Origin of the sequence: Corynebacterium qintianiae (assembly GCF_011038645.2) — a bacterium.
Taxonomy (GTDB): Bacteria; Actinomycetota; Actinomycetes; order Mycobacteriales; family Mycobacteriaceae; genus Corynebacterium; species Corynebacterium qintianiae.
Map to the genome: position 1 here is coordinate 1,246,935 of NZ_CP064955.1, position 113,419 is coordinate 1,360,353.

Annotated in this window: 107 protein-coding genes and 6 pseudogenes (2 of these 113 only partly in view); 52 read left to right on the forward strand and 61 right to left on the reverse strand. The window is 64.4% G+C overall.

Annotated elements, in window-relative coordinates; genetic code table 11:
- Both G7Y29_RS06170 and msrB read left to right on the forward strand, forming a co-directional pair.
- Positions 1-100, forward strand: partial view of a glycosyltransferase family 87 protein gene (locus G7Y29_RS06170; protein WP_165003869.1) — the 3' end only. It extends 1,127 nt beyond the left edge of the window; the window shows 100 of its 1,227 coding nt (coding positions 1,128-1,227); its start codon lies off the left edge, out of view; the stop codon is at positions 98-100.
- Complete coding sequence (gene msrB / locus G7Y29_RS06175) at positions 69-488, forward strand: peptide-methionine (R)-S-oxide reductase MsrB (protein ID WP_165003867.1); 420 nt, start codon at positions 69-71, stop codon at positions 486-488. Before G7Y29_RS06170 ends, msrB begins: the two co-directional genes overlap by 32 nt.
- Before the next feature lie 3 nt (positions 489-491).
- On the opposite strand, the gene hemQ is transcribed toward msrB, so the two are convergent.
- Entirely contained in the window at positions 492-1,199 is a 708-nt protein-coding gene (hemQ, locus tag G7Y29_RS06180; protein WP_165003865.1) for a hydrogen peroxide-dependent heme synthase, read from the reverse strand.
- A 127-nt stretch (positions 1,200-1,326) separates the two neighbouring features.
- On the opposite strand from hemQ, the gene G7Y29_RS06185 reads away from it, so the two are divergent.
- Positions 1,327-1,950: a DUF3000 domain-containing protein gene (locus G7Y29_RS06185; RefSeq protein ID WP_196820117.1), complete on the forward strand. Its 624-nt coding sequence runs from the start codon at positions 1,327-1,329 to the stop codon at positions 1,948-1,950.
- Positions 1,950-3,110 carry an HRDC domain-containing protein gene (locus tag G7Y29_RS06190; protein WP_165003861.1) on the forward strand — a complete coding sequence of 387 codons (1,161 nt, stop codon included), beginning with the start codon at positions 1,950-1,952 and terminating at the stop codon, positions 3,108-3,110. The genes G7Y29_RS06185 and G7Y29_RS06190 overlap by 1 nt, the downstream gene beginning before the upstream one ends.
- Positions 3,111-3,134: 24 nt before the next feature.
- Here the strand turns inward: G7Y29_RS06190 and dxs are convergent, their stop codons facing one another.
- The 4 genes from dxs to dut form a co-directional block, all read right to left on the reverse strand.
- Positions 3,135-5,051, reverse strand: coding sequence for a 1-deoxy-D-xylulose-5-phosphate synthase (gene dxs, locus G7Y29_RS06195; RefSeq protein WP_165003843.1), 1,917 nt, complete (start codon positions 5,049-5,051; stop codon positions 3,135-3,137).
- Positions 5,052-5,119: 68 nt separating this feature from the next.
- Positions 5,120-6,385 carry a class I SAM-dependent RNA methyltransferase gene (locus tag G7Y29_RS06200; protein ID WP_283248416.1) on the reverse strand — a complete coding sequence of 422 codons (1,266 nt, stop codon included), beginning with the start codon at positions 6,383-6,385 and terminating at the stop codon, positions 5,120-5,122.
- A complete protein-coding gene (locus G7Y29_RS06205) occupies positions 6,363-7,286 on the reverse strand; it encodes a DUF3710 domain-containing protein (protein WP_165003840.1) in 924 nt (307 codons plus the stop codon). The genes G7Y29_RS06200 and G7Y29_RS06205 overlap by 23 nt, the downstream gene beginning before the upstream one ends.
- Before the next feature lie 50 nt (positions 7,287-7,336).
- Positions 7,337-7,810, reverse strand: coding sequence for a dUTP diphosphatase (dut, locus tag G7Y29_RS06210; RefSeq protein ID WP_165003838.1), 474 nt, complete (start codon positions 7,808-7,810; stop codon positions 7,337-7,339).
- 61 nt (positions 7,811-7,871) lie between these two features.
- Between dut and G7Y29_RS06215 the strand changes: the two genes are divergently transcribed.
- Positions 7,872-8,366: a DUF3093 domain-containing protein gene (locus G7Y29_RS06215; RefSeq protein ID WP_165003837.1), complete on the forward strand. Its 495-nt coding sequence runs from the start codon at positions 7,872-7,874 to the stop codon at positions 8,364-8,366.
- Here the strand turns inward: G7Y29_RS06215 and G7Y29_RS06220 are convergent, their stop codons facing one another.
- From G7Y29_RS06220 to G7Y29_RS06225, 3 genes are all read right to left on the reverse strand, one after another.
- Complete coding sequence (locus G7Y29_RS06220; protein WP_165003835.1) at positions 8,367-8,657, reverse strand: DUF4193 domain-containing protein; 291 nt, start codon at positions 8,655-8,657, stop codon at positions 8,367-8,369. It lies immediately after the preceding gene.
- 127 nt (positions 8,658-8,784) lie between these two features.
- Positions 8,785-8,946: a hypothetical protein gene (locus G7Y29_RS10975; RefSeq protein ID WP_346727123.1), complete on the reverse strand. Its 162-nt coding sequence runs from the start codon at positions 8,944-8,946 to the stop codon at positions 8,785-8,787.
- A 9-nt stretch (positions 8,947-8,955) separates the two neighbouring features.
- Complete coding sequence (locus tag G7Y29_RS06225) at positions 8,956-9,654, reverse strand: inositol monophosphatase family protein (RefSeq protein WP_346727124.1); 699 nt, start codon at positions 9,652-9,654, stop codon at positions 8,956-8,958.
- A 55-nt stretch (positions 9,655-9,709) separates the two neighbouring features.
- Here G7Y29_RS06225 and ppgK point away from each other — a divergent pair, with 55 nt between their 5' ends.
- Complete coding sequence (gene ppgK / locus G7Y29_RS06230) at positions 9,710-10,477, forward strand: polyphosphate--glucose phosphotransferase (protein ID WP_165003833.1); 768 nt, start codon at positions 9,710-9,712, stop codon at positions 10,475-10,477.
- Positions 10,478-10,638: 161 nt separating this feature from the next.
- Positions 10,639-12,132, forward strand: a complete 1,494-nt coding sequence (locus G7Y29_RS06235) for an RNA polymerase sigma factor (RefSeq protein ID WP_165003831.1) — start codon at positions 10,639-10,641, stop codon at positions 12,130-12,132.
- A gap of 65 nt (positions 12,133-12,197) precedes the next feature.
- Here G7Y29_RS06235 and G7Y29_RS06240 read toward each other — a convergent pair whose 3' ends face one another.
- The 3 genes from G7Y29_RS06240 to G7Y29_RS06250 are packed head-to-tail and all read right to left on the reverse strand — an operon-like array spanning position 12,198 to position 14,838.
- The gene (locus G7Y29_RS06240; RefSeq protein WP_165003828.1) at positions 12,198-12,821 is read right to left on the reverse strand and encodes a DUF4190 domain-containing protein; all 624 of its coding nucleotides are present in this window, start codon (positions 12,819-12,821) and stop codon (positions 12,198-12,200) included.
- Between the two features lie 11 nt (positions 12,822-12,832).
- The gene (locus G7Y29_RS06245) at positions 12,833-14,524 is read right to left on the reverse strand and encodes a DEAD/DEAH box helicase (RefSeq protein WP_249399842.1); all 1,692 of its coding nucleotides are present in this window, start codon (positions 14,522-14,524) and stop codon (positions 12,833-12,835) included.
- A gap of 59 nt (positions 14,525-14,583) precedes the next feature.
- Entirely contained in the window at positions 14,584-14,838 is a 255-nt protein-coding gene (locus tag G7Y29_RS06250) for a DUF3039 domain-containing protein (protein ID WP_165004253.1), read from the reverse strand.
- Positions 14,839-14,900: 62 nt separating this feature from the next.
- Between G7Y29_RS06250 and G7Y29_RS06255 the strand changes: the two genes are divergently transcribed.
- The 6 genes from G7Y29_RS06255 (at position 14,901) to galE (ending at position 20,325) form a co-directional block, all read left to right on the forward strand.
- Positions 14,901-15,371, forward strand: a complete 471-nt coding sequence (locus G7Y29_RS06255) for a DUF3099 domain-containing protein (RefSeq protein ID WP_165003824.1) — start codon at positions 14,901-14,903, stop codon at positions 15,369-15,371.
- On the forward strand, positions 15,361-16,911 hold the full coding sequence (locus G7Y29_RS06260; protein ID WP_165003822.1) for a DUF7782 domain-containing protein: 1,551 nt from the start codon (positions 15,361-15,363) through the stop codon (positions 16,909-16,911). The genes G7Y29_RS06255 and G7Y29_RS06260 overlap by 11 nt, the downstream gene beginning before the upstream one ends.
- Positions 16,911-17,345 carry a D-aminoacyl-tRNA deacylase gene (gene dtd, locus G7Y29_RS06265; RefSeq protein ID WP_165003820.1) on the forward strand — a complete coding sequence of 145 codons (435 nt, stop codon included), beginning with the start codon at positions 16,911-16,913 and terminating at the stop codon, positions 17,343-17,345. The genes G7Y29_RS06260 and dtd overlap by 1 nt, the downstream gene beginning before the upstream one ends.
- A gap of 134 nt (positions 17,346-17,479) precedes the next feature.
- On the forward strand, positions 17,480-18,475 hold the full coding sequence (locus G7Y29_RS06270) for a sigma-70 family RNA polymerase sigma factor (protein WP_165003818.1): 996 nt from the start codon (positions 17,480-17,482) through the stop codon (positions 18,473-18,475).
- Positions 18,476-18,623: 148 nt separating this feature from the next.
- The gene (locus G7Y29_RS06275; protein ID WP_165003816.1) at positions 18,624-19,325 is read left to right on the forward strand and encodes a metal-dependent transcriptional regulator; all 702 of its coding nucleotides are present in this window, start codon (positions 18,624-18,626) and stop codon (positions 19,323-19,325) included.
- Between the two features lie 10 nt (positions 19,326-19,335).
- Entirely contained in the window at positions 19,336-20,325 is a 990-nt protein-coding gene (gene galE / locus G7Y29_RS06280) for a UDP-glucose 4-epimerase GalE (RefSeq protein ID WP_165003814.1), read from the forward strand.
- 12 nt (positions 20,326-20,337) lie between these two features.
- On the opposite strand, the gene G7Y29_RS06285 is transcribed toward galE, so the two are convergent.
- The gene (locus G7Y29_RS06285) at positions 20,338-21,426 is read right to left on the reverse strand and encodes a DUF4192 domain-containing protein (protein WP_165003812.1); all 1,089 of its coding nucleotides are present in this window, start codon (positions 21,424-21,426) and stop codon (positions 20,338-20,340) included.
- Positions 21,427-21,677: 251 nt separating this feature from the next.
- Here G7Y29_RS06285 and G7Y29_RS06290 point away from each other — a divergent pair, with 251 nt between their 5' ends.
- The 4 genes from G7Y29_RS06290 to hrpA all read left to right on the forward strand — a co-directional run bounded on the left by G7Y29_RS06290 (position 21,678) and on the right by hrpA (position 30,280).
- Positions 21,678-22,757, forward strand: a complete 1,080-nt coding sequence (locus G7Y29_RS06290; protein ID WP_165003810.1) for a PAC2 family protein — start codon at positions 21,678-21,680, stop codon at positions 22,755-22,757.
- 65 nt (positions 22,758-22,822) lie between these two features.
- Positions 22,823-25,363 (forward strand): DEAD/DEAH box helicase, encoded by a 2,541-nt coding sequence (locus G7Y29_RS06295; protein WP_196820206.1) that lies wholly within the window; start codon positions 22,823-22,825, stop codon positions 25,361-25,363.
- A 45-nt stretch (positions 25,364-25,408) separates the two neighbouring features.
- Positions 25,409-26,365 carry a hydrogen peroxide-inducible genes activator gene (locus G7Y29_RS06300; RefSeq protein ID WP_165003806.1) on the forward strand — a complete coding sequence of 319 codons (957 nt, stop codon included), beginning with the start codon at positions 25,409-25,411 and terminating at the stop codon, positions 26,363-26,365.
- 15 nt (positions 26,366-26,380) lie between these two features.
- On the forward strand, positions 26,381-30,280 hold the full coding sequence (gene hrpA, locus G7Y29_RS06305) for an ATP-dependent RNA helicase HrpA (RefSeq protein ID WP_165003805.1): 3,900 nt from the start codon (positions 26,381-26,383) through the stop codon (positions 30,278-30,280).
- Positions 30,281-30,310: 30 nt separating this feature from the next.
- On the opposite strand, the gene nrdR is transcribed toward hrpA, so the two are convergent.
- A complete protein-coding gene (gene nrdR, locus G7Y29_RS06310) occupies positions 30,311-30,769 on the reverse strand; it encodes a transcriptional regulator NrdR (RefSeq protein ID WP_165003804.1) in 459 nt (152 codons plus the stop codon).
- Between the two features lie 35 nt (positions 30,770-30,804).
- On the reverse strand, positions 30,805-31,173 hold the full coding sequence (locus tag G7Y29_RS06315) for a hypothetical protein (RefSeq protein WP_165003802.1): 369 nt from the start codon (positions 31,171-31,173) through the stop codon (positions 30,805-30,807).
- A 220-nt stretch (positions 31,174-31,393) separates the two neighbouring features.
- Between G7Y29_RS06315 and lexA the strand changes: the two genes are divergently transcribed.
- From lexA to G7Y29_RS06340, 5 genes are all read left to right on the forward strand, one after another.
- The gene (lexA, locus tag G7Y29_RS06320; RefSeq protein WP_165003800.1) at positions 31,394-32,083 is read left to right on the forward strand and encodes a transcriptional repressor LexA; all 690 of its coding nucleotides are present in this window, start codon (positions 31,394-31,396) and stop codon (positions 32,081-32,083) included.
- Positions 32,084-32,216: 133 nt separating this feature from the next.
- Positions 32,217-33,002: a DeoR/GlpR family DNA-binding transcription regulator gene (locus G7Y29_RS06325; RefSeq protein ID WP_165003798.1), complete on the forward strand. Its 786-nt coding sequence runs from the start codon at positions 32,217-32,219 to the stop codon at positions 33,000-33,002.
- An 84-nt stretch (positions 33,003-33,086) separates the two neighbouring features.
- Positions 33,087-34,076 carry a 1-phosphofructokinase family hexose kinase gene (locus tag G7Y29_RS06330; RefSeq protein ID WP_165003796.1) on the forward strand — a complete coding sequence of 330 codons (990 nt, stop codon included), beginning with the start codon at positions 33,087-33,089 and terminating at the stop codon, positions 34,074-34,076.
- Positions 34,073-36,094 carry a PTS fructose transporter subunit IIABC gene (locus G7Y29_RS06335; protein ID WP_165003794.1) on the forward strand — a complete coding sequence of 674 codons (2,022 nt, stop codon included), beginning with the start codon at positions 34,073-34,075 and terminating at the stop codon, positions 36,092-36,094. Before G7Y29_RS06330 ends, G7Y29_RS06335 begins: the two co-directional genes overlap by 4 nt.
- Positions 36,095-36,126: 32 nt before the next feature.
- Complete coding sequence (locus tag G7Y29_RS06340) at positions 36,127-36,396, forward strand: HPr family phosphocarrier protein (protein WP_165003792.1); 270 nt, start codon at positions 36,127-36,129, stop codon at positions 36,394-36,396.
- Between the two features lie 6 nt (positions 36,397-36,402).
- Here the strand turns inward: G7Y29_RS06340 and G7Y29_RS06345 are convergent, their stop codons facing one another.
- Positions 36,403-37,689: a uracil-xanthine permease family protein gene (locus G7Y29_RS06345; RefSeq protein WP_249399710.1), complete on the reverse strand. Its 1,287-nt coding sequence runs from the start codon at positions 37,687-37,689 to the stop codon at positions 36,403-36,405.
- Positions 37,690-37,712: 23 nt separating this feature from the next.
- On the reverse strand, positions 37,713-39,215 hold the full coding sequence (gene hflX / locus G7Y29_RS06350; protein WP_165003790.1) for a GTPase HflX: 1,503 nt from the start codon (positions 39,213-39,215) through the stop codon (positions 37,713-37,715).
- A gap of 230 nt (positions 39,216-39,445) precedes the next feature.
- Here hflX and G7Y29_RS06355 point away from each other — a divergent pair, with 230 nt between their 5' ends.
- Both G7Y29_RS06355 and G7Y29_RS06360 read left to right on the forward strand, forming a co-directional pair.
- Entirely contained in the window at positions 39,446-40,192 is a 747-nt protein-coding gene (locus G7Y29_RS06355) for a hypothetical protein (protein WP_196820119.1), read from the forward strand.
- A 22-nt stretch (positions 40,193-40,214) separates the two neighbouring features.
- On the forward strand, positions 40,215-40,730 hold the full coding sequence (locus G7Y29_RS06360) for a hypothetical protein (RefSeq protein ID WP_144318174.1): 516 nt from the start codon (positions 40,215-40,217) through the stop codon (positions 40,728-40,730).
- 2 nt (positions 40,731-40,732) lie between these two features.
- Here G7Y29_RS06360 and dapF read toward each other — a convergent pair whose 3' ends face one another.
- The 5 genes from dapF to G7Y29_RS06385 form a co-directional block, all read right to left on the reverse strand.
- Positions 40,733-41,533, reverse strand: coding sequence for a diaminopimelate epimerase (gene dapF, locus G7Y29_RS06365; RefSeq protein ID WP_165003787.1), 801 nt, complete (start codon positions 41,531-41,533; stop codon positions 40,733-40,735).
- Positions 41,530-42,429, reverse strand: a complete 900-nt coding sequence (miaA, locus tag G7Y29_RS06370; protein WP_165004244.1) for a tRNA (adenosine(37)-N6)-dimethylallyltransferase MiaA — start codon at positions 42,427-42,429, stop codon at positions 41,530-41,532. Before miaA ends, dapF begins: the two co-directional genes overlap by 4 nt.
- Positions 42,430-42,451: 22 nt before the next feature.
- The gene (locus tag G7Y29_RS06375) at positions 42,452-42,685 is read right to left on the reverse strand and encodes a hypothetical protein (protein ID WP_165003785.1); all 234 of its coding nucleotides are present in this window, start codon (positions 42,683-42,685) and stop codon (positions 42,452-42,454) included.
- A 13-nt stretch (positions 42,686-42,698) separates the two neighbouring features.
- Positions 42,699-43,223: a hypothetical protein gene (locus G7Y29_RS06380; protein ID WP_165003784.1), complete on the reverse strand. Its 525-nt coding sequence runs from the start codon at positions 43,221-43,223 to the stop codon at positions 42,699-42,701.
- A 274-nt stretch (positions 43,224-43,497) separates the two neighbouring features.
- On the reverse strand, positions 43,498-44,076 hold the full coding sequence (locus tag G7Y29_RS06385) for a hypothetical protein (protein ID WP_165003782.1): 579 nt from the start codon (positions 44,074-44,076) through the stop codon (positions 43,498-43,500).
- 143 nt (positions 44,077-44,219) lie between these two features.
- On the opposite strand from G7Y29_RS06385, the gene G7Y29_RS06390 reads away from it, so the two are divergent.
- Both G7Y29_RS06390 and G7Y29_RS06395 read left to right on the forward strand, forming a co-directional pair.
- Positions 44,220-45,566, forward strand: coding sequence for a DUF349 domain-containing protein (locus G7Y29_RS06390; RefSeq protein WP_165003780.1), 1,347 nt, complete (start codon positions 44,220-44,222; stop codon positions 45,564-45,566).
- Positions 45,566-46,624 (forward strand): GNAT family N-acetyltransferase, encoded by a 1,059-nt coding sequence (locus tag G7Y29_RS06395; RefSeq protein WP_165003778.1) that lies wholly within the window; start codon positions 45,566-45,568, stop codon positions 46,622-46,624. Before G7Y29_RS06390 ends, G7Y29_RS06395 begins: the two co-directional genes overlap by 1 nt.
- A gap of 133 nt (positions 46,625-46,757) precedes the next feature.
- On the opposite strand, the gene G7Y29_RS06400 is transcribed toward G7Y29_RS06395, so the two are convergent.
- Positions 46,758-48,161 carry a pentapeptide repeat-containing protein gene (locus G7Y29_RS06400; RefSeq protein WP_165003776.1) on the reverse strand — a complete coding sequence of 468 codons (1,404 nt, stop codon included), beginning with the start codon at positions 48,159-48,161 and terminating at the stop codon, positions 46,758-46,760.
- 233 nt (positions 48,162-48,394) lie between these two features.
- Here G7Y29_RS06400 and G7Y29_RS06405 point away from each other — a divergent pair, with 233 nt between their 5' ends.
- Entirely contained in the window at positions 48,395-53,350 is a 4,956-nt protein-coding gene (locus G7Y29_RS06405) for a DEAD/DEAH box helicase (protein ID WP_165003774.1), read from the forward strand.
- 144 nt (positions 53,351-53,494) lie between these two features.
- On the opposite strand, the gene G7Y29_RS10840 is transcribed toward G7Y29_RS06405, so the two are convergent.
- The 3 genes and pseudogenes from G7Y29_RS10840 to G7Y29_RS06415 form a co-directional block, all read right to left on the reverse strand.
- Complete coding sequence (locus tag G7Y29_RS10840; RefSeq protein ID WP_249399858.1) at positions 53,495-53,908, reverse strand: LLM class flavin-dependent oxidoreductase; 414 nt, start codon at positions 53,906-53,908, stop codon at positions 53,495-53,497.
- 74 nt (positions 53,909-53,982) lie between these two features.
- A pseudogene (locus G7Y29_RS10845) lies at positions 53,983-54,423 on the reverse strand (LLM class flavin-dependent oxidoreductase); the annotation flags it as partial.
- Between the two features lie 79 nt (positions 54,424-54,502).
- Entirely contained in the window at positions 54,503-55,282 is a 780-nt protein-coding gene (locus G7Y29_RS06415; protein ID WP_196820120.1) for a DUF6308 family protein, read from the reverse strand.
- A 128-nt stretch (positions 55,283-55,410) separates the two neighbouring features.
- Here G7Y29_RS06415 and G7Y29_RS06420 point away from each other — a divergent pair, with 128 nt between their 5' ends.
- The 3 genes from G7Y29_RS06420 to G7Y29_RS06425 are packed head-to-tail and all read left to right on the forward strand — an operon-like array spanning position 55,411 to position 57,083.
- Positions 55,411-55,830 carry a hypothetical protein gene (locus tag G7Y29_RS06420; RefSeq protein WP_196820121.1) on the forward strand — a complete coding sequence of 140 codons (420 nt, stop codon included), beginning with the start codon at positions 55,411-55,413 and terminating at the stop codon, positions 55,828-55,830.
- A gap of 45 nt (positions 55,831-55,875) precedes the next feature.
- Positions 55,876-56,271, forward strand: coding sequence for a cation:proton antiporter domain-containing protein (locus G7Y29_RS10940; protein ID WP_283248417.1), 396 nt, complete (start codon positions 55,876-55,878; stop codon positions 56,269-56,271).
- Complete coding sequence (locus G7Y29_RS06425) at positions 56,220-57,083, forward strand: cation:proton antiporter (RefSeq protein WP_283248418.1); 864 nt, start codon at positions 56,220-56,222, stop codon at positions 57,081-57,083. The genes G7Y29_RS10940 and G7Y29_RS06425 overlap by 52 nt, the downstream gene beginning before the upstream one ends.
- On the opposite strand, the gene G7Y29_RS10850 is transcribed toward G7Y29_RS06425, so the two are convergent.
- The 3 genes and pseudogenes from G7Y29_RS10850 to G7Y29_RS06435 form a co-directional block, all read right to left on the reverse strand.
- The gene (locus tag G7Y29_RS10850) at positions 57,080-57,226 is read right to left on the reverse strand and encodes a hypothetical protein (RefSeq protein ID WP_249399711.1); all 147 of its coding nucleotides are present in this window, start codon (positions 57,224-57,226) and stop codon (positions 57,080-57,082) included. The genes G7Y29_RS06425 and G7Y29_RS10850 overlap by 4 nt on opposite strands.
- 6 nt (positions 57,227-57,232) lie before the next feature.
- Positions 57,233-57,334, reverse strand: a pseudogene (locus tag G7Y29_RS11025) (hypothetical protein); the annotation flags it as partial.
- A gap of 119 nt (positions 57,335-57,453) precedes the next feature.
- Positions 57,454-58,678, reverse strand: a pseudogene (locus G7Y29_RS06435) (IS3 family transposase); the annotation flags it as partial.
- 607 nt (positions 58,679-59,285) lie between these two features.
- On the opposite strand from G7Y29_RS06435, the gene G7Y29_RS06440 reads away from it, so the two are divergent.
- The gene (locus G7Y29_RS06440; protein WP_165005151.1) at positions 59,286-62,045 is read left to right on the forward strand and encodes a cation-translocating P-type ATPase; all 2,760 of its coding nucleotides are present in this window, start codon (positions 59,286-59,288) and stop codon (positions 62,043-62,045) included.
- A 111-nt stretch (positions 62,046-62,156) separates the two neighbouring features.
- Positions 62,157-63,137: pseudogene (locus G7Y29_RS10855) on the forward strand (IS3 family transposase); the annotation flags it as partial.
- 30 nt (positions 63,138-63,167) lie between these two features.
- Here G7Y29_RS10855 and G7Y29_RS06455 read toward each other — a convergent pair.
- A protein-coding gene (locus tag G7Y29_RS06455; protein ID WP_196820124.1) for an IS3 family transposase occupies positions 63,168-64,393 on the reverse strand; the annotation gives its coding sequence in 2 pieces (ribosomal slippage) (positions 63,168-64,114 and positions 64,114-64,393; 1,227 coding nt in all).
- Between the two features lie 50 nt (positions 64,394-64,443).
- On the opposite strand from G7Y29_RS06455, the pseudogene G7Y29_RS06460 reads away from it, so the two are divergent.
- From G7Y29_RS06460 to G7Y29_RS06495, 9 genes and pseudogenes are all read left to right on the forward strand, one after another.
- A pseudogene (locus tag G7Y29_RS06460) lies at positions 64,444-64,716 on the forward strand (integrase core domain-containing protein); the annotation flags it as partial.
- Between the two features lie 51 nt (positions 64,717-64,767).
- Positions 64,768-65,070 (forward strand): sortase, encoded by a 303-nt coding sequence (locus tag G7Y29_RS06465; protein ID WP_249399712.1) that lies wholly within the window; start codon positions 64,768-64,770, stop codon positions 65,068-65,070.
- 682 nt (positions 65,071-65,752) lie between these two features.
- A complete protein-coding gene (locus G7Y29_RS06470; RefSeq protein ID WP_165005147.1) occupies positions 65,753-67,117 on the forward strand; it encodes a glycosyltransferase family 2 protein in 1,365 nt (454 codons plus the stop codon).
- 134 nt (positions 67,118-67,251) lie between these two features.
- Positions 67,252-67,770, forward strand: a complete 519-nt coding sequence (locus tag G7Y29_RS06475; protein ID WP_165005146.1) for a calcium-binding protein — start codon at positions 67,252-67,254, stop codon at positions 67,768-67,770.
- Positions 67,767-69,521, forward strand: a complete 1,755-nt coding sequence (locus G7Y29_RS06480; protein WP_165005144.1) for a polysaccharide deacetylase family protein — start codon at positions 67,767-67,769, stop codon at positions 69,519-69,521. The genes G7Y29_RS06475 and G7Y29_RS06480 overlap by 4 nt, the downstream gene beginning before the upstream one ends.
- 208 nt (positions 69,522-69,729) lie before the next feature.
- Positions 69,730-70,023 carry a transposase gene (locus G7Y29_RS11010; RefSeq protein ID WP_430393272.1) on the forward strand — a complete coding sequence of 98 codons (294 nt, stop codon included), beginning with the start codon at positions 69,730-69,732 and terminating at the stop codon, positions 70,021-70,023.
- Positions 70,024-70,047: 24 nt separating this feature from the next.
- A pseudogene (locus tag G7Y29_RS06485) lies at positions 70,048-70,715 on the forward strand (DDE-type integrase/transposase/recombinase); the annotation flags it as partial.
- 123 nt (positions 70,716-70,838) lie between these two features.
- Positions 70,839-71,078, forward strand: coding sequence for a hypothetical protein (locus G7Y29_RS06490; RefSeq protein ID WP_196820126.1), 240 nt, complete (start codon positions 70,839-70,841; stop codon positions 71,076-71,078).
- Between the two features lie 45 nt (positions 71,079-71,123).
- A complete protein-coding gene (locus G7Y29_RS06495; protein ID WP_196820127.1) occupies positions 71,124-72,332 on the forward strand; it encodes a cation:proton antiporter in 1,209 nt (402 codons plus the stop codon).
- On the opposite strand, the gene G7Y29_RS10860 is transcribed toward G7Y29_RS06495, so the two are convergent.
- The 5 genes from G7Y29_RS10860 to miaB all read right to left on the reverse strand — a co-directional run bounded on the left by G7Y29_RS10860 (position 72,329) and on the right by miaB (position 75,986).
- Positions 72,329-73,069: a type II toxin-antitoxin system HipA family toxin gene (locus tag G7Y29_RS10860; protein ID WP_249399713.1), complete on the reverse strand. Its 741-nt coding sequence runs from the start codon at positions 73,067-73,069 to the stop codon at positions 72,329-72,331. The two genes, G7Y29_RS06495 and G7Y29_RS10860, sit on opposite strands and share 4 nt — an antisense overlap.
- 20 nt (positions 73,070-73,089) lie before the next feature.
- Entirely contained in the window at positions 73,090-73,497 is a 408-nt protein-coding gene (locus tag G7Y29_RS11015) for a HipA N-terminal domain-containing protein (RefSeq protein WP_430393273.1), read from the reverse strand.
- Positions 73,494-73,709, reverse strand: a complete 216-nt coding sequence (locus G7Y29_RS06505) for a helix-turn-helix domain-containing protein (RefSeq protein WP_165002496.1) — start codon at positions 73,707-73,709, stop codon at positions 73,494-73,496. The genes G7Y29_RS11015 and G7Y29_RS06505 overlap by 4 nt, the downstream gene beginning before the upstream one ends.
- A 101-nt stretch (positions 73,710-73,810) precedes the next feature.
- Entirely contained in the window at positions 73,811-74,434 is a 624-nt protein-coding gene (locus G7Y29_RS06510; protein ID WP_165002497.1) for an Rv2732c family membrane protein, read from the reverse strand.
- A 34-nt stretch (positions 74,435-74,468) separates the two neighbouring features.
- Positions 74,469-75,986: a tRNA (N6-isopentenyl adenosine(37)-C2)-methylthiotransferase MiaB gene (miaB, locus tag G7Y29_RS06515; RefSeq protein WP_165002498.1), complete on the reverse strand. Its 1,518-nt coding sequence runs from the start codon at positions 75,984-75,986 to the stop codon at positions 74,469-74,471.
- 156 nt (positions 75,987-76,142) lie between these two features.
- Between miaB and gluA the strand changes: the two genes are divergently transcribed.
- From gluA to G7Y29_RS06535, 4 genes are read left to right on the forward strand one after another with little or no spacing between them, the layout of a single operon-like run.
- Positions 76,143-76,871 carry a glutamate ABC transporter ATP-binding protein GluA gene (gene gluA, locus G7Y29_RS06520; RefSeq protein ID WP_165002768.1) on the forward strand — a complete coding sequence of 243 codons (729 nt, stop codon included), beginning with the start codon at positions 76,143-76,145 and terminating at the stop codon, positions 76,869-76,871.
- Between the two features lie 19 nt (positions 76,872-76,890).
- Positions 76,891-77,763: a glutamate ABC transporter substrate-binding protein gene (locus G7Y29_RS06525; protein ID WP_165002499.1), complete on the forward strand. Its 873-nt coding sequence runs from the start codon at positions 76,891-76,893 to the stop codon at positions 77,761-77,763.
- A 30-nt stretch (positions 77,764-77,793) separates the two neighbouring features.
- Positions 77,794-78,480, forward strand: coding sequence for a glutamate ABC transporter permease GluC (gene gluC, locus G7Y29_RS06530; protein ID WP_165002500.1), 687 nt, complete (start codon positions 77,794-77,796; stop codon positions 78,478-78,480).
- Positions 78,481-79,413 carry an amino acid ABC transporter permease gene (locus G7Y29_RS06535; protein ID WP_165002501.1) on the forward strand — a complete coding sequence of 311 codons (933 nt, stop codon included), beginning with the start codon at positions 78,481-78,483 and terminating at the stop codon, positions 79,411-79,413. It begins immediately after the preceding gene.
- 46 nt (positions 79,414-79,459) lie between these two features.
- On the opposite strand, the gene recX is transcribed toward G7Y29_RS06535, so the two are convergent.
- From recX to G7Y29_RS06550, 3 genes are all read right to left on the reverse strand, one after another.
- Positions 79,460-80,068: a recombination regulator RecX gene (gene recX, locus G7Y29_RS06540; protein WP_165002502.1), complete on the reverse strand. Its 609-nt coding sequence runs from the start codon at positions 80,066-80,068 to the stop codon at positions 79,460-79,462.
- A 6-nt stretch (positions 80,069-80,074) separates the two neighbouring features.
- Entirely contained in the window at positions 80,075-81,229 is a 1,155-nt protein-coding gene (recA, locus tag G7Y29_RS06545; RefSeq protein ID WP_165002503.1) for a recombinase RecA, read from the reverse strand.
- 171 nt (positions 81,230-81,400) lie between these two features.
- On the reverse strand, positions 81,401-81,616 hold the full coding sequence (locus G7Y29_RS06550; RefSeq protein ID WP_165002504.1) for a DUF3046 domain-containing protein: 216 nt from the start codon (positions 81,614-81,616) through the stop codon (positions 81,401-81,403).
- A 77-nt stretch (positions 81,617-81,693) separates the two neighbouring features.
- On the opposite strand from G7Y29_RS06550, the gene G7Y29_RS06555 reads away from it, so the two are divergent.
- Genes G7Y29_RS06555 through G7Y29_RS06565 form a run of 3 tightly spaced genes read left to right on the forward strand, consistent with a single transcriptional unit; the run spans position 81,694 to position 83,585 of the window.
- Positions 81,694-82,281, forward strand: coding sequence for a biotin transporter BioY (locus G7Y29_RS06555; protein WP_165002505.1), 588 nt, complete (start codon positions 81,694-81,696; stop codon positions 82,279-82,281).
- A 3-nt stretch (positions 82,282-82,284) separates the two neighbouring features.
- On the forward strand, positions 82,285-82,974 hold the full coding sequence (locus tag G7Y29_RS06560; protein WP_165002506.1) for an energy-coupling factor ABC transporter ATP-binding protein: 690 nt from the start codon (positions 82,285-82,287) through the stop codon (positions 82,972-82,974).
- Positions 82,971-83,585, forward strand: a complete 615-nt coding sequence (locus G7Y29_RS06565; protein ID WP_196820129.1) for an energy-coupling factor transporter transmembrane component T family protein — start codon at positions 82,971-82,973, stop codon at positions 83,583-83,585. Before G7Y29_RS06560 ends, G7Y29_RS06565 begins: the two co-directional genes overlap by 4 nt.
- Before the next feature lie 6 nt (positions 83,586-83,591).
- Here the strand turns inward: G7Y29_RS06565 and G7Y29_RS06570 are convergent, their stop codons facing one another.
- The 11 genes from G7Y29_RS06570 to dapB form a co-directional block, all read right to left on the reverse strand.
- A complete protein-coding gene (locus G7Y29_RS06570) occupies positions 83,592-84,449 on the reverse strand; it encodes a PspA/IM30 family protein (protein ID WP_165002507.1) in 858 nt (285 codons plus the stop codon).
- Between the two features lie 85 nt (positions 84,450-84,534).
- Positions 84,535-84,903: a helix-turn-helix domain-containing protein gene (locus G7Y29_RS06575; protein WP_165002508.1), complete on the reverse strand. Its 369-nt coding sequence runs from the start codon at positions 84,901-84,903 to the stop codon at positions 84,535-84,537.
- A gap of 23 nt (positions 84,904-84,926) precedes the next feature.
- Positions 84,927-85,478 carry a CinA family protein gene (locus tag G7Y29_RS06580; RefSeq protein WP_165002509.1) on the reverse strand — a complete coding sequence of 184 codons (552 nt, stop codon included), beginning with the start codon at positions 85,476-85,478 and terminating at the stop codon, positions 84,927-84,929.
- Positions 85,471-86,013 carry a CDP-diacylglycerol--glycerol-3-phosphate 3-phosphatidyltransferase gene (gene pgsA, locus G7Y29_RS06585; protein WP_165002510.1) on the reverse strand — a complete coding sequence of 181 codons (543 nt, stop codon included), beginning with the start codon at positions 86,011-86,013 and terminating at the stop codon, positions 85,471-85,473. The genes G7Y29_RS06580 and pgsA overlap by 8 nt, the downstream gene beginning before the upstream one ends.
- A 14-nt stretch (positions 86,014-86,027) precedes the next feature.
- On the reverse strand, positions 86,028-87,200 hold the full coding sequence (locus G7Y29_RS06590) for a TerC family protein (RefSeq protein ID WP_165002772.1): 1,173 nt from the start codon (positions 87,198-87,200) through the stop codon (positions 86,028-86,030).
- 183 nt (positions 87,201-87,383) lie between these two features.
- The gene (locus G7Y29_RS06595) at positions 87,384-90,425 is read right to left on the reverse strand and encodes a DNA translocase FtsK (protein ID WP_165002511.1); all 3,042 of its coding nucleotides are present in this window, start codon (positions 90,423-90,425) and stop codon (positions 87,384-87,386) included.
- 84 nt (positions 90,426-90,509) lie between these two features.
- The gene (locus G7Y29_RS06600) at positions 90,510-91,136 is read right to left on the reverse strand and encodes a TIGR03085 family metal-binding protein (RefSeq protein WP_249399714.1); all 627 of its coding nucleotides are present in this window, start codon (positions 91,134-91,136) and stop codon (positions 90,510-90,512) included.
- A 67-nt stretch (positions 91,137-91,203) separates the two neighbouring features.
- A complete protein-coding gene (locus tag G7Y29_RS06605) occupies positions 91,204-93,306 on the reverse strand; it encodes a ribonuclease J (protein ID WP_165002513.1) in 2,103 nt (700 codons plus the stop codon).
- A gap of 2 nt (positions 93,307-93,308) precedes the next feature.
- Entirely contained in the window at positions 93,309-94,217 is a 909-nt protein-coding gene (gene dapA / locus G7Y29_RS06610) for a 4-hydroxy-tetrahydrodipicolinate synthase (protein ID WP_165002514.1), read from the reverse strand.
- Positions 94,218-94,275: 58 nt separating this feature from the next.
- On the reverse strand, positions 94,276-95,028 hold the full coding sequence (gene thyX, locus G7Y29_RS06615; protein WP_165002515.1) for an FAD-dependent thymidylate synthase: 753 nt from the start codon (positions 95,026-95,028) through the stop codon (positions 94,276-94,278).
- A complete protein-coding gene (gene dapB, locus G7Y29_RS06620) occupies positions 95,029-95,775 on the reverse strand; it encodes a 4-hydroxy-tetrahydrodipicolinate reductase (RefSeq protein ID WP_165002516.1) in 747 nt (248 codons plus the stop codon).
- Between the two features lie 138 nt (positions 95,776-95,913).
- On the opposite strand from dapB, the gene G7Y29_RS06625 reads away from it, so the two are divergent.
- The gene (locus G7Y29_RS06625; RefSeq protein ID WP_165002517.1) at positions 95,914-96,573 is read left to right on the forward strand and encodes an AMIN-like domain-containing (lipo)protein; all 660 of its coding nucleotides are present in this window, start codon (positions 95,914-95,916) and stop codon (positions 96,571-96,573) included.
- 71 nt (positions 96,574-96,644) lie between these two features.
- Here the strand turns inward: G7Y29_RS06625 and G7Y29_RS06630 are convergent, their stop codons facing one another.
- From G7Y29_RS06630 to G7Y29_RS06645, 4 genes are all read right to left on the reverse strand, one after another.
- Positions 96,645-98,909: a polyribonucleotide nucleotidyltransferase gene (locus tag G7Y29_RS06630; protein WP_165002518.1), complete on the reverse strand. Its 2,265-nt coding sequence runs from the start codon at positions 98,907-98,909 to the stop codon at positions 96,645-96,647.
- Between the two features lie 197 nt (positions 98,910-99,106).
- Positions 99,107-99,376, reverse strand: coding sequence for a 30S ribosomal protein S15 (gene rpsO, locus G7Y29_RS06635; RefSeq protein ID WP_165002519.1), 270 nt, complete (start codon positions 99,374-99,376; stop codon positions 99,107-99,109).
- A 131-nt stretch (positions 99,377-99,507) separates the two neighbouring features.
- The gene (locus G7Y29_RS06640) at positions 99,508-100,470 is read right to left on the reverse strand and encodes a nucleoside hydrolase (protein ID WP_165002520.1); all 963 of its coding nucleotides are present in this window, start codon (positions 100,468-100,470) and stop codon (positions 99,508-99,510) included.
- 3 nt (positions 100,471-100,473) lie between these two features.
- Positions 100,474-101,457 carry a bifunctional riboflavin kinase/FAD synthetase gene (locus tag G7Y29_RS06645; RefSeq protein ID WP_165002521.1) on the reverse strand — a complete coding sequence of 328 codons (984 nt, stop codon included), beginning with the start codon at positions 101,455-101,457 and terminating at the stop codon, positions 100,474-100,476.
- Positions 101,458-101,487: 30 nt separating this feature from the next.
- On the opposite strand from G7Y29_RS06645, the gene truB reads away from it, so the two are divergent.
- Entirely contained in the window at positions 101,488-102,390 is a 903-nt protein-coding gene (gene truB / locus G7Y29_RS06650) for a tRNA pseudouridine(55) synthase TruB (RefSeq protein WP_165002522.1), read from the forward strand.
- 2 nt (positions 102,391-102,392) lie between these two features.
- Here the strand turns inward: truB and G7Y29_RS06655 are convergent, their stop codons facing one another.
- The 9 genes from G7Y29_RS06655 to rimP all read right to left on the reverse strand — a co-directional run bounded on the left by G7Y29_RS06655 (position 102,393) and on the right by rimP (position 111,798).
- Positions 102,393-103,049 carry a 4'-phosphopantetheinyl transferase family protein gene (locus tag G7Y29_RS06655; protein ID WP_165002523.1) on the reverse strand — a complete coding sequence of 219 codons (657 nt, stop codon included), beginning with the start codon at positions 103,047-103,049 and terminating at the stop codon, positions 102,393-102,395.
- Positions 103,049-103,867: a metallophosphoesterase family protein gene (locus G7Y29_RS06660; protein WP_165002524.1), complete on the reverse strand. Its 819-nt coding sequence runs from the start codon at positions 103,865-103,867 to the stop codon at positions 103,049-103,051. The genes G7Y29_RS06655 and G7Y29_RS06660 overlap by 1 nt, the downstream gene beginning before the upstream one ends.
- Positions 103,868-103,878: 11 nt before the next feature.
- Complete coding sequence (locus G7Y29_RS06665; protein ID WP_165002525.1) at positions 103,879-105,195, reverse strand: MATE family efflux transporter; 1,317 nt, start codon at positions 105,193-105,195, stop codon at positions 103,879-103,881.
- The gene (locus tag G7Y29_RS06670; RefSeq protein ID WP_165002526.1) at positions 105,195-106,160 is read right to left on the reverse strand and encodes a DHH family phosphoesterase; all 966 of its coding nucleotides are present in this window, start codon (positions 106,158-106,160) and stop codon (positions 105,195-105,197) included. The genes G7Y29_RS06665 and G7Y29_RS06670 overlap by 1 nt, the downstream gene beginning before the upstream one ends.
- A gap of 4 nt (positions 106,161-106,164) precedes the next feature.
- Positions 106,165-106,599: a 30S ribosome-binding factor RbfA gene (rbfA, locus tag G7Y29_RS06675; protein ID WP_165002527.1), complete on the reverse strand. Its 435-nt coding sequence runs from the start codon at positions 106,597-106,599 to the stop codon at positions 106,165-106,167.
- Between the two features lie 111 nt (positions 106,600-106,710).
- On the reverse strand, positions 106,711-109,644 hold the full coding sequence (gene infB / locus G7Y29_RS06680; RefSeq protein WP_165002528.1) for a translation initiation factor IF-2: 2,934 nt from the start codon (positions 109,642-109,644) through the stop codon (positions 106,711-106,713).
- A gap of 105 nt (positions 109,645-109,749) precedes the next feature.
- Positions 109,750-110,082, reverse strand: a complete 333-nt coding sequence (locus G7Y29_RS06685; RefSeq protein WP_165002529.1) for a YlxR family protein — start codon at positions 110,080-110,082, stop codon at positions 109,750-109,752.
- Positions 110,083-110,223: 141 nt separating this feature from the next.
- Complete coding sequence (nusA, locus tag G7Y29_RS06690) at positions 110,224-111,249, reverse strand: transcription termination factor NusA (RefSeq protein WP_165002530.1); 1,026 nt, start codon at positions 111,247-111,249, stop codon at positions 110,224-110,226.
- Between the two features lie 12 nt (positions 111,250-111,261).
- Positions 111,262-111,798: a ribosome maturation factor RimP gene (rimP, locus tag G7Y29_RS06695; protein ID WP_165002531.1), complete on the reverse strand. Its 537-nt coding sequence runs from the start codon at positions 111,796-111,798 to the stop codon at positions 111,262-111,264.
- 31 nt (positions 111,799-111,829) lie between these two features.
- Here rimP and G7Y29_RS06700 point away from each other — a divergent pair, with 31 nt between their 5' ends.
- Together G7Y29_RS06700 and G7Y29_RS06705 are read left to right on the forward strand one after the other, a co-directional pair.
- A complete protein-coding gene (locus tag G7Y29_RS06700) occupies positions 111,830-112,642 on the forward strand; it encodes a hypothetical protein (RefSeq protein ID WP_165002494.1) in 813 nt (270 codons plus the stop codon).
- A gap of 21 nt (positions 112,643-112,663) precedes the next feature.
- Positions 112,664-113,419, forward strand: partial view of an MMPL family transporter gene (locus tag G7Y29_RS06705; protein WP_165002532.1) — the start only. 1,164 nt of this gene lie beyond the right edge of the window; only the first 756 of its 1,920 coding nucleotides appear in the window; the start codon lies at positions 112,664-112,666; its stop codon lies off the right edge, out of view.

Below are 113,419 nucleotides of genomic sequence, written 5' to 3' on the forward strand. Positions count from 1 at the left end.
GACGGTGTTCATCGTCTCTATCGCGGCATGGGTAGTGTCGGTGTCAACGATTCGGAAGGAAACATCACATGTCCCAGGAGAACTACCTCAACTGGACTGAGGAGAAGTGGCGCGAGAAGCTTAGCCCCGAGGAGTACTTTGTCCTGCGCGAGGCGGGTACGGAGCGCCCCGGCGTCGGCGAGTACACGGACACCAAGACCGAGGGCGTCTACAGCTGCCGCGCGTGCGGCGCGGAGCTGTTCCGCTCCACGGAGAAATTCGAGTCCCACTGCGGGTGGCCGTCCTTCTTCAGTCCCCTCGCCGGCGACACCATCATCGAGCGCGAGGACCGCAGCATGGGAATGACCCGCACCGAGGTGCTCTGTGCCAACTGCGAGTCCCACCTCGGCCACGTATTCGCGGGCGAGGGCTACAACACCCCGACCGACCTGCGCTACTGCATCAATTCGATCTCGCTGACGCTGGAGGAAAAGCCGGTCGAGGGCTAGCTTCTACGGCAGGATGCGCACGACCTCGCCGATGTCCGCCACGCGCCGCCCCGTCTGGAACGGCAGCTCTTCACGCACGTGGAGGCGCGCCTCGGTGTAGCGCATCTTGTGCATAAGGTCCTCGATACGAGCAAGATCGTCCGCCTCGAAGGCGAGCATCCACTCGTAGTCGCCCAGGGCGAACGCGGCGACGGTGTTCGCGCGCACATCACCGTGGTTCATGGCCGCACGGCCGTGCTCGGCGAGGATCCGGCGGCGCTGCTCCGGCTCGAGGATGTACCAATCGTAGGAACGCACGAACGGGTAGACGGTGATCCAGTCACGCGGCTCCTCCCCCATGATGAACGCGGGCAGATGCGCCCGGTTGAACTCGGCCGGGCGGTGCAGGCCGTTGCCGATCCACCCCAGCTCCAGCACTTGGCCCAGGGTGGTGGTGCGGCGGAAATCCGCCAGCGCCTTCTGAATCTGCTCGAACTGCTCAGCGTGCCACCAAATCATGAGATCCGCCTCTGGGCGGGTACCGGTGACGTCGTAAATGCCACGCACCGTTACCTCGCCGGCGCGGTCGAGCTCCGCGAAGAATGCCTTGGCCTGGGCGATGACGTCGTCACGCTCGCTGCCCAACGCCCCGGGAATCGCCCGGAAGGTCACCCACTGGCTGTATCGCTGGATCTTGTTTAGGGCCTCGAAGTCGGCCTGCTGATCGGACATGCTGCGTTCCTTTCCTGCCCTCCGCGAGGGCGCATCAACCTAAAGTCGTAGGCCAGTCTACCCGCGCCCCGGACACCACGGCGCGCCTCCCCCGTTCGCGCGGGCGCGAGATTAGCGTAAAGCCGTGATGAATTCCGAGACCTCCTCTCAGACCCCCGCACCGCAGGCTGGCGCCGGCGAGAACGCGTCGTCGCCTGCGGAATTCACGGCGGCCGTTGAGTCCATGCACGCGGCGAAGTTGCGCCCGGAGATAACTCTCGGCACCATCCGTCCGCCGCAGCGCCCGGCTCCCTACAGCCACGCCGTCGGCTTGGAGGTCACGCGCGGCGAGTCCGACACTGTGCCCATCGATTCCGAGGGCGATGCGTTCGGCCGCCTCATCCTGCTGCACTCCCCCGACGCCGAGGAGGCCTGGGAGGGTTCGATGCGCCTGGTCGCCTACATCCAGGCGGACATGGACGACGCGGTGGCGTCCGATCCCCTGCTTCCCGACGTGGCGTGGCAGTGGCTCAACGAGTCGCTCGCCGACACCGGCGCGGGTTACACCAACCTCGGCGGCACGGTGACCTCCACAGCGTCGGTGCGTTTCGGCGAGATCGGCGGCCCGCCGCGCGCCTACCAGCTGGAGATGCGCGCCTCCTGGACCGCGGAGGGCATTGAACTGTCCCACCATGTTGAGGCCTTTGCCAAGGTCCTCGCGCACGTCGCCGGCCTGCCGCCGGAGGGCGTCGCCCAGCTCGGCTCCCGCTAGTGCGCTTTTCGCTTGTCGACGACCCCACCACGTTCCACTCCGCCGCCACCGCGCTGGCTGCTGGGTGTGGGCCTTTCGCCGTCGACACCGAACGAGCCTCGTCGTTCCGGTACGATGACCGCGCCTTTCTCGTGCAGGTCCACCGCCGCGGGGCTGGCACGTTCCTGATCGCCCCAGAGGGACACCGCGACGCGGTGCGCTCTACCTTCGCACCCGTGCTCAACGGCGCCGACTGGATCCTCCACGCCGCGGGTGAGGACCTGCCCAGCCTCGCCGCGCTCGGGCTGTACCCCGGTACCGTGTTCGACACTGAGTTGGCGGCCCGCCTCGCCGGTTTCGAGCGCCCGAACCTGGCCGCGATGGTCCACGAGTTCACCGGTGTCACCCTGGACAAGGGCCACGGCCGCGAGGACTGGTCCGCCACACCGCTGCCCGGTGAGTGGCAGGAGTACGCTGCCCTCGACGTCGTTCACCTTAACGATCTAGCAGAGGGCCTCACCGAACTACTCGACGCCGCAGGCAAACTCGATGCCGCAGCCCAGGAGTTCACTCACCTGCTTTCCCTTCCGCCCACGCCGGTGAAATCCTGGCGCGACCTCAAAGGCTTATCGACGGTCCCCTCCGGCCTCGGGCTCGAAATCGCCCGGACGTTGTGGGAGTACCGCGATACCCGGGCGCGGCGGACCGATACGTCGCCTCACGCGCTGCTGAGTTCGAAAGTGCTCGTCGAGATCGCGCGGTCCCAACCACGCACTCCCGCCGAACTCGCTCGGGTGCGCGGGTTTCCGGCGCGTCGCCGGGGTGCGGTCGACAAGTGGTTCGACGTGTTGTCGCAGGCCTATCACGTGTCTCCCACCCGGTGGCCCGCCGCCGCCGCCGAGCGCGACGACAACCCGCCGAGCAAATCCGCGTGGCAGCGCCACCACCCGCAGTCATGGGAGCGTTTCGTCGCCGCGCGCGAGGCGCTGGCAGAGCTCGCTGGCTCCCTGTCGATTGCTTCTGAAGTACTGCTGCAGCCGGCGCTGTTGCGCAAGGTTGTGTGGGAGGGTGTACCGGGTGACACGGACAGCGTTGCGCGTGAGCTCCTGCGCGCAGGGGCGCGGCCGTGGCAGGTCGACGCGGTGTCACCCGTCACCGCGCAGGCGCTGCGCGGAAAATAGCTGCGCAGAAAACAGCCGCCCGGACTAGTCGCGCAGGCTCTCCGCCCACTCACGCAGCTGCGCCTCGCCCGATGCCGGATCGAGCCCGTACTCGCGCAGGATCTCCGTGCGGGAGCCGTGCAGCGGGAAGACGTCAGGAAACGCCAGCTGGCGCAGCGGGGTGTCTACCTCGGCCGACGCGAGGGCTTCAGCGAGCGCGGATCCGACGCCGCCGCGCACGATGCCGTCCTCGTACACGACCACCATGTCGCTTCCGGCAGCCATGGCGATAAGCACCGGGTCGATCGGAATCACCCAGCGCGGGTCGACGACGGTGACACGCAGGCCGTCTCCCGCCACGTTTTCGGCCATGACGACGGCGTTCTCCGCGAAGCTCCCCACAGCCACGAGCAGGATCTCAAGCTCGTCATCCGCCGCCTCACCCGCCGGGCGGAACAGAATGTCGGTCCCGCCAGGGAGGCGTTCCACAGCGTCAACATCGGTGCCAATATCGCCCTTGGGAAACCGCACGACGGTCGGGCCGGTCCCGTGGGCGATTGCCTCGTTGAATTCCTCGCGCAGGCGCGCCGGGTCGCGCGGCGCGGCGATGCGGATGCCGGGCACGATCGAGGCGATGGCAAGGTCCCACACACCGTTGTGGCTGGCGCCGTCGGAGCCGGTGACTCCGGAGCGGTCGAGCACGAGGGTAACGGGCTGGCTGAGAAGACCGGCGTCCATGAGCAGCTGGTCAAAGGCTCTGTTGAGAAAGGTCGCGTAGATCGCCACCACGGGGTGGAGCCCGCCGAGGGCCATGCCGGCGGCGGATGTCACCGCGTGCTGCTCGGCGATGCCGACGTCGAAGAAGCGCTCCGGGAATTGCTCGGCGAACGGGGTCAGACCCGTTGGCCCAGCCATCGCCGCGGTGATCGCGACAATGTCGGAGCGCTGGTGCGCCGCCTTAAGCAGCTCCTCCGAGAACACCGAGGTCCAGCCCGGAACGGAGGCGGTGAGCGCCTCTCCCGTGATGGGGTCGATGACGCCGGTGGAGTGCATCTGGTCGGCGACGTGGTTAACAGCCGGGGCGAAGCCGTGGCCCTTCTCGGTGACGACGTGGACAATGATGGGGCCGTCGTGGCTGCGCGCGTAGGAGAACGCCTGCAGCAGCGCCTTCAGATCGTGGCCCTCGACCGGGCCGATGTACTTCATGCCCAGCTCGGGAAACATCTCGGACGGCACGACCTGGTACTTCACGCCCTCCTTGATGGCGCGCAGTGCCTCGAAGGTGCGCTCGCCGACCCAACCCATGGATTTCAGTGTCTTCTTGCCCGTCTCCATGACCTCGTCGTAGGAGCGCTGCATGCGGATTTGCGCGAGCTGGTCGCGCAACCGCGTGAGGTTGCGGGCGAAACCGCCGATGGTCGGCGAGTAGGAGCGGCCGTTGTCGTTGACCACGATGACCACGTTGCGCTCGCCCGCGGCGATGTTGTTCAACGCCTCCCAACACATGCCGCCGGTCAACGCGCCGTCCCCGACAACCGCGACGACACGGTCTTCACCGGCGCCCGCGAGCTCTTTAGCCTTGGCCAGGCCGTCCGCGTAGGACAGCGCCGCAGAAGCGTGAGACGACTCGGTCCAGTCGTGCTCGGATTCGCTGCGGCTGGTGTAACCGGAGAGCCCGCCCTTCTTGCGCAGGGTGTCGAACTGGCTGGCCCGGCCGGTCAGCACCTTATGCACGTAGGACTGGTGTGACGTGTCGAAAATGAGGGGTTCGCGGGGGGACTCGAAGACGTGGTGCAGCGCGATGGTCAGCTCGACTACACCCAGGTTCGGCCCCAAATGGCCGCCGGTGGCGGAGACCTTGTCGATCAGGAGCTGGCGGACCTCATCGGAGAGCTCCCCGAGCTCGTCGAGACTCAGCGACTTGACGTCATCCGGCGAAGTGATCGCGTCCAGAAGGTTCACGGTGAACTATCGCTCCTTTTGCCCTAATTGCGCGGCCGACGCGCCTGCATTCCCACGAAGTTTACACTTCACGCACCGGGCGCAGTAGTCGCGGTGTCGCCGAGGTCAGCGCGGGGCATGAGAAGCGCAATGATTTCGAAGTGGTGCGTGTTGGGGAAGGCGTCGATAAGCGTCATGCGGGCGAGGCCGAACCCGCGCTCGCCCCAGTAGCCGAGGTCGCGCGCAAAGGTGGCCGGGTCGCAGCCGACGTGGATGACGCGCTCGGGTGCGGTGTCCGCGATCATGCCGACGACTCCGGAACCGGCCCCTGAGCGCGGCGGGTCCAGCACGACCAGACCCGGTGCGGCAAGCCCGCCCGCTTTCTCCACGGTTGAGTTGTGCACGGACAGGTTGAAACCCTCCAGGGTGTCCTGCGCAGCCCGGGTCGCCGAGGGCGAATAGTCCACGGAGTCGATCCGCTCCGCCCCGCCGAGCGCGGCGTCGATCGCGGGCACGAACGCGCCGACCCCGCCGTAGAGGTCCCATCCGGTACGTCGCGCGTAGTCGCCCGCGCCCCAGGATTCGATAATACCCGCATACGATGCGGGAGCGGCGGCGTGCGCCTGCCAGAAAGCGGTCGCCGGGAAGCGGAACTGATGCTTATCGACGTCCTGGGTAACGTTTCCGGTGCCCTCCAGGACACGGTCCACCTTTTCCACGCGGCGGCCGCGCTGCGCGCGCGTTGATTCGACCACATGGCGCTGCCCGTCGCTGTCGAGCACCGCGATCACCTCCGCACCCGGCGTGAAGGTGCGAGCGCCGGGCCCGACGATGCCGTCGAGGAGCCCGGGTGCGGCCTGAGTGCAGGTGGCCTCGGTGACCAGCTCAGTCGACCGGGCTCGACGCAGCCCGGCCCGCCCGGAGGCGTCGACGCCGAGGCGTACGCGGGTGCGCCACCCCGTGGTCGGCTCGAGCTGGACCGCGGAGGTGTCCACGTCGCTCATGCGGGTGCGCCGCGCTAGCGCACCCAGCTGGCCGGCGAGCACCTCGCGCTTGAAGCCGAGCTGCGCATCCGGGCTGATATGCGAGTAGTCGCAGCATCCTGCCCCCAGGGCGGCAGCGGGGCATGCGGGGGGGACGCGGTCGGCGGAAGCGTCGATCACACTCACCAGCTCGGCTCTCGCCCACCGCTTCTTTACCTTGCGCAGGCTCGCGCGAACCCTGTCTCCGGGGATGGCGCCGGCGACGAAGACGACGCGGCCGTCCTCCATACGCGCGATTCCCTCACCGCCGTGCGCCATGGCGGTGATGTCCAGGTCGACCACGGGAGCGTCAGTTTCCGTTATTGCGCTCACCCTCGACCTTGTTGATGTCCATGATCTTCTTCATGGCCTCGCTCAGGGCGGTCGGCGTGCCCGTGGCGGGCGGCTGCTGCGCCTGCCCCTGCTGGACGGCACGCGCCTGCACGGCCTGCTGGACTTGCTGCGCAAGCTGCTGCGGCAGGACGACAGGCAGTGAATTACCGGCGAGGATGGGGTCGTTGCCGCGGTAGACGAAGCTGCGGGCGACGAGCTCGCGCCCGAGTGTTGCCATCTCGTCCTCTTTGCCGCTCGGGGACGCGAGGGTGACGCGGTAAAGCCAGCGCGGGCCTTCCACGCCGATGATGCGGATGATTCCGTTGGTGCCGGTGCCCACGATCTCGCGGCCCCACGGGCCGGTCTCAAACCCGACCGGCATGCCTTCGGAGCGCATGCCCTCGGCAATCTCCTCGGAGGACTCCTCCCACATGCCGCCGGTGCGCGGCGCGGCGAATGCCACCGGGGTCGCCCGGCCGTGGCGGGTGACAATGTGGACCATCTTTGGGCCTGCCTCGCCCATCTCTACCTGCACCTGGCTGTCGGTGGGCAGTGGAACCTTCATTGACCCGAGGTTGAGGGTGACGTTGGAGAAGTCGGTGAAATCGAACTCGTCGATGTCGACGTTGTCTCCGTCGAAGGGGCCAGTGCTGCCGTTGACCGCGTCGTGGGCAATGCTCACGGGGCCGGCCTCGGGTGCGTCACTAATCTCCGTCGTCGCGGCCGCCACCGCGGTGTCGGCGTCCTCAACGGCGACGGTCGCGTCCGCGTCGGCTCGCAGAGCTGCCTCACCGCGGCTGTCGGCCGCCGAGGGCTCCGCAGAACGCGCGCCGGCCGGTTCAGCCGGTGCAGCGGGTTCTCCAGGTTTCGTGTTCTTCTTGCCAAAAGGCCACATGGCCATAATGTTCACCTTCCTTTTGTACGCCCACGACTGTAGCGCTATGCGGGCGGTTAGTGCGTTCCGGTGGACCCGTGGCCGCCTGCACCGCGCTCGGTATCGTCGAGCTCGAAGACTTCCACAAAATCCACCAGCTCCACCTTCTGCACGACAAGCTGGGCGATACGCATCCCGCGCGTGATCTCAATCGGCGTGGTCCGGTCGGTGTTGAGCAGGCACACTTTGATCTCGCCTCGGTAGTCGGCGTCGATGGTGCCGGGGGTGTTCACGATGCTCAGCCCCTGCTTTGCGGCCAGGCCCGACCGCGGATGGATGAGGCCCACCGTTCCGGGCGGAAGCGCAATGGCAACCCCGGTGCCCACCAGGGCCCTCTCCCCTGGCTGGAGGACAACGTCCTCAGTGGACGTCAGATCCGCGCCCGCGTCGGTGGGGTGCGCCCGCACCGGCAGGGGCACGTCCGGGTCCAGTCGTTTGATGCGCAGTGGCGGGGCGTCGATACGCTCTGTGCTCTCGTCACACTTATTCACTGGACCCACACTACGGCAGCGCAATACCGCCACTGCGGGAACCTAAACTAAAGTTGCATGCGTGACTGACTCTAGGAACGCTCTGGCAACCACGGTTCTCTACCGCGAGCGGCAGTGGGCGCCGTGGTACATGTGGGTGGCTGGCGCGGCGTTGTCGCTGCTGCTCGCTGCGCAGTTCGCGCTGAATCGCAACATCTTCTGGTTCGTCATCCCGCTGCTCGTCACCGGCGCGATTGTGGTTTGGTTCCTCTTCTGGATGTCGCGGACCATCATCCAGGTCGAGCAGGATGCGACAGGCACCCGCTGGCTGTCAGTCGAAGGGGCAAATCTACCGGATACGGTGGTCAGCCGGTCGATGGTTGTACCCGAGTCGGCGCGCCGCAACGCTCTGGGCAGGCAGCTCGACCCAGCGGCGTTTCTGGTCTCCCGCAGCTGGGTCAAAGAGCACGCACTGCTAGTACTCGATGATCCGGAGGACCCGACCCCCTATTGGCTCATCGCGTCGAAGAGCCCCGACGAGCTGATCCGCACCTTTCTGCCTGGCCAGGCGGGTTAACTACTCGCAGTCGAGGCAGATGGCGGTGTCGCCGTCCTCGTAGGCGAGGCGGTTCTTCTTCTGCACGAGGAAGCACGAACCGCAGGTGAACTCGTCCTCCTGGCGCGGAACCACGGTGACGTTGAGTTCCTCGCCGGAAAGGTCCTGGGCGGGCAGCTCGAAGGAATCCACGATTTCACCCTCGTCGTCCATGCTGCTGCCGGCGACTTCCGCGGCCTTGAGACCCTCGAGTGAGTCGGCTTCAATCTCGTCGTCCACGCGGCGGCGTGGCGCGTCATAATCAGTAGCCATCGTCGGCTCTCCTTTTGGTGCTTTTCCTGCGTCTCGGGCACCGATTCCGAGATGAAGAATAGGTGGCCAACTTGTTCACTTTGAGCGGAATACTAAAGCACGAAAGTCACCCTGTCATCTTTGCAGGTCACAGCCCCACATTAGGATCGTTGCACGTGTTCTTGTGCAGTGGCGCGTCCGCCCCCGCGCGACGCAGCAGGGCGCTGAAGTCTGCCCACACGCCGGGGGCCGCCGCCGCGGTGAGCCCTCCCTCGGCTCCGTCGGCGCGCAGGCCGTGGTGGCGGACCACAGCGCCGGACTAAGAAGCGATGAGAGTCCCGGCTGCGTAGTCCCACGGGTGCGTGCCGTGCTCGTAGTAGGCATCGACCCGTCCAGCGGCGACCGCACACAGGTCGAGGGCAGCTGATCCGGCGCGGCGGATGTCGCGGACCGCGGGTAGGACCGAGGTGAGGATGTTGGCCTGGTCCGCCCGCCACTCGGAGGAGTACGAGAAACCGGTGGCCACGAGGCAACGTGCGACTTCTGTCACCGCCGAAGCGCGCAGACGCGTGGTTTCCGTACCGAGGGTCAGCGTCGCGCCCTGGCCGGCGGCTGCAGTGAATAATTCACCCGTTGCCGGGTTGCACACTGCCCCCGCCGCCAGCTCGCCATCGACCACCACGCCGATGGAGACGGCGTAGTGCGGCACGCCGTAAAGGAAGTTGACGGTGCCGTCGATCGGGTCGATGATCCACTCGACCCCCGTCGTCGAGGCAGTGTCGGTGCCCTCTTCCCCGAGGATCCCGTCGCCCGGGCGTCGATTAGCTATCTCGCCCACAATCAGCTCCTCACTGGCCTTGTCTACAACGGTGACAGGATCGACGTCGGAACTCTTCGTACCCGAGGCGGTGAGCTCCCCCGCGGCGGCGAGGTTGGCGCGCTGGCGCTTCACCAGCTCGGCCGCGCGGGTCGCAATGTCGGCGCACAAGCAACGCAGTTCGTTCACATCAACAGCCATGCCCTCATCTTGCACCGCCGAGCCGGGCACCGCGACCTTTTGTATGCTTGCCCGCATGACTAACCACGCGCGCACCTCCTGCGCCCTCGGCATTGACGTTGGCGGCTCCGGAATCAAAGGCGCCGTGGTGGATCTGAGCACCGGTGAATTCGTCGGCGGGCAAATTACTATCGAAACCCCGCAGCCCGCCACCCCGGAAGCGGTCGCGGACACTATCGCCGAGATCGCCCGCCGCGCGCAGTGGACGGGCCCCGTCGGTGTGGCGCTGCCCAGCGTGATCAAAGGCCAGGTGGCGCTGACCGCCGCCAACGTCGATCCCGCATGGGTGGGCACCAACGCCCACGAGGTGCTCGCGCGCCGCCTGGACACCAGCGAGATCTCCGTGCTCAACGACGCCGACGCGGCCGGCCTCGCGGAAGTCGCCTTCGGCGGCGCGCAGATCCGCGACGGCGCGGTGATCTTTCTGACGTTCGGCACCGGAATCGGCTCCGCCTTCTTTATCGACGGCCGGCTCTTCCCCAACACCGAACTCGGCCACATGACCGTGGGCTGCGCCGAGGCGGAGCACCAGGCGTCGTCGGCGGTGAAGGACCGCGAGCAGCTGAGCTTCGAGCAGTGGGCCGGACGCGTCGACACCGTGGTGCGCGAGTTCGACCGCCTTTTTAACCCCGCACTGTTTGTTGTCGGCGGCGGCATCTCGGAGGACGCGGACAGCTGGGTGCCCCTTCTCACAGTGGAGACCCCGGTGGTCGCCGCGAAGCTGCGCAACCGCGCCGGAATTGTCGGCGCCGCTATGGCCGCCGCGGAGCACCTCAACCCCTAAAAGGGTTGCATCACCGACCGCGTGGCGCGGCCGACGCGCCGCGACGTGCGAGTAGCGTAGGCCGGGATATAGGCAGTAAGTAGGCGGTTGTTAGACTTGCCGTTCCTGAAATTGCAGCCCAGTTTGCGTACTGTGGGTTGTCTAAGAAAGCGGAACCCACTATGAGTTTGAGTGAAAGGGCGTACGTGGCAGCCAGCGAGACTTCCGGAAACGAGAGCGTGAGTAGCGTCGAAACCGTCGCCGGGAACGATTCGGGCGAGGCATCAGCCGCCGCGCCTACTACGCCTGCCCGTAAGGCAACTAAGCGGACAGCGAAGAAGACGGCCAAAAAGACAGCTAAGAAGGCTGTGAAGAAGACCGCCAAGAAGACTGTGAAAAAGGCGGTCAAGAAGCCGACGGCTAAGAAGGCCACTGCCGCCCACCCCGGCGGCACAAACGGCGACGATGAGGACGAGCTCCCCGGTGTCGTCACCGACGACACTGCTATCGACGATGCCGTTACCGCCGACGACGAAGACTTCGACCCGTTAGTTGGCGAGGACGACGAAGAGTTCGTCAGCGGTGCCGATGATGTCGATGATGTCGATGAAGTAGAAGCCGTAGAGGGTGTCGAGGACGACGTCGCAGAAGAAGAGGACGCCGAGGAGGCCTCCTCCGTCTGGGACATCGAAGAATCGGCCGCCCTGCGCCAGGCGCGCAAGGATGCGCAGCTCACCGCCTCGGCCGACTCCGTGCGCGCCTACCTGAAGCAAATCGGCAAGGTCGCGCTTCTCGACGCCGAGCTCGAGGTCTCCCTGGCCAAGCGCATCGAGGCCGGGCTTTACGCCCAGCACCGCTTGGACGAGATGGAGCGGGCCGCCGCCGAGGGGGACAAGGATGCCAAGCTCACGCCGGCCGTCAAACGCGACCTGCGCGCCGTGGCCCGCGACGGCCGCAAGGCGAAGAACCACCTGCTCGAGGCTAACTTGCGCCTCGTGGTCTCCTTGGCCAAGCGCTACACAGGCCGCGGTATGGCCTTCCTCGACCTGATCCAGGAAGGTAACCTCGGCCTCATCCGCGCAGTGGAGAAGTTCGACTATTCCAAGGGTTACAAGTTCTCCACCTACGCCACGTGGTGGATCCGCCAGGCGATCACCCGCGCCATGGCTGACCAAGCCCGCACTATCCGTATCCCGGTGCACATGGTGGAGGTCATCAATAAGCTCGGCCGCATTCAGCGCGAGCTGCTGCAGGACCTCGGCCGCGAGCCGACGCCGCAGGAGCTGGCGAAGGAGATGGACATCACCGAGGAGAAGGTCCTCGAGATCCAGCAGTACGCGCGTGAGCCGATCTCGCTCGACCAGACGATTGGCGACGAGGGCGACAGCCAGCTCGGCGACTTCATTGAGGACTCCGAGGCCGTCGTCGCGGTTGACGCTGTCTCCTTCACCCTGCTCCAGGACCAGCTGCAGGACGTGCTGCATACCCTGTCCGAGCGCGAGGCTGGCGTGGTCAAGCTCCGCTTCGGGCTTACCGACGGCATGCCACGCACCCTCGACGAAATCGGCCAGGTCTATGGCGTGACCCGCGAGCGCATCCGCCAGATTGAGTCCAAGACCATGTCCAAGCTGCGACACCCGTCGCGCTCCCAGGTGCTGCGGGATTACCTGGACTAGAACACGGTTAACCCAGAAGAACGGCCGCCTCGTTGTGAGGCGGCCGTTTCTGTCTAACGGGGATACTACTGCGAAGAGCCCTGGGTGTTCAGCGGGGAGTCCGGGTCGTTCTCCATGAAGTCGGTGACGCACGCCTCGAACGCTTCGGGGTCGTTCTGCAGGTGTTCGCATTGCTCGACGAGCCCGCTGTTGACCATCTCATTGATCACGGTGCCAAGGAACGCCATGAGAGCGATGGCGAGCAGCAGTGCGATCGCACCCGTCACGATGCCTGCGATAGACATCCCCCGGCGATTGTTGCCGGGCGCCATAGCCTTGGCCTTTCGCAGCCCGAGTACGCCGAGAATAATGGCGGCGATGCCCGCCAGCGCCGCGACCGGTGCAAAGAAGATGGAGAACAGCGCGATGATGCCGACGATGAGGGCGGCGAGGGCCATGCCGTTCTGTTCCTGAACGGGGGCGCCGTAACCGGCGGCACCGGCCGGGCCGTAAGACGCGTAGTCGTTGCTGAACGCGCTGTCCGGGTTAGAGGTGCCATACCCGTTACCCAACGGGCTGTTGAAGTCGGGGCCGTACGTTCCGTTATCCCCGACACCGTGGTGGTTGCCGGCTTCCGGTTGAGGGTTGTACTCGGAGTAACCCTCCGGGTGGGAGAAACCGTTGGGATCTGAATTGTTCGGGTTCGTCATACCCTCACACGCTACCAGTCGCGCAGGTACGCGATCCGGTCTCGGAGCTGCTGGGCGTTGCACAGGGCGGTCGGGGGCCCACCGCATGCCTTGCGCACTTCGTTGTGGATGGATCCGTGCGGCCGGCCCGTGCGGCCCGCGAGCACGGAGACGCGCGCATTGAGCTCGCGGCGCAACTCCGGGATCTCGTCTGCGGCGACCTTCTGCGCAGAGGGCCGGGTTCCGCCAGGGGGCGCGGGCGCCTCGCCGAGGATCTCGGCTCGCTCGGCGGCCTTGCGCTCCGCTTCCTTGCGGGCCCGCTCCTGCGCCTCCCGCGCGTCGAGCTGCTCGCTTTGGCGTTTTTGCAGAAGAGTTCGCACCTGCTCGGCATCGAGAAGCCCGGGAAGGCCGAGGAAGTCCTGCTCCTCAGCGGAACCTGCGACCGTGGCGGTTCCATACGTGGAGCCGTCGAAAATTAGCGAGTCAAGCTCGGCGGACGCGCCGATGGACTCGTAACCTGCCATCTCGTCGGGCTCGTCTTGGGTGCGGTTCGCCTGCTGAAGCAACTCGTCGGACCAGCCGGACTCGCGGTGCGGTTTGCCCAGCACGTGGTCGCGAGAGACCTCCATTTCCTCGGCCAGGCGCAGTAGCACGGGCACCGAGGGCAGGAACACCGAGGCGGACTCGCCGGGCATGCGCGAGCGAACAAAACGGCCGATAGCCTGGGCGAAGAAAAGCGGGGTCGACGCGGAGGTGGCGTAGACTCCCACGGCGAGACGAGGGACGTCGACGCCCTCGGAGACCATGCGCACCGCCACCATCCACTCATCGGTGGAGGCGGAAAATTCGTCGATGCGCGCCGAGGACCCGGGCTCGTCCGACAGCACGACGGTAACCGGGGTCGAGCTGATGCCGCCCAGGATCTTGGCGTAGGCCCGGGCCGTCGTGGTGTCGGTCGCGATGACAAGGCCGCCGGCATCAGGCATGTTGGCGCGGATCTTGCGCAGGCGCGTGTGCGCGGCGCGCAGGACGGCGGCGATCCACTCCCCCTTCGGGTCCAGCGCCGTCTTCCAGGCGCGCGCGGTCTGCTCGGGGCTCAGCGGTTCGCCGAGGCGCGCGGTGTATTCCTCGCCGGCGGAATCTTTCCACTGCGCCTCACCGGAGTAGGCGAGGAAGACGACGGGGCGCACGACGCCGTCGGCAAGCGCGTGCGAGTAACCGTAGGTGTAGTCAGCCTGGCTGACGAGGTGGCCCTCGCCGTCCTCCTCGTAGCTGACGAACGGGATCGCGGAGTCGTCGGAACGAAACGGTGTGCCGGTCAGCGCAAGGCGGTGCTCGGCCGAATTGTAGGCCTCCCGCACGCCGTCACCCCAGCTCTTGGCGTCACCAGCGTGGTGGATCTCGTCCAGGATCACCAGAGTGCGCCGCGCCGAGGCCACCGCGTGGTGCTTGAACGGGTGCATTCCCACCTGGGCATAGGTGACCACGATGCCGTCGTAGGCCGGGTTGACGGCCGAGGAGTTGGTGAAGTTCGGGTCCAGCGACAACCCGAAACGCTTCGCGGCACCCGACCACTGGTGCTTCAGGTGCTCAGTGGGTACGACAACGACAATGCGCTCCACGTCGCGCGCCTCGTGAAGGGCGGCGGAGAGGGTCAGGGCGAATGTCGTCTTGCCCGCGCCCGGCGTCGCCACGGCGAGGAAGTCGCGCGGTTTAGTGGCCATAAAAGAATCAAAGGCCTCCTGCTGCCACGCGCGCAGCCGGGGCCCAGATGCCGGGACGGTCACTTCCTGCGCAGCCCCTTGTAAATGCGCTCGCAGTCAGCGCACACCGGGGAACCGGGCTTGGCCTGCTTCTTTACGGGAAACGTCTCCCCGCACAGTGCCACAACCATCTGACCGGAGATGGCGGAATTCACAATCTGGTCCTTCTTCACATAGTGGAAGAATTTGGGCGTTCCGTCGTCCGTGGTTGACGAGGTATCTTCCCTCAGATCCGGGCGCTCGAGAGTTTTAGTCGTCGTGTTCACAGCCCCCATCATGCCCCACTCCGGCGGAAAAATTAAGCTGCGCAGGCCGTGCCGGGCTACGCTGGGCGGCTATGACCCCGGCGGATAAACCCAGCGACCCCTACACGGTCGACGTCGAGCCGGAGGCCCCTTCCGCGAAGCGCCGCTTCCACCGCGGCCGGCGCAGGGCGGGCGAGCTGATTACCGACGCCCGCCGCACCCCCGAGCAGAACCTGCGCTCGCGCGAACGCAACTACATGGTTCTTCAAGCGCTGCGCATCCCGTTCATCCTGCTGTCCATGCTGTCCGCCTGGTACTGGGACAACTGGTGGCTCGCCTCGTTGCTGTTCGTCGTCTCCATCCCGCTTCCCTGGGTTGCGGTGATGGTCGGCAACGGTCAGGGTGAAAAGCGCGACCCGCGGCAAAAGAACGTGTACAAGCCCGCCGTTGCCCGCGCGGAGGCGCACGAGATGGAGCTTGACGCTAAGCGCCGCCACGCGCTGGATTCCCGCCAGCGGGACGCGTCACCGGGTGTGGCTATCATCGACCACGATGATGAGTGAGAAACACGAACCCCGACTTCCCGAGATCGCCGCCGAGCTCGCCGCGGCGCTGGCGCGTGCGTCGTTCACCGCCGACGGTGTGGCCGCCCACCTCGGCCCAGACGCCACCGAGGCCCTCTACCGCGGCGAGCCGGGGGTGGTGCGCCACGCGTGCGGGGATTCCTCCCGCCTGTCCGGCCTGATCCGCTTCTTCCTGCTGCGCGAGCCGGTGGGCGTCGATACGCTCGCGGATCTTCTGTCCCCCACCCTCGCCCTTTCGCTTATCGACGCCCACCTGGCCACCATCCTTCCCTCCGGTGAGGCGCAGGTCGCACTTGACATCCGCCCGCACGTCATCGCCGGTGAGAACCGGGTGATCATCTCCGACCTGGATGCCTCGATGTCCGAGCACGTCCCCGGCCGAGACCACGTCCTCGGCGTGGGCTCGGCGTCCCTGTCGCTGCTGTCGGCCACCCCGTGCTCGCCGGTGGAGACGGTGCTGGACCTGGGCACCGGCTCGGGCGTGCAGGCCGTCGCGCAGGCGGGGTGCGCCCTCGAGGTCGTCGCGACCGACGTGCACCCGCGCGCTCTCGATCTGGCGGGGGCGACGCTGGCGGCCAACGGGATCGGAAACGTCGAGCTGCGCGAAGGCTCCTGGTTCGAGCCGGTCAAGGGACAGCGGTTTGACCGTGTGGTGGCGAACCCACCGTTCGTGGTGGGCCTGCCGGAGGTGGGCCACGTCTACCGGGACTCGGGTTTGTGGCTGGATGACGCAAGCAAGCTCGTCGTCGGAACCGCTCCCGAGCATCTCACCCCTGGTGGCACCGCGCACATCCTCGCCTCCTGGATCCACTCGGTCGACGGGTCGTGGCAAAGCCGAGTTGCCTCGTGGTTGCCGCCGACGGGTGTGTCCGCGTGGGTAGTGCAGCGCGACGAAGTGGACCCGGGATTGTACGTGTCAACGTGGTTGCGAGACGAGTCGGTTGACCCACGCTCGCGCGAGGGCGTTGCCCGCACCACCCGCTGGCTGCGACACTTCTCGGAAGAGGGCGTTCAAGCGATCGGCTTCGGGTGGGTGTTCCTCCGTGACATCGGTGACGCCCCTTCCGAGGTCACCGCAGAGTCCGTCGCGCACCCCTTCACTGACCCGCTCGGCCCCGAGGTCGAGGAGTACTTCGCGCGCATGGAATGGCTGCGCGGCACCAGCCACAACGACGTGCTGGACGCGCGCTACCTCGTTCGCCCGGGTTTGGCTCTCGAGGAAGTCAGTGTCGCCGACGCGGAGAACGGCATGGGCTTCGCGCACCGCGTCACCCGCGTCACCCGCACCGACGGTCCGAGGTTCTCCCACGAGATCGACGAAACGCTGCGATCCGTCCTCGCCGGCCTCAACCCGCGGGGCTTAAGCCTCGGTGACGTGGTCGGCCTGTGGTCCGCGTCGCGCGGGTTTGATGCCGCTGCGGCGGACGAGCTTGCCCAGTCGGCGGCAGCCGCTGCGGTGGACCTAGTGCGCCACGGTCTGCTCATCCCCGCCGACATTGCGGATCTGACGGTGCTCTGATGAAAGCTGTCCTCACCCGTGTCTCCAGCGCCTCCGTCAGCGTCGACGGAGAAGTCGTCGGCGCGATCGATTGCGCCGTCACCGGCGGCGTGCTCGCCTTGGTCGGGATCGGGCGGGATGACGCAGACGACGCGTGGCAAACGATGGCGCGCAAGATTGCGGAGCTGCGCATCCTCGACGGCGAGCGCAGCGTCGCCGACACCGGGGCGCCCGTCCTGCTCGTCAGCCAGTTCACCCTCATGGGCCGTACCGCCAAGGGGCGCCGGCCGTCGTGGGCGGACGCGGCGGACGGCGCGAGTGCGGAACCGGTGATGCGCAAGATCGCAGCGGAGCTCCGGGGCCGAGGCATCCACGTCGAGGAGGGGCGCTTCGGCGCGATAATGCAGGTGACCAGCGTCAACGAGGGCCCCTTTACTCTGCTCGTCGAGACGTAGGTCACCCACCGGAGTAAAATCCCTCTCACCTGCGCAGAAATAGTTGTTGCGCCCGGGGGGGCACACCCGGGAACTAAATTGGCGCGCCGGGCGTTGAGCCCATAGACCCGAACCGTTCTAGGAGGCTAACCCACATGACTCAACCGGATCATGCTCCCGCCGCAGATCAGGAAGAAACTGTAGATCGCGGCAGTCGCCGGAACCAGACTAATGACAATCCGTCGGCGGACCTGGTCCGCGTGTACCTCAACGGCATCGGTAAGACCGCGCTGCTCGACGCCGCCGAAGAGGTGGAGCTGGCGCAGCGCATCGAGGTCGGTCTCTACGCCCAGTTCCTCTTGGACGATCCGGACACACAGCTCACTCGCGCCAAGAAGCGCGACCTGAAGATCCTGGCCAAGCAGGGCCGCCGCGCCCGCTCCCACCTGCTGGAGGCTAACCTGCGCCTGGTGGTCTCCCTTGCCAAGCGCTACACGGGGCGCGGAATGCCGCTGCTGGACCTGATCCAGGAGGGCAACCTCGGCCTGATCCGCGCGATGGAGAAATTCGACTACGCCAAGGGTTTCAAGTTCTCCACGTACGCGACGTGGTGGATTCGCCAGGCCATCACGCGCGGTATGGCGGACCAGTCGCGCACGATCCGCCTCCCAGTCCACCTCGTCGAGCAGGTGAACAAGCTCTCGCGCATCCGCCGCGAGATGTATCAGTCCCTCGGCCGCGAGCCCACGAACGACGAGCTCTCGGAGGAGTCCGGCATTGAGGAGTCCAAGATCGAGATGTTGCTGCGCCAGTCGCGCGACCCGGTGAGCCTGGACATGCCTGTCGGCGCGGATGAGGAAGCGCCGCTGGGTGACTTCATCGAGGACGCTGAGGCGGCCGATGCCGAGGATGCGGTGGTGTCCAGCTTGCGCCACGACGACATCCAGGACATCATCGGCGGCCTCGAGGAGCGCGAGCAAGATGTGATCCGCCTGCGCTACGGCCTGGACGACGGTGTCCCACGCACACTCGACCAGATCGGCCGCCAGTTCGGCCTCTCACGCGAGCGCGTGCGCCAGATTGAGCGCGAGGTCATGGCCAAGCTTCGTGTCGGCGAGCGGGCTGACCGCCTGCGCGACTACGCGATGTAGACCGTACAGTCCCCGAGTTCTGGCTGGGTTCCGCATTCCGGAGGGGCGTGCCCGCGCGTTTGTTAGGATATGACGGAGTGTGGCTAGGCGCGCGGCGGCGGTAACGCCGTGAGCGGCCGGCATGAGTGGGAATGAGGGATTGGCAAGCGTGCGTGACCTAGTTGATACCACCGAGATGTACCTCCGGACGGTGTACGAGCTCGAGGAAGAAGGCATCGTGCCGATGCGCGCCCGCATCGTCGAACGCCTCGATCAGTCTGGCCCCACCGTGTCGCAGACGGTTGCACGCATGGAACGCGACGGACTCATTGTTGTCGAGGCGGACCGCTCCCTCTCCTTGACTGAAATCGGCCGCGAGCGCGCGACCGCTGTGATGCGCAAGCACCGCTTGGCCGAAAGACTGTTGACCGACGTTCTCCAGCTGGATCTCTCCCGCGTGCACGAAGAGGCGTGCCGCTGGGAGCACGTGATGAGCGAAGAGGTGGAGAAGCGTGTCGTCGCCGTCCTAGATAACCCCTACCGCTCCCCGTTCGGCAACCCGATCCCCGCGCTCGCTGAGCTGGGAGTGCAGGAGGACGCGGAGCTGGAGCACGGCACCCGCGCCAGCGACCTCGACCTGAGCTCGCCCGTTGAGGCTACCGTGGTGCAAATCAGCGAGATCTTGCAGCTCGACCTCCCGCAGTTTCGCGCGCTGCATACCGCAGGCATCCGCATCGGGGACGGAGTCACGTTGAGCCGTGGCGGTGACGGCGCCATCATCCTTTCGCCTCAGTCCGGTGAGGACGTTGTCCTTCGCGAGGATGTGGCGCACGCGTTCCGCGTCAACCCGGCGCCCCGCGACGAGCAATAGGAGAAGCACTGTGAAATTGGTAGTCACCGGTGGTGCCGGTTATGTGGGAAGCGTGTGCGCGGCGGTGCTTCTGGAGGCTGGCCACGAGGTCACCGTCATCGACGATTTCTCCACCGGCAACCGGGATGCGGTGCCGGCGGGCGCGACGCTGGTGGAAGGCTCCCTCGCCGACGTCATCGATGAGACTCTCGCCGGCGGCGATTTCGACGGCGTCCTGCATTTTGCCGCCCGCTCGCTCGTGGGCGAATCCATGGTCGTGCCGCACGAGTACTGGCGCGACAACATGGTGACCTCGCTCAAGCTTCTCGACGCGATGCGGACGCACCAGGTGGCGCAGCTCGTGTTCTCCTCTACCGCCGCCACCTACGGGGAGCCAGAGACGGTGCCGATCACCGAGGACATGCCCACACGTCCGACAAACCCGTACGGCGCGACGAAACTTTCCATTGACTACGCCATCACTTCCTACTGCCAGGCGTACGGGATGGGCGCGACCAGCCTGCGTTACTTCAATGTGGCCGGCGCCCACGATGCGATCGGTGAGAACCACAAGACCGAGACCCACCTCATCCCGCTGGTTCTCCAGGTCGCACTCGGGCACCGCGAGAAGATCATGATCTTCGGCGACGACTGGCCCACCAGCGACGGCACCTGTGTACGCGACTACATCCACATCCGAGACTTGGCGGACGCGCACGTGCTCGCACTAGAGACCAACGAGCCGGGCACGCACCGGATCTACAACCTGGGCTCCGGCGACGGTTATTCTGTGCGCGAGGTCATCGAGATGTGCAGAGAGGTCACCGGCCACCCGATCCCGGCCGAGGTCGCTCCCCGGCGCGCCGGCGACCCCGCCGTCCTTATCGCGTCGTCGGCCAAGATCCAGCGCGAGCTCGGTTGGAACCCGACGCGCACACACCTGCGGCGGATTGTGGAGGACGCCTGGGCATACACCTCTGAACTTGGCGAGCGTTCGCACGCCACCCGCGCGAGCCGGTAGCGATTGCCACCTTTAGGGCGCCGAAGCCGTCTCAATAGCCGCCCAGGACAGGGCGCACCCGGCCATTGCGTTCTCCGCCATCTGTTCCTGCAGCCCGTTGTGCAGCATCGTGAGCATCATTGCCGACAAGCTGTGGCCTGGCACCTCCTCCTGTGCACAGGTCAGTGCCACTACGGCCCACGAGCTCAGCTGGCGGGCAGTGGCAATGGTCGACCACAGGGCCAGCGCGTTTGCGCGGATGTCGCCGGGATAGGCCTTGGCAACCCACAGCAGTGCCGTCGCAGCGCGTAGCGGTGACGCCAGCGCATCGATCACCAGGATGTCCCTGCAGCGCTTATGGGACAGCATCGCGGCCAGCTCGACGGCGTCACCGGGGTTGCCGAAGACAGTTCGGTGCGGGTCGAGGTCAACCGGTTGCACCAGTGGCCGCTCCTCCGCCTCGTGCAGGATCATGCAACCCTCGGCCAAGATCTCCCTAACCTCCTCGTCCTTGGCGTCGCACAGCTTGGCCAGCTCGAGCCCGCGCTCGGTCGCGCGCTCTGGGTCGCAGTCCGGGTGCCGACGGGCCTTAGGGCCCCACGGTTCGAAGAAGCGGAAGGTGTCGGCGCGGTCCAGCTCGGGGAGGCCGCCGTTGTGCAGCAGGGGTTTCATCGACGGCGAGGACACGACGCTGGACACGGTGCCGGAGACCCAGTCGCGGCCCATGCCGTTTGCGGCAAGCTGCGCGGGGCTCGGTCCGAACACGATGGTGTACGGGGTGCCTTCGGCGATTTCGGAAACGTGCCAGCAGGCGTCGATAAGCGCGGTGCCCTCGTCGTCGGCGAACTGGAAAAGCAGCTCCTTCGTGTCCTCGACGAGTTTCGAGTTGGGGATGCGGCTGACGACGATGGCGTAGAAGGCGAAGCAGTCACCGCCGGGGGTGTCGGTGAGTACGGGGAGGATGTGGCGGGTGTGGGAGAGATCCGCGCGCATGACGGGGCCGAGCCTGGTAGTGCTGGTACCGTCGTCCGCCGAGTAGAGCCCGAGCACGACGGTGGATTCCTGGGGGTAGAACCCAAAGATTCCCGGCAGCGCCGCAATGATGTCTGATGGTCCGTTCAATGAGTCTGGTGTATGTGCCATGTACATGTTTGACGGGCGCGGGCCGGTCCCGGTTCCGCGCCATCCGCTTCGTAGCCGGGTTTCTGTGGATAAGCCGCGTTTATCCACAGAACACTGCGGGGGTCGTGGCATCGAGTACCCGCGTAGGGCAGAATGGAATGCTCGATGCGGGAATGTTTCCGCGCCCGGCTTTGTTGTTCGAAGCAATGATTAGATGGGTGAGAACAGCCCAGGGATGCAAAGGAGCGCAGATGGCGGACCAAGATCGTCACATGTATGAACTGGAGTACCCCGCCCCCGCCGTGGGGGACGGTCCTGCAGGGCCGACCCTCATTATTGCCATGCAGGGATACGCCGACGCCGGGCACGCGGTCGAAGGGGCGGCGGAACACCTCAAGGCCGCGCTCGAGTCGCGCACGGTAGCCACCTTCAGCAACGACGAGCTGATTGATTACCGCTCGCGCCGCCCCGTGGTCACTATGGCGCACAGCGAGATCACCAACATGGAAGATCTGCAGCTGGACATGCGTGTCTTGCGCGACACGGAGGGCCGATCCTTCCTGATGTTGTCCGGACCCGAGCCCGATTTGCGCTGGGAGGCGTTCAGCGAGGCCGTTGCGGACTTGGCCGACCGCTTCGACGTTGACCAAACTATCTGTCTCTACGCCGCGCCCATGGGCGCGCCGCACACCCGCCCCCTGGTGGTCTCCGCGCACGGCAATGACCGGGACATGGTGGGAACCATGTTCACCTTCGACGGGATGGTCACGGTGCCGGGTTCGGCCGCGATCATGATTGAACGCGAGCTGCACAAGCGCGGCCGCAAGGTCGCCGGCTACACCGCGCACGTGCCCCACTACGTGTCGGCCTCGCCGTACCCGAGCGCTACGTACCAGTTGCTGCAGTCGGTCTCCGATGCTTCCCAGTTGCAGTTCCCGCTGCGCTCCCTGGAGCGCGACATCCAGCGCGTCTCGCACCAGCTGTCGGAGCAGACAGTGTCTTCGCAGGAGATTTCCCAGGTCGTGGCCGCGCTCGAACAGCACTACGACTCGGAGATGCAGGAATACCGCGACCGGCACCCGAACGCGATGATGCCGGGTGAGTCCCAGATGCCCTCCGGCGAGGAGATCGGCGAGGCATTCGAGAACTTCCTGTCGGCTATCGGCGACCGCGACAACGACCACTTCGGCGAGCGTGCCCTTCCCTTCGGGGAGGACGTGGACAGTCGGCTGGCGGGCCACTACACCACCGATCTCTCCGACGCCTCAGACCTGGACGCGGATAAGCCGGACGCGGATGAGCCGGACCTGGACCCCGACGACGACCAGTAGGGCCTCGCATCGGCCCGGTCATGTCGCACCCGTGGGCTACGGTAGAGACCGTGACTCTCGCCGACATGCTCCCCGACCTCGCCGACGTCCCTGAATCGCTTTTCGACGAGGTGGTGTGGGACGCCTTCACCGCGTGGACCCGCGAGCGCGGAATCACCCTTTACCCCGCGCAGGAAGAGGCGTCTCTGGCGCTTTTGACCGGTGACAACGTCATCCTGGCCACTCCCACAGGCTCAGGGAAGTCGATGGTGGCCAACGCCGCGCACTTCATTGCCATGGCGCGCGGCCAGCGCACCTTCTACACGGCGCCGATCAAGGCGCTGGTGAGCGAAAAGTTCTTCGCCCTGTGCGAGATCTTCGGCGCGGAGAACGTGGGTATGATGACGGGTGACGCCACCGTCAACGGAAATGCCCCGATCATCGCGGCCACCGCGGAGATCGTGGCCAACATTGCCCTGCGCGAGGGCAAGAACGCGTCGATCGACCAAGTGGTGATGGACGAGTTCCATTACTACTCCGAGCCCGACCGCGGCTGGGCGTGGCAGGTTCCGCTGCTTGAACTGCCCAAAGCCCAGTTCCTGCTCATGTCCGCCACCCTGGGTGACACGAAATGGCTCGAGGACGACCTCACGGCGCGCACGGGGCGCACCACCACCTACGTCGGTGGGTCGCAGCGCCCGGTGCCGCTGGACTTCCACTACGTGTTCACTCCTGTGCACGAGACGCTCGAGGAGCTTATCGACGGTGGCAAGGCCCCCATCTACGTCGTCCACTTTTCCCAGCGCGAGGCCACGGAGAGAGCCCAGGCGCTCACGAGCATGAGCCTCGTCACCGCAGAGGAGAAGAAGCGCATTGCCGAGGAAATCGGGGACTTCCGCTTCACCACCACATTCGGCAAAACACTGTCCGGCCTTGTACGCCGCGGTATCGGTGTGCATCACGCGGGCATGCTGCCGAAGTACCGGAGGCTCGTGGAGAAGCTCTCGCAGACGGGCTTGCTGAAAATCATCTGCGGCACCGACACCCTCGGCGTGGGCATCAACGTGCCCATCCGCACCGTGTTGATGACGGGCCTGGCCAAGTACGACGGAACACGGCAGCGCATCGTGAAGTCCCGCGAGTTCCACCAGATTGCCGGCCGGGCGGGCCGCGCCGGGTACGACACCGAGGGCACCGTCGTGGTGGAGGCCCCGGAGCACGAGATCGAAAACGTCAAGCTGCGCCGCAAGGCGGGCGATGACCCGAAGAAACTGAAAAAGATCCGCAAGAAGTCGGCCCGCGACGGGGAGGTGTCGTGGTCCGAGAAGACGTTTGAGCGTCTCACCACCGCGGAGCCCGAGGAGCTGACGAGCCAGTTCCGGGTGTCCAACTCCATGCTGCTCAACGTCGTAGCCCGCCCAGGTGACGGCTATGAGCACGTGAAGGGGTTGCTGCGGGGCAACCACGACAGCCGGGCGAAGCAGAACCGGGACATCCTCACCGCCGTCGAGCTCTTCCGCGGGCTCATCACCGCTGGTGTGGTCGAGCGCACCCCGGACTCGCCGGCGATGCGCCCGTACACGCTTACGCGGGAGTTGGACCGGGACTTCGCCCTCAACCAACCGCTCTCCCCTTTCGCTCTGGCGTTTCTGTCTGTCCTTGACCCGGAATCCGAGACGTACACCCTCGACGTCATCTCCACCTTCGAGGCGATTTTGGATGACCCCCGCCAGCTGCTTCAGGCCCAGCAGTCCGCCGCCCGCGGTGAGGAGATCGCAGCGCTGAAAGCTGACGGGGTGGACTACACCGAGCGGATGGCGCTGATCGAGGACGTGACGTACCCCAAGCCGCTCGAGCCGGAACTGGAGGAGGCACTCGACACGTTCACCCAGGGCAACCCTTGGGCAAAGGAGTTCGAGCTCTCCCCGAAGTCGGTCGTGCGAGACATGATCGAGCATGCGATGACGTTTTCCGACCTCATCGCCACCTACGGCCTCGCCCGCTCCGAGGGCGTGATCCTGCGCTATCTCACGGACGCGTGGCGCACCCTGTCGCACTCCATCCCCGAGGCCTACCTTAGCGAGGAGCTCGCGGACATCATCGCGTGGCTGGGAGAGCTCGTCCGGCAGGTTGACTCCTCGCTTATCGACGAATGGGCCCACATGGCCGACGAGAACTTACCAATTACCCAGGAGGCGTTGGAGCGGGAGCTCGCGTTTGGTATCGAGGACCCGTCGGCGCTGACCGCGAACCGGCGCGCATTCCGTGTCATGGTGCGCAACTACTTCTTCCGCCTCGTCGAGCTTTTCGCTCTGGAGAAAGAGGACCAGCTGGAGGACATGGTGTCCTACCTTGATACGGATGATTACCCTGGGCGCGCCCCCGACTGGCCCGCGGAAATGGATCAGTACTTCGAGGAGTACGACGACCTCATCATCGACGCCGATGCGCGCGGACCCGAATACTTCCGGCTCACCGGAGAAGGTGGCCGGGAGTGGAGTGTGGTCCAGATTTTCAAGGACCCCGAGGGCGACAACGCTTTCCAGCTGCACGGTGTGGTCGACCTGGATGCTTCTGATGCGGCCGGGGAGGTTCGCCTCAGCCGCCTCGAGTTGAAAAAAGTTTAGTCTAACTAACAAATCCCCTTATGGGCGTACAGTACTGTCATAGGCATGAGCAATAAGGAGTACCGGCCGACGCTAGCGCAACTGCGCACCTTCGTCACCATCGCCGAAAACAAGCACTTCGGCACGGCCGCGAGCAAGCTCAACATCTCCCAGCCGTCGCTCTCCCAGGCGCTCGTAGCGCTGGAGACTGGCCTGGGGATTCAGCTCATCGAGCGCTCAACGCGCAAGGTGATAGTCACCCCCACCGGTGAGGAGCTTCTGCCGTTGGCGCGCGCCACGCTCGAGGCGGCCGAGGCCTTCGTCTCCCGCTCCCGCGGCGCCCTCGGGATACTGTCCGGGACACTGACCCTGGGTATTATCCCGACGCTCACCCCGTATATCCTGCCCGAGTTTCTCGAGAACGTCGGCGAGAACTACCCCAACCTCAAGCCGCTCATCGTCGAAGAGCAGACCGGGGCTCTGGTGGAGCAGCTTCGCGACGGCTCCATCGACGTAGCCGTCCTCGCGCTGCCCACCGGCTACCCCGGCATGCGCGAGACGGAGTTGTTCCGCGAGAAGTTCGTCATCGTCACTCCCGAGGGCCACCCTTTCGCGGGCCGCCACGATCTCACCCTTGATGCGCTGGGAGATCTGGAGCTCCTTTTGCTCGATGACGGCCATTGCCTCCGCGACCAGATCGTCGACTTGTGCCGGATCGCGCACGCCGGGCACCCCGGCAACGGGGAGTACTCCACCCGCGCCTCCTCGCTCACCACGATCATGCAGCTGGTCGTCGCCGGCCACGGTTCGACCCTGGTGCCGGAATCGGCGGTGGCCACAGAGTGTGTGCGGCCCGGCCTGGGTTTGGCGTCCTTCGACGCAAACGTCACCGCGGAGCGCACAATCGGTCTGGTCAGCCGACCGTCGTCAGCACGCGCCGCGGAGCACCACGCGCTGGGAGAGTTGATCACCCGGGCGCACGCGCGGGCCGTCGAAAAGGGAAAGCGCATGCTGGGCGGCTAGACTCGTTCGGCAGATATGAACGCTTCTTCGCACCCCTCCCGCGCCCAGCTATTTCAGCGGCTCGACGCCGTCCCGCTGTCCGACGTCCGACGCTTCACGCGTCGCCTGGACAAGGCCCGCGCCCCTGAGTCGCTGGCCGCGATCGCGGCGGACATCGACGCCGCAGCAGCCGCCGTCGAGACCCGCGCGGCCGGTATCCCCGACATCTCCTACCCGGAGCAGCTGCCGGTTTCCGCGCGCCGCGAGGACATCATGGGCCTCGTTCGCGATCACCAGGTCGTGGTCATCGCGGGTGAGACTGGTTCGGGCAAGACCACCCAGATTCCGAAGATGCTGCTCGAGCTGGGCCGGGGTCGGCGCGGGCTGATTGGCCACACGCAGCCGCGCCGCCTCGCGGCCCGCACCGTCGCGGAGCGCATCGCCGACGAGCTCGGCCAGAGCATCGGGGACTCTGTGGGTTACGCGATTCGTTTCGATGACCGCGTGTCCCCCACCACCGCCGTCAAGCTCATGACGGACGGCATCCTGCTCGCCGAGATGCAGCGCGACCGATTCTTGAACGCCTACGACACGATCATCATCGACGAGGCCCACGAACGCTCGCTCAACATCGATTTTCTTCTCGGTTACCTCAAACGACTGCTGCCGAAGCGGCCGGACCTGAAGGTGATTATCACCTCGGCCACGATCGACCCGGAGCGCTTCGCCGGGCACTTCGCCGACGCTGAGGGCAAACCGGCCCCGATCATCGAGGTCTCCGGGCGCACCTACCCGGTGGAGATCCGGTACCGCCCGCTGGTGGAGAACGCCAACGGCAAGGACGTGGACATCGACATGATCGACGGCGTTGTCTTGGCCGTCGAGGAGCTGATGAAGGAGGGAAACGGCGACATTCTGTGCTTTCTCGCTTCGGAGCGCGACATCCGCGACTGCATGGAGGCGATTGAGAAGAAGCGCTGGCGTGGTGTGGAAGTCACTCCCCTGTTTGGTCGTCTCTCCAACGCGGAGCAGCACCGGGTGTTCTCCCCCCACACGGGCCGACGTATCGTACTGTCCACCAACATCGCTGAGACGTCGCTCACGGTGCCCGGCATCCACTACGTGGTGGACACGGGCCTGGCGCGCATCTCCCGATACTCCACCCGCACAAAGGTGCAACGCCTGCCCATCGAGGAGATCTCCCAGGCTTCCGCCAACCAGCGCTCCGGCCGCTCGGGCCGCGTCGCTGACGGCATCGCAATCCGCCTCTACTCGGAGGAGAACTTCAACGCGCGGCCGGAGTTCACCGACCCGGAGATTCTGCGCACGAACCTCGCCAGCGTCATTCTGCAGATGATCTCGCTGCGGCTCGGCGACATCAGCGAGTTCCCCTTCCTCCAACCACCGGACCCGAAGTCCATCCGAGACGGTCTGTTGGTGCTGCACGAGCTCGGGGCCATCTCGGACAAGGAGCGCGACGGGGCACCGGTGCTCACCGGCATCGGCCGCGACATCAGCCGTATCCCGGTCGACCCGAAGATGGCGCGCATGCTCGTCGAAGCCAACCGGTTCGGCGTGCTCGACGACGTCACGGTCATCGTCTCCTACATGACCATCCAGGACGTGCGCGAGCGCCCGCTCGAGTTCCAGGCTCAGGCCGACCAGGCCCACGCCCGCTTCAAGGACTCCGCCTCCGACTTCGCCTCCGCGCTGAAGCTGTGGGATTACATCAACGAGTCCCGTGACGAGCTGACTGGCAACGCCTTCCGCAAGCGGATGAAGCGCGAGTACCTGCACTACATGCGCATCCGCGAGTGGTACGACCTGGTGCGTCAGCTCCGCGACGTCGAGAAGCAGCTGGGTTGGTCGCGCGCCGAGAATGTGGCGGGCGAGCGCGACTCGGACGCGATCCACAAGTCGCTGCTGACGGGCCTGCTGTCCAACATCGGCGTACGCGACGGCAACTCGAAAGAGTTCCAGGGCACGCGCGGCACCCGATTTCTTGTGTTCCCCGGCTCCTTGCTGTCGAAGAAGCCGCCAGAGTTCCTCATGGCCGCCGAGCTGGTGGAGACGTCCCGGTTGTGGGCGCGCGACGTCGCCAAGATCCAGCCCGAGTGGGTGGAGAAGGCAGCGGGTGAACTGCTGAAACACAGCTATTCTGAGCCGGTGTGGTCACGCAAGCGCTCGGCTGCGATGGTGCACCAAACGTCGCTGCTGTACGGTCTGCCGATTGTGCGCGACCGCCTCGTGCCCTACCACCGCGTCGACGCGGACGGGGCGCGCAACATGTTCATCCGCCACGCCCTCATCGGCGGCGATTGGAACCGCCACCACAAGTTCATCGAGCACAACGAGGCTTTGCTCGCCGACGCCGCTACCGTAGAAGACAAGGTCCGCCGCCGCGGCCTCGTCGTGGATGAGGACACGCTGTTCGACTTCTACGATTCCCGTCTGCCCGCAGACGTGACCACCGCGCGCCACTTCGACTCGTGGTGGAAGAAGAAGCGCCACGAAGACGCGTCTTTCCTCGACTTCGACCCGGACGAACTTGTCAGTGACACCGTCGATGCCTCCGACGCCTCCTTCCCCGCCGTGTGGCGCCAGGGTTCCATCGACTACGCGCTGCGCTACACGTTCGAGCCCGGCGACCCGTTCGACGGCGTCACCGTCGAGGTTCCCGTCCCGCTGTTGGCGGGTTTCTCAGCGGAGGGCTTCGACTGGCTCGTGCCAGGGTTGCGCCTTGAGCTGGTTACCGAGCTGATTCGGACTCTGCCGAAAGCTTTGCGACGCTCCGTCGTCCCAGCGCCAGACTTCGCAGCCATGGCACTGCCCAAGCTCGCACCATTCGCCGCGCCCTTGTCCGATGAACTCGCGGCCGCGCTGCGCTCCGTCGGCGGCGCCGGCATCAACGCGTCCGACTTCCGCCCGTCGGCGCTGCCCGACCACCTCAAGGTGACGTTCGCCGCGATCGATAAGCGCGGTGGCGTCCTTGACCACGACAAAGACCTGGCGGAACTCAAGCGACGCCAGGCCGGGAAGATACGCTCGTCGGTGTCCAAAGCGGGGCGCACCACGGAGACGGCGGCCGCGAAGAAGTGGACGGCGGACACTCTGGGGACCGTGCCGGAGACGGTGGCTGCGAAGATCGAGGGCAACGAGGTCGACACCTACCCCGCGCTCGAAGCTACGCCCGATGGCGTCAAAGTCACCGTCCACCCGACGAAGGCGGCGGCGGACGCGTCGATGGTGACGGCAACGCTGACGCTGCTCCTGCGGGAGATCACCGTCAATCAGGGCCAGATGACGAAGGGCTTGCCGTTGCGTCACAAGGTCGCAGTGGACCATTATCCCCACGGAGGCGCGGCCGGTCTCGTCGAGGACGCTCGCGTTGCCACCATCCGCGATCTTATGTTCGCGGCCGGCGGGCCGGTGCGATCACCGGAGGAGTTCGACGCGCTGGTGAAGGAAGTCAAGCCGAAGGTCCCCTCAGCTGTGCGACAGAAAGTGGTCGCCCTCGCCCCGGCGCTGGTGGAATACGCGAACATATCTCAGGAGCTGGAGAAGTGGAGTGGGCCTGCGATCGATGACATGCGCGGGCAGCTGAGATTCTTTTTGCCGCCCCACGCGGTCACTATCCACGGGATGGAGCACCTGCAGCACGTTCCCCGCTACATCGCCGCCATGCGTATCCGCCTCGACGACATGACCTTAGACCCCGACCGCGACGCCGACCGTCAAGACGCTGTCGCGTCCACCCACGCCTATCTGGACACTAAGTTGCGGTCGCTTCCCCCGGGGCGCGAGAAGACGCGGGCGGTCAAGGACATACTGTGGCGGATTCAAGAGTTGCGGGTCAGTCTGTTCGCACAGCGTCTAGGCACGCCCAAGCCCGTGAGTCAGCGGCGGGTGGAGAAAATGATCGACACCCTCGCGTAGTGCTCGTCAACGCGAAGCCGTGGGCCGGCACTAGAAGGCGTCGCGGTCTCGGCGACGCATGAGGCGGATCTCGGATTCGAAGTCGTCGGCAGATTCGAAAGATTTGTACACGGAGGCGAAACGCAGGTACGCCACCTCATCGAGCGCCCGCAACGGCTCGAGGACGGCCAGCCCGACGTCGTTCGCATTAACCTGAGAACTCCCCTGGCCACGCACCGTTTCCTCCACTTGTTGAGCGAGGCGTTTGAGCGCATCATCCGAAACATCCCGGCCTTGGCACGCGCGGCGCACGCCACTGATCAGTTTGTCCCGGTCGAAGGGCTCGCTCACCCCGTTGCGCTTAACCACCATGAGAATAGCCTTCTCCACGGTAGTGAACCGGCCGCCGCAATCCGAACACTCGCGTCGGCGGCGGATAGCGGATCCCGCATCAATCACGCGGGAATCGAGCACCCGCGACTGTTCGTGATGGCAAAACGGGCAGTGCATGGCTAAAATCCTACTCCCGCTCACCCTCAACCAGCCTAACGAGCGTGAGCGGTTACATTCTCCACCGTAGAAACTTCGGGGTGTATTGCAGCATCACCGGAGAACGCACCGCCGGCGGCCGAACCGAGGATGAGTGCCAGTCCGAGTGCCGCACCCATAAAAACGTTTGCACGGTTTTCGTGGCGAGTTTCGAACGCTTCCTCCCGCGTGGGGCGTAGCCCTATTTCACCGAGCGGACGGCGCTCACGATTTCGAGAGCCCGGTTCCAGCGTTCGAACATGGACCGCCTTTCGCGCGGCGGGTGCCGATGCCGGAAGGTCCCACATGTCGGCCGGAAGAGTGCGCAGTAAGGCCGGCCCCTCGGACGTCGGTGCTGTATAAACGCGTTCAAGCTGAATGGTCATTGTCGTCTCCTTTGTTGTCTGCCCTTATTGTACGAGCGGGTCGGACACCGTCGAACACTTAACCGTTCACATGTTCGATTCCGCCTCTGTGTTCGATTTATAGCACCGGCAAAGCTCGTTGTCCAGAGGAGCGACGAAAATGTCGAACAAACTTGCCACTTCTGGTAGTTTTGCAGGCGCAGCATGAAACACGCCGTCAACGGCAACACGAGGAGCACCGATGCCACGCAAGAAAGACAATCCGAACAATCTCGATATGAGTGTCCTGTCCGACAGACAGCGGCGCATCCTGGAGGTCATTCAGGACGCAGTGGTCCTGCGGGGTTACCCGCCAAGCATCCGGGAGATCGGTGACGCCGCCGGCTTGCAGTCCACGTCCTCCGTCGCTTACCAGCTCAAGGAGCTGGAGAAGAAGGGCTTCTTGCGCCGCGATCCGAACAAGCCGCGCGCTGTGGATCTCCGCCACCTCCCCGACTCCGCCGCGCCGTCGCGGAAGGTGAAGCCGAAGTCGGAGCCAACCCCGGAGGAGGCCTCCCAGCCACGCTTCGTCCCGGTCGTGGGACAAATTGCCGCGGGCTCGCCAATCCTCGCCGAGGAGAACATCGACAACTACTTCCCCCTGCCGCAGGAGCTGCTCGGCGAGGGCGAGCTCTACATGCTGCAGGTTGTGGGTGAGTCCATGCGCGACGCCGGCATCCTCGACGGCGACTGGGTTGTGGTGCGCTCCCAGCCGGTTGCGGAGGAGGGCGAGTTTGTCGCCGCGCTTTTGGACGGCGAAGCGACTGTCAAGGAGTTCCACAAGGACTCCACCGGCGTCTGGCTGCTCCCCCATAATGACGCTTTCTCCCCGATAAAGGGGGACGAGGCTGAGATCATGGGCCGCGTAGTTTCCGTTTTCCGCACCCTGTAGCGCCCTGCTACGCCCGTTCGCTAACCCCGGTCGGGGGCGAGCGGGCGCAATCTCACTTAACCGGGCATGTTTCTTTTGGAACAATGGCATGCGGTTCCTCCCGCCCCCTGCCCCCTTCAAGGACTGCCTGAGTATGTACGCAGAAGAACGCAGACGCCAGATCGCGTCGTTGACCGCGGTCGAGGGCCGCGTCAACGTTACCGAGCTGGCTGAGAAGTTCGACGTGACCGCCGAGACAGTCCGGCGCGATCTTGCCGTGCTCAATCGCGAGGGAGTGGTGCACCGGGTGCACGGCGGCGCCGTGGCCAGCCAGTCGTATCTCACCACCGAGTTCCCGCTCGACGCCCGATCCCGTTCCGCGTCCGCCGCAAAGTCCACTATTGCGCGGGCTGCCCTGAAATACCTCCCCGGTCAGTCCGAGGGCGGGATCTTCCTCGACTCCGGCACGTCCATCAACGCGTTTTCCAGCCTGCTGGCCTCGGACCCGCGGGCGCGTTCGTGGCCGATCGTAACTAACTCTCTGCCTATCGCCCTGGAGCTTTCGACCTCGGGCCTGCCTCACGTTCAGCTTCTGGGCGGGTCGGTCCGCGCAATCACCCAAGCAGTTGTCGGTGCCACCGCGCTGCGCTCCCTCGCGCTCATGCGCGCCGACGTCGCCTTCATCGGCACCAACGCGCTGAGTGTCGACCACGGCCTGTCCACCGCCGACGCCCAAGAGGCAGCGATTAAATCGGCGATGGTCACCAACGCCCGCACCGTCGTCGTGCTGTGCGACTCCACGAAGCTGGGCAACGATTACCTCGTCAGCTTCGCATCACTTGACGAGGTCGATGTCGTCATCACAGACTCAGCGGCACCGTCGTCCTTCGTCACCGAGCTCACTGAGCTCGGCATCGAGGTTGTCACCGCGGAGCCCTAGAAGCGCAAAAAACGCGCACGCTATTGCCCACCCGGGCACAATCGGACATAATTGGGGGTAGCCCGACCATGAGGAGCCCGCACCGTGATCATCACATTCACCCCCAATCCCAGCATCGATGCCACACTCGAGCTGGACTCGTTTGAGAAGGGCGGGGTCAACCGCACGATCAGTGCCCGCCGGGAAGCCGGGGGCAAGGGAATCAACGTGTCCCACGCCTGCGCAAACGCCGCACACGACACTCTCGCGATCGCGCCGTGCGGCCCCACGGACCCGTTCTCCCTGCTCTGCCGCAACGCGGGGATCCCGCTGCGCGCCGTCTCCATCGAAGGCGCTATCCGCACCAACACCACGCTGACTGAACACGACGGTGAGACAACCAAAGTCAACGAGACCGGCCCAATGCTCAGCGATGACGACGTCGAGCGCATTACCGACGTGCTCGTCGCCACGGTGGCCGAGTCGCGCACCGACGCCGTAGTCATGGCCGGCTCGCTACCCCCCAGTGCGCCTGCGGAGTGGTACGCCATCCTTGCCGCCCGGCTTCGCAAAGCGTGTCCCGGAGCGGTAATCGCGGTGGACACCTCTGACGAGCCGCTCATCTCTCTGGGCAAGCACCTGACCACCGCCGCGCCCGACGTAATCAAACCCAACGCGTTCGAACTCGCCCAGCTCACCGGCGCCGACGGCGAGCAGCTGGAAGATCAGGCGGCGCGGGGGGACTACACCGAGATAGTGCGCTCGGCGCGCGAGCTCGTCCACGCGGGCGTGAGGGAGGTTTTGGTCACGCTCGGTGCTTCCGGAGCGTGCCTGATCACCCGCGACGCCGCCTGGGCCGCGACCCCACCGCCGGTCACACCGCGCTCCACAGTGGGCGCGGGCGACTCTGCGCTGGCCGGCTACATTATGGCCCGCGTCGCGGGCGAAGAACTCCCCGATTGCCTGCGCCGCAGCGTCGCCTACGGTTCCGCCGCCGCCGCCAAACCCGGCACCGGAATACCCGCACCCGACGAAATTGACTTGGAGAACACGCTCGTCGTTTCTATCCCCGCAACATCAAAGGAACTGCCATGAACCAACTCATCACCCCGGAGCTCGTCGGACTCGACGTGGACTTCGGCGCCTCGCCCGGCGAGGTCATTGCCCGCCTGGCCGATCTCGTTCACGACGCAGGCAGGACGAACGACCCCGCGCAGCTCGCAGCAGACGCCGCAGCGCGCGAGGAGAAGGCGGGAACGGGAGTGCCCGGGCGCGTCGCCATTCCGCACACCCGCACGTCTGCAGTGACCGAACCCACGCTGGCGTTCGCGCGCCTGTCCCGCCCGGTGGACTTCTCCGGCCCGGACGGTGACACCGACCTGGTCTTCCTGATAGCCGCCCCCGAAGGCGGCGGTAAAGAGCACCTGAAGATTCTGTCTACGTTGGCCAGGGCCCTGGTGCGTGGGGAGTTCGTCGATAAGCTGCGCGCGGCGGCGACGCGGGAGGAAGCCGTTGAGATCATCCTCGCTGTAGTTAGCGCCCCGAAGAAGACACAGCCTGCCGCAACCGCGAAGAAGTACCGCATTGCGGTTGTCACCTCGTGCCCGACCGGCATCGCCCACACCTACATGGCGGCGGACGCGCTGGCCCAGGCGGCGCAGAACCGCGACGACGTGGAGCTGCGGGTCGAACCGCAGGGCTCCTCGGGTTACGAGCCACTTGACAGTGACTTCATCAGCGGAGCCGACGCCGTCATCTTCGCCCACGACGTCGCCGTGCGCAGCAAGGGGCGGTTCGCGGGCAAGCCGGTTGTGGATGTGCCGGTCAAGCAGGGCATCAATAAGCCAGCCGAGCTTATCGACGCCGCCGTCCACGCCGCCGAAAACCCCGACTCCCCCACTGTCGCCGGCGGCTCGTCCGAAGACGACGCATCGGCGGGTGCGGGCGAATCTTGGCCGAAACGCATCCAGCAGGCGGTGATGACGGGCGTGTCCTACATGGTTCCGTTCGTCGCCGCCGGCGGCCTGCTGCTCGCGCTCGGTTTCCTCGTGGGCGGGTACGACATGGCCAACGGGTGGCAAGCTCTGGTGACCAACTTCTCGCCGACGAACCTGCCCGGCAACCAGGTCACTGTCGACGGCGAGTTGATGACGTTCGAGCGCTCCGGGTGGCTGCTCTACCTCGGCGCGGTGCTGTTTGCCACGGGACAGATGGGCATGGGCTTCGTCGTGTCCGCCCTATCCGGCTACATAGGCTACGGCCTGGCGGGACGCCCCGGTATTGCCCCGGGTTTCATCGGCGGCGCGATCTCCGTGTTGCTGGGCGCCGGTTTCATTGGCGGCCTGGTCACCGGCATCGTAGCCGGCGTGGTCGCCTACTGGATTCAGTCGTGGACGGTGCCGCGCTGGCTGGGCTCGCTCATGCCGGTCGTCATCATCCCTCTGCTGACCTCGCTGTTCATCGGTCTTCTGATGTTTCTCCTGCTCGGCCGACCACTCGGTGCGATCATGGTCGGCCTCGAGGGTTGGTTGGAATCCATGAGCGGGTCGTCTGCCGTCTTGCTCGGAGTGATCATCGGGCTGATGATGTGTTTCGACCTCGGCGGGCCCGTGAACAAGGCCGCCTACTTGTTCGGCACCGCGGGCTTGTCCGCGGGCACGGAGGCCAGTTTCCAGATCATGGCGGCCGTCATGATCGCGGGCATGGTGCCTCCGATCGCGCTGTCCATAGCGACATTCCTGCGCGCGAAGCTGTTCACCCCGGCAGAACAGGAAAACGGCAAATCCGCCTGGCTGCTCGGATTGTCCTTCGTCTCGGAGGGAGCGATCCCGTTCGCGGCGGCCGACCCGCTGCGCGTCATCCCGTCAATGATGCTCGGCGGCGCAACTGCGGGCGCGGTGTCGATGGCGTTGGGCACCGGTGTGCAGGCGCCTCACGGCGGCATCTTCGTCATCTTCGCGTACGACCCGTGGTGGGGGATGTTCGCCGCGCTCGCAGCAGGCGTCGTGGTGGCGACAGCTGCGGTGCTCGCCGCGAAGCAGTTGTGGCCCAATAAGGCTATCGAGCGGGCCGCCGCGGCTGAGTCGCCTGCCCCGCAGCCCGCGTCCACGTAGACTTGTCATACCCGAACGAAAGGATTTTTCTGATGGCAACCAAGACTGTGAAGGTTGGATCCACCGTTGGCCTGCACGCGCGCCCGGCGACGATTATCGCCGACGCCGCCGGTGAATACGACGAGGAGGTCGTGCTCACCCGAGTCGGCGACGACGAGGACGACGAGACCGACGCCGCGTCCTCGCTCATGATCATGGCAATGGGTGCGGAGTTCGGCGACGAGGTCACCGTCACCTCCGACAACGCTGAGGCTGTAGACAAGATCGCCGCCTTGATCGAGCAGAACCTCGACGCGGAGTAAGGGCTTCTAACCAGCCCTGTTGTACTGGCCTTCGCCGATCGTGGCGAAGGCCCATTTCATGAGCGGGTAGGCCACGATGATGCCCACCGAACCCAGGGCGATCCCGTTGAATTCGATGGAACCGAGCGTCAGCGAGAGGTCGCCAATACCCACGATGAGCGCCACGGCGGCCGTAATCAAGTTAACGGGGTTGGTGAGATCCACTCGGTTGTCCTGCCAGATGCGTACGCCCAGCATGCCGATCAACCCATAGAGCACCAGGCACGCGCCGCCGAGCACGCCGACGGGGATGCTAAACACCACCGCGCCGAACTTCGGGATAAAAGCCAGCACGATGGCGAACAGGGCAGCCACCCAATACGCGGCGGTGGAATACACCTTCGTTGCCGCCATGACACCGATATTTTCGGCGTAGGTGGTGGTGCCCGAGCCGCCGAATCCGCCGGCGAGTGTGGTGGCGAGCCCGTCGCCGATGAGCGCCCGGCCCTGGTAATCGTCGAGGTCGCGATTGGTCATTTCACCGACGGCCTTGACGTGCCCGACGTTCTCCGCAATCAGCACCACCAGCACCGGCAGGGTAACCAGCACCGCGGAGAGGTGGAACTCAGGGGTGTGGAACTGCGGGAGGCCAAGCCACGGGGCGGCGGAAATCGACCGCACCGCGTCGTCAGACAGACCACCGCTCAACCACGTCGCAACCCAGCCGGCGATGACGCCAACGAGGATGGACAGGCGAGAAAACAACCCGCGCACCGCGACCGTGAACAACGCGATGGTCAGCAGCGTCACCGCCGCCACTCCGGGCTGGGCCTCGACGTTGGCCACGGCCGTCGGCGCGAGGTTGAAACCGATAAGCGCGACAATGGCGCCGGTGACCACCGGGGGCATCACGGCGTCGATAAGCTTTCTGCCCGCTGCCTGCACCAGAGCTCCGATGGCGACGAGCGCGAGGCCCGTGACCAGCACCCCGCCGAGCTGGGCGCCCACCCCGTACTGCTGCGACGCGGTCAGAGGCGCGATAAAGGCGAACGACGACCCGAGGTAGCTGGGCAGCTTGTTGCGGGTGAGCAACAGGAAGATGATCGTGCCCAGGCCGGAAAACAGCAGCGTCGTGTTCACCGGGAAACCGGTCAGCGTGGGCACGAGCAGCGTGGCGCCGAACATGGCCACGACGTGCTGCATACCGATGGCCACGGTGCGCGGCCAACTCAACCTCTCGTCGGGGGCGACAACCGCGCCGGGCATGACGCGGCGGCCGTCACCGTGGAGGGTCCATCCGTAAGTGTTATTCACGGATGGTCATTGTCGCCCAGTGCCTAGCTCACCACAAACTCGGCGTACTGCTCGGCGATGACGTGGGGCAGGCGGACGTCGATAAGCGTGCCGTCCTCCTCGTAGGACTCGCTGCGCACGGTGCCCTCGTCGTGGACGCGGCTGACCACGTCGCCGCGGGTGAACGGCACGAGCAGCTGCACGTGGGCCTCGACGCTGTTGAGGTGCATCTCAATCTTGGCCTCGAGTTCCTTGATGCCCTGCCCCGTGTGCGCGGAAACGAACACGACGTCGTGGCCGCTGCTGTCGAAGGCGTGGCGCAGCTCAGCGAGCACGACCGGGTCAGCCTGGTCAATCTTGTTCACCACGACGATTTCCGGGGGGATCTTTTCGCCCGATTCGCGGGTGACGTCGGAGAGGACCTTGTTTACGGCCTCGATCTGCTTCAGCGGGAAAGCGTCCGAGCCGTCGACGACGTGCAGCATGAGGTCGGCGTTGGTGACTTCTTCCAGCGTGGACTTGAAGGCCTCAACGAGCTGGGTCGGCAGGTGGCGCACGAAGCCGACGGTGTCGGTGAGCACGACGTTGCGGCCGTCCGCGAGCTGGGCTTTGCGTGTCGACGGATCCAGGGTGGCGAACAGCGCGTCCTCAACCAGCACGCCGGCGTTGGTCATCGCGTTGATTAGCGAGGACTTGCCCGCGTTGGTGTACCCGGCGATCGCGATCTTCGGTGTTGTCGAGCGCTGGCGCTGCGCGCGCTTGACCTCGCGCGCCGTCTTCATTCCGCGCAGCTCGTGGCGCAGCTTCGCCATATCGGTGCGCAGGCGGCGGCGGTCCGCCTCGATCCGGGTCTCACCGGGGCCGCGCAGACCGACGCCGCCGTTCGAACCGGCGCGGCCGCCCGCCTGACGCGACAGGTTGCCGCCCCAACCACGGGTGCGCGTGTACAGGTATTCCATCTGCGCGAGGCTGACCTGCGCCTTGCCTTCCTTGCTCTTCGCGTGCTGGGCGAAGATGTCCAGGATGAGCATGGTGCGGTCGATCACCTTGACCTTCAGCGCCTCCTCCAGCGCAACCAGCTGGCCCGGGGAAAGCTCGCCGTCGAAGACGACGGTGTCGGCGCCGGTGGCGACGACAATCTCGCGCAGCTCCTTGACCTTGCCCGAACCGATGTAGGTGCCCGGGTCCGGCTTGTCGCGCTTCTGGTACAGAAGCTCCACCACGTCCGCGCCAGCCGTCTCCGCGAGCGCGGCCAGCTCGAGCATGTTGGCCTCCATCTCGGCCGTGGTCCCCTCAATCCACGCGCCGACGAGGATGACCTGCTCCAGACGCAACTTGCGGTACTCGACCTCGAAACCCTCGGCCTGGTCCTCGGAGCGAAGCTCCGTCTCTAGGGTCACGCGGCGAAAAGCGTTGCGCTCCGCTAGGTCTAGGGCGCCGACGGTGGGTTCCCCGTCCCCTCCTTTGGCGGGTTGCGGCGTGTTGTGCCTGAACGCGCGGGCGAGGAGTTCGTCGTGGGTGAGTTCTGCGGGTGTTGTTTTCGTCATTGAGTCCTTAGTCTATCGAGTTCTTCAGTCTGTTACGTATTCAACGCCGCGGCGCTGGCTTTTCTTCCCGCGTGCTCAGTCTGGAGTGCTCGCTTTACGACGCCCAATCTACGTTTCCCCAGGTCACCTTTGTGCCGGAAACCCAGACTGAGCACTCCAGACCGAGCACTCCGAACCGAGCACGCACAAGGTTTCAGTCCCCCACCCCCGCGCGGGTACACTCTGCGACCATGAGCGACACGATCAGTACTGACCTCGCCAGCATCGGCCTCGGTTTTGCCCAGTGGCAGGACGCCGTCGAGGCGGCCATCGCCACCGGGCGCCTCCAGGTCACCGGCGAGGTCCGCGGCGGCCAGCTGATCCAGTACGCGGACGCCTCGGGCGCGCAGCTGAACATCCTCGCCGTCGAACCGTTCGCCACCTTCGCGGGATTCGCTGCCGACACGCGCACCTACGCGCACGTGACCATGCTCAACGACGTGGTCGCGCTCGCTGACATCGTCGACCCGCACGGCAACACCATCGCGTCGGTCACCGTCAACCTGGCCCAGGGCCCTCTGCTTGTCGACGACCCCACGCTGACCTGGCAGGAACTCGCCGTCGCCGCCCTCGGCCTGAACGTGGAGCATTTCGGCAGCATCGACGACTTCCACGCCGCCCACCCCGGCGAGACCCTGGGCGCCGTCACTTCGCCCAGCGCCGAGACCATCGGCGCGGCAGCGGCGCCCGACGCCAGCGCCCGCTTCTCCGCCCGCGTGCTGGAGTCCGAGTACCGCACCAGCGAGCTCACGGGCCAGCGCTTCATCCACGTCTCGGTCGACGGCGCATTCCCCTTCGAGGTGTGCCTGCCCGACGGCGAGCTGCCTGCCCGCAACTCCGTCATCGCCGGCGAGGCGCTGCTCGCTGGCTCCATCCCCACCCCCACAGGCGGCGGCTGCGGCGGGTGCGGTGACTCCTGCGGCTGCGGCGGGCATTAGAGGTTTATCGGGGGGGTAACCCATGTCATCAGCGCGACGGGATTTCTGGCAGGCGATCGGGATGGGTCTGCTCATCGCCGCCTTCGCGCTGCTGGTGCTGTGGCTCAAGGTGGCCGGGCTGCTGCTCGCGCTCGCAATCCTCGGGGCACTCATCGTGCTCATGCAGCGCTACGACACCACTCCCGAGGTGGCGTCGCTGCGCGCCTCGCTGGCGATCGCGCGCGACGACATCGCGGAGACGCTCGCGCTTTACGACGACCTCCTCACCGGCATGTCAGCCGAGGCGATCGCCGATCGGACCCTGCATGTCCCCGCGTTAGCAGATCGGGGTACGACCAACCCCGTGATCCAGGATTTCCACCTGCGCGCGGACGCGGCGCGCCGCTTCCTGCAGCGTGTCGACGGTCTTTTGGCAAGCACCGACCTCGACCGGCCACAGCTGGAACGGCTCATCGCCGTGGCCGACGAGCGCGCGGAAAACCTCGCCGCCTCCTGGCAGGACGCGCGCCGCGCCGCCCGCGAGATCGGGCCTGGGTAGCGTTACAGAAGCACCGTCCCGCGCGCGACAATCTTCGACGGGCCCGTCATCAGCGCCTCGCCGTCGCCCAGTTCCACCTCGATGGCGCCGCCGGGAACGTTGACGGTGACGGTGCCGTTTTCCACCCCGGCGTCGGCAAGCGCGGCGCGGGCGGCGGCAACGGTTCCTGTGCCGCACGAGCGGGTCTCTCCCACTCCGCGCTCCCACACGCGCATGTGGACGTTCCCGTCGTTTAGCTCGGTGAGCACCTCGACGTTGACCCCCTCAGGGAAGAAGGAGTGGTCGAAGGCAGGTTGTAAAAACTGCATCGCCTCCAGCTCCGCGGCGGTGAGGCCGGGGATCACCGCCGCGAGGTGCGGGTTGCCAACATCGACGCCGAGGCCGGCGAAGTCGAAGTCTCCCATGCGGGCAGTTGAGACGCCGGTAACCTCCACGCGGCCCATGCCCACCGTGACCGTCGCGTCCGTCGAGTCTGCCTGCAGCACCTCGATGTGCTTGACACCGGCGCGGGTGTCCACGTCGAATTCGCGCTCGGTGACCAACCCCTCGGCGACGAGCACGTGGGCGAAGACGCGGACCCCGTTTCCGCACATCTCGGCAATGGAGCCGTCCGCGTTGCGGTAGTCCATGAACCAGCGCTCGCCGCGATTGACCACGCGTAGCAAACCGTCGCCGCCGATGCCGGCGCGGCGGTCGCACAGCGCGGCGACGTCCGCTTCACTCAACGTCAGGGCATCTGCCGGGTCCGGAATGACCACGAAGTCATTCTCGGTGCCGTGTCCTTTGAGAAACTCGATATTCACCCCAGCGAGTCTAGCGCCGCTTCAACCACAGCCTCGTCGGCCGCATCCAGCCACGTGATGCGCGGGTCGCGGTTGAACCAGGAGCGCTGGCGGCGCACGTACCGCCGCGTCCCGGTGATCGTCTTCTCCAGCGCCTCCGCCTCGTCCATCTCCCCGGCCAGCATGGAAAGCACCTGGGCGTATCCGATGGCGCGACCGGCGGTGGAGTCTGCGACCAGCCCCTCCCCAACCAGCCCGCGTACCTCGTCGACAAAGCCGTTGTCGAACATCAGCTGCGCGCGCAGTGCGATGCGGGGATTGAGCCAGTCCGGATCTGTGCGCAGCCCCAGGATGCGGGTGCCCCAGCGCGGCGGGGCGTCCTTCGGCGGCTGGGAGGCGGCGAAGGGTTTCCCGGTCAGCTCGATGACCTCGAGTGCGCGCACGGTGCGCCGCGGGTCTTTGTCCTCGATGGTCGCTGCCGCCGCCGGATCCACCTGGGCAAGCTCTGTGTGCAGTGCGTCGACTCCGATCTCGGCAAGCCGGGCCTCGTACTTCGCGCGGACGGCGGGGACGGTCGGGGGGAACGCCCAGGCGTCGATAAGCGACTGCACGTAGAGCATGGAACCGCCCACGAGCACGGGGACCTTTCCGCGCGCCATGATGTCTTGAACCGTGGCTACCGCGAGGGACTGGTACTCGGCGACGGAGGCCGTCTTGGTCACCGGCCAAATGTCCAGCAGGTGGTGCGGGATGCCTCCGCGCTCAGCGGGCGGGAGCTTCGCGGTGCCGATGTCCATGCCGCGGTAGAGCTGCATGGAATCGACGTTGACCACTTCCCCGCCAAGTTCCTGCGCCAATGCGATGCCAAGGGCGGACTTACCCGAGGCGGTCGGGCCGACGACGGCGATGGGGCGGATCACGGATAGTAGCCTAGCGGGGCTAACTTCTTGTCAGCTTTGCCACGTCCGTTTCTGGGCACGCCCACCCTGCCGGGGCGGGCATACCGTACTCCTCCACAAGCACCTTCAGTGCCACCTCCGGACAGTCGCGCACAACCGCAGCGGTTTGAATCCTGCGCCAATCTTCCCTCGCCCGCTTGAGTTGCTTTGCCCAAGCACCGTTTTTGACATTCAGGTCAAATTCGACTCGAAGCACCTCAAGGATGTCTTCCATGCACGGCCGAAACCTATGGCCCCCCGGTGGGAAAGTGGAACGAGGACAGCTTTTTGCCTTTTTTAAAGTAGTCTTCAAGCTTGCCCTGTTTCTCCACGTCCACCTTTGCGGCGAAGCTCATGAGATGGGTAAATTCATCCCGGTGCGCATGTACGTGAAAATGCGAGCTGGGTCGATATTTATTTGAGCCCCTTACGTACTCGACACGGAATAGGGGCTCCTTCGTCACTTCATCGTAAGGATAAACTGCAAATGAGGACTTCTCTACGGCGAGGAACCGACTAGCGGAATCCCACGTACAGCCGATTGTCACCGCCAAGCTCAATACGCCCTGCCCGCGGGATTTCAGCAACAGCGCACCCGGCGCTTCCTCGCTTTGATCGAACCGGATGTTGACTAACCCGCGAGTCTGGGACGAATTCACCACAGTCGTTTTAAATGGCGGGCACTCCCCCGCAAAGGCATTCAGCGACCTAGTGAGATCGCCGACGAACGTATCAACGAGTTCTTCCAGACTCGCTTCGCCGTGCTCACTCACGACCGAGAAGCCATCTCAACTCGCTGATTCGCTCCCACACCCCTCCTTCACGAGGGGAGAGCTCATAGCGGTACGCGCGCTGCTCAAATCTTTGAATCCCACCGTCGACCGACGCCTCAAGTTGGGCCAGCTCACGCTCCGCCTGCTCGGGGGTCAACCGTTGCATCACCGGTACAGTCATATTCTCCTCCTTCACCACTACGTCTTACCTTGCCACACTTTATGCATTGGCGAAGGACATCCCCCGCCAAAGTATAGAACAGTTGTTCTACACTTACGCCCGCAATGACCACTGCGCCACATACGCCCCCACGCCCAGGGAGTCCTCGCTCGCGATGAGCCGCTTGTCCCCCACGAGCCGCGCGAGCTCGAGCCACAGCTGCTTCTCGACGACCCCCTCCAGCGCCCCGGGGAACTCCCCGCCGTCGAGGAACTCCGCAAGCGCCTCGTGCGTCTCGCGCGCCCCGTCGACCAGCGCGAGCGGGGCGCGCTCGCTCAGGCCCGCGGGACCGTCGACAACCACGACGGTGAGCGCATCCGGGTCGATGGGCTGGATGTGCTCGCGCGAATCAGAGACCTCCGGGTCCCCGAGCGCGTAGCGGGCGATGAGTTCCGGCAGGTAGTGGCCGCCTTTGACGGTCACCTGGGGTGCTCCCCAGGCGCGTAAGGATCCGGTGTGCGCGGTGTACCAGCGCTCGTCTCGGCTGGCCACGATGTGCACGGGACGGTTCGGGTAGCGCGCTATCGTGTCACGAATCGTCCGCAGCAGTCCGTGGTAGGGCTCGTGGGCCGGGGCGAGCTCGCGCACCAGCGCCGGAGATCCGGGGATGACAAGCAGGTTCGGCGCACTCACGGTCTCCACCTTAGCCACTGCTCCTGTCTCGACCTTGTCCGCCACGTAACCCCCACGCTGCCCCGCCGAGACCGGTAAACTCACCGGCAGCATCACAGGCAGCCGTGCCGCGCGGCGACACTCGAGGCGAAAGGACCTTTCCCATGACGCAGACTCCCACCCCGGGCAACCACATCCCCACCCCGGGTGCCATGCCCCGCCGCTCGGTGACACCCGGTCCCCGCCCCAGCGCTAACCCCCAGCAGGTCACCCCGTCGCCGCAGCCCGTCGTCTCCGACCCGTCCGCCTTCGGCCGGGTGGCCGAGGACGGCACCGTCTACCTCACCTATAAGGGTACCGAGCGCGCCATCGCCAACTGGCAGGCCGGCACGCCCGAGGAGGGCCTGGCCCATTACGGCCAGCGTTTCGACGACCTAGTCACCGAGGTTGCCCTGCTCGAGCAGCGCCTTTCCACCCACCCGCAGGACGCCGACGCGCTGAAGAAGCAGGCCCAGGAAATGAAGGACACCCTCGACGAACAGGCCGTGATCGGCGACATCGAGGCCGTGGAGAAGCGACTCGAGGCGATCATCGACAACTCCGCCAAGGCGCGCGAGGCCGCCGCCGAGGAAAAGCAGCGCAAGCGCGCCGAAGCCATCGCCCGCAAGGAAGCCCTCGCCGCCGAGGCCGAGGACTTGGCGGAGAACTCCACCCAGTGGAAGGCCGCGGGAGACCGGATCCGCGCGATCCTAGATGAGTGGCGCACCATTCGCGGCATCGACCGCGCCACCGACGACGAGCTGTGGAAGCGCTACTCCCGCGCCCGCGACAGCTTCAACCGCCGCCGCGGCGCGCACTTCGCTGAGCTCGACCGAGGTCGTGCGTCGGCGAAGAAAGCCAAGGAGGACATCGTCGCCCGCGCCGAGGCGATCAAGGACTCCACCGATTGGAACGAGACCGCACGCGCCTACCGCGACCTGATGACGGAGTGGAAGGCGGCCGGGCGCGCCCCGCACGACGTGGACGACAAGCTCTGGGCGCAGTTCCGCGCCGCACAGGACCACTTCTTCGGCGCCCGCGATGCCGTCAACGCCGAGCGCGACCGCGAGTTCGAGGCCAACGCGCAGGCCAAGGACGCGCTGCTTGCCGAGTACGACTCCCAGATCGATCCCGCCTCGGGCCTCGGCGCCGCCAAGGCGAAGCTGCGCGAGCTGCAGGACAAGTGGGACGAGATCGGCTACGTCCCGCGCGGCAAGGTCCGCGAGTACGAGGACAAGATCGCCGCGATTGAAAAGCGCGTCGCCGATGCTGAGGAGTCGCGCTGGCGCGCCTCCGACCCTGCCGCACAGGCCAAGGTCAGCCAGTTTAAGGTCAAGGCCGATGAGCTGACCAAACAGGCCGAGGCCGCCGAGGCCAAGGGTAATGCGAAGAAGGCCGAGGAGTTGCGCGCCCAGGCCGCACAGTGGCAGGAGTTTGCCGACGTCGCCGCAAAGGCCGTCAGCGACCGCTAGTGCTCACCCCGCTCATCGTCGGCGCCGGCGACACCGAGGCGGTTGGCGCCTACGTCTTCTCCTCCACCCTGGCAGCCCAAGACATCACGGGCCTTGCCGCCTCCGGCGTGTCCGCCGCGCACGTAGCCACCCGCCTGAAGGGCTCCGCAGAGTCGCGCTCCTACCTGTTCGCGTTGAGCACCCGCGAGGCACCGCGTCCGCTGGGCGAGCTCGGCTACCCGGCGCTTGGACCCGATGACCTCCTCGACGTCGAGGCGTGGGTGTTCATCTCCCTGCCCCTGCTCGAGGACACCCGCGTCATCGAGGCTCACATCACCCTCGACGCCGCCATGGCGCCCCTGCCAGGCGAGCCCGCGCCTGAGGCTCCGTGGGTCCACGCGCTTTCGCTTATCGACGCCCTGTCCACCGCACTGGTTAGACCCATCCGCCAGGTGTGGGTGACCCACGCCCTGGGCACCGACGAGCCCCCGGCCTTGCGCGACACCGGCTACTCCCCCGCCTTCTCCGAGGTGCAGGCCACCATGCCCTTGGAGACCACCCCCGCCCCCGCACCGGAGCTGGACATCGTCGCCGACATGGATTTCGCCGCCGCCGACATCCCGGCCTTCCTCCGCCTGCTCGCCTCCGCATCGGCTAGCTACCCGCGCGGTGAGCTCATCCTCGAAACCGTCGATTGGACACAGCAGCGACTTGTCGATGCCGGTGCGCGCCTGCGCGACCGCGGCGGCACCCAGCTCACCGCGCTGGCGCGCGCCTCATCGGGCGACGTAGTCGGGCTTGCCGAGGCCGTCACCTTCGACCACGACGTCGAATCCATCTGCGAACTCGGCCTAGTCTACGTGCTACCCGAGCACCGCGGCCGGGGCCTTGGGCGGGATCTGGTGTCTTCTGTCCTGCGTGCGGCGCGTGAGCGGTGGGAGGACGCGGAGATGGCGTTTGTTTCCTACCCTGCTGGTGAGCCGGCGGCCGAGGCGCTGGCTCGGGCTGGCGGTGCGAAAGCGGTGTCGGCGACGACGGTGTGGCAACGCGCTGATGTCACGAGAGTCCACCTCAATTGACTCTGAGCGGAAGTCGGCACAGCCACAGAAGGGGTTCCCGACACGATTCGCGCGGAGAATATTCTCCCGCAGTATTGAACAGCCATCTCTTCAAGTCTATTTGTAATAGTAAGGCGAAGTTATCTCCCGTCGGTCACTTCGCCGAATCGAATATATTCGGTGAACGGGGATAATTCTGCTCAGGTCGAAAGTCGGCCAGTGACCTCTTGTAATGAACCGAATTTTTTGTGAAATGCTTCCGGGATCTGAGTTTAACCGCGCGAAAGTCTACCTCTTCTAAGTTGACGCCCGTCCAGTCAGTAGCGTCATCTTCTTCCAACATCCAGGAGTCAGAATTCTCACTCGGCATCGCAGGATCGGCGAAGACAGCATTTTTCATGGTTGAAAATCCAAATTTGGCTCCACGAAGATTTCCTCCGACAATCCGAGCACCACCGAAATTGCTAAAAGCTAGCCAAGTCTCTGAAAAGTTGGGCAGCGCAATCTCCGAGAGTCCGAAATCCACTGCCCCGAGATCCGCTTTCGAAAAAGATGACGCGGCGATACGCGAACGACGAAAAGACGATGCTTTCAAATTGCTGTTACTGAAGTCCCCGACCACAATTGCGTCATCGAAATTGGCTTTCCAGAAGTGGCTTTCACGAAAATTGGCAGTCTGGATCAGAGCATTTTGGAAGCTGCACTCCGTTCCACGTGCATCCTGAAAATTGCTTTCAGTTAACTCGCAACGTGCGAAGGACGCCTTGTATAACTTCGCACCTTCGAAAGTCGCATTATTCAAGAGACAACCGGTAAAGTTGGAATGAGACAAATCAATTCCTCTCGGAAATTGCGCGCCACTAAGGTCGGGCGTCCTTCCTCCTGTTACCGGGGACGCTAGGTTCAAACCCCTCATATCCAGGTCCGCCAACGAACTCGGGTTTACATCCCCTGCAAGTCTAGCCCGCAAATTACGCGCTCTAGCTTCTAGAACAAGTTCATTTTCGTCGGCTATTTTCAGGGCCAAATCGAAAAGCTCTTGCCGCCTTCGGCGCCCTTCTTGCCGAAGTTGCCGGATCTTTTCTTCACCCTCAGATAAAGAAATCTCGTTATCAATTAAGGTCCACCAATCGTCGATCTGAAAAAATAGGTCATTAATTGCAGCAGCACGTTCGAGACCATTGTCTCCGAGCAGTTTCGTCGTAGCCGAGTCTCTCCTCTTAGACATCTCTATTCTCTGCTGAGTAGACATCTGCAATATAAGGGCCTTTGAATTACTATCTCTCTGCTCGCGATCCAGCTCACGTTGATTGTCGCGTTCTTCTCGAGCGATGGTTTGCTCCTGAACAAGCCTTTGATATTGCCTACTATCTTCTCTATTCTGCTGATCGATGCTTCGAATCTGAGCTGCCCATACAGAAAAAATAACCCCCGCAGTCGTAAAAAGCGCAGCTACAACAGTCGCGCCCTTTTCTATCCCCTGCACTACGAGTGTGACAACCAGGGATACGCCAATCAGACTCAGCGCGAGAAGAAGCAAGAAGTTTTCTTTTTTCATGAATACATTTTCATCGGGGTAATTTCTTATGCCTTAAACTCAGATTTCTTCAAAATACTCTAAAAATCAACAAATGTTCTATCCAATACTAGGTTCGAGCGCCAACTGAAGCAGTCACCGAAACGTCGTTAATTTTGGTGACCTGACCACCGCTGTCCTTACCCCATCAGATGCAAATCCCGCGCCCTCAATTGTTTGCAACACTCTTTCGGATTGTGCGCCATAATACCTTTATGTCTTCGTTTGCTCAGGTCATGGATCAGCTCCGCGAGAACCAGCCCGCCGGCAAGTACGGTTCCGCCTTCGAGAAGCTCATGGTGAACTTCTTCCGGTCCGACCCGGTCCTGGTCAATGAGTACGACGAGGTCTACCGCTGGGTGGACTGGCGCTACAACGGCGGCACGGCGGACACCGGGATCGACCTCGTCGCGCGCCGGCGCGAGGACGGCCGGTGGACGGCGATCCAGTGCAAGTTCTACAAAGAAACCACGTCGCTGCAAAAAGCCCACCTGGATTCTTTCTTTGAGGCGTCGGGGCATAGCTTCGCCACCGAGGACGGCTCCGAATCCTTTGCCAACCGCATTGTCATCTCTACCACGGACAAGTGGTCCGCCAACGCGGAGAAGGCCCTAGAGAACCAGGTCATACCCACCAGCCGCATCGGTCTGGCCGACATCGCCCAGTCCCCCGTCGACTGGGACGTTGCCTTCCCCGGCTCCGAGATCCAGGTCAACCTTTCCCGGAAAGAAACCTTCTCACCGAAACCCCACCAGCAAACGGCCATCGGCAAGGCCATCGAGGGGTTCCAAACATCGGACCGCGGCAAGCTCATCATGGCCTGCGGCACCGGCAAGACCTTCACATCTCTGCGCCTAGCCGAACAGGTCGCTGAATGCAATGGTGGCAAGGCAAAAGTTCTGTTCCTCGTCCCGTCCATCTCCCTGCTCTCCCAGACGCTCAAGGAGTGGACGGCGCAGGCACGCCTCGATGTGCGCTCGGTGGCGGTGTGCTCCGACACCAAGGTCTCTAAGAAAGCCGAGGACATCGCCTCTTACGACCTGGAGGTGCCCGTGTCCACCCGCGGTGCCGAGATCGCAGATCGCATGAGCTCGGGCAAGCGCAGCTCCGGGCTGCACGTGGTTTTTTCCACCTACCAGTCACTGCCCACGATCCACGACGCCCAAGCGCATGGCCTGGACGGTTTAGACCTCGTCATCTGCGACGAGGCCCACCGCACCACCGGCATCACGCTCGCCGGTGAGGAGGCCTCGAACTTCACCAAGATCCACGACGCCGACTACATCAAGGCCTCCAAGCGCCTGTACATGACCGCCACCCCCCGGCTTTTCGACGACGCCGTCAAGGGCAAAGCCGCCGATCACTCCGCCGAGGTCGCCTCCATGGACGACGAGGCGATATTCGGCCCCGAATTCCACCGCCTCGGCTTCGGGGAGGCCGTTGAAGCCGGCCTACTCACCGACTACAAGGTGCTGGTGATGACGGTCGACGAGGACATCGCGGCCGACACACTTGCGCGCGGAAGCCAAGAGATTAACCTCTCGCTCGCCTCTGCCATGATCGGTGCGTGGAACGGCCTGGCCAAGCGCTCCGGCAAGGAGCAGGGCACCAAGTCCGGATTCGAGCACGGCGCCGAGCCAATGCGCCGCTCGGTCGCCTTTGCCAAGGACATCAAGACCTCGAAGCAGATCGCGGAGTTCTACCCGGCGCTGATTGCCAACTACCAGCAAGCGCTGCGCGAGGCGTCGGTGCTTAGCGACGTCTCGGACCTCAACCTCGGCCTGGAGGTCGAGGCCCGGCATGTTGACGGCTCGATGAACGCCCTGGCCCGCAACAACCGCATCTCCTGGCTGGAATCCTCCTTCACTGGCAAGGAGACCCGCGTGCTCACCAACGCCCGCTGTCTCTCGGAGGGCGTGGACGTGCCCGCGCTCGACTCCGTCATCTTTTTCAACCCGCGCAATTCCATGGTGGACGTGGTCCAGTCCGTGGGCCGCGTGATGCGCAAGTCTGAGGGCAAGGACTACGGCTACATCATCCTGCCGGTGGCCGTTCCCCCGGGGAAGTCCCCGTCGGAGGCGCTCAACGACAACACGCGGTTCAAGGTGGTCTGGCAGATCCTCAACGCGCTGCGCGCCCACGATGACCGCTTCAACGCCGTGGTCAACGCGGTCTCACTTAACGAGGGCAGCCCCGACGCTTTGCCTATCGACGTCGTACACGTCGACGACCCCGCAAGGAAGCTCGACAAGCTCTCGGGGGACAACACCGACACGCCTACCGACAGCGGCAAAGAGCTTTCCGGCCAATCTCTTGCCCTCTTCTCCCTGGAGCAGTGGCAGGAGGCGATGTACGTCAAGATCGTGGACAAGGTGGGCACCCGCACCTACTGGGAGGACTGGGCCGACGACGTCGCGGAGATCGCCCAGGCCCAGATCGCCCGCATCAACGCGATCCTGGCCAACGCGAACCCGAAGCTGCGCCGCGAGTTCAATTCTTTTGTCGAGGGTCTGCGCAATAACCTCAACAACTCGATCACCCCCGAATCGGCCGTGGAGATGCTCTCCCAGCACCTGATCACTGCGCCGGTGTTCAACGCGCTGTTTAGCGAGCACGACTTCGCTGCCTACAACCCCGTCTCCCGGGTGATGCAGCGCATGGTCGACGCGATGGCGAATAACCACCTCGACGCGGAGACGGAGAAGCTGGACAAGTTCTACGAGTCGGTGCGATTGCGCGCCGCCGCGGTCACCTCGGCCTCCGGCAAGCAGCAGGTGATCAAGGAACTTTACGAGCGCTTCTTCCGCAAGGCCTTCAAGAAGCAGGCCGAGGCGCTCGGCATCGTCTACACCCCCGTGGAGATAGTGGACTTCATCCTGCGCGCGGCAAATGACGCCTCTCTCCAACACTTTGGCCGAGGTCTTAGCGACGAAGGCGTGACCGTCCTCGACCCGTTCGCCGGTACCTCGACGTTCACGGTCCGTCTGCTGCAGTCGGGACTCATTCAGCCGGAGGACATGGCGCGGAAGTACGCAGGAGAACTCTTCGCCACCGAGATCATGCTGTTGGCCTACTACGTCTCCGCGGTCAACATCGAGACCACCTACAACGCCCTGCAAGCGGAGGAAGCGTTGCGGCGCGGAGAACCCGAGCCCGACTACGTGCCGTTTAGCGGCATTACTTTAGCTGACACCTTCCAGATCCATGAGGATGGCGACATCCCGGACCTGAACATTTTCCGGGAGAACAACGTGTCGATCGAGCGGCAGAAAAAGGCGCCGATCAACGTGGTCATCGGCAACCCGCCGTATTCCGCTGGTCAGACGAGCGCCAACGACCTCAACGCCAACCTGAAGTACCCCAGCTTGGACAAGCGCATCGCCGAGACGTATGCGACCCTGTCCACCGCGACCAACAAGAACTCACTGTACGACTCCTACCTGCGCGCCTTCCGCTGGGCCACGGACCGGATCGGTGACCAGGGAATCGTTGCGTTTGTCTCCAACGGCGGTTGGATTGACGGTAACACCGGTGACGGAATGCGCCTATCGATGGCAAACGACTTCACCGACGTATACGTGTTCAACCTCCGGGGCAACCAGCGCACCGCTGGAGAGCAGTCGCGAAAAGAAGGTGGCAAGGTGTTTGGTGCAGGATCCCGCAGCACCATCGCCATCACCGTCGGCATAAAGGATCCCAAGCGTTCCGGCTTCACCCTCCACTACCGCGACATCGGCGACTACCTCAGTGCCGAGGAAAAGCTCGAAATCGTCAGCCGAAGCACCCTAGAAAACATCGATTGGCAGAACATTCAGCCGAACAAATCCGGCGATTGGCTAAACCAGCGAAGCGAGGACTTCAGCACTTGGCCGGTCATCGGGGATAAGAAGCACTCTGGGCTGCAATTCTTCGTCGAATTTTCCCGAGGTCTCGCTACTTCGAGAGACGCGTGGGCCTACGCTCAAACCAAAGTCCAGCTGCTCGAAAAAATGGGCCGAATGGTCTCGACTTATGACAAAACACGAGACGAACTTCAGCGTTGGTCAACCCAGCATCAGAGAGATCAAATTAGGGAATCTGACGTTAATGAGTTTTTAAGCAGCCGTCCGGATCTTGCCTCCCCTACTAAAATTTCTTGGAACCGATCACTCAAGCTTCAGGCCGCTAAGAACAATGAAATCCCGGTTCAGGCCGAGCGAATCTACGCCTCGTTGTACCGGCCTTTCACCGCGATGGTGGCATATTTTGATACACCTTTGAACGACATGGTATATAAGCTTCCGTCGATGTTTCCGACTCCGTCCCACGAAAACGTAGGCATCGGAGTCTGTGCGGCATCGAATCGGACCCCGTTCTCTGTCCTTGGACTTGACATTCTGCCGAATCTAGGATTGTTCATGGACCCTGTTCAATTCTTCCCCCGCTTCACTTGGGCACCAGCAAACGCTGATGGCGGCCTGTTCGGTGAGGGGAGCGTCGTCACGCAAGCTCCCGAGCCCAGCGAGTACGGCGAGATTGGCGAGGTTGCCGACGGGTACGTGCGCGTGGACAACGTCACCGACGAGATCAAAGCGATCTACCGCGAGGCCCTGGGCTCCGACATCACCGCCGACGACATCTTCCACTTCGTCTACGGCAAGCTGCACGACCCTGCCTACCGGGAGACGTACGCAGCGGACCTGAAGAAGATGCTCCCGCACATAGAGACGCCCACATCGCGCGAGGAGTTCGACACGTTCGCCGCTGCCGGGCGTGAGCTGATGCAGCTGCACGTGGGCTACGAGGACGTCGAGCCGTGGCCCGTGACTGTCACGGTCAAGGGCGATGAGGCCAACCGGGAGACGTGGCGGGTCTCCAAGATGGCGTGGGCGAAAATCATTGACCCGGAAACCGGGAAGAAAGTTGACGACGTGACCACGCTGAAGTACAACTCGCACGTCACTATCTCGGACATCCCCGCCGAGGCCGACGAGTACATGCTCGGCTCGCGCAGCGCGCTGGGGTGGATCGTGGACCGCTACCAGGTGAAGAAAGACAAGGCCTCCGGCATTGTCAACGACCCGAACGACTGGGCCGACGAGGTCGGCAACCCGCGCTACATCGTGGATCTGATCGCCAAGGTCACGCGGGTGGCGGTGGAGACGGTTCGGATTGTTAGGGGGCTTGAGTAGACGCCCCTACCCCGCCAGGATCGTCGCTATCAGGTTGATCGTGCCGCCGAGGGGGAGCGCTGAGACACAACGTCCCGGGAATCCTGACGTTCGCATCGACGTGCTGAAACTCAGAGGTACTAGGTATGCAGCGAGTGTAACCGCCTACTGCCTCTGCGCCAGAAGCTCGCGCACCATCGGCATAACTTTTTCACCGGTGAGCTGGATTGACTCCATTGCGTACTCGTGCGGCAAGGTGCCGTTGGAGTACTTGTACACCAAGCGGTCCAGGCCGAGCTCGCGGATGGTGCGCGCCGTCTTGCGCGCCACCGTCTCCGGCGAGCCGAGGTGCAGAGCACCATCTCGGATCTCGTTGACAAACTGCTCCGGGGTCGGCTCCGGCCAGCCGCGGTGGCGCCCAGCAAGCGTGCGGGAGCGGCGCCAGTGCGGGTACATCCGCTCGGCAGCCTCCTCATCGGTAGCGGCGAAGCCGTGCACGTGGGCGCCGACGCATTCGCGCGGATGGCCGAGCTCCTCGTTCGCCCGTTGGTAGAGATCCACGAAGGGTTTAAAGCGCACGGGTGCGCCACCGATATCGCCAGCATCAGTTTCATCCGTTGGCGTGCCGCTCGCACGACGGACTCGGGCGAGCCGCCCACCGCAACCCAGGTGGGCAGGGGTTGTTCGGTGCGGGGAAACACGGAGGTGTGCTCAAGCGACGCCCTGGTCGTACCCGACCAGGAGAAGGGTTCGCCGGTGCGGTCGGCGTCGAGAAGCGAGCGCACAAGGTCGAGTTTTTCTTCGAAGAGCACCTCGTAGTCGCGCAGGTCGTAGCCGAACAGCGGGAAGGACTCGGTGAACGAGCCTCGGCCCAACTGCATCTCGGCGCGGCCGTTCGACAGCGCCTGGAGGGTGGAGAAGCGTTCGAAGACGCGCACCGGGTCGTCGGAAGATAAAACAATGACCGAGGTGGTCAGGTGGATGTACTTGGTGCGCGAGGCGATCGCGGCGAGCAGCATATCGGGGGCGGACACGGCGTAGTCATCGCGGTGGTGCTCGCCGATGCCCAAGACGTCGAAGCCGAGCTCGACCATGGCGGGGCCCTTGGGTGTTGTGGTTACGTCACCTACAACGCGTGGCTGAAATGGACACTATCCCCGCGAGCTCACAGGTTTAGACGGGACTGAGTGAGGACCCACACGGATCCTTCGAAGTGACAAGCTTGTATTTCTCAGACCCGCGCAGCAGATCGGTCTGCTCCATCCACGCGAGAACATCAAAGACCCGGAGTGCGGAAATGCTCTCGCGCAGACCCACAGCCTCACGCAGAGCTTTCAGCATCTGCTCGATGCCAGGATCTTCCACCAGCGCAATGTGAAGCGGGCGCAGGTACTGTTCACGTGCGCCAGTTAGCGCCGTAACTCGCTCGTCGTAAATCGGGTAAATATGCGGCAGTTTCCGAGCAATCAGCTTCGACGCCCTCACCGCGCCAATGCCATCTACCTCGCGCAGCTTCTTTTCCAGCACAAACGGAGCCCAGGCAGTGTCTGGGAGTAATTTGATTCTCCCGGTGTAGGAGGTTTTCTCCAACGGCACCTGGCTGAGCGACGCGTACCCGCTGCACGCCTGAACCGCCTCTGCCAGAAAGTAATTAAACTCTTCTCGCCGCCGATGCAAAATCACCGCCGCGGCCCGTCCTTCGATCGGCGCGCTCAGGTACGAAGCCGCGAGAATGTCCTCTGCGGTGAACTCCTCGGGTTGTGCGGGATGGGGGCTTTGCGTCCACTCATCGTAGTATGCGCCGGAGAACCATCCCGTCGGGTTCCGATCACCAGCGTCGCCTTCTAGCCGGGAACTGTAGTAGCGCCGGAGTAAGGTTTCGGCTGTGGTCGAATCACCTGCCATGGCGGCAATCAGGCACACGGGCAACCTGAACCGAACACTGTTGTCCACATCGACTCCTTTCGGGGACGCCTCCGCTTCCCTCTCGCTTGAGCTGAAGACCGGTCACGGATCCTCCGCGGGTCGCGCGCACTCTAAGGCTGCCACAATGAGTACGTCAGCCCATGTAGCGTAACACCATGAACGCCTTGGACCGCCGCGGAATCAGACTCGTGCTCATTCATCTTGCGTGCCTGGGCGCCTACATCGTATCCCCGTTCCTCGCCGCCACGTTCCTCCCCCTGCGAGGCTGGCTCACCCTGGGAATCGGACTAGGCATCATCGCCTGCCTGGCCAGCGCCTGGTTCGTCGCCACCGCGGTGCGTTCGGAGGAGCGCAGCAGCGGTTCCGCACTCATCTTTGCTATCTCTGCCATCCTCACCGCCGTGGGGTGGGGTTTCGGCATAGTCGGGTGGATTGAAGAGTTTCGCGCCAACACGGAGCTGCCCATTATCAACCTCGGAATTCTGCTGGTACCGGCGGGTGTGCTCCTCGGGGTCGCGGGTGTGGCTGCCGCGTGGGCTCAGTCGATATCGCAGGACGGCCGACGGTCTCACTAACGCTTACCGCACACCCCCGCTGGCCCGGGCGTACCCTTGAGCCTCATGGATACGCTCGTCCTCGCCGCAGGTGAGTTCGACCAGACCTCCGCGCTGGTCAGCTTCGCCTGGATCATGGCGGCCGCGCTGCTCGCGCCGATTATCTCCCAGCTCACGCGCGGTTACGTGCCATCCGTGGCGCTATTCCTATTGTTCGGCATGCTCATCGGCCCCTCGGTGTGGGGACTCGCCGGATTCGACGGTGGCATCACCCTGCTCAAAGAGCTCGGCGTCGGCGCCCTATTCCTGCTCGCCGGGTTCGAAATCGACCGCTCGAGCCTGCGCTCGCGCCAGGCGGGCAGCTCGCTTGTCACCTGGGTGTTCTGCCTGGTGCTCAGCACCGGCGGCGCATGGCTTCTACTTCGCGACGCCCCCTCGCCCTCGTCGTCGGCATCGCGCTGACCTCCACCGCCTTAGGCACCGTCATGCCCGTGCTCAAGCAGCAGGGTTTAGAAGACTCGAAAATTGGCCGGTCCGTGATGATCCACGGCGCCGTCGGCGAAGTCGCCCCGATCGCCGCGATGGCGCTGCTGCTCAGCACCCGGTCGACCCTAGCCACAGCCATCATCCTGCTCGTCTTCGTGGTCATCGCGGTGCTCGTGGGAATCATGCCGCGGGCGATCGTCACACTGATGCCGTGGGTGCACAAGGCCTTCCTCGCCGGCTACGGCGAGACCAACCAGACCGTCCTGCGCCTGATCGTGCTCATCCTCGCAGTGCTCATGGCCGTTACCGCCGTCTTCGAGCTCGACGTCGTGCTCGGTGCCTTCGCCGCCGGCTTCATCCTCAACGCCGTCGCACCGAACGAGATCCACGACGACCTAGAGAAGGCACTCAACGTGCTGTTCTACTCCATGCTCATCCCGGTCTTCTTCGTCGCCTCCGGCATGGAGATCAACTGGCAGGTTATCCGCGACAACGCCCTCGCAGTCATCGCCGTTCCACTCATCATCCTGATCACCCGCGGCCTGCCGGTCTTCCTGCGGGAGAACAGCCACCGCGACGACGAGAAGCTTGCGGTTCTCGAGCGCCTCCAGGTCGCCCTCTACGCGGCCACCGGGTTGCCGATCATCGTCGCGGTGACATCACTCGCGCAATCTGCGGGCCTGCTCGATCAGGAGACGGCCTCCATCTTCGTCGCCGGTGGCGCGCTCACCGTCGCGGCCTACCCGCTGCTGGCGCGCGTGGTGGCGTCGCAAAGCAACAATGCCTAGCCTTCGATCTTCGAACGGCGGATGCGCAGCTCCCGTTCTGCCCCTATGAGCGGGGATCCCGCAAACGGCAACGTGCCGAGATCGACCGCAGACGCGGCCCGTAACGCCTGCTCGATCGCGCTGCTGGCAACTGCCTGAGGCAAGCCGATAGAGTCAGCTAGTTCCAGCCAGTGCCTTCGGGATAGACCTTTGTCTCCGCCTGCAATTGGCAGGGCCATCGACATGTCGCGGTAGAGCATCGTGCACGGCATGTCGTATATCGGGGCAACGTTCCATTGGCCCTGCAGGTCACGCAGAATCGAAATGGGGCCCGAACCCCGGAAAGTGGACACGGGGATTTAATCAAGATGCGATAGTAAGTGTAGCTGATTCGGCGGCTTGAAAAGGCGTTCGGCGAGCGGTAGCCACACCACGAGCGCAACCGTTGGGTGTTGTACCGGATGCACCACTGGAACACGTCCCGGCGACACACGAGCTGACTGGCGAAAACAGGCTCGTCCTTGAGGACTTCCCGCTTCAACGAGGCGTTGAACGACTCCGCCAACGAGTTGTCCGCGCTCGTCCCGATCGTACCCATCGACTGGGTGACACCGAACCGCTCACATAACCTCCGGTACTGCTCAGAGGTATAGACACTGCCGTGATCCGAGTGAAAAATCGCCCCGTCAAGGCTACCTCGGACCCCGTGAGCCATCGTGAGGGCTTCTTCGACCAACTCGGTGCGCATGTGGTCGGCTATTGCGAAACCGGTCAACTGCCGCGAATAGCAGTCGATGACCGTGGCCAGGTACATATTCGACCCGTCCGCGATCGGCAGGTACGTGATATCGCCGACGTAGACCTTGTTCGGTTTCTCCGCGGTGAACCGGCGTTTCAGAAGGTCAGGGAATTTAGGCGCACGTTTCGCGGACACGGTGGTCTTCACCCGGCGTTTCCTGGTGTAGCCGAAAAGGCCCATCTGCCGCATCAACCTGGCAGTGTGCTTGTGATTGAGACGGTCACTATTGCCCCGGTCGTTGGCGGGATCGGCGTTGATGGCCGCAGTCACACGTTTCGCCCCGTAACAGCCGTTCTCGGCCGTGAACACGGCCTTGATCCTCGCTCCCAGCGCCGCGTCAGCGACGAGGCGTCGCCGGCGGGCAGGAGCAGCAGATTTCCATTTGTAATACGAGGACCGGTTGACCTTCAGGACCTCACATAACCGCTTGACCTCGTAGAAGTCTCGGTGGTCATCAACGAACTGAAAGCGGTTCACCAGTTCGTCTCTTTAAGCGAAATATTTGGCCGCCTTGCGCAGGATCTCTCGTTCCTCCCGGAGCTTGACGTTCTCGCGTTCCAACACGCGGATCCGCTCGGCATCGGAGAGTCCTTCAGCCGGGGAGCGTTCGCTGTTGGCTGCGGCGATCGGGCTGGCGACTTTTTCACCGTTGGCGTTGGTTTTGGTGCCGGTGCCGAAGGCGTCGAGCCAGGTGCGCAGGGAGTTGCGGTTGACCCCGAGATCGGAGGCGATCGCGTTGATCGTGGCTCCGGGGGTCGACTCGTACAACGACACTTCCGTCACGCTTGAACTGCTCGGTGTAGGTCTTGCGTGGCATGGTGGAAAGGTACCTCACTTTCCTAGCGAGATGCTGGTTTCAGCGTGTCCACCACCAAGGGGTCAAGTCCTTGCCCACATGGTCGTTGGCGTAGCTTCGTTCCAGCTCGTTTGCGAAGTATTTTGCCTGATAGCTTGAAAGATGTGCGCCGAAAGTTACACCCCAACTCGTTGGTGTTGCACTCACACGGTCAGACTGATTAGGGTTGTAAGCCATACTCTCCTCTATGTGATCACCGCCACTTAATGACAATGCGGTAACTATACCGCAAGGCGGTCGTTCAGAGCGCAGAGAATGCACTCCCGAGACGTCTGGATGAACCGTCCGATCTGGACGTGCTGCCACTAACGCTTTTTCCAGCTATAACGCCCGTCTCGGGTAGCGCGTAGCCTCAGCGCCCCGACCACGCTGAGTCGCACCTCGAAATAGCCCCTGTCGGGCGTGGTTCTCCTACCCCACGATCGGTGGGGCCCTCAAACCGCGCCACCAGCCCACAATCACGCTGAAGTCCCCCGCGCCCTCTGGTAATATCTTCCCCGCACTGGGGCGCGGCCCTCGCAGTACGCGCTCCCCTTCTATCTATTTCACTTCTCAATGGGATCGAGCAATGGCAGTCGACCTACACCCCAGCCAGTGTGATGCGGAAGAGATCAGCCGCACGTTTCAGGCCGATATCGACCACGGGCTGGAAGGCGGTGACGCCCTCGCCCGGCTCGAGCGCTACGGCCCCAACCAGCTCCGCCAAAAGCCACCGGTGCCGCTGTGGCGCAGGATCCTGCGCCAATTTCAGGACCCGCTGGTCTACCTCCTGCTCGTCGCCATGGCGATCTCCGTTCTCGCGTGGTTCATTGAGGGCGCCAGCGGAGTGCCCGTCGACGCGATCGTCATCGCCGCCATCGTCATCGCCAACGCGCTGATCGGACTCGCCCAGGAGAACAAGGCCGAGGGCGCCGTCGCCGCTCTGTCCGCGATGACGGCCGCCACCTCCACCGTGCTTCGCGACGGCCGCCTCGCGACCATCCCCTCCGACCAGCTCGTTCCCGGGGACCTCCTCGTACTTAGCGAGGGCGACTCGGTGGGCGCCGACGCCCGCCTGGTGGAGTCCACCAACCTGCGCGTTCAGGAATCGTCACTGACCGGCGAGTCGGAGGCGGCCGAGAAAGACCCCGCCACCATCACGGACCTCGTCGGCGTGGGCGACCGGCGCAACATGGTGCACAAGGGCACCGCCGTTGTCCACGGTGTGGGCCGGGCCGTGGTCACGGCGACCGGCATGGACACCCAGATGGGTTCGATCGCCGACATGCTCGATTCCACCGAGCGCAGCGCCTCGCCGCTGGACAAGGAGATCGAGAAGGTCTCCAGGATGCTGGGGCTGCTCGTCATCGGAATCGCCGTCGTCGTCATGGGCGCCCTGTTCGCCCTCAGTGACGTATCGAATGCCTCCGACGCCATCGAGATCCTTCTGCTCGGCGTCTCGCTCGCCGTCGCCGCCGTGCCCGAAGGCCTGCCCGCCATCCTCTCCCTCGTACTCGCCATGGGCGTTCAATCCATGGCCAAGCGCAACGCGGTGATGAAAGACCTGCACTCGGTGGAAACCCTCGGCGCCGCCTCCGTGATCGCCTCGGATAAGACCGGCACGCTCACCCGGAATGAGATGACGCTGCGCACGGTGATGACCAGCTCCGGCACCATCAACCTCACCGGCATCGGCTACGCCCCTGATGGCCACGTCGAAGGCAGCCCGGATGAGCAGCAGCTCGAGGAGGCCCGCCTCGTCATCGCCGGCGGCGCCATCGCCAACAACGCGCAGCTTAGCGACGCCGCGCCCTGGACCATCGAGGGCGACCCCACCGAGGCGGCGTTCCTCGTCGCACAGCACAAGATCGACGGGATCGCCGCCCGCACCAAGCAGTTCGAGCGCCACGCCGAGGTCCCCTTTTCCTCAGAACGAAAGCTCATGTCGGTCGCCGGCCGGGACGCCGTCGCCGGAGAGGTGCTGGTGACCAAGGGCGCGCCCGATGTCCTCCTGTCGCGCTGCACGAAGCGGCGCGTGGGAGCGCACGAAATCGAGCTCGACGGTGCCGCGCGCGACGAGCTGCTGGACGCCGTCGAGCGCCTCAGCGGCGAGGGATACCGCACCCTCGGGGTGGCCTACCGCCTCCTCGACGCGCCCGCCCACAACCTCACCGAGGACGACGAATCCGACCTGGTATTCGCCGGCGTCGTCGGTATCATCGACCCCCCGCGCGAGGAGGCGACCGAGGCGATCGCCCAAGCGCACTCCGCGGGAATCCGCACGATGATGATCACGGGCGATCACCCGCGTACGGCGGCGAAGATCGGCTCAGACCTCGGCGTCGTCGAGCACGAAACAGGCGCTCTCACCGGCGACGAGATCGAGGCGCTCGACCACGAGCAGCTCCGCGACGCCGTCCGCGGGGTCAACGTCTACGCCCGCGTCACACCCGAGCACAAGCTCCGCATCATCGACGCACTGCAGGACGACGGGCACATCGTCGCCATGACCGGCGACGGCGTGAACGACGCTCCGGCGCTCAAATCCGCCGACATCGGCGTGGCCATGGGCATCACGAGCACGGAGGTGACCAAGGAGGCGGGCAAGATGATCCTTGCCGACGACAACTACGCCACCATCATCTCCGCCGTGCGCCAGGGCCGCGAAATCTACGACAACATCCGCAAATTTCTCCGCTTCCTGCTGTCCTCCAACATGGGCGAAGTCATCACGGTGTTCTTCGGCGTCGTTCTCGCGGGCGTCATCGGACTCTCCGGCTCCGCCGAGGGCCTCGCCGTGCCGCTGCTGGCCACACAAATCCTGTGGGTCAACCTGGTTACGGACTCCGGACCCGCCCTGGCAATGGGTGTCGACCCGGCGGACGGCGACCTCATGGCCCGGCCGCCACGCGACCCCTCCTCGCCGATCATCGACCGCGACATGTGGTGGCGCATCATCTTCATCGGGTCGATCATGGGCGCGGTCACCCTCCTGTCCATCGACATGTTCCTGCCTGGGGGCCTGTTCACACTCCACGCGGAGAATCTGGACGTCGCCCGCACCGTCGGCTTTACCACCCTCGTGTTCGCCCAGCTGTTCAACGCCCTGAACTCCCGCTCGGCCACGCACTCCGCGTTCCGCAACTTCGGTGCCAACCACTGGCTCTGGGCGGCGATCGCGCTGGCCGTGGTCCTGCAGATCGCCGTCGTCCACCTGCCGTTTATGCAGGTGGCGTTCGGCACCGCAGCGCTTCACTGGAAGCAGTGGGCGGTGGCCGTCGCCATGGCCTCCGTGGTGCTGTGGGCCGAGGAGTTGGCGAAGCTGGCGCGCCGCGGTCTGTCGAGGTAGAGGCGCCGGCATGGCGTGGCGCGACGAGGTGGCGCTCTCCCGGACCTGACCCCTTGGTGGTGGACACGCTGAAACCAGCATCTCGCTGGGAAAGTGAGGTACCTTTCCACCATGCCACGCAAGACCTACACCGAGCAGTTCAAGCGTGACGCAGTGTCGTTGTACGAGTCGACCCCCGGAGCCACGATCAACGCGATCGCCTCCGATCTCGGGGTCAACCGCAACTCCCTGCGCACCTGGCTCGACGCCTTCGGCACCGGCACCAAAACCAACGCCCACGGTGAAAAAGTCGCCAGCCCGATCGCCGCAGCCAACAGCGAACGCTCCCCGGCTGAAGGACTCTCCGATGCCGAGCGGATCCGCGTGTTGGAACGCGAGAACGTCAAGCTCCGGGAGGAACGAGAGATCCTGCGCAAGGCGGCCAAATATTTCGCTTAAAGAGACGAACTGGTGAACCGCTTTCAGTTCGTTGATGACCACCGAGACTTCTACGAGGTCAAGCGGTTATGTGAGGTCCTGAAGGTCAGCCGGTCCTCGTATTACAAATGGAAATCTGCTGCTCCTGCCCGCCGGCGACGCCTCGTCGCTGACGCGGCGCTGGGAGCGAGGATCAAGGCCGTGTTCACGGCCGAGAACGGCTGTTACGGGGCGAAACGTGTGACTGCGGCCATCAACGCCGATCCCGCCAACGACCGGGGCAATAGTGACCGTCTCAATCACAAGCACACTGCCAGGTTGATGCGGCAGATGGGCCTTTTCGGCTACACCAGGAAACGCCGGGTGAAGACCACCGTGTCCGCGAAACGTGCGCCTAAATTCCCTGACCTTCTGAAACGCCGGTTCACCGCGGAGAAACCGAACAAGGTCTACGTCGGCGATATCACGTACCTGCCGATCGCGGACGGGTCGAATATGTACCTGGCCACGGTCATCGACTGCTATTCGCGGCAGTTGACCGGTTTCGCGATCGCCGACCACATGCGCACCGAGTTGGTCGAAGAAGCCCTCACGATGGCTCACGGGGTCCGAGGTAGCCTTGACGGGGCGATTTTTCACTCGGATCACGGCAGTGTCTATACCTCTGAGCAGTACTGAAGCGTCCTGGGTTTAGTTCCGCTTCTTTTACGGCCCTGTGTTGATGGGCTCGGTGAGATAGTACTCGGTTTCTACTTCCTGTGGGGTGGCGTAGTCCAATGCTTCGTGAAGTCGCTTAGTGTTCCACCAATGCACCCACCGCAAGGTGGCCAGTTCGACTTCTCCGACCGACGTCCACGGGCCCTGGGCATGAATCAGTTCAGCCTTGTAGAGACCGTTGACTGTTTCGGCTAGTGCATTGTCGTAAGAATCGCCGACTGTTCCCACACTCGGGCGGATTCCTGACTCAGCTAGCGCAGTGGAATACTTCAGTGACACATACTGGCTGCCCCGATCGCTGTGGTGAATTAGCTGGTTTCCATGGATTCGCCCTGCAGTCGTTAACGCATGCTCCAAAGCCTCCATCGGCAGCGCGTTGGTGCGCATTGTCGAGCGTGTAGCGACACCAACAATTTTTCGGCTGAATACATCCACGACAAACGCTGTATAAGCGAATCCTGACAGGGTGCGAACGTAGGTAATGTCGGCAACCCAAAGCCTGCCTGGTGCCTGCGCACGGAAGTTTCGGCGCACAAGGTCCGGGCGATGATCCGGTGTCTTCGGGCTGATCGTAGTTAGTGGGATTCGCCCACGTCTGCGGCCAGAAACGCCTGCGAGTTTCATCAGACGTGCGGTCTTGTCGCGACCAATATGAACGCCTTCACGGTTCATCGCGTGCCACATTTTGCGGATGCCGTAGACCGAGAAATTCTCCGCATGCACACGCTGTATCTCTGGGATGAGCAGGCTATCGCTTAAGGCCCTTGCACTGGGAACACGAGTGGTCGCCTTGCGGTAGCCACGAGAGGTGATGAATCCACGATCTGCCTGTTTTAGAACTCTGCAGATGGCCTCGACCCCAAATTGATCTTTGTACGCGTCGATGTAGGAGATCATTTGGTCGTGGGTCGGTCGAGTTCCGCCGCGAAAAAAGCCGAAGCTGTCTTAAGAATCCCGTTTGCTCGTTTCAGTTCGCGGTTTTCACGACGCAGACGCCTGAGTTCTTCTTCCATTGTTTCGCCGCCTGAAGCGTCAGAATTATCGCGTACTGAAGCGCTGTCACGGTACCAAGCCCGCAACGTGTGGTGGGATACACCAAGCAGCTCACCGACCTCCGTGTAGGCGCGTTGCAGTGAGCAAGACTCCAGGCGGACCATTTCGATGATCTGATGGACCGCCTTCTCCTTGAACTCGACGGAATACTTTCTAGGCATAGTTCAATCCTTCCTTAGCTGAGGTAGGAACTAAACCCAGGACGCTTCAGTACCGGAGGTTATGTGAGCGGTTCGGTGTCACCCAGTCGATGGGTACGATCGGGACGAGCGCGGACAACTCGTTGGCGGAGTCGTTCAACGCCTCGTTGAAGCGGGAAGTCCTCAAGGACGAGCCTGTTTTCGCCAGTCAGCTCGTGTGTCGCCGGGACGTGTTCCAGTGGTGCATCCGGTACAACACCCAACGGTTGCACTCGTGGTGTGGCTACCGCTCGCCGAACGCCTTTGAAACCGCCGAATCAGCTACACTTACTATCGCATCTTGATTAAATCCCCGTGTCCACTTTCCGGGGTTAGGGCCCCGCCTGCGCTACCAGATGACCAGCAGGGAAGTAGTCAAACCCGAGCAATACGACCGCGTCACCTACGAACCCGGCAAGGACAAAATCACCCTCATCACCTGCACCCCGTACGGCATCAACACCGACCGGTTGCTCGTCCACGCGCAGCGCGTGCCGCTCGACCCCGACGCGCCCGAACCTGAGGTTTCCGGGTGGGGCTGGTCCTGGTGGATGATTGCGGTGTGCGTGCTGGTGCTCGGGGTTTTGCTGGTGATCCTGGTGCGGGCGCTGCGGCGGCGGGTTCGGGCTTCGGGGTCTGCTGGTCGCCACGCTGCGTAGGTGTTAGGGGGCGGCGTGACGGCGAGCCCGCGCTCAAACTCCATTTGATCTCGCCCTGGGGTATTAACGCCCCCATTGCCCGCGGCCTGAAGAAGGCTGTGTCACTGGCGAATCTGAACAAGGTTCCAGCCATCCTCCGGCGGCTCAAAGCACCGCGTGTGGAGGGTGCAATCTGCGGAGTGTTTTCGAACGTCGTTCTGCCAAATGGGATCGAATCAAAACTGCGCGGCCCGCTCAGACATGCTGCGCGCTTTGGTGATTTGTCACCAACGACGCTCCGGTGTAGACATATATCTCATTCCTTTCTGTTTTCTCACGCCGAACGGGAAAACATACCGGGAAATTCGCTCTGCCTAATGTCACCAAAGAAATGCGGGAAAGGTCAGCGGTATGCCCGGGCAATGTCGCTTCCCACCCTTGGAGGGTTTTCATGTCAGTAGTCGGAACTCTCGGCCTGTTGTCAGCTTCAGTGTTAGCAGCTGCCCGAGTCCTCATGCGAGTCGGATGTTTTCTCTTCGTCGCCTACCTTTTAATGTTCTCGGTATCCCTCGTGTTGACGTCGGTTATGCCCAAGCCCACGCCGGTGCCTGCCCGCAAGGCAGTGGTCAAGGCTATTCGCACACCTCATCTCCTCCCGCGACTGCGAATTCGGCACCCGCGCGCATACTAGGCGGATACGGTAATGATTCTGATTAATGGTCACGTAGTCGACCTCATCTTCGTCATAGCTGTTCTGGCTATTGCCGTTGGTCTTAGCTACATGTTCTTTATGATCTGGCTGTCAAGAACGCGCCAGAAAGTGTGGAAACCACGGGACTACCAGCCAGGGGACCCATCGGTAATCTTCGTTCTTCCGTGCCTCAACGAGGAGGCGGTCATCGAAGCCAGCCTCCGTCGCCTTTTGGCCATGAATTACCCCGACAAACACATCCTCGTCATTGACGACGGTTCGGACGACAACACGGCGGGAATCGTGCGCAGTGTGGATTCTCCGCAGGTCCACCTGTTGCAGAGGCAATTGCCGAACGCGCGGCTGGGTAAAGGGGAAGCGCTTAATGCCGCGTTTAGCCACATTCTTGACGGCAACCTATGCGACGTCACCGACACTGACAACGTGATCGTCGTCGTGGTCGATGCGGACGGGCGGATGGAACCCGAGTCACTACGTTACGTGGTTCCCGCCTTCGAAGATCCCGTGTTGGGAGGCGTGCAAATCGGGGTAAGAATCAACAACCGAGCAGACAGCCTCCTCGCCCGTATGCAGGACATGGAGTTTGTTCTCTACACCGAGGTGTACCAGCGCGCACGGGTGCGCTTGCGCACTCCTGGGCTCGGAGGAAACGGACAATTCGTGCGCCTCTCTACTCTGCAAACTCTTGGCCAAAAGCCGTGGTCGCAATCGCTGACAGAGGACCTCGATCTCGGTGTACGCACGCTTATCAATGGCTACCGACTTGACTTCTGCCCACAGGCCGCCGTTCACCAGCAGGGGCTAGTCAGTCTACAGCGCTGGATCCGGCAGCGCGCACGATGGTTCCAAGGGCACCTTCAGTCGTGGTCACTCGTCGGAGACGTGCTGACATCACTCAAGGGCATACAGCGCGTAGACCTGTTCTACCACCTAACCAGCCCAGCGCTAGTAATCACGGGCGCATTTTTCACCGTAGCGATGCTGCTCACGGCGCTCGGGCAAGTGTTGGCCATCCCCACGGGGCATCAAGGATTCCACCTGTACTGGCTCGGCGCATACTTACTTGCCTTCATCCCTATGATCATCCTTGGGTTGATCTACTCGCAGTCGGAGCCCGGAATGAGTCCGCTTCGCGCCGCGGGCCTTGCGCACTTATATGTCGCATATTCCCTTCTGTGGTCAATTGCGGGCGGCAAAGCGATAATAAACATCATGCTGGGCCGGCGTGGATGGGCCAAAACGGAGCGCATTCAGGAAAGCCCTAGTGAGGTCGAGAGCGCCATTATGGCGGAGCTACCTCGTGCATCTCAAAACGACAGCTCAGTAGTCGACGCCTGTGCTATATCGGAGAGATGAGGTTGAGAAAACTCAGCATTGTTGCTGTTGTCCTAGTCCTTGTCGGCGGATTGTTAGGGTTGAGTTCATTGCAGGGTTCACGTGGAGCGTCCCATAGAGAATGGGCCCAAGGAGGCCAGTACGGTCAGTGGCAGGTGGTCTACAACGGCTACGGAAAAGTAACCGGAAATGCACATGAAGTGGTTCTCGAGCCGAATGCCGCGTCGCACCTCGATGCGACTCACGCCGCGCTGGTCAGGACTACGGAGGTATTTGGCAACGTTGTCGAGTTTGAGCTGACGGTCCATACTGAGGCCCAAGTACGTAGCGGTGCGCCAAACCCTTGGGAGGTGGGCTGGGTGTTGTGGAATTATGAGAACGACGAGCGCTTCTACGCGGTGGCGCTCAAACCGAACGGCTGGGAGATCTCTAAACAGGACCCCGCTTACCCCGGTAACCAACGTTTCTTGCTCAGCGGAGAGAACTACACGTTCCCCCTCAATCAAGACCACCTAGTAAGGGTGCGCCATTCGGGCCATACCATGAGCGTGTGGGCTGACGGTAACTTTTTAGGTGAATTCACGGATCAGGAACGGCCCTACGAGGGTGGATCCATCGCAATGTACACGGAGGATGCACGCGTCCGGTTTTCCAATTTCGAGGTGGTTCGATGACATCTTCTCGGCGCGGGTTGAACGGTCTCCTCGCTACGGTCGCGGTGACCAGCGTCGTTGCTTCAGGAGCGCTCCTCTTCGGGGCCGTCGATGACACTCTCGTTCCCGGCGAGTCGTCCCCTCTCGTCAACGAGTTCGTGCGTACCGTTGACGCTGAGGGACCGGACACCAATGCGGTGACGGGTCGTCCCCCCGCTGAGGTTTTCGGAAACCCACAGGGTACCGCCTCGTCACTGATGCTTTTCGAAGATGGATCCGCAGACAGTGAAGTCGAAGCGATCGCCGCTGCAAACCTCGCCTCGCACTTCGGAAGAGTGCAGGTAAAGCCCGTCTCTCAATACGCGCCCGGTTCGATTGGTCAGTATACAGGTGTGGTGTATGTGGGAGAAGGACTCTCAAATCACTTGCCACCACAGTTCGTCAACGACATTGAAACGACCGACACCAAGGTGATGTGGGTGGGTGCCGGGGTGGAATCTCTCTACGGGGACGGCATATTTGCGGAGAGTTTCGGATGGGAACCCGCGGGGGAGGGAAAAGCTCCACGCGATGATGTACGAGTGGTTACCTACAAGGGGAAAAACCTCGAGAGGTCCTCATCGGCGTCCTCTATGCGTGTCCCCGAGATCCGCGACCCACAAGCAGTTGAAGTTCTGGGCTCTGGGTTTTGCGGGTCAATTACCCAACCTGTTGTGTGCCCAGGCAGCGGACCCGAAGGTGTGCCGTGGGCTGTCCGTTCGCGCAACCTCACCTACGTCTCCGACTTCCCTTTCGCTGGAATTGGCGAGAACACGCAAGCCATCGCCTTCGCTGATCTTTTTTACGACCTTCTAGCACCAGATACCCCAGCAGCGCACAAAGCGGCAGTGCGACTCGAAGATGTAGGACCTATGGCGGATCCCCAGCAATTACGCAAGGTGGCGGATCTCCTCCACGCCCGTGGCATCCCTTTCCAGATTGCGGTGATCCCCTACTACATATCGGAGCGTTATTCAGATCGAACGGACGACCGCTTTGTAGGCATCTCCCTCCTGGACAAGCCGGAGGTGGTAAGCGCCATTAAATACATGCAGGAGCGTGGGGGACAGGTGGTCCAACACGGCACGACGCACCAGTTCGCATCCCGCGAAAACCCCTACGTTAATTCGCGTTCGGGTGAAGATTTCGAGTTCGTTCGAGCGCAGTGTAGCTCTGAGCCGTACAAACCATACAAATTCGAGAAATGCGAGAAGGACTCGTGGGTTGTCCTTACCGGCCCGGTCGGCAATGACACGGTGGATGAGCAAGAACGTCGGGTGCGCGCTGGTCGCGATCTGCTAGTGAAGGCAGGGTTGGGTGAGCCGATTGGCTTCGAAGTTCCTCACTACGGCGCCACACCTAACGCCTACGAAGCAATCCGCCGTGTCTATGACACCCGGTACGAAGCTGGAACGTACTACGGCGGGTATGTGTCAGGCTCGCCTATGAGCCTCGACAAGTCGATTGTTCAGATTTTCCCGTACACGGTCTTCGACATTTATGGTTCAAGGGTGTTGCCCGAGAACTTGGGCAACGTCAGTCTCGAACAGATTAACAACCACCCTCCGCGCTCTCCGGAGGAAATTGTGGCCAGCGCGGACCGCAACCTGGTTGTGCGGGAATCGACAGCAAGCTTTTTCTTCCACCCGTTCCTCGACCCGGCGCTTCTGGAGCAGACCGTCGACGGTATTCAGGGCCTCGGATATGAGTTCGTTCCAGCGACGCAGCTATAGCCACTGCGTACCGCAGGAGATGCGTGCTAGCGTCGGGCGCGGAGAAATGTACTCACAACACCAGCCCGCGTATGCGGTGGTTTGGTTGCTTCCAAGGAGCATTCGGACCTGACCCCTTGGTGGTGGACACGCTGAAACCAGCATCTCGCTGGGAAAGTGAGGTACCTTTCCACCATGCCACGCAAGACCTACACCGAGCAGTTCAAGCGTGACGGAAGTGTCGTTGTACGAGTCGACCCCCGGAGCCACGATCAACGCGATCGCCTCCGATCTCGGGGTCAACCGCAACTCCCTGCGCACCTGGCTCGACGCCTTCGGCACCGGCACCAAAACCAACGCCCACGGTGAAAAAGTCGCCAGCCCGATCGCCGCAGCCAACAGCGAACGCTCCCCGGCTGAAGGACTCTCCGATGCCGAGCGGATCCGCGTGTTGGAACGCGAGAACGTCAAGCTCCGGGAGGAACGAGAGATCCTGCGCAAGGCGGCCAAATATTTCGCTTAAAGAGACGAACTGGTGAACCGCTTTCAGTTCGTTGATGACCACCGAGACTTCTACGAGGTCAAGCGGTTATGTGAGGTCCTGAAGGTCAGCCGGTCCTCGTATTACAAATGGAAATCTGCTGCTCCTGCCCGCCGGCGACGCCTCGTCGCTGACGCGGCGCTGGGAGCGAGGATCAAGGCCGTGTTCACGGCCGAGAACGGCTGTTACGGGGCGAAACGTGTGACTGCGGCCATCAACGCCGATCCCGCCAACGACCGGGGCAATAGTGACCGTCGCGATCGCCGACCACATGCGCACCGAGTTGGTCGAAGAAGCCCTCACGATGGCTCACGGGGTCCGAGGTAGCCTTGACGGGGCGATTTTTCACTCGGATCACGGCAGTGTCTATACCTCTGAGCAGTACCGGAGGTTATGTGAGCGGTTCGGTGTCACCCAGTCGATGGGTACGATCGGGACGAGCGCGGACAACTCGTTGGCGGAGTCGTTCAACGCCTCGTTGAAGCGGGAAGTCCTCAAGGACGAGCCTGTTTTCGCCAGTCAGCTGGTGTGTCGCCAGTCAGCTGGTGTGTCGCCGGGACGTGTTCCAGTGGTGCATCCGGTACAACACCCAACGGTTGCACTCGTGGTGTGGCTACCGCTCGCCGAACGCCTTTGAAACCGCCGAATCAGCTACACTTACTATCGCATCTTGATTAAATCCCCGTGTCCACTTTCCGGGGTTAGGGCCCTCCCTCCCCCTGCGAGGCTGGCTCACCCTGGCAATCGGACTAGGCATCATCGCCTGCCTGGCCAGCGCCTGGTTCGTCGCCACCGCGGTGCGTTCGGAGGAGCGCAGCAGCGGTTCCGCACTCATCTTTGCTATCTCTGCCATCCTCACCGCCGTGGGGTGGGGTTTCGGCATAGTCGGGTGGATTGAAGAGTTTCGCGCCAACACGGAGCTGCCCATTATCAACCTCGGAATTCTGCTGGTACCGGCGGGTGTGCTCCTCGGGGTCGCGGGTGTGGCTGCCGCGTGGGCTCAGTCGATATCGCAGGACGGCCGACGGTCTCACTAACGCTTACCGCACACCCCCGCTGGCCCGGGCGTACCCTTGAGCCTCATGGATACGCTCGTCCTCGCCGCAGGTGAGTTCGACCAGACCTCCGCGCTGGTCAGCTTCGCCTGGATCATGGCGGCCGCGCTGCTCGCGCCGATTATCTCCCAGCTCACGCGCGGTTACGTGCCATCCGTGGCGCTATTCCTATTGTTCGGCATGCTCATCGGCCCCTCGGTGTGGGGACTCGCCGGATTCGACGGTGGCATCACCCTGCTCAAAGAGCTCGGCGTCGGCGCCCTATTCCTGCTCGCCGGGTTCGAAATCGACCGCTCGAGCCTGCGCTCGCGCCAGGCGGGCAGCTCGCTTGTCACCTGGGTGTTCTGCCTGGTGCTCAGCACCGGCGGCGCATGGCTTCTACTTCGCGACGCCCCCCTCGCCCTCGTCGTCGGCATCGCGCTGACCTCCACCGCCTTAGGCACCGTCATGCCCGTGCTCAAGCAGCAGGGTTTAGAAGACTCGAAAATTGGCCGGTCCGTGATGATCCACGGCGCCGTCGGCGAAGTCGCCCCGATCGCCGCGATGGCGCTGCTGCTCAGCACCCGGTCGACCCTAGCCACAGCCATCATCCTGCTCGTCTTCGTGGTCATCGCGGTGCTCGTGGGAATCATGCCGCGGGCGATCGTCACACTGATGCCGTGGGTGCACAAGGCCTTCCTCGCCGGCTACGGCGAGACCAACCAGACCGTCCTGCGCCTGATCGTGCTCATCCTCGCAGTGCTCATGGCCGTTACCGCCGTCTTCGAGCTCGACGTCGTGCTCGGTGCCTTCGCCGCCGGCTTCATCCTCAACGCCGTCGCACCGAACGAGATCCACGACGACCTAGAGAAGGCACTCAACGTGCTGTTCTACTCCATGCTCATCCCGGTCTTCTTCGTCGCCTCCGGCATGGAGATCAACTGGCAGGTTATCCGCGACAACGCCCTCGCAGTCATCGCCGTTCCACTCATCATCCTGATCACCCGCGGCCTGCCGGTCTTCCTGCGGGAGAACAGCCACCGCGACGACGAGAAGCTTGCGGTTCTCGAGCGCCTCCAGGTCGCCCTCTACGCGGCCACCGGGTTGCCGATCATCGTCGCGGTGACATCACTCGCGCAATCTGCGGGCCTGCTCGATCAGGAGACGGCCTCCATCTTCGTCGCCGGTGGCGCGCTCACCGTCGCGGCCTACCCGCTGCTGGCGCGCGTGGTGGCGTCGCAAAGCAACAATGCCTAGCCTTCGATCTTCGAACGGCGGATGCGCAGCTCCCGTTCTGCCCCTCTGAGCGGGGATCCCGCAAACGGCAACGTGCCGAGATCGACCGCAGACGCGGCCCGTAACGCCTGCTCGATCGCGCTGCTGGCAACTGCCTGAGGCAAGCCGATAGAGTCAGCTAGTTCCAGCCAGTGCCTTCGGGATAGACCTTTGTCTCCGCCTGCAATTGGCAGGGCCATCGACATGTCGCGGTAGAGCATCGTGCACGGGATGTCGTATATCGGGGCAACGTTCCATCGGCCCTGCAGGTCACGCAGAATCGAAATGTTCTTTGCGTGAAGGTCACCATTGCCAGACAGCCACGCGAAAAGAAATTGTAGGTAAAGGTTCCGGGCCGCAACCAGAGGCGACGCACAGTGCTGCTCCAGAGCGTTGACCACAGTCTCGGTGTCCAGAGTATATTTCCGCCCAGGTAGGACACCCACCACCTGAGCACCATCCGCCATAGCTAGCTTTGTGAAGGACCCATTGGTACTCACCCGGTCGAATCTGGTCACCCACAAACCCACTACCCCGTGCTGATCCACCACCGTGCGGGCCTGAGCAACGGGGATTTTCAAGGCCTTCGCATGGGCAAGGTGCAGGGCCTCATTGACCACCAGATGCGGGTGGTCCGGCGGGTCAATTTTCAAGACCGCCTGCTCGCGTGCGCTCGCCACCGGCATGTTCACCATCGACGCAGAAGCTTTGCTCTGCACCCCAGGAATGCTGTGCGAATCTACGCTTTCGGTGATAACTCGGAAGTCGACGCTGTCCGTGTCAGAGGTAATGAGCGCCTCCGGCGTACGCGGCTGCTGCCCGCGCGGGACCACCTGAACATCGCCGGGGAGATCGCTACCAACCCCCACCGTTGGGTGAGCTCATCGTCCGGCGAGGTTTTCATGCTTCGCTTCAGAACGGTTAAACGGTGGCCTTCTGGAAGCAACCCGGCGAAGAAGGATGGCAAGCCAGCACCCCGCAAGGTCGTGCCCAGGGGCAATGTGAAGGCAATCGGCTCTCCCTCGTATGAGGGCAGGTAAGCGAACTGAACTTCGCCGGAGTCCTCGCGCTCTAACTCTGCTGCGAGCGTTCCCGCCTTATACACGTCGGCGCGGTCGATGTAGCGAAGCTGGTCACGGGGCTTCATTTCCGCACCTCAAGATTCAGGCCCAGTGTTGCCAGCACCTTGGCAACCGTCCCGACGCTGGGGCTGCCGCTCCCCTTCTCAATGTCGCGCAATGTGCGGTCTGAGATTCCAGCAAGTTCCGCTAATTGCTGCTGCGTCAGCATGTATTCTTTGCGCATAGCGCGAATCCCGGCGCCGATCTCGGCCACGATGTCGCAGTCAGACGCTGGCATTTCGGCACAATCCTTCCGATTGAGTGCAATATGGACAAGATTTTGTCCTCAAAGCGCCCGATCGGCAAGATGTTTCCGGTTCTTGAGCCCTCGACTCAGCGTTATTGATACTTCTGGTGCCGTTGCGCGGCGCGGGCGCGGCGGTCGTCGATAAGCAGCGGGTTCTCCTCACTCGCGGCCTTGCGCGTGGCGGCCTGCTGCGCCAGCGCGACACTGTCTTGCCCCTCGAGCTTCACGCGGCGCGCGGCAATCTCGGCCTGGGCGTCGTTGCGACGCAGCACCACCGGGATGTAGGCGAACACCGCAATGCCGACGGCGAGAATCGCCAGGTAGATGCCCGGGCCGTGGTGGTATCCGGCGTCGAACGCCGCGCTGGTGCGGCGCAGCCAAATCGCCAGGATGGAGATGAACAGCGACACCGTGGTGAGCATCCATCCCGCCGCGGCGAAGGCGAAGCGCTTGGTCGCCAGCACCAGCGAGGTCAGCACCCCGACGCCGATAAACGACAGCACGGTGAAGGCGTATTCCGTCAGCTTCGTCTGCACCCCGGCAGCCGCGTCGGTGAGGGCGAGTACCTCCCATCCCGCGACACCGCCCGCGAACGGGAGGAGCAGCGAAACGAGGTAGAGCACCACCGCCCCGACCAGCGCCCAGCGGGTGGCCGTCAGGTCGACCTTCGACGCTGCATTGCGCTCCTCGGCGGCGAGCTGCTGTGACTGGTCCATGGCGGGCACCTTTCCATCAAACTTTCGTTTGACTCTAGCAGCACCCGCCGGCGGCCGGCGCCGCGGCGGGCTGGCCGATCGCGGGCAGGCCCAGGCCCACGCCCACGGGTGCGGTGGTGGGCACCTGGCCCGCCTCCGAATTGTCGCCCGCCTGGGTGCGGCGGTGCGCGGTGATGCCGGAATCGGCGATCAAGTAGTGCGGCTTCGCATCCGTGACAGTGGCCGTGACGTAATCGCCGGGGCGCACCTCGCGGTCGGTGTCGCCGTGGACGGCGAAGTGGACGAGGCGGCCGTCGCGGGCGCGGCCCGACATGCGCTTGGTGGCGTCGTTCTTCTTGCCACCGGCAGCCTGCACCAGCAGCTCCACCTCGGTGCCCACCAGCTTCGCGTTCTCCTCCGCACTGATGCTCTCCTGCAGGGCCACGAGGCGCCCGAAACGCTCCTGGACAACTTCCTTGGGCACCTGGTTATCCATCGTCGCGGCGGGAGTTCCCGGGCGCGGCGAGTATTGGAACGTGAACGCCGAGGTGAACCGCGCCTTCTCTACTACGTTGAGGGTGGCCTGGAAGTCCTGTTCCGTCTCGCCCGGGAAACCGACGATGATGTCGGTGGTGATCGCCGCGTGCGGCAGCTTCTCGCGCACCTCGTCGAGGATGCCGAGGAACTTCTTCGAGCGGTAGGACCGGCGCATATCCTTGAGCACCTTGTCCGAGCCGGACTGCAGCGGCATGTGCAGCTGCGGGCACACGTTCGGGGTCTCGGCCATCGCATCGATCACGTCGGAGGTGAACTCCGCCGGGTGCGGGGAGGTAAAACGCACCCGCTCCAGGCCTTCGATCTTGCCGCACGCGCGCAGCAGCTTGGAAAACGCGGAACGGTCGCGCTCCAGGTCCGTGTCGACGAAGTTCACCCCGTAGGCGTTGACGTTCTGGCCCAACAGCGTCACCTCGGACACACCCTGATCCACCAGCGCCTGAACCTCGGCGAGGATGTCACCGGGGCGGCGGTCGAGCTCCTTGCCACGCAGTGACGGCACGATACAGAACGTGCAGGTGTTGTTGCAGCCCACGGAGACCGACACCCAACCGGCGTAGGCGGACTCGCGCTTGGCCGGCAGCACCGAGGGGAAGACCTCGAGGGCCTCGACGACCTCGACCTGCGCCTCCTCGCTAACGCGCGCGCGGTCCAGCAGCGCCGGCAGCGCCGAGATGTTGTGGGTGCCAAACACCGCGTCCACCCACGGCGCCTTCTCAATCACCGTGGAGCGGTCCTTCTGCGCCAGGCACCCGCCGACGGCGATCTGCATCCCGGGGTGGTTGTCCTTGGTCTTCTTCAGCGCGCCGAGCGAGCCGTAGAGGCGCTGGTCCGCGTTGTCGCGCACCGCGCAGGTGTTAAACACCACCAGGTCCGGCTCCGCCCCGGTCTCCGCCGCGACGTAGCCCGCTTCCTCGAGCATGCCGGAGAGGCGCTCGGAGTCGTGCACGTTCATCTGGCAGCCGAAGGTGCGGACCTCGTAGGTGCGGGGGGTGTTTTCGGTCGTACTTGTTACCACGGCCGTCAAGTCTATCGCCCTCCGGGGCGCAACCCTAACCCGTGCGCGGGGCGAGTGGGCGTCGATAAGCGCCGCGCGGAAAGTATTTCCCCATTCCGGCCCGAAACTTTCCTATTTCTAGTAAAACTATTTCCCATGACACAGGATTCGCAGCTCATGATCCGGATGAGCGGTGTGGAGAAGTATTTCGGTGACTTCCACGCGTTGAAGGACATCAACCTCGAGGTCCCGCGCGGCCAGGTTGTCGTCGTCCTCGGCCCCTCCGGATCGGGCAAATCGACCCTGTGTCGCACGATCAACCGCCTCGAAACCATCGACGCCGGAATGATCGAGATCGACGGGAAAACACTCCCCAAGGAGGGCAAGGGCCTGGCGAAACTGCGCGCCGACGTGGGCATGGTCTTCCAGCAGTTCAACCTCTTCCCCCACCTGACCATCAAGGACAACGTCACACTCGGCCCGCTGAAGGTGCGCAAGGAGAAGAAGGCGAGTGCCGACGCCCGCGCCGGCGAGCTGCTGGAGCGCGTCGGCATCGCCAACCAGGCCACCAAGTACCCCGCCCAGCTCTCCGGCGGCCAGCAACAGCGCGTCGCCATCGCGCGGGCGCTCGCCATGGACCCGAAGGTCATGCTTTTCGACGAGCCCACCTCCGCGCTCGACCCCGAAATGGTCGGCGAGGTGCTCGACGTGATGTCCGAGCTGGCCGCCACCGGCATGACCATGGTTGTAGTCACCCACGAGATGGGCTTCGCCCGCAAGGTCGCCGACAGGATCTTGTTCATGGCCGACGGCGAGATCGTCGAAGACACCGACCCGGAGTCCTTCTTCTCTCGCCCCCGCTCCGAGCGCGCCCGGGACTTCCTGGGCAAGATCCTCCCCCACTAACTACACAAGGAGAAGTCCCATGAAAAACATCTTCCGTTCCGTTGCCGCCACCGCCCTCGCGGTTGTCACCGCCGCCAGCCTGACCGCCTGCGGTGGCGAGAGCTCCGGCGCCGGTGACGGCCTGCTCGCCCAGATCGAGTCCGGCAACGTCACCCTCGGCACCAAGTACGACCAGCCCGGCCTCGGCCTGCGCGAGGCCGACGGCTCCATGAGCGGCCTCGACGTCGACGTCCTCACCTACGTGGTCAACTCCATCGCCGCGGACAAAGGCTGGGAGGAGCCGGAGATCACCTGGCGCGAGACCCCCTCCGCGCAGCGCGAGACCTTAATCCAGAACGGCGAGGTCGCCGCCATCGGCGCGACCTACTCCATCAACAAGTCCCGCTCCGAGGCCGTCAGCTTTGGTGGGCCCTACTTGCTCACCCACCAGGGCCTCCTGGTGCGCGCCGACGAGAACGACATCACGGGCCTCGAGGGCCTCGACGGCCGCATCCTCTGCTCGGTCACAGGATCCACCCCCGCCCAGAAGGTCAAGGACGCCCTGCCCGGTGTCCAGCTGCAGGAGTACGACACCTACTCGTCGTGTGTGGAAGCGCTGCGCAACGGCAACGTCGACGCGATGACCACCGACTCCTCCATCCTCGGCGGCTACTCCGCCCAGTCCCCGGGCGACTTCGCCATCGTCGAACTGGAGAAGGACGGTGAGCCGTTCACCAACGAGCACTACGGCATCGGCGTGACCAAGGACGACACCGAGGCCGTCGACGCCGTGAACAAGGCACTCGAGGCGATGTACGCCGACGGGTCCTTCCAGAAGTTCGTCGATGAGAACCTCGAGGGTGGTGTCGGCGTCTCCGAGGACAAGGTCGGCGACCTGTCCTTCCTGCAGTAACACCCCTCTACACCACCGGAAGGAGACCCCATGGAAGCCCTGTGGGCAGACCTATTGCCTGACCTGTGGCCGGCGTTTTGGACCACCATCAAACTGACGGTGTTCTCCGCCATCGGCGCCATGATCCTCGGCACCATCCTCACCGCCATGCGGGTCTCCCCCGTCGGTATCCTGCGCGCGACCTCCGGGTTCTTCATCAATACCGTGCGCAACACCCCGCTGACGTTGGTGGTCCTGTTTTGCTCGTTCGGTCTGTATCAGAACCTGGGTCTCCAGCTGGCCAACCGGGAGTCCTCGACGTTCATCGCAGACCAGAACTTCCGGCTCGCGGTGCTGGGCTTCATCCTCTACACCTCCTGCTTCGTCGCGGAGTCCCTGCGCAGCGGCATCAACACCGTCCACTTCGGCCAGTCGGAGGCCGCGCGCTCGCTCGGACTGGGCTTCGGCCAGATTTTCTCCCTGATTATCTTCCCGCAGGCCGTGCGCGCAGCTGTCATCCCGCTGGGCAACACGCTCATTGCGCTGACGAAGAACACCACCATCGCCTCCGTGATCGGCGTCGCCGAGGCGTCTCTGTTGATGAAGTCCACCATCGAGATGCACGCGAACCAGCTCTTCGTCATCTTCGGCGTGTTCGCGCTCGGGTTCATGATCCTCACCCTGCCGATGGGCCTCGCCCTCGGCTGGCTTTCCGAACGTCTGGCGGTGAAGCGTTAAATGTCCGACGCCAAAGCAACAGTGCTTTACGACGCCCCGGGTCCCCGCGCCCGCAGGCTGAACACGATCTACACCGCCGTCACGCTCGTGGTGCTCGCACTCGTCGCGTGGTGGGTGCTCTCCCGCCTCGCCGACAACGGCCAGCTTACGGCCGAAAAATGGAGTCCGTTCCTGCAGGCCAATACGTGGAGCACCTACATCCTGCCCGGCCTGTGGGGCACCATCAAAGCCGCGGCGCTGAGCATCCTGCTGGCTCTGGTCTTCGGCGTGGTCTTCGGCCTGGGCCGTCTGGCGGACACCGCGCCGGTGCGGTGGCTGTGCGCTGCGTTCATCGAGTTCTTTCGCGCCATCCCGGTGCTGTTACTCATGATCTTCCTGTACCAATTCTTCGCGGTGTTCGACATCGTCGCGCCGCGCGGGCTCGCGTTCTGGGCGGTGGTTGTCGCGCTGACGCTGTATAACGGTTCCGTCATCGCGGAAATCCTGCGTGCCGGCATCCGCTCCCTGCCCCGCGGTCAGACAGAAGCGTCCCACGCCTTAGGCCTGAGCCACTGGCAGACGATGTGGAAGATACTCCTGCCCCAATCCGTCGCCGCCATGCTCCCCGCACTTATTGCGCAGATGGTCATCGCGCTAAAGGATTCCGCCCTGGGCTACCAGATCGGTTACGTTGAGGTCGTCCGCGCGGGCACGCAGGCAGCGTCGGCGAACAAGAACTACATTCCGTCGCTGATCGTCGTGGCCATCATCATGATCGCGATCAACTATGCGCTTACTGTGCTGGCCACCCGTGTCGAAAAGCAGCTACGCGCCGGCCGAACGCGCCGCAACCCCTTTGCCCGGGTTCCCGCGGAACCTGACGAGGGGGTCGTGCCCGCGCACCGCGCGGCTCTCAACAGCCAGACACCAGGGGGCGTGCAGCCCGCGCCCTAAGGTGTGCACCGGAACAATCCCTGCGTTTGAGACGCACATCACCGGGTCACTGAGTTGCCGCGTCTGCCTCGACCTCCGCGATCCGCGTGTCCAGGACCTCCCGGCCCAGCCGCAGACTCAGCGAAGAGTCGTACCCGCGCCGCGCCATCACCCCGACGATACGGCGCAGGTACTTGTCGTACTCGGCCCGATCGGCCGGAGGCTCCTTGACCTCGCGGGCTTTCTTCTCCGCCACCGCGCGCGCAGCGGCTTCCTCGTCTGCGGCGGAAATTTGGGAAAGCGCCTCCTGGCGCAGCGGTTCCGCCACGCCTTTGTCGCGCAGTTCCATGTCGAGGGCGCGGGCGGACTTGCCGCGGCGGGCGGCGCGCTGGCGGACCCACTCGCGGGCGAACACGGCATCGTCGAGCAGGCCGGTGCGCTCTAGGTCCTTGAGGACGCGGTCCACTAGAGATGGTTCGAAGTCAGCGTCAATGAGCCGCCCACGCAGCTCCGACTTCGAGCGCGCCCTCTGGTCCAGCAACCCGAGGGCGCGCTGGCGCACCGGCGCCAGCGCTTCTTCCTCAGACCGGTCGAAGAGAGTGCCACCCTCCCCTTCCTCGTAGGCCTCCAGCGCTGCTTGTAGTTTGGCAAGCTTTTCCGGATCGGGAGCCGCCACGAGACCCTAGCCTTCGGTCGGCAGCAGGTTGCTGTCGGAGGCGCCGAGCACAGTGCCGTCGTCGTCTTCATCGTCGAAGTCGATGTTGGGGACCATGTCCACTGGGTCGTCGGTCAGCTCGTCGCTGTTCGCATTCGCGTAGGCGCCGACGCCGAGCTTCTGAAAGATCTTGTCCTCGATCTCGTTGGACAGCTCCGGGTTGTCCTTGAGGAAGAGACGGGCCTTCTCCTTGCCCTGGCCCAACTGGTCACCCTCGTAGGTGAACCAGGAACCGGACTTTTTCACGATCCCGTTGTCCACGCCCATGTCGATGATGGAGGACTCTCGGGAGATGCCTTCGCCGTACATGATGTCGAACTCGGCGATCTTGAACGGCGGGGACACCTTGTTCTTCACCACCTTGAGCTTGGTGCGGTTGCCGATGGAATCTTGGCCGTCCTTCAGCGTCTGGATCCGGCGTACGTCACAACGCACGGAAGCGTAGAACTTCAGGGCCTTGCCGCCGGTGGTGGTCTCCGGGGAGCCGAACATGACACCGATCTTCTCGCGCAGCTGGTTGATGAAGATCGCGGTGGTGTTGGAGTTGTACAACGCACCCGTCATCTTGCGCAACGCCTGCGACATCAGGCGCGCTTGGAGGCCGACGTGGGAGTCACCCATCTCGCCTTCGATCTCGGCCTTCGGCGTCAGCGCGGCGACCGAGTCGATAACAAGAATGTCAATCGCGCCCGAGCGCACAAGCATGTCAGCGATTTCGAGGGCCTGCTCGCCGGTGTCCGGCTGCGAGACGAGGAGGTTGTCGGTGTCGACACCGAGCTTGCGGGCATAATCTGGGTCGAGGGCGTGCTCGGCGTCGATGAACGCGGCAATACCGCCCGCGCGCTGCGCGGACGCGATGGCGTGCAGCGCCACGGTCGTCTTGCCGGAAGATTCCGGGCCGTAGATTTCCACAACGCGTCCCCGCGGCCAGCCGCCGATTCCCAGGGCAACGTCAATAGCCGTGTTACCGGAAGAAATGGTCTGAATCGGCGGGCGGTTTTCCTCGCCCAGGCGCATGATCGCACCCTTGCCGAAGTCCTTCTCAATCATCGCGAGTGCGGCATCAAGCGCATTCTGGCGATCTCCGCCAGCAGCCGGTGCCGTCTTCTTCTTCGCTGCCATAGTGTGTACTCCCTTAAATCTTGCTAGGCCGTTGTCTTCTTAGACTCTCGCAACCGGTATCTCGGTTCCACCCGGCTCCGAATTAACTGCCGTCAACCTAACGCATCGCTTCGACACCATCGGACACTACACGCAAACATGTTCGAAAGCGAGCGACGCGCCGCCGTAAGGTCAGAAACCCGGGCGGTCGATTCCAAGCTGGCGCTCTTCGGGAATGTCGTACGCTCTGCACAACGCTTCCCATGCCACGCGCGGATCGACTCCACTTTCGATCATCTCCGAGGCGGTCTGGTTATGCGGGGGCAGAACCTGGGAGTCCATGACCCAACCCGCGTTAGCCGGGCCGAACTCGTCCTCCACCAGCTGGTGAAACTCCGTCAAACGCATGCGCCCAATGTACACGGGCGCCCCGTAACGACACCGAGATACCGGCCCTTGAACACCGTTCAAGTAGGGTACTTCCCATGACAAACACAACCTCCGCCACGAAGGCGTCCAGCACCACCTCCGACATCGCGTTCGTCGCTGTATTCACCGCCCTGATCATCGTCCTCGGGTTTGTCGCCGTCCCCGTCGGCGCGCTCGGCGTGCCGATCCTGCTGCAGAACACCGCGATCATTCTCGCAGCCCTCGTGCTCGGACCCAGGCGCGGTTTCTTCGTCGCGGCCCTGTTCCTCCTCATCGGGTTCATTTTCCCGGTCCTGGCGGGCGGGCGCACCACCTACTTCGCGCTGAGCTCCCCCACCGTCGGCTACGTCATCTCCTACCTCATTGCGGTGCCCGTCGCAGGCTTCATCGCTGCGCGAGTTATTGGTAAGCCCAAGGGTGCCAAGGTCGCACTCTTCATCGTTGCGGGCTTCCTCGGCCTCGCCATCCAGTACCTCCTGGGAGCCGCCGGCATGGTCCTCCGCGCCGGCCTCGACGTCCCTGCGGCAGCGGCGGCGCAGCTTCCGTTCATCCCCACCGATGCCATCGAGATGGCCATCATGGTCGCTATCGCCATCGGCGTCCACACGGCCTTCCCGGACCTGCTGCGCCGCGAGGCCCGCTAGCCCGTGCCCGCAATCCGCTTCGACGGCGCCAGCGTCAGCTACGAAGGCACTACCGTCCTACAGCCCCTCACTCTCGAGCTCGCCGAACGCCGCATCGGCATCATCGGGTCGAACGGCTCGGGCAAATCCACGCTGGTGCGCCTCATCAACGGGCTGATCACCCCCTCCACGGGGCGCGTGCTTGTCGACGCCCTCGATCCCGCGACCGACGGAAAACACGTACGCCGCCGGGTGGGTTTCGTCTTCTCCGACGCCGAGTCACAGATCGTCATGCCTCGCGTGGCCGACGACATTGCTTTTTCCCTGCGCCGCTTCAAGCTCCCGCGTTCCGAGGTGGCGCGCCGCGTCGACGAAGTCCTGGAGCGCTTCGGCCTCGCCGAGAAACGCGACAACTCCCCGCACACCCTATCCGGCGGCGAAAAGCAGCTGCTCGCCCTCGCCGCGGTGCTCGTCATCCAACCGGACACTGTCATCGCCGACGAGCCCACCACCCTGCTCGACATGCGAAACCGCCGCCGCATCATCCGTGAGCTCAGCACCCTCGATCAGCAGCTCATCGTGGTCACCCACGACCTTGACATGTTGCGCGACTTCGACCGGGTGCTCTGCCTCGACAACGGCCGCGTGCTTTTCGACGGCCCCCCGGACCGCGCCGCCTTCTTCTACACCACCTTGCTGGATGGGCAGCCGTGATCAGCTACGTCCCCCTCGGCGTCTACGTCCCCGGTGATACCCCTCTACACCGCACCCCGCCGACCGTGAAGCTGCTGGCCTTGCTCGTCTTCGCGGTCCTCATCACGGCGCTGCCTACCCAGCCATGGCACACCGTCGCAGCACTATTTGCCGTTTCGGTTCTCTACACTCTCGCCCGGATACCCTTCGGCACCGCGGTGCGCCAGCTCACCCCGGTTGTCCCGCTCGTCGCGCTACTAGGCGCATACTTGTGGTGGCAGAACGGGCCCGCCCAGGCGTTGACGATCACATTCGGCCTGCTGGCGACGTTGGCCGCCGCAAACCTGCTCACGCTCACCACCACCATCGAGCAGCTGATGACCGCGCTTGAGCGCAATATGGCGCCGCTGGCCCGGTTTGGCCTGCCGGTAAAAAACATTAGCCTGGCCATCTCATTGACCGTCCGGCTGATCCCGCTGATGCTTCAGACGGTCAACGAGGTCCTCGACGCACGAAAGGCCCGCGGTGCGGGTCTTTCTTTGGCGGCGTTCGGGACGCCGGTGGTGATTCGCAGTATCCGCCGCGCCCAGAATGTGGGCGAGGCACTGATGGCGCGGGGCGCCGGGGACTAACGTGCTTTAGCGCTCGCCGCGCAGCTCGCGCATGCGTGCTTCGACTGCGTCACTGGAAACGTTGGTGGACCGGCCTGCGACATCAGAGGCGGACGGGGCTGAGGAGGACTCGCCCTGCTCGATCGCCGGCTTCTGGCCGGACGTGAGCTCGCCTGCCATCTCGGCGCGGATCTGCTCGAGACGGCCGTGGCCGGCCATCTGGATACCCGCTTGCTCGACCTCTGCCATGCGACCCTGCACGGAGTTCTGCGCCAGCTCGGCCTGGCCGAGGGCGTTGGCGTAGCGGCGCTCGATCTTGTCGCGCACCTGGTCCAGGTTCGGGGTGCCGGTGGTGATGGCGTTCATGGACGACATTGTCTCGGCGACCTTTTCCTGCATCTTGGCCTGCTCAAGCTGCGAGAGCAGCTTGGAGCGCTCAGCGACCTGCTGCTGGAGGTGAGCGGCGTTGCGCTCCACGGCCTGCTTCGCCTGAGCGGCCTGTTGCAGGGCCTGATCGTGCAGCTGCTTCGTGTCCTCGATGCCCTGCTCGGCGGTGACAAGCTGGGCTGCAAACGCCTCGGCGGCGTTCTCGTACTCCTGCGCCTTCTGCGCATCTCCCTCGCCCCGGGCCTTGTCGGCGAGCTGGAGCGCTTGGCGAGTGTTGGCCTGCAGCTTCTCCACCTCTTCGAGACGGCGGTTGAGCTGCATCTCAAGCTGGCGCTGGTTGCCAATAACGGCCGCCGCCTGCTGGGACAGCGCCTGGTGCTGGCGCTGCGCCTCGTTGATTGCCTGCTCGATCTGGATCTTCGGGTCTGCGTTCTCCTCGATCTTGTTGTCGAACAGAGCCATCAGGTAGTTCCAGAACTTGGTAAACGGGTTAGCCATGGCGGCGTCAAACCTTTCGTGGGAGCGTTGCTAAGTAATCGCTAATCCATCGTAGACGCAAACGCGACATCGCGACGGCGGCGAGCTACAACTCCGCGGCCGAAGGGGCTGTGTGCTCGAGCTCGTCCGTAATCGACTGCAGCGAGAGGTTCGCCACGGCTTCGAGCAGGACTTCGGCCACCGTGGTATCCAGCGCCTCGCATATCGACGCCAAAAGTTCCGACGACACCTCCTTGCGGCCGCGCTCCAGCTCGGAGATGTAACCCGAGGACACCCGCGCCTTGGCGGCGAGCTCGCGCAGGGACACATTCTTGTCGGCGCGGAATGCGCGCAGGGACATCCCCAGTGCCTCGCGCAGCAGCGGTTCGCGCACGTCAGTTTTCTGGGTGCGCTCCGGCAGGCGGGTCAGGCCGGGGATCTCGAGATGTTCGCGGAGAAGAGTTGTCGTTGCCATCGAATGTATTAACGGTTATCCGATCAGTTTTGTTCCCGCACCGCGGTCAGCGCACCGCGCAGCGCGGCCTCGACCGCAGCTTGGCGAATCTGGGCGCGGTCACCCGCAAGCACACGCACCGGCTCCGAGGCCCCGCTGAGCAGGGCGTAGCGCCCGGCCTCGGACGGCACCAGCTCCGCCGCCGAAGACGACGCCGTCCACTTCGGCCCCGACAACCCGATCCAGACCTCGCCCACCGGGTGGCCGTCCTGCATGTCGGGGCCGGCGACTCCGGTGGTGGCGACAGCCCAGTCGGAGACGCACGCGCGCCGCGCCCCGCGGGCCATCTCGCGCGCGGTCACCGGCGATACCGCGCCGTGCACCTCCAGCACCTCGGTGGCAACACCCGCGAGCGAATGCTTCAGGTCGGTGGCGTAGACAACGAGGCCGCCACGCAGCACCGCGGACGCACCAGGAATGGTGGCCAACGTGGCGGCGGCCAGCCCTGCGGTCAAGGACTCGCAGAAGCTGATGGTCTGGTTGCGTGTGCGCAGGGCGTCGATAAGCTCGCGCGCTGTTCTTGACTCGCTATCCACGGTTGGCCTCCCTCGAATCCAAGATGTACTGAATACCCGTGACCACGGTGACGGCGGCCGCGATGAGCATGACGACGAGCGAGACCGGGTCCATCCAGCTCGGCAGCGGGCACAAATACAGGGCCACGCCGAGGGTCTGGAGAACCGTCTTCAGCTTGCCGCCCTTGGACGCGGGCACGACGTTGCCGCGGCGCAGCATGAACATCCGCCACACCGTGATGCCGAGCTCGCGGACCACGATCACCACCGTGATCCACACCGGCAAGGTGGATGCGATGTTGAGGGTGACCAGCGCGGTGATCATCAGCGCCTTGTCAGCGATCGGGTCGGCGATCTTGCCGAAGTCCGTGACAAGACCGCGGGACCGCGCGATGTCACCGTCGAGCTTGTCCGTGGCCATCAGCACCACGAACAAGCCGAACGCCCACCACCAGCCCTCCGAGAGAACGACCCACGCGAACACGGGCACAAACACGATGCGTGCCGACGTCAACACGTTGGGCAGGTTCCAATTGGATTGCTGTGGCTGGGTCACGACAACCGCCCTTTCTATTTCTGGCCCCCGCGCGAAACGTCGAGGTGATCCGTCTCGCCCGAACCGGTTGCTGTGTGATCGCCGCGACCGGAGGTGGCGGGATCATCGATCCACTCGAGATGGTTGCCGTGGTTGTCAACCTTTCGGCGGTTGCCGTGGTCGTCGTAATCCACGTGCCACTTCGGCCCCTCCGGGTCGATTCGGCCCGCAGCAATATCAATGCGGTTCTTCACCAGTGATGCCACGACGGTAACCACCAGAACACCGATAATCACGGCCAGGGAAGTAAACGTCCCAATCTCGGGCACGGTCACGTTCTCGCCGCCGTTAATGAACGGCAGGTTGTTCTCGTGCAGGGCGTGCAGGAGTAGCTTAACGCCGATAAAACCGAGGATGATGGCCAGTCCGTAGGACAGGTACACCAACCGGTCAAGGAGGCCGTCGAGCAGGAAGTACATCTGCCGCAGGCCGAGAAGCGCGAACGCGTTGGTCGTGAACACGATGAACGGCTCCGAGGTAATGCCGTAGATCGCGGGGATGGAGTCGAGCGCGAACATCACGTCGACGAACCCAATCGCCAAAAGCGCAACGAACAGCGGAGTCAACGCCTTCTTGCCGGCCTGGGTGGCGGAGACGAGCTTGTCACCGTGGTAGGACTTGGTCACCGGGAAGACACGGCGCAGCGCTTTGACAATGAACATGTCGTTCGGGTCGGTTTCTTCCTGGTCCGTCGCTTCGTCGTAGGCCAATTTGATAGCCGTCCAGATCAGGAAGATGGCGAAGAGGTAGAACACGTCCGACCACGCCGCGATCACGGCCGCGCCAAGCAGGATGAAAAGCAGGCGCATGATCAGCGCGATCACGATACCAAGCAGCAGCACCTTCTGCTGGTACTTGCGCGGGATCTTGAACGCGCTCATGATCAGCGCGAAAACAAACAGGTTGTCAACGCTCAGCGCCTTTTCCGTGACGTAGCCAGTGTAGTACTGCGCCGCGTGCTCGCCGTCCCACAACCACCAGATCACGCCGCCGAAAAGCAGTGCGATGGTGACGTAGAACGCGGTCCAAAAGCCCGATTCTTTCAGTGACGGTTCATGCGCATCTTTGACGTGGCTAAAGAAGTCGAAGATGAAAAAGCCCGCGATAACAACCGTCGTAATCAGCCATACTGAGGCGGGCACGCCCATGTGTTCCATTAATACCTCCGGTCAGAAAACTCCTACACAAGTGACCGGAGGTCTCCCCCACCCACGGTGGGCCGCCCCGACCGGGGCCCCTTTGAGAAAGCGGGCACCGTGTTGACGATCGAGAGCGATTGCGGGGTACTCCCCTCCAATGCTGTCCACAGCCTACACGAAGTTGAATAGCCCCTAAAATGCGCCGCCTGTCGGATTGTAGGTGGTGTTGATCACACGGGTGTCCTCACCGGCGGTCGCGTCCGGTATGACGTCGTCAAGCGAAGGCTCCTCCGTGGGCGCCTCCGCAGGATCGGCCCCCTTGATCATCCACAGGATCGTCTCCAGCTCCTCCGGCTTGACCAGCACCTCACGCGCCTTCGAGCCTTCGGACGGGCCCACCACGCCGCGTGTTTCCATCAAGTCCATCAGGCGCCCCGCCTTAGCGAAACCGATGCGCAGCTTGCGCTGCAGCATCGATGTCGACCCGAGTTGGGAGGTGACCACGAGCTCGACGGCCTCGAGCAGGTCGTCGAGGTCCTTGCCGATGTCGTCGTCGATGACCTTCGCCTCGGCCTGCTTGTCCTCGGTCACGCCCTCGACGTACGACGGTGAGTCCTGCGACTTCGCGGCCTCGACGACGGCCTGGATTTCCTCGTCCGTGACGTAGGCGCCCTGCAGGCGCTGCGGCTTGCCCGCGCCCTGCGGGATGAACAACCCGTCTCCCATGCCGATGAGCTTTTCCGCGCCTGCCTGGTCCAGGATGACGCGCGAGTCGGTCAACGACGAGGTGGCGAACGCGAGGCGCGACGGCACGTTGGTCTTGATCAGGCCAGTGACCACATCCACCGAGGGGCGCTGGGTGGCCAGCACCAGATGGATGCCCGCCGCGCGCGCCTTCTGGGTGATGCGCACGATCGACTCCTCAATCTCCTTCGGGGCGGTCATCATCAGATCCGCCAGCTCGTCGACCACACAGATGATGAACGGGTACGGGCGCATCTCGCGCTCCGAACCGGGAGGCGCGGAAATTTCCCCGGAGCGCACCTTCCTGTTGAAGTCCTTGATGTGGCGCACGCGCGAGGACTTCATGTCCATGTAGCGCTGCTCCATCTCCTCCACCAGCCACTGCAGCGCGGCGGCCGCCTTCTTCGGCTGGGTGATAATCGGCGTGATCAGGTGCGGAATGCCCTCGTATGGGGTCAGCTCCACCATCTTCGGGTCCACCAGGATGAGGCGGACCTCGTCCGGGGTGGCGCGGGTCAGCAGCGAGATGAGCAGGGAGTTGACGAAGGCAGACTTACCCGAGCCGGTCGAACCGGCGACGAGTAAGTGCGGCATCTTCTGCACGCTCGAGGCGATGAATTCGCCCTCGATGTCCTTGCCCAAGCCGACGAGCATCGGGTCGCGGTCGGCCACGACCTTCGGAGCGTCGAGGACGTCGCGCAGCCTCACCATCTCGCGGTCCTGGTTCGGCACCTCAATGCCCACGAGCGACTTGCCCGGAATAGGGGTGAGCAGGCGGACGTTGTCGGTCGCCGCCGCGTACGCCAGGTTGGACTGCAGGTTGGTGATCTTGGAGACTTTCACGCCCGGGCCGAGCTCGACCTCGTAGCGCGTCACAGTGGGGCCGCGGGAAAAACCCGTCACCTGCGCGTCGACGCGGAACTCCTCGAACACGTCGGTGATTGCCTCGATCATGCGGTCGTTCGCCTCGGTGCGCGTCTTCGGCGCTGATCCGGCCACGAGCAAATCCGTGGACGGCAAGATGTAGTCGGTTTCACCCTCCGGCACGCGCTTTGCCGGCACCGCCGGGGCCGTTTCCTTTTCCAGTTCCGACTTCGGGGTGGATGCGGGGATGGCGGCGGCGTCGATACCCGAGCGCGCGACGATCGCGGCGCGCATCGCCTCCCGGGACTGCGCGATGGCGTCGTCCTGCGGCTGCTCAGGTGTCTCGGCGGACCCCGACTCGGAATCTAGCTCCGGCTCCTGAGCGGGTTTCGGCTCCGGTTTGCGCTTCTTCCGCGGCAGCACACGGGTGTGGGTAGGCTCCGGTTTCGACTCCCCCGGCACGTCTTCGGAATCACGTTCCGCTTGCGTGTCGGCGTCGTCGAGCAGATTGGCACCGAGCGCGCTCACGCGCGGGAGTTGACGAGTGGATTCATCGGCCGGGTAGTTGTCCAGTGGCGTGCGCCGTCGCGGCCGGTGGGCGACCTCGGCCGCGGCAGCCGAGCGGGCGCGGCGCCGGGTGCGCTCGCGGCCCTCAGCGATATCATCTAGATCTTCATCGACATGGCCGTAAGGGTCGTCGTCCCCATCCGGGTCCGGCGTGTGCAGGTTGTCCCTCGCCGAGGAGAGCGACGCCTTCACCAGGTCGAAAGCCTGGCGTACGGTGACCCCGGTGGTCTTGAGCGCACCGTAGATGATCACGAGCGCAAGCAGGGGCACGGCTACGAACGACGAGAATCCCGCGGCGAGCGTCCCGCCGAGCAGCGCCCCGACGGCGCCGCCTGCGATGCGCCGCCCTTCCCAATCGGCCGGGTTGCCCGCGAAGACGTGCACGAGGCCGAGCATGGCGACGGCGATGATCGCGATGCCGACGCTCACCCGGGCGCGAATGGCGTTATCGGCGCGGGTGTCCAGCATGAGCGCAACCGCGACAGCGACGAGAGCCACGGGAAGAATGAGCGCGCCCGCGCCAATGACCCAGTGGACAGCCTGGGCGATGAGGTGGCCGACCGGCCCGGCAATGTCGAACCACACGGACGCGCCGATGACAGCGGCCAAGCCGATGAGAACCAGGCCCACGGCGTCGGCCCGGTCCTTTCGGTCTGCATGCTCCACCCGGTTGCTACCGCCTTTCTCATCGTCGCGCGCTTCCTCATTTGCACCATTTTTCGGCGCGCGGGAACGACGCCGCGGGCGCCGTTCTTCCTGCTCCTCGGCGTCACCGTTGAACAAATCGTCTATATCGCCGTCGTCGTCATTGCTGCGCAATCCGCGACCGAGTTTCCCGAACACCGAACCCACACCCCGCGCTGCCGCGCTAATCGATCCGCCGACGGCCCTGTACGCAGAACCCACACGCTCACCGCTGGTATCCGCGGCGAGGTTCGTCGATGTCGCCGGGTGCGTCATGGAGGCCCCGTAGCTTGTCGACGTCCGCGCGCTCCGACCTCGTCCACGGGGACCGGTCTGCGGGCGCGCGGACGAGCGGGGTGAGTTCGTGACAGACATGCAAGCAACAGTAGTACCGTTGGCCACATATCCCACATACGCCACACCGGGTACGGCGGGTTTTCGTGCTATGTAAGTAAAGCTCTAAAACTTTACTTTTAGCGCAGCAACTTTCTCGGGGTCGCCGTCCAGCTCAACCTCGACCGCATTGCGGCCCATCACCCACAATAAAAGCTCCCCCGGATCGCCCTTGACTCGGATCACATCATCACCGCGCTCCGCGACCTTGCGCTTGCCGCCGATCGTCACCGGCGGCAGCGACGGGGGCGTGAGGATGACGGGAGTCTCGGACGCGCGCATCATCAACGCCCCGAAGCGCTTCGCCAGCGCCAGGAGATTCTTGTTCACCGCCGCGCTGAAATCGCGCGGGCGCGGCACACCGTCACCCCGCCGCACGTCCTCGTGGTGCACGAAGTACTCGGCGGTGTTCATCAGGCCGTCAATTGGCGCGATGAGTGGAGGGGGTCCCGCGGCCCACGCGCGGACAACATCCTCAAACGGGCGCTCGAGCTGCCGCTTGGTTTCCTTCTCCAGGATCGGCTCCAGAGCGGAGACGAACATGCCGCCGGCCTTGTGCGGCTGGTTCTCGCGGATGTAGAGGTGGATGGCGAGGTCGCGGGTGTTCCAGCCCTCGCACAGCGTGGGGGCATCGGGGCCGAGGTCGAGGAAAAGGTTCGCGAGACGCTCGCGTTCTTGCTTCGCAAATGACATAGGCCCCAGCATAGCGCTGGGGCCTACCTCGTGTTTTGCGCCTGTGGCGGCGCGCTAGCGTTTCACCTTAAAGCGACTCGCGGGACGCCTCGACGACATCGTCGTCAATAGGCATGTTGTCCGCGGCCATCGGAACAACGGTCGGGAGGATGACGGGCTCGCGCTTGTACTTCTGCTCAATCGCCCGGGACACGTGGCGGCGCAGCTGCTGCACCATGCGGTACGGGTCGTTCTCTCCCTGAGCGGCGAGATCGTTCATCACGTTCTCGACTCCCTCAGCGACCTTCTTGTTGAAGTCCCGGTCGTCATCGGAGAAGCCCGTGGTGGACACGCGCGGGGTTTCCAGGAGGCGACCGGTGCGATCGTCGATCACACAGGTGATGGACACGACGCCACCGGATGCCAGGCTCGTTCGGTCGGCGAGCACGTCCGGGTCGACATCGCCCATGGTCTCACCGTCGACGTAGAGCTGCCCGACCTGGTACTGGCCAACGACGTTGATCTTGCCGTTGACCATGTCCACCACGACACCGTTCTGGGCGAGCGCGGTGTTTTCCGGCTTCACGCCGGTGGAGATGGCGAGCTCCTTGTTGGCGCGCATGTGACGCCACTCTCCGTGCACCGGCATGGCACCCTTCGGGCGGGCGGCGTTGTAAAGGAAGAGAAGCTCACCGGCATAACCGTGGCCCGAAGCGTGGACGTGCGCGTCGCTGTTGGTGATCACTGTCGCGCCGATCTGCGCGAGGTTGTTGATCACCGCGAACACGGCCTCCTCGTTACCCGGGATAAGCGAGGACGACAGGATAATGAGGTCGCCGTCGCGCACCGTGATCTGGCGGTGTTCGCGCCGCGACATGCGCGACAGAGCCGCCATCGGCTCACCCTGGGTACCCGTGGTGATGAGCACGACCTTGTGCGGGGCCATCTTCGCGGCTTCCTCGATCGGGATGATCGTGCCCTTGGGCGCGCGGAGCAGGCTCATCTTCTCCGCGATCTCCATGTTGCGGATCATGGATCGGCCGTTGAAGGCCACCTTGCGCCCGTTGGCGACGGCCGCGTTAACTGCCATCTGAACGCGTGCAACATTCGAGGCGAACGAGGAGATAATCACGCGCTGCTTGGCACCCTGCACGAGACGGGTCAGGTTCTCCTCAATACCCTTCTCCGAGGACGAAATACCCGGGACTGTTGCGTTGGTGGAGTCGCACATGAACAGGTCGATGCCCTCGTCACCGAAGCGCGACAGCGCCGGCAGGTCGGTTGGCTGGCCGTCGTAAGGCGTCTGGTCGAGCTTGATGTCGCCCGTCATCACGACGTGACCGGCACCGGTCTTGATGGACACGCCAAGGCACTCCGGGATGGAGTGGCCCACGTGCCAGAAGCGCACGCGGAACGGGCCGAGGGTGAGCTCGGAGTTCTTGTTCACCTCGTTGAGCTTCGGACGCTGGCGGTGTTCCTTCGTCTTGGCCGCGATCAGCGCATTGGTGAAGCGCGACGAATAGATCGGGATGTCCGGGCGCAACTTGAGAAGCCACGGGATCGCACCGATGTGGTCTTCATGGCCGTGGGTGACAACGAGGGCTTCGATCTTGTCCAGCTTGTTCTCGATCGGTCCGAAGTCAGGCAGGACGAGATCGACGCCCGGCTCACCGGAGTTCGGGAAGAGCACACCACAATCGACGACGAGCAGGCGGCCGTTGTACTCGAACACGGTCATGTTACGACCGATCTCGGAGATGCCGCCCAGGGCATAGATGCGCAGCCCGTTCTGCGGGGCCTGCGGCGGGGACGGCAGGCGCTTGGTCAGATCTGCGCCCTGCATGCCCTTCATCGGGTTGCGGCGGTTGTTGCCTCCGCGATTGTCGCCGTTGTTCTGGCCACCGCCATTACCACCGTTGCCACCGCGGCCGCGGCCACGACGGCGGTTGCGGCCGCCTCCGTTGCTTCCACCGTTGTTTCCGTCACGGTTGCCGTTGTTCTGGCCACCGCGGTTGTCGGCGCTTGTCTCGCGGTTCGAGCCATGGCCCGAGTCATGCGAGTCGGGCGAGTCAGAGTTGCCGTTCGCCGCGCTCCCCTGCTCGGGAGCCTGGAACACCGGCTGCTGATCGGCTGGCTCCGGGGGCCCGGCCTTGCGGGTCACCTTACGGGCGCGATTGCGGGGTTCGTTCATACTTAGAGGACTCCAGCCTTTTCCATGTCCGCGCGGAGATCCTCCACCTGCTCCACGGTCGCTCCGACCACGGGCAGACGGGGATCCCCGACGTCAATGCCCTGCAGGCGCAGGGCTTCCTTTGCAAATGTCGCACCACCGAGAATTGCCTGCTGGCGAGCCAGCACTGCGATGGTGTTGGCGTTGATTTCCCGCGCACGGGCGAGGTCGCCTTCCTCGAAGCTTGTAATAAGTTCTCGCAGCAACTGCGGCGCGGCGTGTCCCACCACGGAGATCACACCGGTGGCTCCAATCGACAGCCACGGCACGTTGAGCGGATCGTCGCCAGAATACCAGGCCAGCCCAGTTTCCTGAATTAGGGGGCCCGCCTCGAAGAAGTTCGCCTTAGCGTCCTTCAGGGCCTTTACCGTCGGGAGCTTCGCAAGTTCCCTGATCGTGTCACCCTCAATCGGGATGCCGGAGCGGCCCGGAATGTCGTACAGGCAGATCGGCAGGTCCGTGGAATTAGCCACGGCCGTGAAATGAGCGAGCAACCCGGTCTGAGAGGGCTTGGAGTAGTACGGCGTGACCACAAGAAGGCCGTCCGCCCCTGCCTCGGCAGAGAGCGTAGCCAGCCGAATGGACTTCCGAGTGTCGTAGGACCCCGCACCGGCGATCAGCTTCGCACGGTCACCGACTTCCTCCTTGACCGCTTTGAGCAGAGCGATCTTCTCTTCCGGGGTCGTCGTCGGCGACTCCCCCGTTGTGCCGGCGAGGATGAGCGAATCGATTCCGTTGTCTACGAGGTGGGCAGCCAACGTTCGCCCGGCGTCTAGGTCGAGCTCACCGTCGGAATCAAACGGCGTGACCATTGCTACGCCGACGGTGCCGAAAATATCCGTACCGGTGTTAGCTTTCATCGAAATGCCCATGGCAATACAGAGTACCCGCTGGGTGCGCTAACTGCGCCAACAGCACGCCGCCGATCGCCTACGACACGTACGGGCTGGTTGCCATTTTCGTCCCGTCGGACAGCTCACTGATCAAAAAGTCGTCGAAAAGAGTGGGCGCGTTGTCGCGCAACAGCTCGAGACAGGTGACGGCCAGCGAGCGGATCTCGACATCGGCGTGCTCCGACGCGCGGGCGGCGATGAACTGGCGCCACGCGCGGTAATTGCCGGTGACCACGAAGCGGGTTTCGGTCGCGTTGGGCAGAACCGCGCGGGCCGCCTGTCGCGCCTTCTTGCGTCGCAGCAAGGAGTTCGGCTCGCCAGCTAGGTTCTCCTCGAGCGCGCGCAAGAGCTCGTCGTAAATGAAACGCGTCTCGTCCGCGGCGCGCAGGAATATGCGGCGCAGCTCCTCGTCCTCCGCAATGAGAGCGGGTAGGACAACCTCGCTCGAACCCTCATGTACGAAACGCTGGCTTAACTGCGAGAAAGAGAAGTTCCGGTGGCGCAGTAGCTCATTACCCGCGGCACGGGACAGTCCGCGGATGTAGACGGTGGCGGTGGCGTGCTCGAGCAGTGCGTCGTGTCCGACGTCAATGATGTGGTGCAGGTACGCCTTATTCGTTGCGGTATGCGGGTTCGGACGGTCGAACGTTTCGTAACAGGCGCGGCCCGCAAACTCCACAATCGCTTCGGCGTCCGTGGCACCCGCGTCCGGAACCCAGTCCACACCCGGCGGGACGGCGAACTGGCTCGCCGCGATGAGCTGGACGTCGAGCGAACTCTCCACTGCCATTTACAGCCCCAGGTACTTGTCCAGCCCGACAGTCAGGCCGGGGTGGTCGGCTACCTGGCGCACACCGGTGAGCACACCCGGCACGAAGGAATCGCGGCCGTACGAGTCCTGGCGGATGGTCAACGACTGGTCCGTTGTGCCGAAGATGACCTCCTCGTGCGCGACCATTCCAGTCATGCGCACCGCGTGGACGTTCACACCGTCGACGTCCGCGCCCCGCGCGCCGTCGAGGGCCTGGTCGGTCGCGTCAGGTACGGCGCCCATGCCCGCCTCCCGCCGCGCTTCGGCGATGCCTTGGGCTGTCTTAATCGCGGTTCCCGAGGGGGCGTCCAGCTTGTTCGGGTGGTGGTATTCCACTACTTCCGCAGACTCAAAGAACGGTGCAGCCTGGCGGGCGAACGCCATCGTGAGCACCGCGGAGATGGCGAAGTTGGGGGCGATGAGAACGCCGACGTTCTCGGTTGCTGTGAGCCACTCGCGGACCTGGTTGTAGCGGGCGTCGTCGAAACCGGTCGTGCCAACGACACAGTGAATCCCGTGCGCGATGCAGTATTCCAGATTGCCCATCACGGCGGCGGGAGTGGTGAAGTCGACGATGACTTCCGCGCCCTTCTCAGTCAAGGTGCTGAGGCTGTCGTTTTGGTCGATCTCCGCCACGAGCTCGAGGTCAGCGGACGCGTTGACCCCCGCAATGACGGCGGAACCCACGCGGCCCTTCGCTCCCAGAACTCCGACTTTGATGCCCATGTGTGACTCCTTCGTAGACGTGCTGCTTCCACGGCCACTTTATCCCCACCGCCTGGCTGATGGTCGACACGGTTACGATTCGTTCACGATCCCTCCCCGCACCCGCCTCGGGTCTTGTGCGCGGGTTATGTTTGAAGTATGAAACTTCAGTCACGGTACTTTCTTCCTGTAACTCTGGTAACGGCCTTGTCGCTCGGCGCGTGCACCGGCGCGCCTAGTGACTCCGATTCCGCAGGTGCTCCTGAGACGAAGCAAGCGACGGTCGCCGGAACGTCCACGCTGACCAGCACCGCTCCCGCCACAACAAGCACCGCGGTGCCCACCGCACAGGCGCTGTCCGCCAACGAGGAGACCACCCCGGTCGGGCCGTTCAGCACCGGACGCGCGCAAGCGTACCCGGACCAGGGCACCGAGCTCGTCATCTCCGATGTTCGCGTCGGCTCCCATGACGGCTTCGACCGCGTCGTCTTCGAGTTCGACGGCACCGGAACCCCCGGCTACGTCGCAGGCTACAACCCCGAGCCCATGCAGCAGGCCTCCGGCTACCCCATCGACGTCAACGGCAACGCTTACCTCGAAGTGGTGATCCAGGGCACGCCCATGGGCCTGATCAACCCCGACGACGCGCTAGTCAAAGTCGGGCCGATGAATCTCGCCGCAGGCAACATTCAGGGCGTGACCCATGGCGGGGTATTCGAGGCCGACGCACAGTACATCATAGGACTGGACAAAGAGCGCCCGTACAACCTTCACGTGCTAGAAAACCCGGCCCGAGTGGTTGTTGACTTTCAGAAGTAACGCGAAGACCTCAGCGTGATGCGCGCCGGGATTAGGCGCAGTTTTCACGCTGGGGTCTTCTTCTCCGCGATCTAATCGTTCTCTTCGACCGGCACGAGCGAAATCTTGCCGCGGTTGTCGATGTCCGCGATCTCGACCTCGATCTTCTCTCCGACGTTGACCACGTCCTCGACGTTTTCAATGCGTTGCGAGCCGCCCAGCTTGGAGATGTGCACAAGCCCGTCGGTGCCCGGGATGATGGACACAAACGCGCCGAACGCGACGGTCTTGACCACCGTGCCCAGGTAACGCTCCCCCACCTTCGGCATCTGCGGGTTGGCGATGCCGTTGATCTTGTCGATAGCAGCGTCAGCCGACTCGCCGGTGGCGGCGGAGACATAGATCGTACCGTCATCCTCGATCGAGATCTCAGCTCCGGTCTCCTCCGTGATCGAGTTGATCATCTTGCCCTTCGGGCCGATGACCTCACCGATCTTGGACACCGGCACGGTGATTGCGGTGATCTTGGGGGCAAGGGTGTTCATCTCGTCCGGGCCGTCGATGACCTCGTTCATGGTCTCCAGAATCGCCTCGCGGGCATCGCGGGCCTGGTCGAGGGCCGACGCGAGAACCTCAGAAGGAATGCCGTCCAGCTTGGTGTCCAGCTGCAGGGCGGTGATGAAGCCCGGGGTACCAGCAACCTTGAAGTCCATGTCGCCGAACGCGTCCTCGGCGCCGAGGATGTCGGTCAGCGCGACGTACTTCGTCTCGCCATCGACTTCTCCGGAAACCAGGCCCATTGCGATACCGGCAACCGGCGCAGCGAGCGGCACACCTGCGTTGTAGAGCGACAGCGTCGACGCGCACACGGAGCCCATGGAGGTGGAGCCGTTGGAACCCAGCGCCTCGGAAACCTGGCGAATGGTGTACGGAAACTCGTCGCGCGAGGGAATCACGGGCACGAGCGCGCGCTCGGCGAGTGCGCCGTGGCCGATCTCGCGGCGCTTCGGCGAACCAACTCGGCCGGTCTCACCAGTGGAGTAGGGCGGGAAGTTGTAGTGGTGGATGTAGCGCTTGGAGGTCTCCGGGTGCAGGGAGTCCAGGGTTTGCTCCATCTTCAGCATGTCTAGCGTCGTCACGCCGAGGATCTGCGTTTCACCGCGCTCGAACAGTGCGGAGCCGTGGGCGCGCGGGATGAGCTCGACCTCAACCTCGAGGTCGCGGATCGCGGTAACCCCGCGGCCATCGATTCGGAAGCCCTCGGTGAGGATCTTCTCGCGCACGATGGATTTCATCACCGCGTTGTAAGCTGCACGGATCTCCTTCGAGACGGCCGCGGACTCCTCGCGGTCATCCTCGTCGATATCGAACTTGTCCAGGAGCTCTTCCTCGATCTCCTCCATGTAGGCGTTGGTCGCGTCATCGCGGTCATGCTTGCCCTTGATGGTCAACAACGTCGCGAGCTTCTTCGCGGCCTTCTTCTGCACCGCGTTGAACACCTTGTCCGAGTAGGCGGGGAAGAGCGGGAACTCCTGAGTCTCCCTTGCGGCCTCAGCCGCCAGCGCCGCCTGCGCCTCGCACAAGGTCTTGATGAAGGGTTTGGCGGCCTCAATGCCCTCGGCCACCACGGATTCGGTCGGCGCGGGCGCCCCACCCTGAACAAGCTTGACGACGTCTGCCCCGGCCCCGGCCTCGACCATCATGATCGCGACATCGTCGCCGACGATGCGGCCGGCGACAACCATTTCGAAAACGGCGCGCTCATGCTGCTCGTGGTTGGGGAACGCGACCCACTGACCGTCAGCGTGCTTGTCGTCAGAGATGAGCGCCATTCGCACGCCACCGACGGCACCGGAGACCGGGAGGCCCGACAGCTGGGTCGCGGCGGAAGCACCGTTAATGGCGACAACGTCGTAGTATTCCGCAGGGTTCATGCTCAGAACGGTGATAACGACCTGAACCTCGTTGCGCAGGCCCTTGACAAAGGTGGGGCGCAGCGGGCGGTCGATCAAGCGGCAGGCCAAGATTGCCTCGGTGGAGGGCCGGCCCTCGCGACGGAAAAAGGAGCCCGGAATCTTGCCCGCAGCGTACATGCGCTCTTCCACGTCCACGGTCAGCGGGAAGAAGTCGAACCCTTCGCGTGGGTTCTTAGACGCCGTGGTGGTGGCCAGCAGCATCGTGTCCTCGTCGAGGTACGTGGTCACCGAGCCACCGGCCTGGCGTGCGAGCTGGCCCGTTTCGAAACGGACGGTGCGGGTACCGAAATCGCCGTTGTCCAGGACGACGCTGGCCTCGGTGATTCCGAAATCCTCATCCACGTGGAGGTCGAACGAGTTCTTGGGGGTGTGCTTGCTCAAAAAAGATCCCTTTCCTGGGGTGTATCCGGCGATCGTCGGTGCCGCCGTCTAGCTGTTCTCTGTGCAACGCTGACTCATTCTACCAGGCGGCCCGAGTTTTACTAGGCGCGCAGTGTCACCACTCGCAGCGGGGGTCAACGTACACACAAAAACCGCCCCACCCGCGTGGAGCGGAGGGGCGGTTGTCACAGAAAGTTCTAGCGGCGAAGGCCGAGGCGCGCGATGAGCTCGCGGTAGCGCTCGACGTTGTTCTCGCGCAGGTACTTCAGCAGACCACGGCGGCGGCCGACGAGCAGGAGGAGGCCGCGGCGGGAGTGGTGGTCGTGCTTGTGAAACTTCAGGTGCTCGGTGAGCGAGTTAATGCGCTCGGTCAGCAGTGCGACCTGGGCCTCGGGAGAACCGGTGTCGGTCTCGTGCAGGCCGTAGTTCTTGAGGATTTCGCTCTTCTTCTCAGTGGTCAGTGCCATGAGGTACTCCTTGGTTTTCCGTGGTTGTTTCAGTCCGCAAAAGTAAGGGCCAAAGCGACTGCCGCGGACCGCAGTCAAAACGTGCTCGAAGCCGGAGGTTGAGTCTAGCGGAGCCGACTCACCAGCCCAAATTATCGCTTCGGTGTCGCCGCGGCGAGCGTGGTCAGGCGGCGCATGAACTGCTCGAGGAAGCGCGCGGTGTCCACTGCGACGGCGACGTGCGCGGTCTTGACCGGGTCGTTGAGGCGAGTTTCGTCACCGATGGTTCGGCCGCGGGTCTCACCCTCGGTATCGGTTTTCATGTTGATGTCCAGCAGCGTGACCAGGCTCGGGTCGACAGCGACGCCAACGGCCAGCGGGTCGTGCAGGCCGCATCCGCCGAGATGGGGCGCCGTTGTGTCGTAGGCCTTGATGTAGTAGTCGGTGGCTTCGGCGAGGAAGTCGCCGCCGCGCGTGCCGAGTTCGCGCCACTTGGCCGTCTCGGCGTACGTCAGAAGCGTCTGCAGGGTGACGTCGAGACCGATCATGGTCACGTCGGCGGCACGGCGGAACAACAGGTCGGTCGCCTCCGGATCCTGGTTCACGTTGGCCTCGGCCCACGGCGAGACGTTGCCCGGCACGGTCAGTGCCCCGCCCATCATGACGATGTGTGCGCGGTGCGCGAAGCTTGCCGACGCCTCAATGGCCGCCGCGATCGTCGTCGACGGGCCGGTGGGAACGATGACGAGGTCGTCGCCGTACTTCTCCACGGACTCAACGAGGAAATCAACGGCCGACTTCTCCTGCACCTTCGTCACCGGCTCGTCGAGCACCGCTCCACCGATTCCGTTGTCGCCATGGATGAACGCGGAGATCTCCAGCACCTCGAACGAGTCGCGGGTGCGCGCGTGGCCGGGTCCGGCGAACACCGGGACGTCGTCACGCCCGAACAGCTCGAGGATGGCTAGGGCGTTGCGCACGCCCGTCTCCACTACAACGTTGCCGTAGGTGCCGGTCACGCCGATGAGGTCGAGCTCCTCGGAGCCGAGCGCGTACGCCAGAGCGAGGGCGTCGTCGATACCGGTGTCCAGGTCCAGGATGATTTTCTTAGCCATTGTCTACCTTTCAGAATTAGTTGCGAGAATCCCGCGGGTGGTGTCGACGTCGCGGGCCATGTTGTCCAGGAGTTCGTCGACGGAATTGAACTTCACCATGTCGCGGACCTTGCCCACGAACTCGACACGGGCGGTGCGCCCGTAGAGGTCTGCGTCGCGGTCGAGGATGAAGGACTCCACGCTGCGGCGTGCATCCCCGAACGTGGGGTTGGTGCCCACAGAGATGGCGGCCGGGTAGCGCTTTCCGGGTTCCATGTCACCGTTGATCGGCCCTTTGTCGGCCCCGTCGACGATGGTGAGCCAGCCGGCGTAGACGCCGTCGGCGGGCAGCGCGGAAACCTCGTCGACGTATTGGTTCGTGGTGGGGTAGCCCAGCTCGCGCCCGCCGCGGCCAGCACCGCGTTCGATCACGGCCGTGACGGAGAACTCCCTGCCCAAATAGTCAGACGCCACAGAAATGTTGCCCCGGCTCAGCTCGTCGCGGATGGCAGTCGAGCAGACCCGCACTCCGGCGTCGTTCAGCAGCGGGACGATGACCACCTCGAAACCGTAGCGCTCGCCCAGCTCGCGCATGGTGGCCGCGGTGCCGGCGGCGTCCTTGCCGAACGTGAAGTTCTCCCCCACCACCACAGCTCGGGCGCCGAGCTGACCCGCGAGCACGTCGCGTACGTACTGCTCCGGGCTCTGGCCGGCGAGCTCGGCGCGGAAGTCGATGACGAGTAGGTAGTCAACGCCCTGCGATGCAATGATTCGGGCCCGCTCCTCAAACGGGATCAACGCCTTGGGCGCGCGCTCGGGCGCGAAGACTGCGACGGGGTGCGGTTCGAAGGTCATGACCACGCAGGGCACGTCGAGGGAGCGGGCGCGGCGCACGGCGGCGTCGATAAGCAGCTGGTGTCCGCGGTGGACGCCGTCGAAGACGCCGATGGTGACAACCGACTCCTCCAGGGTGTCCGGCACCTGCTGCAGACCGCGCAAAATATCCACGCTGGATAGACTACGGCATACTGTTCCACTATGAGTTTTGCCCCTGACCCGCTCGCAGCCTCCGGAATCGTCGTGGTGGACAAGCCCGCCGGCATGACGAGCCACGACGTCGTTGCCCGTTTGCGGCGCTTCTTCGGCACCCGCAAGGTCGGCCACGCGGGCACGCTCGACCCGATGGCCACCGGTGTCCTCGTCGCCGGCATCGAGCGGGGTACGAAACTGCTCGCCCACCTCGTCGCGGAGGACAAGGTGTATGCGACGACCATTCGGCTGGGCCAGGCGACCTCCACCGACGACGCCGAGGGCGAGATCGTCAGTGAAACGGATGCTTCGCACCTGAGCGACGAGGAGATCCTCGCTCGTATCGCCGAACTCACGGGTGACATCTCGCAAGTGCCTTCTAGCGTGTCGGCAATCAAGATCGGCGGGCGGCGCGCCCACGAGCTGGTCCGCGCGGGTGAGGAGGTGGACATTCCGGCCCGCCCGGTGACGGTGTACTCCTTCGACGTGTCGGCGGTGCGTCGCGAAGCAACCTTCATTGATGTCGACGCGCGCGTGCACTGCTCGAAGGGCACTTACATCCGCTCTCTCGCGCGCGACCTCGGCGCCGCGCTCGGGGTCGGTGGCCACCTCACCGCGCTGCGCCGAGAGGCCGTCGGAGCGTTCACGCTGGACGACGCCACCCCCCTGGCCAGCCTGGAAACCAACGCCACGCTCTCGCTCACCCTCGATGAGGCGCTCGCCCGCGGTTGGCCGGTCCTCGACGTCACCGCCGAGGAATACACGGCGCTCGCGTTAGGCAAATGGCTCGAGCCACGTGGTCTCAAGGGCGTCCATGCCGCGATCGGGCCCGACGGCAGGGCCGTCGCCCTAGTCAAGGAGCAGGGCAAGCGCTTGTCGACGGTCTTCGTCGCGCGCCCGTCCACCCTCTAGATTCACACCTCCACGAAAGCGGAGGCGATGACGAAGCCGTTGCGCACGACCCAGCGCCCTTCGAAGAACGGCACTGGCGTGGGCCGGGCCAGGATGTAGGCGATGAATGTGCCGTCTGGGCGGATGTCGATTTCCGCGTCCTCGAAGCCGAGCCAGCGCCGCGTCATGGGAAACCAGCACTTGTACGTGGCTTCCTTCGCGCAAAACAGCAGCCTTCCCGCCCATTCGTCGCCATCTGCCTTCATGCGGTCGAAGCGGTGGCGCTCCGGCGCGCGCGCGATCTGGTCGATAACACCCTCCGGAAGCGGTTGCGCCGGCTCCGCATCAATGCCCATGGACGAAACGTGCGTCTTGGGCGCCGCGACAGCCGCCCGCAATCCGTCGGTATGCGTGAGCGAGCCCGTGTACTTTTCCGGCCAGAGAGGCATCCCGCTGTCGCCCTTAAGTATCGCTTCACCGGGCGGCACCCCCAGCTCGGTCAGCGCCTGGTGCGCGCACCAGCGCGCGTCGCCGAACTCACCCTTTCTCTTGTCGACGGCGTGACTGACGAGCCCCTGCTCCTCCGGGTGCAGCTCCCAATAGTTAGTCAGGTCGTCCGCCTCATCGGTGCGCAGGTAGACGAACCGTGCGGACGCCGGGAACAAATCCAGGTCCATCATCAGTTAGTCACCTCCATCACCGGGTAGGGCCACGGCACGGGCGCGCCACGGGAAGGGCCTGCCTGCCACTCCCGCGGGTACCCGAGGGAGACCTCGATGTGATCGATGCCCTCCACCCGGGTGATTCCGGGCATGTGCAAGTGGCCGTAGATTACCGCTCTCGCATCGTAGCGCTTCGCCCACGAGCGGGTGTGCCGGGTCCCGCACCACAGCCCGACCTCGGACCACCGCAGCTTGGACACCGGCTCCTGCACCAGGGGCCAGTGGTTAATCAGAACGGTCGGGCCCTGGATGCGGGACAGGCGGCGGGTTGTGTAAGCGAGCCGGTCCCAGCACCACGCGCGAATGTCCACGAACGGAGCAATGGCAAACTCGTCCGTCATCATGATGTTCTTCTCGCGCGCAGCCGCCACCGCCTCCTCCACGGAGAGGTTGGGGCCGCGGAATGAGTAGTCGTAGAGGGTGAAGAGTGGCGCGATGGTGACGCCGCCGAACACGGGGTAGGTGTCTTCCGGGGTGATCACCCCGATCTCGCGCAGGGCGTGTACAAGCGCCGTGTACTTCTCGCGGCCGCGGTAGCGGTCCGCCGAGCGCGAGAACAGCTCGTGGTTGCCGGGAACCCAGATCACCGTGTCGAAGCGCTCCGCCAGGTTCCGCATGACACTCACGACCACCTCCAGCTTCTCCGCAACATCGCCCGCGACGATGAGCCAGTCCGACGGGTCCGCCGGCTGGATCTCGCTGATGCGCACGCCGTTGGCCTTCACCGCAGCATGAAGGTCGGAAACGGCCCACAGCGTCGTGGTCGTTGTTGTCATGGCTCCATGTTCTACCACACGGCCCCGCCCGTCACTGCCCACTTCATCGAACGGAATCGAACAACCACGCCAGCCAGGCGGATCACAATCGACGCCGTCAGACCCGCCCACACGCCCGGCAGTCCCCACCCGAACGTTTGGGCCATGAGCGTTACTGGGAAGAAGACGCCCAGCACGGAAGCGATGGTCAGCGTGCGCAGGAACGTCACATCGCCCGCGCCGAGCAGCGCGCCGTCGAGAGCGAACACGACCCCGCCCAGGACAATCATGGCCACAAGCATCCACCACGGCACGCTCAGCTGTCCCAGCACAGCACCGTCGCGGGTAAAAATCGACCAGATAAAGGGCCCCGCAACCGCGAATACCAGGGCGAGAACACCCGCGAACATCAGGCAATAACGCGTCGCCAGTTCACCGACGCGGCGGGCCTGGCTCACCTCTCCCCTACCCAGCGCGGATCCGGTCAGGGTCTGCGCCGCGATAGCCAGCGAATCCAGCACGAGCGTCAGAAAATTCCATAGCTGCAGGAGAATCTGGTGCGCGGCCAGCGCGGCGACGCCAAAACGGCCGGCAACCGCGGCCGCGGCCAGCATCGAGATCTGGAACGACATGGAGCGCAGGATAAGATCGCGGCCCATGCCAAGCTGGCTGCGGATCACACCCCAGCGCGGGGCCCACGAACCACGGTGCCTTCTATGCTCGCGCGCGTGAGCCACCAGAAAAAGCGCCGCGGTGATGCCGATGCCGAGCACGTTCGCCCACGCCGAGCCGACGAGTCCGAAGCGGTTGACCAACGACGGCAGAAGCACCGCCCCGGGAACGAGGCCGCACAAGGTCAGAAAGAACGGCAGGCGGGTGTTCTGCACGCCGCGCAGCCAGCCGTTGCCGGCCATGATGATCAGCGTGAGGGGGATGGAGATCGCCGCAACGTGCATCCACGTGGCCGAAGCGGCGGCGGTGGCGGCATTGTTGGTGAGAAAGAGAGCGACCGGTTCCGCGAAAATCCAGATCACGGCGGCCAGCAGCAGGCCAACGGCAACCGCAACCCACGTGGCCTGCACGCCCTCAGCGACGGCGTCGCCGCGCTTGCCTGCTCCGAAGAGCCGCGCCGCGCGGGCTGTCGTGCCGTAGGACAAAAACGTCAGCTGAACCGTCACCGTCGATTGCACCGCGGTGCCAGCTGCCAGCGCCGCAAGCTCCGCGGTACCCAGCCTGCCCACTACGGCGGTGTCCAGCAGGAGATACAGCGGATTCGCGGCCAGCACACCCAGGGCTGGCAGAGCCAGCCCCAGAACCCGCCGCGGGGTAACAGTCTCCGCCGCAGACATCACAGGGCGCTGAGCAGGTCGCTGACAACCTCTTCCCGCGATCCCCGCGCCGAGTAGCCGGCGGCAGGCACATGCCCGCCACCGCCAAGACGCGCGGCGACGCGCGAGACATCCGCGGAAGCCGAACGCAGCGACACGTTCCAGTACCGCGGGCCGTGCTGCTTGAGCACCACGCCGATGTCGCTACCCTGCACGCTGCGGGCGTAGTCGATGATGCATTCCACCGCCGTCTGGCTCATGGACTCGATCAACTGCGCGTCCACAGTGAATACCGTCACGGTCGTCCCCGCCGACTCGAACGCCTCCATCCCCGCGAGCACGAGCCCGACATCGCGCATATCCGCCGGGGTCATCGCGTCCATCAAATCCATCGCGATTTGCCGAGTGTTGAGCCCGAACGACATCAGCTCGGCGGCGATTTGGTGCATCCTCGGTGTTCCCCACCGGAAGTTGCCGGTGTCCGTCACCAGACCCGCATAGAGGCAATACGCGATGTCCCGGTCCAGCTCCACACCCATGTGGGTCAGCAGCTCCCGGATCATCGCGGTAGTGGACTCGGAGGCGACCACCAGATTGGTCGCGCCGAAACGCGGGTTGGACGCGTGGTGGTCGATGACGACCACTCGCTCCGGGTCCTCTATGATTGCCTCGTCGAAGGCGCCGGTCCGGTCCGGGGACGCACAATCGACCGTGACAATGAGCGCCTCTGCGGGAGGTTCGCACGTGTACGTGATCTCGTCCACCAGCGGCACCGACGCAAGGTTTTCCGGGTGCGGGAAGTCCTGCCCGATATAGGCACGGGCCTGTACCCCCAGCTGGCGCAGGCCGGCAGTCAGCGCGCACGCGGAACCCACAGCGTCCGCGTCGGGCTTGATGTGGGCCACCACGGCGACCGACGGGGCGTCGACAAGCAGTCGTGCGACTTCGCGGAACTCTTCCTCCAGGCCGGGAAACAGCTGCGGCATGAACCTACTCTTCGACCGTCTTGTAGGGGTTGCCGTCGCCCGCGGGCTTCGCACCCTCGCGCAGGCGGGCGAGCTCAGCGTCGCGTGCGCGAGCGCGGTTGAGCAGCTCCTCCATGCGTGCCGACGCCTCCGGAACCGTGTCCAACTCGAAAGAAATCGTCGGGGTGAACCGCACGTTGAGCTGGTCGCCCACGATCTTGCGGACTTGCCCCCGCGCGCGGTGCAGGGCCTCAGCGGCCTGATCGAAATCGGGCTCGTCGTCGATGTTGCGCCCGCGCACCGTGTAGTAGATCGTCGCATCATGCAGGTCGCCGGTGACCCGGGCGTCGGTGACCGTGACCAGCTCCAGGCGCGCGTCCTTCACCTCGCGCTCGATGGCGGACGCAACGATCGTCTGAATCTGCTTCGCCAGCCGCTGCGCGCGTGAGTTGTCAGCCATGTCATCTCCTTCACTCGGGCCTACTTTCGTACCCGCTCATTCTAACCATGTGGGAAAGCCCCACCTCCCGGCGGGAGATGGGGCACGTGCGTATCGACGCCCAGTTGCGCCTTACGTGCGCGGAACCTCGACCATCTCGTAGACCTGGACGATGTCCTCGACCTGGATGTCCGGGTAGGACAGCACCATGCCGCACTCGTAGCCCTTGTCCACCTCGGTGACGTCGTCCTTCTCCCGGCGCAGCGACTGGATCGTCGCGTCCGGGGTGATGACGTTGCCGTCGCGAACCAAGCGGCACTTCGCGTTGCGCTTGACCTTGCCCTCGGAAACCATGCAACCGGCGATGAGACCCACCGAGGACGCCTTGAAGATCTGGCGGATCTCCGCGGCACCGATCTCGCGCTCCTCGTAGATCGGCTTGAGCATGCCCTTGAGAGCTGCCTCCACCTCGTCGATAACCTGGTAGATCACCGAGTAGTAGCGGATCTCCACACCCTCGTTGTTTGCCTCCTCCGTTGCCTTGCCCTCGGCGCGGACGTTGAAGGCAACGATCACGGCGTCGGAGGCGGCGGCAAGCACCACGTTGGTCTGAGTGACGGCACCGACACCGCGGTCGATGATGTTGACCTCGACCTCGTCGTCGATCTCGATCTTGAGCAGCGCCTCCTCCAGGGCTTCCACCGAACCGGCGTTGTCGCCCTTGAGGATGAGGTTGAGCTGGCTGGTCTCCTTGAGAGCCGCATCCAGGTTCTCCAGGGACACGCGCTTCTTACGGCGCGCCTGCATTGCGGAACGCTTGCGGGCGTCACGCTGCGCGGCGATCTGGCGGGCGACGCGGTCATCCTCGACCACAAGCAAGTTGTCACCCGGTCCCGGGACACCGTTGAGACCCTGCACCTGGACAGGACGGGACGGGCCCGCCTCTTCCACGTCATTGCCCCACTCGTCGACCATGCGACGCACGCGACCGAAGTTCCCGCCGACGACGATGGAGTCGCCGACGCGAAGGGTGCCGCGCTGCACGATGACGGTGGACACCGGACCGCGGCCGCGGTCGAGGTGGGACTCGATGGCGAGGCCCTGGGCATCCATGTCGGGGTTCGCGCGCAGGTCCAGCGCCGCGTCAGCGGTCAGCAGAACCGCCTCGAGAAGGTCCTCAATACCCGTGTTGTTGCGAGCGGAGATGTCGACGAACATCGTGTCACCGCCGTACTCCTCCGGGATGATCCCGTACTCGGTGAGTTGGCCGCGAATCTTCTCCGGCTGCGCCTCGGGCTTGTCAATCTTGTTGACTGCAACGACGATCGGCAGGTCAGCCGCCTTGGCATGGTTGATCGCCTCGACGGTCTGCGGCATCACGCCGTCATCGGCCGCGACAACCAGGATCGCCAGGTCGGTCGACTGCGCACCGCGGGCACGCATGGCGGTAAACGCCTCGTGGCCCGGGGTATCCAGGAAGGTAATCGTGCGTGGCTCGTCCTCCAGGGTGACAGTGGTCTGGTAGGCGCCGATGCCCTGGGTGATGCCGCCAGCCTCGCCGCCGCCGACATTCGCCTTGCGGATCGTATCCAGCAGTCGGGTCTTGCCGTGGTCGACGTGGCCCATGACGGACACCACCGGCGGACGGTACGAGAGGTCCTCTTCCTGCCCCTCGTCCTCACCGAACTGAAGGTCGAAGGACTCGAGAAGCTCGCGGTCCTCGTCCTCCGGGGAAACAACCTGGACGTCGTAGTTGATCTCGGCACCCAGCAACTGCAGAGTTTCCTCCGGCACGGACTGGGTTGCCGTCACCATCTCACCGAGGTTGAACAGAGCTTGCACGAGGTTCGATGCCTCCGCACCGATCTTCTCGGCGAAATCAGCCAACGACGCGCCCTGACGCAGGCGGACGGTCTTGCCGCCGCCGTCGGGCAGCCGAACGCCGCCGATGAGGTTCGGTGCGTGCATCTCCTCGTACTCGCTGCGCTTCTGCCGCTTGGACTTGCGTCCGCGGCCGGGTGCGCCGCCTGGGCGGCCGAATGCGCCGGCGGTGCCACCGCGACGCCCGCCGCGGCCGCGGAAGCCGCCACCTGCTCCACCCGGAGCACCGGGGCCACCCTGGCCGCCGCGGCCACGGCCACCACCGGGGCCACCCTGGCCGCCGCGGCCGCGGCCGCCGGCAGCCGACTTAGTCGGCATCTGGGTCGGCGACGGGTGCGCCGCCATGTCTGCCGGGGAGGGACGCTTAGCGCCCGGGCGAGCAGCGGGACGTCCCTGGCCCTGACCTGCGCGCTCGCCGCCCTGGCCCTGGCCGCCACGGCCACGGCCACCCGCAGCCCCGGGGCCACCTTGACCGCCACGGCCGCCACCCGGACGGGGTGCGGGACGCGGGCCGCCGGTGTTGGAAGAGAACGGGTTGTTGGCCACGCGCGGGCGGCCGCCCGGTTTCGGCATCGGACGCGGCATCGCGCCCGGGGTCGGACCACCCTCGCCAGCCGACGGCGTCGGAGCCGCAGGCGACTGGGGTTTAGGGGCACCCGGCTTCGGCGCGGATGCTCCCGGCTTACCCGGTCGAGCGGGTTTTTCGGTCGGCGCGGATGTCGCAGGCTGAGCCGGAGCCGGCGAGGCAGCCTGCTTCGGTGCCTCGGGCGCGGCCTTCGGGGCACCCGGTTTGGGAGCACCCGGTTTGGCCGTCCCAGCCTTGGCTGCGTCTACATTCCCCCCAGCCGGCTTCGCTGCCGTCGGCTTGGCGGCCGCCGGCTTGGCCGCGGCCGGCTTCGGCGCGCCAGGCTTGGCGGCGCCGGAAGGCTTCGGTGCGGACGGCTTCGCGCCGCCCGGCTTCGGGGCACCTGGGGTAGGCGCGCCGGACTTCGGGGTGCTATGACCCTCCGCGGCTCCTTCGCCGCCCGACTGATAGAACGCCTTCATCTTCTTCACCACCGGCGGTTCGATGGTGGATGAGGCGGTTTTGACGAACTCGCCCTGATCCTTCAGGGTGGCGAGTAGGTCCTTGCTTGTTACACCGAGCTGCTTAGCCAGTTCGTGAACGCGTAGCTTTCCGGGCACGTGTCTCCTCTAGATTGTTTGCTAGGAGCCAGTGCTGGCGGCTACTGACCCCTAGACGTTGTCATCGACTTTCATCGCTGATGCTGCTTCATGGTTGCGTACTCATCAGTGTTCGGTCTTCCTGTCCTTGTGTGGGTCTTTCGCGGCGCCAGTGAGGCCCGCGAGGTACGTCCGTACATGACCTAAGTCCACGGGGGTGGACACGCGGAGCGCTCGGGCAAACGCCTTTCGCTTCTCCGCGAGCTCGAACGCTTCCAGAGTCGGAGTGATCCACGCTCCCCTACCGGGCAGCGATCGGGACGGATCCGCGAGGATCCTGCCCGACCCGTCAGGGTCGGCCACGATGCGGAGCAGTTCGGCATCGGGGTGTGCCTCGCGCGTGGCGATGCAGGTTCGGATGGGTGCGGTGCACTGCAGAGTGCGTGCGCTATGCGTCATCCTCGCCCTTCCGTTTGCCTCGTGCTGCCCAGCGGGTACTGGACGGCGCCAGTTACCCGCGTCTGGTTGCGGTTTTAAGCCGTAGTTAACCTTACGCGAAAAACCGGCAAAACAGTACTCCCTGCCGCGCGGGGATGCGCCCTACTCCCCGGTGGCGGGCTCGTCGGCGGCATCCGCGTCGGAGTGGATGTCGATCTTCCAGCCGGTCAGGCGCGCCGCGAGGCGCGCGTTCTGCCCCTCCTTGCCGATTGCGAGGGAGAGCTGGTAGTCCGGCACAGTCACCCGTGCCGCCTGCCCCTCGAGGTCGGTGACCTCGACGCGCACAACCTTCGAAGGTGCCAGCGAGTTGCCGACGTACTTCGCCGGGTCGTCGGAGTAGTCGATGATGTCGATCTTTTCCCCGCCGAGCTGCTCCATGATGTTGGTCACGCGCGCACCGCGCGGGCCGATGCAGGCGCCCTTCGCGTTGACCCCCTTCACGGTGGCCTTCACCGCGACCTTCGACCGGTGCCCCGCTTCGCGAGCGATGCCGACGATCTCCACCGTGCCGTCCGCCACCTCGGGCACCTCGAGCGCGAACAGCCCGCGCACAAGCTCAGGGTGGGTGCGCGAGAGGTTGATCTGCACCTTGCGCTCGCCCTTGTTCACGCCCACGACGAAAGCCTTGATCCGGTCGCCGTGGGTGAGCTTCTCGCCGGGGATCTGCTCCGCGGGCAGCAGGATGCCGTCCTGGGAATCCGCCTCGGTTCCCAGCTCGACGACAACGAGGCCCCGGGACTCGGCGTTGACGTCGCGCTGGACGACGCCGGAAACGACCTGGCCCTCGAACTCGGAGTACTCGCTGAACGCGCGGCCTGCCTCGGCCTCGCGGACGCGCTTCTTGATCGCGTCGAGCACCGTCGGCGCCCCAATGCGGGAGAAGTTGACCGGGGTGTCGTCGTACTCCGAGACGACCGCTCCCTCGGCGTCAAGCTCGGCAACGAGTACGGACACGTCGCCGGTCTTGGCATCGATCTCTACACGGGCCTTTTCGCTCTCCCCCGCCGAGGTGTCGCGGTAGTCGCGGTACGCCCACAGCAGAGCGCCCGCGACTGTCTTCAGCAAATCATCGACGGCGATGCCCTGCTCGGTCGAAATGGCCTTCAACGCGTTGAGGTCAATATTCACTTGTTATACCTTTCAGTCGGCCGCGGTCTCGCTGGCCTGGTCGAACGAGAGCTCCGCCAGCTCCATCTCGGCGGCGGGCGGTGTGTTGAACTCAATTTCTACCACCGCGCCCGACAATCCGGAAATGGCGTGCACGCGGGTGCGGGGCTTCTTGGTCCCGGCGTCAACGAGGATGACGTTGTCCTCCCCGCCGTCCAGCGCGCCGACGCGGAAGGTGCTGCCACCAACGGTGACGATCCTCCCGCGGTTGCGCCGCCAGTGCCGCGGCAGCGTCAACGGCAGGTCGACGCCCGGGGTCGTGACCTCGAGCGTGTACCCCGCGCCGAAGTTGACCTCGCCTGCGTCCTCTCGGGCGTCGAAAAGCTCGCTGAGCTCGTTGCTGACCGCCTCGAGCTCATCGAGGGTCGGGTGGGAGTCCGAGTCGAGGGCCACGACGACCTGGGACTTCTTGCCGGCCGCGACGGTGCGCACGTTTTCCACGTCCATCCCGTGAGCGGCGGCGACCGGGGTAATCATGCTCGTCAGTTCATCAACTGAAGGAAATGCCATGTGGGCAAGCCTATCGTGTACGGTTTTCGGCGTGAAAAGACTGCTCGCGATCGTCCCCGCCGCCGCTCTGTTGACCTCGTGCACGGCGCTTGATGTCGTGGGCCCGCGCGCGAACGGCGAGATCATGGCGCTGGCCAAGCAGGCGTCCGCGGACGAGTCTTCGCTTGTCGACGCCCCCGCCGCCCACGACCTCCGCGCCGCCCACGCCGACCAACTCGTGGCGGAGGCCCAGCGCCTGTGCGGCACCGACCCCGACGGCGCCACGCCGCCGACCTGCCGCGTCACCTACGGCGACGCCGACCTTCCGGCGGGCGCAGTGGACGTGGGCGCGTTGGTTGACCAGGTGCGCGCGTCTGCCGTCGACGCGGCCGACAAGGTGCCGGATGATTCCGTCGACCTCGTGGTGTCGCAGGCCGTGGACACGGTCGCGCTCGCCCCGGTGAACCTGGATGGACTGAATGTGTCCGACGCGCCCGCGGCTGATCTGGACGCCGCCCGGGAAGCGCTGCGGCGCGAGTACGTTCTGGAATACGGCCTCGGTATGGCCACGGCGTGGGGGGATGAGGCTGTCGACGAGCGCGTGGACGAGCTGCGGGGCGCGTCGGATAAGCGTCGAGAAGCATTGGCCGCGGCGCTCGAGCCCACTGGCGAGGTCCCGCAACCGCTGCCCGGCTACGAATTCGCCGACGGTTCGGCCCCGTACGACGCCGACTCCGCCGCCGCATTTATCGAGCGCCTGCACGCCGACACCGTCGCCGAGCTCCGCCGCGCGGCGGGCGACGCAACCGGCAGTCAATGGCGCGACGCCGCCATCGGACTGTCCGCGCACGCGCAGCGCGTCTGACGCGTGTTGTAGTTTGGCGGGGTGACCGCTCAACTGACCCGTTTCCTCCGCTGGGCCGCGCTGGGGCTCATCGCCCTCGCCGTGTTCTTCATCAGCCTCGGCCCGATCGAGGCGCCGAACTCCCCCACCGCGATGCTGCCGGACGGCTTCGATTCGACAGAGGTCGCCGCGCAGCGCGCCTCCTCGGGCGAGGAGAACTCGTCCGCCGCCATCGTCCTGTTCACCGGGTTGGGCCCCGACGCCCTGCCGTCGCTGGCCGACAAGGCTGACAAGCTCGGCGGGCCGTTGATCCCGAACGAGGCGGGCGATGCCGCGATCGTGCCCGTCGAGGTCGAATCGGAGTCTTTGACCGGCAACGTCGAGGCCGTTGAGCAGCTCCGCGCAGACGCCGCCGACGGGCTGCCGGACGGGGTCCAGTCGCAGGTCACCGGCCCCGCCGCCATCGACGCCGACCTCTCCGGCGTCTTTTCCGGCGCGAACGTCACGTTGCTCGCCGTCACCGCCGCCATCGTCGCCGTTTTGCTCGTTGCCACCTACCGCTCCCCGATTTTGTGGATCATCCCGCTGGTGGTGATCGGAGTGGCGGACAGGCTGGTGTCCGCGACGTACACGCGCGTCCTCGACGCCCTCGGAATGCAGTGGAACGAGTCCACCGGCGGGATCCTCTCGGTCTTGGTCTTCGGCGCGGGAACCAACTACGCCCTGCTGTTGATCTCGCGCTACCGCACCGAGCTGACCCGCACCAGCGACAGATTCGCGGCGATGGCGCGCGCGTGG

Excerpts from the sequence above, each read along its gene's own strand:
- msrB (WP_165003867.1), top strand. The coding sequence starts at position 69 with ATGTCCCAGGAGAACTACCTCAACTGGACTGAGGAGAAGTGGCGCGAG.
- hemQ (WP_165003865.1), bottom strand. The coding sequence starts at position 1,199 with ATGTCCGATCAGCAGGCCGACTTCGAGGCCCTAAACAAGATCCAGCGA.
- G7Y29_RS06185 (WP_196820117.1), top strand. The coding sequence starts at position 1,327 with ATGAATTCCGAGACCTCCTCTCAGACCCCCGCACCGCAGGCTGGCGCC.
- G7Y29_RS06205 (WP_165003840.1), bottom strand. The coding sequence starts at position 7,286 with ATGGCCATGTGGCCTTTTGGCAAGAAGAACACGAAACCTGGAGAACCC.
- G7Y29_RS06220 (WP_165003835.1), bottom strand. The coding sequence starts at position 8,657 with ATGGCTACTGATTATGACGCGCCACGCCGCCGCGTGGACGACGAGATT.
- G7Y29_RS06225 (WP_346727124.1), bottom strand. The coding sequence starts at position 9,654 with ATGGCTGTTGATGTGAACGAACTGCGTTGCTTGTGCGCCGACATTGCG.
- ppgK (WP_165003833.1), top strand. The coding sequence starts at position 9,710 with ATGACTAACCACGCGCGCACCTCCTGCGCCCTCGGCATTGACGTTGGC.
- G7Y29_RS06235 (WP_165003831.1), top strand. The coding sequence starts at position 10,639 with ATGAGTTTGAGTGAAAGGGCGTACGTGGCAGCCAGCGAGACTTCCGGA.
- G7Y29_RS06240 (WP_165003828.1), bottom strand. The coding sequence starts at position 12,821 with ATGACGAACCCGAACAATTCAGATCCCAACGGTTTCTCCCACCCGGAG.
- G7Y29_RS06245 (WP_249399842.1), bottom strand. The coding sequence starts at position 14,524 with ATGGCCACTAAACCGCGCGACTTCCTCGCCGTGGCGACGCCGGGCGCG.
- G7Y29_RS06250 (WP_165004253.1), bottom strand. The coding sequence starts at position 14,838 with ATGGGGGCTGTGAACACGACGACTAAAACTCTCGAGCGCCCGGATCTG.
- G7Y29_RS06255 (WP_165003824.1), top strand. The coding sequence starts at position 14,901 with ATGACCCCGGCGGATAAACCCAGCGACCCCTACACGGTCGACGTCGAG.
- G7Y29_RS06260 (WP_165003822.1), top strand. The coding sequence starts at position 15,361 with ATGATGAGTGAGAAACACGAACCCCGACTTCCCGAGATCGCCGCCGAG.
- dtd (WP_165003820.1), top strand. The coding sequence starts at position 16,911 with ATGAAAGCTGTCCTCACCCGTGTCTCCAGCGCCTCCGTCAGCGTCGAC.
- G7Y29_RS06270 (WP_165003818.1), top strand. The coding sequence starts at position 17,480 with ATGACTCAACCGGATCATGCTCCCGCCGCAGATCAGGAAGAAACTGTA.
- G7Y29_RS06290 (WP_165003810.1), top strand. The coding sequence starts at position 21,678 with ATGGCGGACCAAGATCGTCACATGTATGAACTGGAGTACCCCGCCCCC.
- G7Y29_RS06295 (WP_196820206.1), top strand. The coding sequence starts at position 22,823 with ATGCTCCCCGACCTCGCCGACGTCCCTGAATCGCTTTTCGACGAGGTG.
- G7Y29_RS06300 (WP_165003806.1), top strand. The coding sequence starts at position 25,409 with ATGAGCAATAAGGAGTACCGGCCGACGCTAGCGCAACTGCGCACCTTC.
- hrpA (WP_165003805.1), top strand. The coding sequence starts at position 26,381 with ATGAACGCTTCTTCGCACCCCTCCCGCGCCCAGCTATTTCAGCGGCTC.
- nrdR (WP_165003804.1), bottom strand. The coding sequence starts at position 30,769 with ATGCACTGCCCGTTTTGCCATCACGAACAGTCGCGGGTGCTCGATTCC.
- G7Y29_RS06315 (WP_165003802.1), bottom strand. The coding sequence starts at position 31,173 with ATGACCATTCAGCTTGAACGCGTTTATACAGCACCGACGTCCGAGGGG.
- lexA (WP_165003800.1), top strand. The coding sequence starts at position 31,394 with ATGCCACGCAAGAAAGACAATCCGAACAATCTCGATATGAGTGTCCTG.
- G7Y29_RS06325 (WP_165003798.1), top strand. The coding sequence starts at position 32,217 with ATGTACGCAGAAGAACGCAGACGCCAGATCGCGTCGTTGACCGCGGTC.
- G7Y29_RS06335 (WP_165003794.1), top strand. The coding sequence starts at position 34,073 with ATGAACCAACTCATCACCCCGGAGCTCGTCGGACTCGACGTGGACTTC.
- G7Y29_RS06340 (WP_165003792.1), top strand. The coding sequence starts at position 36,127 with ATGGCAACCAAGACTGTGAAGGTTGGATCCACCGTTGGCCTGCACGCG.
- hflX (WP_165003790.1), bottom strand. The coding sequence starts at position 39,215 with ATGACGAAAACAACACCCGCAGAACTCACCCACGACGAACTCCTCGCC.
- G7Y29_RS06355 (WP_196820119.1), top strand. The coding sequence starts at position 39,446 with ATGAGCGACACGATCAGTACTGACCTCGCCAGCATCGGCCTCGGTTTT.
- G7Y29_RS06360 (WP_144318174.1), top strand. The coding sequence starts at position 40,215 with ATGTCATCAGCGCGACGGGATTTCTGGCAGGCGATCGGGATGGGTCTG.
- G7Y29_RS06375 (WP_165003785.1), bottom strand. The coding sequence starts at position 42,685 with ATGGAAGACATCCTTGAGGTGCTTCGAGTCGAATTTGACCTGAATGTC.
- G7Y29_RS06390 (WP_165003780.1), top strand. The coding sequence starts at position 44,220 with ATGACGCAGACTCCCACCCCGGGCAACCACATCCCCACCCCGGGTGCC.
- G7Y29_RS06400 (WP_165003776.1), bottom strand. The coding sequence starts at position 48,161 with ATGAAAAAAGAAAACTTCTTGCTTCTTCTCGCGCTGAGTCTGATTGGC.
- G7Y29_RS06405 (WP_165003774.1), top strand. The coding sequence starts at position 48,395 with ATGTCTTCGTTTGCTCAGGTCATGGATCAGCTCCGCGAGAACCAGCCC.
- G7Y29_RS06420 (WP_196820121.1), top strand. The coding sequence starts at position 55,411 with ATGAACGCCTTGGACCGCCGCGGAATCAGACTCGTGCTCATTCATCTT.
- G7Y29_RS10940 (WP_283248417.1), top strand. The coding sequence starts at position 55,876 with ATGGATACGCTCGTCCTCGCCGCAGGTGAGTTCGACCAGACCTCCGCG.
- G7Y29_RS06425 (WP_283248418.1), top strand. The coding sequence starts at position 56,220 with ATGGCTTCTACTTCGCGACGCCCCCTCGCCCTCGTCGTCGGCATCGCG.
- G7Y29_RS06440 (WP_165005151.1), top strand. The coding sequence starts at position 59,286 with ATGGCAGTCGACCTACACCCCAGCCAGTGTGATGCGGAAGAGATCAGC.
- G7Y29_RS06465 (WP_249399712.1), top strand. The coding sequence starts at position 64,768 with ATGACCAGCAGGGAAGTAGTCAAACCCGAGCAATACGACCGCGTCACC.
- G7Y29_RS06470 (WP_165005147.1), top strand. The coding sequence starts at position 65,753 with ATGATTCTGATTAATGGTCACGTAGTCGACCTCATCTTCGTCATAGCT.
- G7Y29_RS06480 (WP_165005144.1), top strand. The coding sequence starts at position 67,767 with ATGACATCTTCTCGGCGCGGGTTGAACGGTCTCCTCGCTACGGTCGCG.
- G7Y29_RS06495 (WP_196820127.1), top strand. The coding sequence starts at position 71,124 with ATGGATACGCTCGTCCTCGCCGCAGGTGAGTTCGACCAGACCTCCGCG.
- G7Y29_RS11015 (WP_430393273.1), bottom strand. The coding sequence starts at position 73,497 with ATGAAGCCCCGTGACCAGCTTCGCTACATCGACCGCGCCGACGTGTAT.
- G7Y29_RS06505 (WP_165002496.1), bottom strand. The coding sequence starts at position 73,709 with ATGCCAGCGTCTGACTGCGACATCGTGGCCGAGATCGGCGCCGGGATT.
- G7Y29_RS06510 (WP_165002497.1), bottom strand. The coding sequence starts at position 74,434 with ATGGACCAGTCACAGCAGCTCGCCGCCGAGGAGCGCAATGCAGCGTCG.
- gluA (WP_165002768.1), top strand. The coding sequence starts at position 76,143 with ATGATCCGGATGAGCGGTGTGGAGAAGTATTTCGGTGACTTCCACGCG.
- G7Y29_RS06525 (WP_165002499.1), top strand. The coding sequence starts at position 76,891 with ATGAAAAACATCTTCCGTTCCGTTGCCGCCACCGCCCTCGCGGTTGTC.
- gluC (WP_165002500.1), top strand. The coding sequence starts at position 77,794 with ATGGAAGCCCTGTGGGCAGACCTATTGCCTGACCTGTGGCCGGCGTTT.
- G7Y29_RS06535 (WP_165002501.1), top strand. The coding sequence starts at position 78,481 with ATGTCCGACGCCAAAGCAACAGTGCTTTACGACGCCCCGGGTCCCCGC.
- recA (WP_165002503.1), bottom strand. The coding sequence starts at position 81,229 with ATGGCAGCGAAGAAGAAGACGGCACCGGCTGCTGGCGGAGATCGCCAG.
- G7Y29_RS06550 (WP_165002504.1), bottom strand. The coding sequence starts at position 81,616 with ATGCGTTTGACGGAGTTTCACCAGCTGGTGGAGGACGAGTTCGGCCCG.
- G7Y29_RS06555 (WP_165002505.1), top strand. The coding sequence starts at position 81,694 with ATGACAAACACAACCTCCGCCACGAAGGCGTCCAGCACCACCTCCGAC.
- G7Y29_RS06570 (WP_165002507.1), bottom strand. The coding sequence starts at position 84,449 with ATGGCTAACCCGTTTACCAAGTTCTGGAACTACCTGATGGCTCTGTTC.
- G7Y29_RS06575 (WP_165002508.1), bottom strand. The coding sequence starts at position 84,903 with ATGGCAACGACAACTCTTCTCCGCGAACATCTCGAGATCCCCGGCCTG.
- G7Y29_RS06590 (WP_165002772.1), bottom strand. The coding sequence starts at position 87,200 with ATGGGCGTGCCCGCCTCAGTATGGCTGATTACGACGGTTGTTATCGCG.
- G7Y29_RS06595 (WP_165002511.1), bottom strand. The coding sequence starts at position 90,425 with ATGTCTGTCACGAACTCACCCCGCTCGTCCGCGCGCCCGCAGACCGGT.
- G7Y29_RS06600 (WP_249399714.1), bottom strand. The coding sequence starts at position 91,136 with ATGTCATTTGCGAAGCAAGAACGCGAGCGTCTCGCGAACCTTTTCCTC.
- G7Y29_RS06605 (WP_165002513.1), bottom strand. The coding sequence starts at position 93,306 with ATGAACGAACCCCGCAATCGCGCCCGTAAGGTGACCCGCAAGGCCGGG.
- dapA (WP_165002514.1), bottom strand. The coding sequence starts at position 94,217 with ATGGGCATTTCGATGAAAGCTAACACCGGTACGGATATTTTCGGCACC.
- thyX (WP_165002515.1), bottom strand. The coding sequence starts at position 95,028 with ATGGCAGTGGAGAGTTCGCTCGACGTCCAGCTCATCGCGGCGAGCCAG.
- dapB (WP_165002516.1), bottom strand. The coding sequence starts at position 95,775 with ATGGGCATCAAAGTCGGAGTTCTGGGAGCGAAGGGCCGCGTGGGTTCC.
- G7Y29_RS06625 (WP_165002517.1), top strand. The coding sequence starts at position 95,914 with ATGAAACTTCAGTCACGGTACTTTCTTCCTGTAACTCTGGTAACGGCC.
- rpsO (WP_165002519.1), bottom strand. The coding sequence starts at position 99,376 with ATGGCACTGACCACTGAGAAGAAGAGCGAAATCCTCAAGAACTACGGC.
- G7Y29_RS06640 (WP_165002520.1), bottom strand. The coding sequence starts at position 100,470 with ATGGCTAAGAAAATCATCCTGGACCTGGACACCGGTATCGACGACGCC.
- truB (WP_165002522.1), top strand. The coding sequence starts at position 101,488 with ATGAGTTTTGCCCCTGACCCGCTCGCAGCCTCCGGAATCGTCGTGGTG.
- G7Y29_RS06655 (WP_165002523.1), bottom strand. The coding sequence starts at position 103,049 with ATGATGGACCTGGATTTGTTCCCGGCGTCCGCACGGTTCGTCTACCTG.
- G7Y29_RS06660 (WP_165002524.1), bottom strand. The coding sequence starts at position 103,867 with ATGACAACAACGACCACGACGCTGTGGGCCGTTTCCGACCTTCATGCT.
- G7Y29_RS06665 (WP_165002525.1), bottom strand. The coding sequence starts at position 105,195 with ATGTCTGCGGCGGAGACTGTTACCCCGCGGCGGGTTCTGGGGCTGGCT.
- G7Y29_RS06670 (WP_165002526.1), bottom strand. The coding sequence starts at position 106,160 with ATGCCGCAGCTGTTTCCCGGCCTGGAGGAAGAGTTCCGCGAAGTCGCA.
- rbfA (WP_165002527.1), bottom strand. The coding sequence starts at position 106,599 with ATGGCTGACAACTCACGCGCGCAGCGGCTGGCGAAGCAGATTCAGACG.
- G7Y29_RS06685 (WP_165002529.1), bottom strand. The coding sequence starts at position 110,082 with ATGACGCATAGCGCACGCACTCTGCAGTGCACCGCACCCATCCGAACC.
- rimP (WP_165002531.1), bottom strand. The coding sequence starts at position 111,798 with ATGGCATTTCCTTCAGTTGATGAACTGACGAGCATGATTACCCCGGTC.